General features: G+C 72.0%; 107 protein-coding genes and 1 pseudogene (2 of these 108 running past the window's edge). 54 read left to right on the top strand and 54 right to left on the bottom strand.

Annotated features, from left to right (window positions below):
• Positions 1–298, bottom strand: partial view of a peptide-methionine (S)-S-oxide reductase MsrA gene (gene msrA / locus OG259_RS15900; RefSeq protein WP_328942877.1) — the start only. The gene continues 365 nt to the left of window position 1, outside the view; only the first 298 of its 663 coding nucleotides appear in the window; the start codon lies at positions 296–298; the stop codon falls past the left edge of the window.
• Positions 299–420: 122 nt separating this feature from the next.
• Entirely contained in the window at positions 421–1,530 is a 1,110-nt protein-coding gene (locus tag OG259_RS15895; protein WP_328942876.1) for a hypothetical protein, read from the bottom strand.
• Between the two features lie 72 nt (positions 1,531–1,602).
• Here OG259_RS15895 and OG259_RS15890 point away from each other — a divergent pair, with 72 nt between their 5' ends.
• Positions 1,603–2,757, top strand: a complete 1,155-nt coding sequence (locus tag OG259_RS15890) for a cystathionine gamma-synthase (protein WP_328942875.1) — start codon at positions 1,603–1,605, stop codon at positions 2,755–2,757.
• 132 nt (positions 2,758–2,889) lie between these two features.
• Here the strand turns inward: OG259_RS15890 and OG259_RS15885 are convergent, their stop codons facing one another.
• From OG259_RS15885 to OG259_RS15860, 6 genes are all read right to left on the bottom strand, one after another.
• A complete protein-coding gene (locus OG259_RS15885) occupies positions 2,890–3,810 on the bottom strand; it encodes a hypothetical protein (protein ID WP_328942874.1) in 921 nt (306 codons plus the stop codon).
• A gap of 11 nt (positions 3,811–3,821) precedes the next feature.
• Entirely contained in the window at positions 3,822–4,229 is a 408-nt protein-coding gene (locus OG259_RS15880; protein ID WP_328942873.1) for a peptidase inhibitor family I36 protein, read from the bottom strand.
• A gap of 219 nt (positions 4,230–4,448) precedes the next feature.
• Positions 4,449–4,640, bottom strand: coding sequence for a DUF1059 domain-containing protein (locus tag OG259_RS15875; protein ID WP_328942872.1), 192 nt, complete (start codon positions 4,638–4,640; stop codon positions 4,449–4,451).
• Between the two features lie 60 nt (positions 4,641–4,700).
• The gene (locus OG259_RS15870) at positions 4,701–4,952 is read right to left on the bottom strand and encodes a hypothetical protein (RefSeq protein WP_328942871.1); all 252 of its coding nucleotides are present in this window, start codon (positions 4,950–4,952) and stop codon (positions 4,701–4,703) included.
• Positions 4,949–5,419 (bottom strand): sigma factor-like helix-turn-helix DNA-binding protein, encoded by a 471-nt coding sequence (locus OG259_RS15865; RefSeq protein ID WP_266895936.1) that lies wholly within the window; start codon positions 5,417–5,419, stop codon positions 4,949–4,951. Before OG259_RS15865 ends, OG259_RS15870 begins: the two co-directional genes overlap by 4 nt.
• 31 nt (positions 5,420–5,450) lie before the next feature.
• Positions 5,451–6,062 carry a MarR family winged helix-turn-helix transcriptional regulator gene (locus OG259_RS15860; RefSeq protein ID WP_328942870.1) on the bottom strand — a complete coding sequence of 204 codons (612 nt, stop codon included), beginning with the start codon at positions 6,060–6,062 and terminating at the stop codon, positions 5,451–5,453.
• 149 nt (positions 6,063–6,211) lie between these two features.
• Here OG259_RS15860 and ilvA point away from each other — a divergent pair, with 149 nt between their 5' ends.
• Complete coding sequence (ilvA, locus tag OG259_RS15855; protein WP_328942869.1) at positions 6,212–7,441, top strand: threonine ammonia-lyase; 1,230 nt, start codon at positions 6,212–6,214, stop codon at positions 7,439–7,441.
• Positions 7,442–7,519: 78 nt separating this feature from the next.
• Here ilvA and OG259_RS15850 read toward each other — a convergent pair whose 3' ends face one another.
• Entirely contained in the window at positions 7,520–8,032 is a 513-nt protein-coding gene (locus tag OG259_RS15850; RefSeq protein ID WP_328942868.1) for a helix-turn-helix domain-containing protein, read from the bottom strand.
• Between the two features lie 311 nt (positions 8,033–8,343).
• Between OG259_RS15850 and OG259_RS15845 the strand changes: the two genes are divergently transcribed.
• Positions 8,344–9,375, top strand: coding sequence for an ATP-binding cassette domain-containing protein (locus OG259_RS15845; RefSeq protein WP_328942867.1), 1,032 nt, complete (start codon positions 8,344–8,346; stop codon positions 9,373–9,375).
• 5 nt (positions 9,376–9,380) lie between these two features.
• Positions 9,381–10,178, top strand: coding sequence for an ABC transporter permease (locus tag OG259_RS15840; RefSeq protein ID WP_266900885.1), 798 nt, complete (start codon positions 9,381–9,383; stop codon positions 10,176–10,178).
• A 31-nt stretch (positions 10,179–10,209) separates the two neighbouring features.
• Here OG259_RS15840 and OG259_RS15835 read toward each other — a convergent pair whose 3' ends face one another.
• The 4 genes from OG259_RS15835 to OG259_RS15820 all read right to left on the bottom strand — a co-directional run bounded on the left by OG259_RS15835 (position 10,210) and on the right by OG259_RS15820 (position 16,299).
• Positions 10,210–12,528, bottom strand: coding sequence for a protein kinase domain-containing protein (locus tag OG259_RS15835; protein ID WP_328942866.1), 2,319 nt, complete (start codon positions 12,526–12,528; stop codon positions 10,210–10,212).
• Positions 12,529–12,532: 4 nt separating this feature from the next.
• Positions 12,533–15,043 (bottom strand): protein kinase domain-containing protein, encoded by a 2,511-nt coding sequence (locus tag OG259_RS15830; RefSeq protein ID WP_328942865.1) that lies wholly within the window; start codon positions 15,041–15,043, stop codon positions 12,533–12,535.
• Between the two features lie 167 nt (positions 15,044–15,210).
• Positions 15,211–15,708, bottom strand: a complete 498-nt coding sequence (gene greA, locus OG259_RS15825; RefSeq protein WP_328942864.1) for a transcription elongation factor GreA — start codon at positions 15,706–15,708, stop codon at positions 15,211–15,213.
• Positions 15,709–15,897: 189 nt separating this feature from the next.
• Positions 15,898–16,299 carry a DUF4307 domain-containing protein gene (locus OG259_RS15820; RefSeq protein ID WP_328942863.1) on the bottom strand — a complete coding sequence of 134 codons (402 nt, stop codon included), beginning with the start codon at positions 16,297–16,299 and terminating at the stop codon, positions 15,898–15,900.
• Positions 16,300–16,397: 98 nt separating this feature from the next.
• Between OG259_RS15820 and mca the strand changes: the two genes are divergently transcribed.
• Positions 16,398–17,279 (top strand): mycothiol conjugate amidase Mca, encoded by an 882-nt coding sequence (mca, locus tag OG259_RS15815; protein ID WP_328942862.1) that lies wholly within the window; start codon positions 16,398–16,400, stop codon positions 17,277–17,279.
• Positions 17,272–17,517, top strand: a complete 246-nt coding sequence (locus OG259_RS15810) for a hypothetical protein (RefSeq protein WP_266895956.1) — start codon at positions 17,272–17,274, stop codon at positions 17,515–17,517. Before mca ends, OG259_RS15810 begins: the two co-directional genes overlap by 8 nt.
• 65 nt (positions 17,518–17,582) lie before the next feature.
• On the opposite strand, the gene OG259_RS15805 is transcribed toward OG259_RS15810, so the two are convergent.
• Positions 17,583–21,350 carry a tetratricopeptide repeat protein gene (locus OG259_RS15805; RefSeq protein ID WP_328942861.1) on the bottom strand — a complete coding sequence of 1,256 codons (3,768 nt, stop codon included), beginning with the start codon at positions 21,348–21,350 and terminating at the stop codon, positions 17,583–17,585.
• Between the two features lie 286 nt (positions 21,351–21,636).
• On the opposite strand from OG259_RS15805, the gene OG259_RS15800 reads away from it, so the two are divergent.
• The 3 genes from OG259_RS15800 (at position 21,637) to OG259_RS15790 (ending at position 25,889) form a co-directional block, all read left to right on the top strand.
• A complete protein-coding gene (locus OG259_RS15800; protein WP_328942860.1) occupies positions 21,637–22,260 on the top strand; it encodes an ABC transporter ATP-binding protein in 624 nt (207 codons plus the stop codon).
• Positions 22,257–23,798, top strand: coding sequence for a hypothetical protein (locus OG259_RS15795; protein ID WP_328942859.1), 1,542 nt, complete (start codon positions 22,257–22,259; stop codon positions 23,796–23,798). The genes OG259_RS15800 and OG259_RS15795 overlap by 4 nt, the downstream gene beginning before the upstream one ends.
• 69 nt (positions 23,799–23,867) lie before the next feature.
• Positions 23,868–25,889: a thioredoxin domain-containing protein gene (locus OG259_RS15790; RefSeq protein WP_328942858.1), complete on the top strand. Its 2,022-nt coding sequence runs from the start codon at positions 23,868–23,870 to the stop codon at positions 25,887–25,889.
• Positions 25,890–25,968: 79 nt separating this feature from the next.
• Here OG259_RS15790 and OG259_RS15785 read toward each other — a convergent pair whose 3' ends face one another.
• The 3 genes from OG259_RS15785 to OG259_RS15775 all read right to left on the bottom strand — a co-directional run bounded on the left by OG259_RS15785 (position 25,969) and on the right by OG259_RS15775 (position 28,325).
• Entirely contained in the window at positions 25,969–26,376 is a 408-nt protein-coding gene (locus OG259_RS15785) for a rodlin (protein ID WP_328942857.1), read from the bottom strand.
• A gap of 94 nt (positions 26,377–26,470) precedes the next feature.
• Positions 26,471–27,514, bottom strand: a complete 1,044-nt coding sequence (locus OG259_RS15780; RefSeq protein ID WP_328942856.1) for an LCP family protein — start codon at positions 27,512–27,514, stop codon at positions 26,471–26,473.
• 400 nt (positions 27,515–27,914) lie between these two features.
• Entirely contained in the window at positions 27,915–28,325 is a 411-nt protein-coding gene (locus tag OG259_RS15775) for a rodlin (RefSeq protein ID WP_328942855.1), read from the bottom strand.
• 218 nt (positions 28,326–28,543) lie between these two features.
• Between OG259_RS15775 and OG259_RS15770 the strand changes: the two genes are divergently transcribed.
• Positions 28,544–28,954, top strand: coding sequence for a rodlin (locus OG259_RS15770; protein WP_328942854.1), 411 nt, complete (start codon positions 28,544–28,546; stop codon positions 28,952–28,954).
• 170 nt (positions 28,955–29,124) lie between these two features.
• The gene (locus tag OG259_RS15765; RefSeq protein ID WP_328942853.1) at positions 29,125–29,358 is read left to right on the top strand and encodes a chaplin; all 234 of its coding nucleotides are present in this window, start codon (positions 29,125–29,127) and stop codon (positions 29,356–29,358) included.
• A 70-nt stretch (positions 29,359–29,428) separates the two neighbouring features.
• Here the strand turns inward: OG259_RS15765 and OG259_RS15760 are convergent, their stop codons facing one another.
• Together OG259_RS15760 and OG259_RS15755 are read right to left on the bottom strand one after the other, a co-directional pair.
• On the bottom strand, positions 29,429–30,685 hold the full coding sequence (locus OG259_RS15760) for an FAD-dependent oxidoreductase (RefSeq protein ID WP_328947095.1): 1,257 nt from the start codon (positions 30,683–30,685) through the stop codon (positions 29,429–29,431).
• Positions 30,686–30,711: 26 nt separating this feature from the next.
• The gene (locus OG259_RS15755; RefSeq protein ID WP_328942852.1) at positions 30,712–32,058 is read right to left on the bottom strand and encodes a carboxylate--amine ligase; all 1,347 of its coding nucleotides are present in this window, start codon (positions 32,056–32,058) and stop codon (positions 30,712–30,714) included.
• A 157-nt stretch (positions 32,059–32,215) separates the two neighbouring features.
• On the opposite strand from OG259_RS15755, the pseudogene OG259_RS15750 reads away from it, so the two are divergent.
• Positions 32,216–33,442 (top strand): annotated as a pseudogene (locus OG259_RS15750) (glycosyl hydrolase); the annotation flags it as partial.
• A gap of 453 nt (positions 33,443–33,895) precedes the next feature.
• Here OG259_RS15750 and OG259_RS15745 read toward each other — a convergent pair.
• From OG259_RS15745 to OG259_RS15705, 9 genes are read right to left on the bottom strand one after another with little or no spacing between them, the layout of a single operon-like run.
• The gene (locus OG259_RS15745; RefSeq protein ID WP_328942851.1) at positions 33,896–35,056 is read right to left on the bottom strand and encodes a GNAT family N-acetyltransferase; all 1,161 of its coding nucleotides are present in this window, start codon (positions 35,054–35,056) and stop codon (positions 33,896–33,898) included.
• Complete coding sequence (locus OG259_RS15740; protein ID WP_328942850.1) at positions 35,053–35,754, bottom strand: lipopolysaccharide biosynthesis protein; 702 nt, start codon at positions 35,752–35,754, stop codon at positions 35,053–35,055. Before OG259_RS15740 ends, OG259_RS15745 begins: the two co-directional genes overlap by 4 nt.
• A gap of 11 nt (positions 35,755–35,765) precedes the next feature.
• On the bottom strand, positions 35,766–36,899 hold the full coding sequence (locus OG259_RS15735) for a glycosyltransferase (protein ID WP_328942849.1): 1,134 nt from the start codon (positions 36,897–36,899) through the stop codon (positions 35,766–35,768).
• Positions 36,896–37,699 carry a polysaccharide deacetylase family protein gene (locus tag OG259_RS15730; RefSeq protein ID WP_328942848.1) on the bottom strand — a complete coding sequence of 268 codons (804 nt, stop codon included), beginning with the start codon at positions 37,697–37,699 and terminating at the stop codon, positions 36,896–36,898. Before OG259_RS15730 ends, OG259_RS15735 begins: the two co-directional genes overlap by 4 nt.
• Positions 37,596–39,554, bottom strand: a complete 1,959-nt coding sequence (locus tag OG259_RS15725; protein WP_328942847.1) for a lipid II flippase MurJ — start codon at positions 39,552–39,554, stop codon at positions 37,596–37,598. Before OG259_RS15725 ends, OG259_RS15730 begins: the two co-directional genes overlap by 104 nt.
• The gene (locus OG259_RS15720; RefSeq protein WP_328942846.1) at positions 39,547–40,860 is read right to left on the bottom strand and encodes an O-antigen ligase family protein; all 1,314 of its coding nucleotides are present in this window, start codon (positions 40,858–40,860) and stop codon (positions 39,547–39,549) included. Before OG259_RS15720 ends, OG259_RS15725 begins: the two co-directional genes overlap by 8 nt.
• 2 nt (positions 40,861–40,862) lie before the next feature.
• A complete protein-coding gene (locus OG259_RS15715; RefSeq protein ID WP_328942845.1) occupies positions 40,863–42,311 on the bottom strand; it encodes an exopolysaccharide biosynthesis polyprenyl glycosylphosphotransferase in 1,449 nt (482 codons plus the stop codon).
• The gene (locus tag OG259_RS15710; protein ID WP_328942844.1) at positions 42,308–43,444 is read right to left on the bottom strand and encodes a glycosyltransferase; all 1,137 of its coding nucleotides are present in this window, start codon (positions 43,442–43,444) and stop codon (positions 42,308–42,310) included. The genes OG259_RS15715 and OG259_RS15710 overlap by 4 nt, the downstream gene beginning before the upstream one ends.
• A gap of 1 nt (position 43,445) precedes the next feature.
• Positions 43,446–44,504 (bottom strand): DUF3344 domain-containing protein, encoded by a 1,059-nt coding sequence (locus OG259_RS15705; protein ID WP_328942843.1) that lies wholly within the window; start codon positions 44,502–44,504, stop codon positions 43,446–43,448.
• Positions 44,505–44,880: 376 nt separating this feature from the next.
• Between OG259_RS15705 and OG259_RS15700 the strand changes: the two genes are divergently transcribed.
• The 6 genes from OG259_RS15700 to OG259_RS15675 all read left to right on the top strand — a co-directional run bounded on the left by OG259_RS15700 (position 44,881) and on the right by OG259_RS15675 (position 49,127).
• Positions 44,881–45,120, top strand: a complete 240-nt coding sequence (locus OG259_RS15700; protein WP_328942842.1) for a chaplin — start codon at positions 44,881–44,883, stop codon at positions 45,118–45,120.
• Between the two features lie 277 nt (positions 45,121–45,397).
• Positions 45,398–46,300 carry a hypothetical protein gene (locus OG259_RS15695; RefSeq protein ID WP_328942841.1) on the top strand — a complete coding sequence of 301 codons (903 nt, stop codon included), beginning with the start codon at positions 45,398–45,400 and terminating at the stop codon, positions 46,298–46,300.
• A gap of 235 nt (positions 46,301–46,535) precedes the next feature.
• Positions 46,536–46,817: a hypothetical protein gene (locus OG259_RS15690; protein WP_266896000.1), complete on the top strand. Its 282-nt coding sequence runs from the start codon at positions 46,536–46,538 to the stop codon at positions 46,815–46,817.
• A gap of 244 nt (positions 46,818–47,061) precedes the next feature.
• Complete coding sequence (locus OG259_RS15685; RefSeq protein WP_328942840.1) at positions 47,062–47,898, top strand: hypothetical protein; 837 nt, start codon at positions 47,062–47,064, stop codon at positions 47,896–47,898.
• A 151-nt stretch (positions 47,899–48,049) separates the two neighbouring features.
• The gene (locus tag OG259_RS15680) at positions 48,050–48,526 is read left to right on the top strand and encodes a hypothetical protein (protein WP_328942839.1); all 477 of its coding nucleotides are present in this window, start codon (positions 48,050–48,052) and stop codon (positions 48,524–48,526) included.
• Between the two features lie 319 nt (positions 48,527–48,845).
• The gene (locus tag OG259_RS15675; protein ID WP_328942838.1) at positions 48,846–49,127 is read left to right on the top strand and encodes a chaplin; all 282 of its coding nucleotides are present in this window, start codon (positions 48,846–48,848) and stop codon (positions 49,125–49,127) included.
• Positions 49,128–49,196: 69 nt separating this feature from the next.
• On the opposite strand, the gene OG259_RS15670 is transcribed toward OG259_RS15675, so the two are convergent.
• Together OG259_RS15670 and OG259_RS15665 are read right to left on the bottom strand one after the other, a co-directional pair.
• The gene (locus tag OG259_RS15670) at positions 49,197–50,063 is read right to left on the bottom strand and encodes a tyrosinase family protein (protein WP_328942837.1); all 867 of its coding nucleotides are present in this window, start codon (positions 50,061–50,063) and stop codon (positions 49,197–49,199) included.
• Entirely contained in the window at positions 50,047–50,460 is a 414-nt protein-coding gene (locus OG259_RS15665) for a tyrosinase family oxidase copper chaperone (protein WP_328942836.1), read from the bottom strand. Before OG259_RS15665 ends, OG259_RS15670 begins: the two co-directional genes overlap by 17 nt.
• Before the next feature lie 157 nt (positions 50,461–50,617).
• On the opposite strand from OG259_RS15665, the gene OG259_RS15660 reads away from it, so the two are divergent.
• Genes OG259_RS15660 through OG259_RS15650 form a run of 3 tightly spaced genes read left to right on the top strand, consistent with a single transcriptional unit; the run spans position 50,618 to position 52,808 of the window.
• Positions 50,618–51,121 (top strand): DUF5949 family protein, encoded by a 504-nt coding sequence (locus OG259_RS15660; RefSeq protein ID WP_266896012.1) that lies wholly within the window; start codon positions 50,618–50,620, stop codon positions 51,119–51,121.
• A gap of 18 nt (positions 51,122–51,139) precedes the next feature.
• Positions 51,140–51,784, top strand: a complete 645-nt coding sequence (locus OG259_RS15655; protein WP_328942835.1) for a vitamin K epoxide reductase family protein — start codon at positions 51,140–51,142, stop codon at positions 51,782–51,784.
• A 1-nt stretch (position 51,785) separates the two neighbouring features.
• Positions 51,786–52,808 carry a glycoside hydrolase family 26 protein gene (locus OG259_RS15650; RefSeq protein ID WP_328942834.1) on the top strand — a complete coding sequence of 341 codons (1,023 nt, stop codon included), beginning with the start codon at positions 51,786–51,788 and terminating at the stop codon, positions 52,806–52,808.
• 26 nt (positions 52,809–52,834) lie between these two features.
• Here OG259_RS15650 and trhA read toward each other — a convergent pair whose 3' ends face one another.
• Positions 52,835–53,536 (bottom strand): PAQR family membrane homeostasis protein TrhA, encoded by a 702-nt coding sequence (trhA, locus tag OG259_RS15645; protein ID WP_443051973.1) that lies wholly within the window; start codon positions 53,534–53,536, stop codon positions 52,835–52,837.
• A 194-nt stretch (positions 53,537–53,730) separates the two neighbouring features.
• Between trhA and OG259_RS15640 the strand changes: the two genes are divergently transcribed.
• Positions 53,731–55,554, top strand: coding sequence for a phosphoenolpyruvate carboxykinase (GTP) (locus tag OG259_RS15640; protein WP_328942833.1), 1,824 nt, complete (start codon positions 53,731–53,733; stop codon positions 55,552–55,554).
• Between the two features lie 135 nt (positions 55,555–55,689).
• Here the strand turns inward: OG259_RS15640 and OG259_RS15635 are convergent, their stop codons facing one another.
• The 5 genes from OG259_RS15635 to OG259_RS15615 are packed head-to-tail and all read right to left on the bottom strand — an operon-like array spanning position 55,690 to position 61,147.
• Positions 55,690–56,616: a poly-gamma-glutamate hydrolase family protein gene (locus OG259_RS15635; protein ID WP_328942832.1), complete on the bottom strand. Its 927-nt coding sequence runs from the start codon at positions 56,614–56,616 to the stop codon at positions 55,690–55,692.
• Between the two features lie 17 nt (positions 56,617–56,633).
• Complete coding sequence (locus OG259_RS15630) at positions 56,634–57,224, bottom strand: hypothetical protein (protein ID WP_328942831.1); 591 nt, start codon at positions 57,222–57,224, stop codon at positions 56,634–56,636.
• On the bottom strand, positions 57,211–58,794 hold the full coding sequence (locus OG259_RS15625) for a substrate-binding and vWA domain-containing protein (protein ID WP_328942830.1): 1,584 nt from the start codon (positions 58,792–58,794) through the stop codon (positions 57,211–57,213). The genes OG259_RS15630 and OG259_RS15625 overlap by 14 nt, the downstream gene beginning before the upstream one ends.
• Positions 58,791–60,020 carry a toxic anion resistance protein gene (locus tag OG259_RS15620; RefSeq protein WP_328942829.1) on the bottom strand — a complete coding sequence of 410 codons (1,230 nt, stop codon included), beginning with the start codon at positions 60,018–60,020 and terminating at the stop codon, positions 58,791–58,793. Before OG259_RS15620 ends, OG259_RS15625 begins: the two co-directional genes overlap by 4 nt.
• Complete coding sequence (locus OG259_RS15615) at positions 60,017–61,147, bottom strand: hypothetical protein (protein ID WP_328942828.1); 1,131 nt, start codon at positions 61,145–61,147, stop codon at positions 60,017–60,019. The genes OG259_RS15620 and OG259_RS15615 overlap by 4 nt, the downstream gene beginning before the upstream one ends.
• A gap of 98 nt (positions 61,148–61,245) precedes the next feature.
• Here OG259_RS15615 and OG259_RS15610 point away from each other — a divergent pair, with 98 nt between their 5' ends.
• Entirely contained in the window at positions 61,246–61,698 is a 453-nt protein-coding gene (locus OG259_RS15610) for a hypothetical protein (RefSeq protein ID WP_328942827.1), read from the top strand.
• Between the two features lie 47 nt (positions 61,699–61,745).
• On the opposite strand, the gene OG259_RS15605 is transcribed toward OG259_RS15610, so the two are convergent.
• Together OG259_RS15605 and OG259_RS15600 are read right to left on the bottom strand one after the other, a co-directional pair.
• Complete coding sequence (locus OG259_RS15605; RefSeq protein WP_328942826.1) at positions 61,746–62,147, bottom strand: SCO4983 family protein; 402 nt, start codon at positions 62,145–62,147, stop codon at positions 61,746–61,748.
• 78 nt (positions 62,148–62,225) lie between these two features.
• On the bottom strand, positions 62,226–63,437 hold the full coding sequence (locus OG259_RS15600) for a pyridoxal phosphate-dependent aminotransferase (protein WP_328942825.1): 1,212 nt from the start codon (positions 63,435–63,437) through the stop codon (positions 62,226–62,228).
• A 143-nt stretch (positions 63,438–63,580) separates the two neighbouring features.
• On the opposite strand from OG259_RS15600, the gene mptB reads away from it, so the two are divergent.
• Positions 63,581–65,011 (top strand): polyprenol phosphomannose-dependent alpha 1,6 mannosyltransferase MptB, encoded by a 1,431-nt coding sequence (gene mptB / locus OG259_RS15595; protein ID WP_328942824.1) that lies wholly within the window; start codon positions 63,581–63,583, stop codon positions 65,009–65,011.
• On the opposite strand, the gene OG259_RS15590 is transcribed toward mptB, so the two are convergent.
• The gene (locus OG259_RS15590) at positions 64,991–66,568 is read right to left on the bottom strand and encodes an N-acyl-D-amino-acid deacylase family protein (RefSeq protein ID WP_328942823.1); all 1,578 of its coding nucleotides are present in this window, start codon (positions 66,566–66,568) and stop codon (positions 64,991–64,993) included. The two genes, mptB and OG259_RS15590, sit on opposite strands and share 21 nt — an antisense overlap.
• Positions 66,569–66,579: 11 nt before the next feature.
• The gene (locus tag OG259_RS15585; RefSeq protein ID WP_328942822.1) at positions 66,580–67,845 is read right to left on the bottom strand and encodes an alanine racemase; all 1,266 of its coding nucleotides are present in this window, start codon (positions 67,843–67,845) and stop codon (positions 66,580–66,582) included.
• 124 nt (positions 67,846–67,969) lie between these two features.
• On the opposite strand from OG259_RS15585, the gene OG259_RS15580 reads away from it, so the two are divergent.
• The 4 genes from OG259_RS15580 to OG259_RS15565 all read left to right on the top strand — a co-directional run bounded on the left by OG259_RS15580 (position 67,970) and on the right by OG259_RS15565 (position 71,777).
• Positions 67,970–69,004, top strand: coding sequence for a sugar kinase (locus tag OG259_RS15580; protein ID WP_328942821.1), 1,035 nt, complete (start codon positions 67,970–67,972; stop codon positions 69,002–69,004).
• Positions 69,001–69,762 (top strand): IclR family transcriptional regulator, encoded by a 762-nt coding sequence (locus OG259_RS15575; protein ID WP_328942820.1) that lies wholly within the window; start codon positions 69,001–69,003, stop codon positions 69,760–69,762. The genes OG259_RS15580 and OG259_RS15575 overlap by 4 nt, the downstream gene beginning before the upstream one ends.
• Positions 69,759–70,193 carry a RidA family protein gene (locus OG259_RS15570; RefSeq protein ID WP_328942819.1) on the top strand — a complete coding sequence of 145 codons (435 nt, stop codon included), beginning with the start codon at positions 69,759–69,761 and terminating at the stop codon, positions 70,191–70,193. Before OG259_RS15575 ends, OG259_RS15570 begins: the two co-directional genes overlap by 4 nt.
• A gap of 141 nt (positions 70,194–70,334) precedes the next feature.
• Positions 70,335–71,777, top strand: a complete 1,443-nt coding sequence (locus tag OG259_RS15565; RefSeq protein ID WP_328942818.1) for a GntP family permease — start codon at positions 70,335–70,337, stop codon at positions 71,775–71,777.
• Positions 71,778–71,847: 70 nt separating this feature from the next.
• On the opposite strand, the gene OG259_RS15560 is transcribed toward OG259_RS15565, so the two are convergent.
• Positions 71,848–73,203, bottom strand: coding sequence for a M14 family metallopeptidase (locus OG259_RS15560; RefSeq protein WP_328942817.1), 1,356 nt, complete (start codon positions 73,201–73,203; stop codon positions 71,848–71,850).
• Between the two features lie 190 nt (positions 73,204–73,393).
• Here OG259_RS15560 and OG259_RS15555 point away from each other — a divergent pair, with 190 nt between their 5' ends.
• Positions 73,394–74,707 (top strand): protein kinase domain-containing protein, encoded by a 1,314-nt coding sequence (locus OG259_RS15555; protein WP_443052128.1) that lies wholly within the window; start codon positions 73,394–73,396, stop codon positions 74,705–74,707.
• 67 nt (positions 74,708–74,774) lie between these two features.
• Here the strand turns inward: OG259_RS15555 and OG259_RS15550 are convergent, their stop codons facing one another.
• A complete protein-coding gene (locus OG259_RS15550; protein ID WP_328942815.1) occupies positions 74,775–76,496 on the bottom strand; it encodes a chitinase in 1,722 nt (573 codons plus the stop codon).
• A 412-nt stretch (positions 76,497–76,908) separates the two neighbouring features.
• Here OG259_RS15550 and OG259_RS15545 point away from each other — a divergent pair, with 412 nt between their 5' ends.
• From OG259_RS15545 to OG259_RS15475, 14 genes are all read left to right on the top strand, one after another.
• Positions 76,909–77,958, top strand: coding sequence for a hypothetical protein (locus tag OG259_RS15545; protein WP_443051972.1), 1,050 nt, complete (start codon positions 76,909–76,911; stop codon positions 77,956–77,958).
• Between the two features lie 132 nt (positions 77,959–78,090).
• Positions 78,091–78,798 (top strand): Flp pilus assembly protein CpaB, encoded by a 708-nt coding sequence (gene cpaB, locus OG259_RS15540; protein ID WP_328942814.1) that lies wholly within the window; start codon positions 78,091–78,093, stop codon positions 78,796–78,798.
• A 7-nt stretch (positions 78,799–78,805) separates the two neighbouring features.
• The gene (locus tag OG259_RS15535) at positions 78,806–80,077 is read left to right on the top strand and encodes an AAA family ATPase (RefSeq protein WP_328942813.1); all 1,272 of its coding nucleotides are present in this window, start codon (positions 78,806–78,808) and stop codon (positions 80,075–80,077) included.
• A gap of 3 nt (positions 80,078–80,080) precedes the next feature.
• Complete coding sequence (locus OG259_RS15530) at positions 80,081–80,446, top strand: TadE family protein (RefSeq protein WP_328942812.1); 366 nt, start codon at positions 80,081–80,083, stop codon at positions 80,444–80,446.
• A complete protein-coding gene (locus OG259_RS15525) occupies positions 80,443–80,817 on the top strand; it encodes a TadE/TadG family type IV pilus assembly protein (protein ID WP_328942811.1) in 375 nt (124 codons plus the stop codon). Before OG259_RS15530 ends, OG259_RS15525 begins: the two co-directional genes overlap by 4 nt.
• Positions 80,818–80,833: 16 nt before the next feature.
• The gene (locus OG259_RS15520) at positions 80,834–82,180 is read left to right on the top strand and encodes a CpaF family protein (protein WP_328942810.1); all 1,347 of its coding nucleotides are present in this window, start codon (positions 80,834–80,836) and stop codon (positions 82,178–82,180) included.
• On the top strand, positions 82,177–83,121 hold the full coding sequence (locus OG259_RS15515) for a type II secretion system F family protein (RefSeq protein ID WP_328942809.1): 945 nt from the start codon (positions 82,177–82,179) through the stop codon (positions 83,119–83,121). Before OG259_RS15520 ends, OG259_RS15515 begins: the two co-directional genes overlap by 4 nt.
• Positions 83,122–83,137: 16 nt before the next feature.
• Positions 83,138–84,025: a DUF5936 domain-containing protein gene (locus OG259_RS15510; protein ID WP_328942808.1), complete on the top strand. Its 888-nt coding sequence runs from the start codon at positions 83,138–83,140 to the stop codon at positions 84,023–84,025.
• 205 nt (positions 84,026–84,230) lie between these two features.
• Positions 84,231–85,451 (top strand): sensor histidine kinase, encoded by a 1,221-nt coding sequence (locus tag OG259_RS15505; RefSeq protein ID WP_328942807.1) that lies wholly within the window; start codon positions 84,231–84,233, stop codon positions 85,449–85,451.
• Complete coding sequence (locus OG259_RS15500) at positions 85,448–86,146, top strand: response regulator transcription factor (protein WP_328942806.1); 699 nt, start codon at positions 85,448–85,450, stop codon at positions 86,144–86,146. The genes OG259_RS15505 and OG259_RS15500 overlap by 4 nt, the downstream gene beginning before the upstream one ends.
• 96 nt (positions 86,147–86,242) lie before the next feature.
• A complete protein-coding gene (locus OG259_RS15495; RefSeq protein WP_328942805.1) occupies positions 86,243–86,467 on the top strand; it encodes a Flp family type IVb pilin in 225 nt (74 codons plus the stop codon).
• 245 nt (positions 86,468–86,712) lie between these two features.
• The gene (locus tag OG259_RS15485) at positions 86,713–87,123 is read left to right on the top strand and encodes a hypothetical protein (RefSeq protein WP_328947333.1); all 411 of its coding nucleotides are present in this window, start codon (positions 86,713–86,715) and stop codon (positions 87,121–87,123) included.
• Positions 87,124–87,449: 326 nt separating this feature from the next.
• Positions 87,450–87,707 carry a hypothetical protein gene (locus tag OG259_RS15480; RefSeq protein WP_328942804.1) on the top strand — a complete coding sequence of 86 codons (258 nt, stop codon included), beginning with the start codon at positions 87,450–87,452 and terminating at the stop codon, positions 87,705–87,707.
• A 9-nt stretch (positions 87,708–87,716) separates the two neighbouring features.
• The gene (locus OG259_RS15475; protein ID WP_328942803.1) at positions 87,717–88,337 is read left to right on the top strand and encodes an OmpA family protein; all 621 of its coding nucleotides are present in this window, start codon (positions 87,717–87,719) and stop codon (positions 88,335–88,337) included.
• A 31-nt stretch (positions 88,338–88,368) separates the two neighbouring features.
• Here the strand turns inward: OG259_RS15475 and OG259_RS15470 are convergent, their stop codons facing one another.
• From OG259_RS15470 to OG259_RS15460, 3 genes are all read right to left on the bottom strand, one after another.
• Positions 88,369–89,196, bottom strand: coding sequence for a hypothetical protein (locus OG259_RS15470; protein ID WP_328942802.1), 828 nt, complete (start codon positions 89,194–89,196; stop codon positions 88,369–88,371).
• Between the two features lie 218 nt (positions 89,197–89,414).
• Positions 89,415–91,838: a tetratricopeptide repeat protein gene (locus OG259_RS15465; protein WP_328942801.1), complete on the bottom strand. Its 2,424-nt coding sequence runs from the start codon at positions 91,836–91,838 to the stop codon at positions 89,415–89,417.
• A gap of 4 nt (positions 91,839–91,842) precedes the next feature.
• Positions 91,843–92,409 (bottom strand): hypothetical protein, encoded by a 567-nt coding sequence (locus OG259_RS15460; protein WP_328942800.1) that lies wholly within the window; start codon positions 92,407–92,409, stop codon positions 91,843–91,845.
• Positions 92,410–92,584: 175 nt separating this feature from the next.
• Between OG259_RS15460 and OG259_RS15455 the strand changes: the two genes are divergently transcribed.
• Positions 92,585–93,169: a hypothetical protein gene (locus OG259_RS15455; protein WP_328942799.1), complete on the top strand. Its 585-nt coding sequence runs from the start codon at positions 92,585–92,587 to the stop codon at positions 93,167–93,169.
• A 13-nt stretch (positions 93,170–93,182) separates the two neighbouring features.
• Here OG259_RS15455 and OG259_RS15450 read toward each other — a convergent pair whose 3' ends face one another.
• Complete coding sequence (locus tag OG259_RS15450) at positions 93,183–94,070, bottom strand: hypothetical protein (protein ID WP_328942798.1); 888 nt, start codon at positions 94,068–94,070, stop codon at positions 93,183–93,185.
• Positions 94,071–94,264: 194 nt separating this feature from the next.
• Positions 94,265–95,185 carry a hypothetical protein gene (locus OG259_RS15445; protein WP_328942797.1) on the bottom strand — a complete coding sequence of 307 codons (921 nt, stop codon included), beginning with the start codon at positions 95,183–95,185 and terminating at the stop codon, positions 94,265–94,267.
• 122 nt (positions 95,186–95,307) lie between these two features.
• On the opposite strand from OG259_RS15445, the gene OG259_RS15440 reads away from it, so the two are divergent.
• Complete coding sequence (locus OG259_RS15440) at positions 95,308–95,715, top strand: hypothetical protein (protein ID WP_328942796.1); 408 nt, start codon at positions 95,308–95,310, stop codon at positions 95,713–95,715.
• A 43-nt stretch (positions 95,716–95,758) separates the two neighbouring features.
• Positions 95,759–96,895 carry a hypothetical protein gene (locus OG259_RS15435; RefSeq protein ID WP_328942795.1) on the top strand — a complete coding sequence of 379 codons (1,137 nt, stop codon included), beginning with the start codon at positions 95,759–95,761 and terminating at the stop codon, positions 96,893–96,895.
• Here the strand turns inward: OG259_RS15435 and OG259_RS15430 are convergent.
• Positions 96,867–97,253, bottom strand: a complete 387-nt coding sequence (locus OG259_RS15430; RefSeq protein WP_328942794.1) for a DUF192 domain-containing protein — start codon at positions 97,251–97,253, stop codon at positions 96,867–96,869. The genes OG259_RS15435 and OG259_RS15430 overlap by 29 nt on opposite strands.
• Before the next feature lie 41 nt (positions 97,254–97,294).
• On the opposite strand from OG259_RS15430, the gene OG259_RS15425 reads away from it, so the two are divergent.
• A complete protein-coding gene (locus OG259_RS15425) occupies positions 97,295–98,032 on the top strand; it encodes a prepilin peptidase (protein ID WP_328942793.1) in 738 nt (245 codons plus the stop codon).
• A 400-nt stretch (positions 98,033–98,432) separates the two neighbouring features.
• Here OG259_RS15425 and mgrA read toward each other — a convergent pair whose 3' ends face one another.
• Positions 98,433–99,470 (bottom strand): L-glyceraldehyde 3-phosphate reductase, encoded by a 1,038-nt coding sequence (gene mgrA / locus OG259_RS15420; protein ID WP_328942792.1) that lies wholly within the window; start codon positions 99,468–99,470, stop codon positions 98,433–98,435.
• Between the two features lie 127 nt (positions 99,471–99,597).
• Here mgrA and OG259_RS15415 point away from each other — a divergent pair, with 127 nt between their 5' ends.
• The 5 genes from OG259_RS15415 to OG259_RS15395 all read left to right on the top strand — a co-directional run bounded on the left by OG259_RS15415 (position 99,598) and on the right by OG259_RS15395 (position 105,372).
• A complete protein-coding gene (locus tag OG259_RS15415; RefSeq protein WP_030320536.1) occupies positions 99,598–100,359 on the top strand; it encodes an isoprenyl transferase in 762 nt (253 codons plus the stop codon).
• A 310-nt stretch (positions 100,360–100,669) separates the two neighbouring features.
• Entirely contained in the window at positions 100,670–101,995 is a 1,326-nt protein-coding gene (locus tag OG259_RS15410; RefSeq protein ID WP_328942791.1) for a PhoH family protein, read from the top strand.
• Between the two features lie 376 nt (positions 101,996–102,371).
• Positions 102,372–103,079: a transglycosylase SLT domain-containing protein gene (locus OG259_RS15405; RefSeq protein ID WP_266896100.1), complete on the top strand. Its 708-nt coding sequence runs from the start codon at positions 102,372–102,374 to the stop codon at positions 103,077–103,079.
• Positions 103,080–103,216: 137 nt separating this feature from the next.
• Positions 103,217–104,701: an AI-2E family transporter gene (locus OG259_RS15400; RefSeq protein WP_328942790.1), complete on the top strand. Its 1,485-nt coding sequence runs from the start codon at positions 103,217–103,219 to the stop codon at positions 104,699–104,701.
• The gene (locus OG259_RS15395) at positions 104,698–105,372 is read left to right on the top strand and encodes a hypothetical protein (RefSeq protein ID WP_328942789.1); all 675 of its coding nucleotides are present in this window, start codon (positions 104,698–104,700) and stop codon (positions 105,370–105,372) included. The genes OG259_RS15400 and OG259_RS15395 overlap by 4 nt, the downstream gene beginning before the upstream one ends.
• 65 nt (positions 105,373–105,437) lie before the next feature.
• On the opposite strand, the gene OG259_RS15390 is transcribed toward OG259_RS15395, so the two are convergent.
• Together OG259_RS15390 and OG259_RS15385 are read right to left on the bottom strand one after the other, a co-directional pair.
• Positions 105,438–105,977: an alkyl hydroperoxide reductase gene (locus OG259_RS15390; RefSeq protein WP_015035886.1), complete on the bottom strand. Its 540-nt coding sequence runs from the start codon at positions 105,975–105,977 to the stop codon at positions 105,438–105,440.
• 6 nt (positions 105,978–105,983) lie between these two features.
• Complete coding sequence (locus OG259_RS15385; protein ID WP_024758658.1) at positions 105,984–106,538, bottom strand: peroxiredoxin; 555 nt, start codon at positions 106,536–106,538, stop codon at positions 105,984–105,986.
• A 133-nt stretch (positions 106,539–106,671) separates the two neighbouring features.
• On the opposite strand from OG259_RS15385, the gene OG259_RS15380 reads away from it, so the two are divergent.
• Entirely contained in the window at positions 106,672–107,646 is a 975-nt protein-coding gene (locus OG259_RS15380; RefSeq protein WP_328942788.1) for a LysR substrate-binding domain-containing protein, read from the top strand.
• Positions 107,647–107,700: 54 nt separating this feature from the next.
• Here the strand turns inward: OG259_RS15380 and OG259_RS15375 are convergent, their stop codons facing one another.
• Genes OG259_RS15375 through OG259_RS15365 form a run of 3 tightly spaced genes read right to left on the bottom strand, consistent with a single transcriptional unit; the run spans position 107,701 to position 111,274 of the window.
• On the bottom strand, positions 107,701–110,073 hold the full coding sequence (locus OG259_RS15375) for an FtsX-like permease family protein (protein WP_328942787.1): 2,373 nt from the start codon (positions 110,071–110,073) through the stop codon (positions 107,701–107,703).
• On the bottom strand, positions 110,070–110,753 hold the full coding sequence (locus tag OG259_RS15370; RefSeq protein ID WP_328942786.1) for an ABC transporter ATP-binding protein: 684 nt from the start codon (positions 110,751–110,753) through the stop codon (positions 110,070–110,072). The genes OG259_RS15375 and OG259_RS15370 overlap by 4 nt, the downstream gene beginning before the upstream one ends.
• Complete coding sequence (locus tag OG259_RS15365; RefSeq protein ID WP_017239865.1) at positions 110,750–111,274, bottom strand: PadR family transcriptional regulator; 525 nt, start codon at positions 111,272–111,274, stop codon at positions 110,750–110,752. Before OG259_RS15365 ends, OG259_RS15370 begins: the two co-directional genes overlap by 4 nt.
• A gap of 259 nt (positions 111,275–111,533) precedes the next feature.
• Here OG259_RS15365 and OG259_RS15360 point away from each other — a divergent pair, with 259 nt between their 5' ends.
• On the top strand, positions 111,534–111,918 hold the start of the coding sequence (locus OG259_RS15360) for a transglycosylase domain-containing protein (protein ID WP_328942785.1). Its footprint extends 1,832 nt past the window's final position; only the first 385 of its 2,217 coding nucleotides appear in the window; the start codon lies at positions 111,534–111,536; the stop codon falls past the right edge of the window.

The following is a 111,918-nucleotide window of genomic DNA, read 5'->3' as shown; positions in this document are numbered from 1 at the left end:
GGACGACCTCGGTGTGACCGGTCAGGCCCGAGCAGACCTCCTCGTACGCCGGGTTCGGCGTGTAGCCGCCCTGATAGCCGACGAGGGTCGTCCAGACGCCGTCGGTCTGCCAGAACTTGCGCTCTGCGCCCCAGAAACAGCCGAGGGCGAAGTCGGCGACCTCCAGGCCCTCCGGGTACGGGCCGAGGAGCGGGTTGCCGAGGACCGTGTGACGCTCGGGGACGGCGAACTCCGGCTCGGGGCGGCCGCGCAGGGCCTGCTCGGGGGTGGGGAGGACGGGGGTGCGGGACAGGAACATGCTGCATCTCTCCTCGACGGTCGGCAGTGCTCACAACGCCTGCGGGCGGGGAGGGATTCCCCGAGGGGTCCCTCCCCGCCCGCAGGGGAGCCGTCGGCCGGAGGAGCGGCCCGCCGGGTCCGTCAGCGCGGCAGCGTCGCCGGGTTGCCGCCGTTCGCCTCGTACCCCGCCACCGCCAGGTTCCGGAAGACCGTGAACTGCGCCGCCGGGTCCCCGCTCAGCGTCCACGGCACCGCGCCCACGTGCCCGTCGACCTTCACCAGCTGGTGCATGGCTTCCGCCCAGCGCTCGCCGCGCACCAGGAACCAGACGAGCAGATGACGGACGTGCGCCAGCATCGGGTCGTCGGGACGGGCCGAGTTCACCGCGTACAGCGCGCCGTCCATCGCCTTCGACACCACCGCCGTACGGAAGAAGTCCTGCACCAGCACCACGTCCGGCACGTGCTCGTACACCGCGAACAGCGGCAGCGCGGCGAGCAGCGAACCCCGCGGGGCGCGCGCCGCGGCCGTCGTCGCGAAGTGGTCGGCCTCCTGGCGCGAACCGTGCCACTTCTCGCACCAGTAGTGCAGGGCCGCCAGATGGGCCCCCATGTGCTGCGGCGCCCGGTCGATGACCCGCGCCCACACCTGGTCGAACTGCTCGTGGGAGTAGCCGAGACCGCGCGCCACGGCCAGCTGCGTGATGTACGGGACCGGGTCGCCCGGGGCGAGCAGCGCCGCCTCCTCGGTGACCTTCCGGGCCTCCTCCAGGATGATCCGGAAGTCGTCGGTCCCGGCCGCCGAGGAACGCCAGGCCTGCTGGACCAGGAACTCGGCGTGCACGGCCGCGCCGCCCGCGTCCTTCGGGGCCTCCGCCCGCCAGGCCCGCAGCCACGCGCCGCCCACGCCCGGCCGCTCCTGGAGTTCGAGGGACGCGGCGCCCGCGAAGGCCTGGACGCGCTGCCAGCGCACCTCGCCGTCCTTGTCGGTGGCGGCGAGCAGCCGCGAAGCGGCCCGCCAGTCCTGGGTGGCCTGGACGACGTCGAGGACGTGCAGGAGCTCGTCGTCCTCGCCCGGGAGCCGTACGTCCTGGTCCTCCTGCAGGACGAATCCGTACGCCTCCGGATCGGCGGCGTCCGGCGCGCCCGGCGCGACCTGACGGATCCCGCCGCCGCCGCGGCGGCGCAGCAGGTAGGGGCCGAGGACGCCGAACAACAGGCCCATCGCGATCAGGAACCAGAGAATCTCCATGTGTCCATTGTCCAGGACACCCGGTGAGACGATCTCGGCGCCGGGGGTCGCTCGGGACTACGCTCCTGACACATGAGCGACCAGCACTCTCACCAGAGCTTCGAGACCCGCGCGATCCACGCGGGCAACACCGCCGACCCGCTGACCGGCGCGGTCGTCCCGCCCATCTACCAGGTGTCCACCTACAAGCAGGACGGCGTGGGCGGGCTGCGCGGCGGTTACGAGTACAGCCGCAGCGCCAACCCCACCCGTACGGCCCTTGAGGAGAACCTTGCGGCCCTGGAGGGCGGCCGGCGCGGTCTCGCCTTCGCCTCGGGGCTGGCCGCCGAGGACTGCCTGCTGCGCACGCTCCTCGCGCCCGGCGACCACGTGGTCATCCCGAACGACGCCTACGGCGGCACCTTCCGGCTCTTCGCCAAGGTCGTGCAGCGCTGGGGCGTGGACTTCTCGGTGGCGAACACCTCCGACGTCGAGGCGGTGCGCGCCGCCGTCAACGACCGTACGAAGCTGATCTGGGTCGAGACCCCGTCGAACCCGCTGCTCGGCATCACCGACATCGAGGCGATCGCGGGCGTCGCCCGCCAGGCCGGCGTCAAGCTCGTCGTCGACAACACCTTCGCCTCGCCGTACCTCCAGCAGCCGCTGGCGCTCGGCGCGGACGTCGTCGTGCACTCGCTCACCAAGTACATGGGCGGCCACTCCGACGTCGTCGGCGGCGCCCTGGTGACGGCGGACGAGGCGCTCGGCGAGGAGCTCGCGTACCACCAGAACGCGATGGGAGCGGTCGCCGGTCCCTTCGACTCGTGGATCGTGCTGCGCGGCATCAAGACCCTCGCGGTCCGCATGGACCGGCACAGCGAGAACGCCGAGAAGATCGTCGAGATGCTGACCCAGCACCCGAAGGTCACCCAGGTCCTCTACCCGGGCCTCCCGGAGCACCCGGGGCACGAGATCGCGGCCAAGCAGATGCGCTCGTTCGGCGGCATGATCTCCTTCCGCGTGCAGGGCGGCGAGCAGGCGGCCGTCGAGGTCTGCAACCGCGCGCAGCTCTTCACCCTCGGCGAGTCCCTCGGCGGCGTCGAGTCCCTCATCGAGCACCCGGGCCGGATGACCCACGCGAGCGTCGCGGGCTCCGCCCTGGAGGTCCCCGCGGACCTCGTCCGTCTCTCGGTGGGCATCGAGAACGTCGAGGACCTGCTCGCGGACCTGCGCCAGGCGCTGGGCTAGAGCCCGGTCACGTGATCACCGGGGGAGCCGGCCGGACCGGTCGGCTCCCCCGGTGGCCGTGTGCCTCACCTGTCGGCGGTGTTGTCGGGTTCCGGAGCCCGCCGCCGTGTGCCGCACCTGTCGGCGGCGTTCTCAGGTTCCGGAGCCCGCGCGGGCGACGTGCGCGACGAGGGCGTCCCGTCGGCGCTTCAGGTCGCCGAGCACCGTGGCCTTCTCGCGTACCAGCCGCTTCTGGTTCTCGACCTCCACGCTGTGCCACTTCTCGACCAGCATGACGTCGCGCTTGCACCGGATGTCGGTGGTCGCGGCGGTGATCTCCGCGGCGGTCGGAGCGGTCCCCTCGCGGCGCCAGGCGGGGTCGGCCACGGCTTCCTCGGGGGTCTTGTACGCGTATCCGGCCTTGCTCATGCAGGTGCTCCAGCGTGCGACCGCGTCGAGCACGATCCTGCTGTTCCGCGCCTGTTCCCAGGCCTCGTAGCGCAGGGTGTCGAGGGCCATGGAATCCATTCCCTGCGGGGGAGCTCCCAGGGTCTTGTAGGCCCGGCCGCGACACCCGCCCTCGGGGACCGGTTTTCCGCCGAATTGTTTCACGTTCTCTCCCGTGTACACGTCGCGTGTTTTCTGGGGGAGTTTCCTTGTGCGATCGATGTTCGCTCGGCCGACTTTCTGTGCCTCTTCCTGGGTCATGCCGTCGGGGAGCGGGACGCCGTATCCGAACTTTTGGGCCCGGGGGAGATCGATGACGCCGTATCGGCGGGAGTTGCCCGTTACGGGGGATTTCTGCACATCGGCCTTGGGCCAGCTCAGGCCGTATTCCTTCATGCAGGCGTCGGAGAGTGTGTGGACGGCGTCGGCGAAATTGTCGCGCTGGGCCTCACTGAATGCGTAGGCGTCGAGCGGGAGGCGGATCTCGCGTCCTTCGTAAGCGGCCGGATCGCGAGTGATCTCGAGTTTCGCCCCGGTCTTCCGGGGAGGTTCCTCCTGGTTCGAGCATCCCGTGACCGCGAGGCCGAGGACGGCGAGCGCGGCGAGACGCCGCCGTCCTCTGCTCACGTGGGACATCGTCACCAGGGGCAGCTGGGGTTGCTGGTGAAGCAGTGGGAGCTCCACTTGTTGCTCCAGCCGCCCTCCCAGTTGAGCTTGTAGCCCGGCTCCTGGCCCCCGTCCGTGCCCGTGTAGTTCGCATCGGCGAAGAACCAGACCCTGGTGTCGGGGTCACGGTTCCAGGTGGAGGTCACGGTGTCGTTGATGGGCGTGTTCGTGCCGTAGTACGTGCCGGTGTACTCCGGCTTGCTGTAGAGCGTGTCGTACACGGCGCCGGTGTAGTTGTTGGTGTCGTAGAGACACACTTCGCCACCGTTGGAGCTTTCGCATACACCGTTGTAGCTGCCCGCGGTGGCGCTTCCGACGAAGCCCGTGGTGGCGGTGAAAGCGATTGCGGCTATCGCGGAAATGGCGCGCATTTTCTTCATGCGTACTCCCTCTGTCGCCGTACTCGGGGTGTCCGTGGCGGACCGCCAAGGGCACCGAACGGGAGGACGCTACACCGCGCTGATCTTGGACTCAACCTTTATTTTGAGCGGCACTATCCGGCCACTGGCCGGATTAATCACGCCAGGCGGAATACTTCCGCCAGGCGGAAATGCTTCCTTCTTGATTCGATGGATTGTCGGATTCGTCCTGGGTGATCTTCAGGCCGGGGCCTTCTCGTCCTCCAGCGACTCGCGTACCGAGGTCCGCAGTTCCGGGGTGTCCTCGTGGCCGTGGACGGAGACGGCGTGCTCCGACGCGGCCCGCACCACTTCCTCCTCCTCACCGCTGATGGTGAGGGTGCAGTTCATGACGCTCGGCGTGTTGCGGCAGTCGGCGACTTTCCTGGTCATGGCAGCCTCAGCCTTCCCGGCACGAGGAGACGTGCCGTCCCTTCCAGGCTAGGCCGGTCCTCACCAGCCTTCGAGCGGCGGCGTCGTCTCCGCCGGCGGGACCTCCCACGGCCGGGCCACCGACGCCCACACCACGAACGCGGTGACGGCGACCAGGCCCAGGAACCACAGCGCCCGCCGCATCCGCCGGACGCGGTCCAGCCGCCGGGATCCGCGCTCGGCGGCCCGTCGCGCGAGGTCGCCGGGGACCGACGGGTGCGGGGTGTCGAGCAGCCGCCGGACCGCCGCCTCCTTGTCCTCGCGCCGGGTCACGCGGCCGACCCCCGACGTGCGCCGTCCCGGCCCCTCAGCGTGGCCACCGCGCGGTCGCAGACGGCGCGGACCCGGGCCTCGGGCAGTCCGAGCAGTGCCGCGACCTGTTCCTCGGCGACCCCCTCGTACAGCCGGAGGACGACGACGAGCCGTTCCTGCGGGTGGAGCGGGGCGAGGACCCCGCCCTGGCCGCCGTGGTGCCGCCAGGCGGTGCGCGCGAAGCGGGCGGCGAGCTCGCGCCGGGTGAGTTCGTACGGGTCCTCGTCCCGCAGCCGGTCCCACACCGCGTACGTGTGTGCCAGGGCGGCCGTCAGCAGGGCCTGGGCGTGCGGGTTGCGGGTGCGGGTCTCGGCGGTGAGCAGGGTCGCGGCGTGCAGCAGCCGTCCCGCCGCCCCGGCCACGAACGCGTCGAACTCCCGGGCGTGGTGGGCGCGTTCGACGCGGTGTCCGTTCCGCTGCTCTGCCACATCCTCATCTGAGGACAGCGCGGGGGTGAGGTCAAGAGGTCGGCGCGGACTCGCTCGGCCCCTCGGCAGGCCCCTCGTTCGCGGACGGACCTGCCGACAGGGCTGCCGAAGGGGTCGCCGACGAAGCCGTCGACGGGGCCGCGGACTCCGCGACCGGGCCGCCCGTGTGCGCCGACTGCCGTGCGGACAATGCGGTGTTGAAGCGGGTGAGCAGGCTGCAGAAGGACTCCCGCTCGTCCGGCGTCCAGCCCTCCGTGACCTCCACCATCAGCTGGCGGCGCGAGGAGCGGACCTCCTCCAGGCGGGACAGGCCGCGCGGCGACAGCTGCAGCACGACCGCGCGCCCGTCCTCCGGGTGCGAAGTGCGCTTCACCAGACCGGTGTCGACGAGCGGGGCGACCTGGCGGGTGACGGTCGACGAGTCGATGCCCATGCCCGCCGCCAGCGCCTTCACGCCCATCGGACCTTCCTGGTCCAGGCGGTTGAGGAGCAGGTAGGCGGCGCGGTCCATGGAGTTGCGGAGCTGACCGGTGCCGCCGAGGCGGGTCTGCTCGGCCCGGCGGGCGAAGACGGCCACCTGGTGCTGGAGGGCATCGAGAAGACCGGGGTCGAGCTCAGTCGTCATGTCCTGAGATGTGGGCATGGCTGTGGGTCTCTCTCGTGCGGGGGTGGTCGGTTGGTGGGGGACAGAGTACGCGGCCCCGGGGGGGTCCGTACCGGGGCTGCGCAAACCCGCTGAGGCACCTGTCGGCCGGGCGGCCATCAGGGCCGTGAGCTGCGAGACTTGCTGTCATGAGCTTCCGTACGCCACACCCCTTGCACCGCCTGATGCTCGACGACGTGCGGGGGGCGCAGAAGATGCTGTCCGGGGTGGCCCGGATGACGGCGATGGAGGGCAGTCGTCATCTGTCGTCGCTGGTGGGGGCACCGGTGCACCTCAAGTGCGAGAACCTCCAGCGGACCGGTTCCTTCAAACTGCGCGGGGCGTATGTACGGATCGCCGGGCTGCGGCCCGAGGAGCGGGCGGCCGGCGTCGTCGCGGCCTCGGCCGGCAACCACGCGCAGGGCGTCGCGCTCGCCTCGAAACTGCTCGGCGTCCACGCGACCGTCTTCATGCCGGTCGGGGCGCCGCTGCCGAAGGTCGCGGCGACCCGGGAGTACGGCGCCGAGGTCCGGCTGCACGGCCATGTCGTGGACGAGACCCTGGCGGCGGCGGAGCAGTACGCGCGGGAGACCGGGGCCGTCTTCATCCACCCCTTCGACCACCCCGACATCATCGTCGGGCAGGGCACGGTGGGCCTGGAGATCCTGGAGCAGTGCCCGGAGGTCCGGACGATCCTGGTGGGCGTCGGCGGCGGCGGTCTCGCCGCCGGCATCGGGCTCGCGGTGAAGTCGGTGCGCCCGGACGTGAAGGTGATCGGTGTCCAGGCGGAGGGCGCGGCCGCCTATCCGCCCTCGCTGGCCGCCGGGCACCCCGTGGTGATCGAGTCACCGGTGACGATGGCGGACGGGATCAAGGTGGGACGGCCGGGCGACGTGCCGTTCGCGCTGATCCAGGAGTACGTCGACGAGGTCGTCACGGTCTCCGAGGGCGCGCTCTCCTCGGCGCTGCTGCTCTGCCTGGAGCGGGCGAAGCTGGTCGTCGAACCGGCCGGCGCCAGCCCGGTCGCCGCCCTGCTCAGCGACCCGAAGGCCTTCCGGGGGCCGGTGGTGGCGGTCCTCTCCGGCGGCAACGTCGACCCGCTGCTGCTCCAGCGCATCCTGCGGCACGGCATGGCCGCCGGGGGGCGCTACCTGAGCCTGCGGCTGCGGGTCACGGACCGGCCGGGGGCCCTCGCGACCCTGCTCGCGGTCCTCACGGTGGCCGACGTGAACGTCCTGGACGTGAGCCATGTACGGACCGACCCGGGGCTCGGCCTGACCGAGGCCGAGGTCGAGCTGCACCTGGAGACGAAGGGCCCGGAGCACTGCCGCGAGGTGGAGGACGCGCTGCGGGACGCGGGGTACACGGTGCTGGGCTGACGGGATCCGTAGGCGGCCCCCCCCGTAACCCCCGTATCCGTCCCGCATCCTCCCGCATCCGTCCCGCATCCGCCCTGCTCAGCCCGCCAGGCGCGTCCGTGCCGCGCGGGCCAGGAGGGTCACGAGCCCGCCGGCCAGCGCACCCGCCGCGACGAGGCCGAGGGGCCGGCCGAGGTCGTGCCGGACGGGCCGGACGGACCGGTCCGGCCGGGACGCCCGGACGGCGCCGGCGGGGGTACGGGGCGCGGCCGCCGCGTGTGAGGCCGTGTGCGAGGCCGTCCCGTGGGCGAGGGAGCGCTCCAGGCGGATCAGGAGCGGACGCGGGTCCTGCCCGGACGCCGCCGCGAACTGTTCGACCGCGATCCTGGTCGGCAACTGCTTCTGGTTCAGGAACCGTTCCCACGAGGAGCGGCTGTAGTGGGTGCGCTGTGCGAGCTGGCCGTAGCTGAGCTCCGTGGCGCCCTTGATCCGCCGCATCTCGGCGGCCAGCTCCGCCCAGGGCGTCGCCGCGCAGCCCTCGCACCCGGCGCAGTTCCCGCCCGCCCCGTCGTTCGCTTCGGCCCTGCCCGCGTCACCCGTACCGACCGCCATCTCCGGTTCCCCCGTTCCGTCGAACTCCGTGCCAGGCCCCCACCATCCCCCGCCGAACCAACGGTCCTCCAACGGCCCGCCAACGGCGTCCCGCCTCCCCGTCCCGCACCCTCCCCCCGCTCCGTCCCCCGCCTCCGCTTCCGTCCCAGGGACGGCCGGGAGCGGCGCCGCGCGCGCCGTGCGGAGCCAGGCGACCGGGCCATGATCATGTGTCCCAGGTCACAAATTCACTGAGCAGGGAGGGCTCGGCAAACCTAGGATCGGTAGGAAACGCCCGAATTCAACGTTCGAATCTCCCTGGGAGTACCCACATGCCAGGCGCGATCTACGCCGAAGGTCTGGTGAAGACCTTCGGTGACGTACGAGCTCTGGACGGCGTGGACCTCGACGTACCCGAGGGCACCGTCCTGGGTCTGCTCGGCCCGAACGGCGCGGGGAAGACGACCGCCGTGCGCGTGCTGACCACCCTCCTGCAGCCCGACAGCGGCCGGGCGTTCGTCGCCGGGTTCGACGTCCTCAAGAACCCCGACGAGGTGCGGCGCTCGATCGGACTCTCCGGCCAGTTCGCGGCCGTCGACGAGTACCTCACCGGCCGCGAGAACCTCCAGATGGTCGGCCGGCTCTACCAGATGAAGGCGAAGCCCGCGAAGGCTCGGGCCGACGAGCTCCTGGAGCGGTTCAACCTCGCCGACGCCGCCGACCGCACCGCCAAGACGTACTCCGGAGGCATGCGCCGCCGCCTCGACCTGGCGGCCGCGCTCGTCGTGTCCCCGCCGGTCATGTTCATGGACGAGCCGACCACCGGCCTCGACCCGCGCAACCGGCAGGGCCTGTGGGAGGTCATCAAGGAGCTCGTCGCGGGCGGTACGACCCTGCTGCTCACCACGCAGTACCTGGAGGAGGCCGACCACCTGGCCCACGACATCTGCGTCGTCGACCACGGCAAGGTCATCGCCCGCGGCACCTCCGACCAGCTCAAGGCCCAGACGGGCGGCGAGCGCGTCGAGGTCGTCGTCCACGAGAAGGGAATGATCCCCGGCGCCCGGGACGTCCTCGCCCGCTACGGCATCGAGGGCATCGGCCACGGCGAGGTGTCCGTCGAGGATCACACCCGCAAACTCACGGTCCCCGTCGCCGGCGGCGCCAAGCTCCTCGCCGAGGTGATCCGCGACCTGGACGCGGTCGGTGTCGAGATCGACGACATCGGGCTGCGCCGCCCCACCCTCGACGACGTCTTCATCTCCCTCACCGGCCACGCGGCCGAGCGGGAGGCGGAAGAGAACGGCAGCACGGTCGGCCCGGACGATCGCGGCCGCAAGCGCGTGAAGGAGACGGCCGAGTGAGCACCATGAACGACTCCCTGGTCATCGCCCGCAGGAATTTGATCAGAATGTCCCGAATTCCGGAGATGATCCTTTTCGGGCTCATCCAGCCGGTGATGTTCGTGATCCTCTTCACGTACGTCTTCGGCGGCTCGATGCAGATCGGCAACAGCACCGACCCGGACGTCTACAAGAACTTCCTGATGGCCGGCATCTTCGCCCAGACCGTCACCTTCGCCACGGCGGGCGCGGGCGCGGGCATCGCCGACGACATGCACAAGGGACTCATCGACCGGTTCCGCTCGCTGCCGATGGCCCGCGGCGCGGTCCTCACCGGCCGCACCCTGGCCGACCTCGTACAGACCGCGCTGACCCTCTTCGTCCTCGCGATCGTGGCGCTGATCATCGGCTGGCGTCCCGGCTACGCGGAGCCGACCAACTTCGCGAGGGTGATGGCCGGCTTCGGCCTGCTGCTCCTCCTCGGCTACGCCTTCACCTGGATCGGCGCACTGATCGGCCTCTCGGTCCGCACCCCGGAGGCGGCCACCTCGGGCGGCCTGATCTGGCTCTTCCCGGTCACGTTCATCTCCAACGCCTTCGTGGACTCCAGCAACCTGCCGGGCTGGCTGCAGCCCGTCGCGGAGTGGAACCCGTTCAGCGCCACCGTCCAGGCCTGCCGCAAGCTCTTCGGCGACCCGGGCCTGTCCCCGTCCGACGCCTGGCCGATGCAGTACCCGGTGTGGGCGTCGCTGATCTACTCCGTCCTGATCGTCGCCATCTTCCGGACCCTGTCCGTCCGCAAGTACCGCCGGGCGAACGGCTGACGGTGCCGTCCGCCCGCGTCGAACGGGCCGGTCAGGGCAGATATCCCGAGGCGACGAGGCCGTCGGGGAGGGCGAGGAACACCGCCCCTCCGGCGGCCAGCGCGTCTCCGGTGGTCTGCGGGCGGATGTCGTCCGGCACATCGACCTCGAAGTCTTCGGCGTCCTCGCCGGCGGAGGGTCCGGCCGCGGGGACGGAGATCACCGCGTTCTTGCCCACCACGATCACCCGGTCGCCGGCGAAGTAGACCCGCTGTGGATCGCCTTCGGTGACGATCACGTTCCGCGACCAGCGCCGCTGACCGCTCCGCAGGTCGTAGGCGCTCACGGTCTGCCCGGTCGTGACCGCCACCAGACCGTCCGCGTTCACGGCGGGTCCCGCCGTCACCCACGTACCGAGGGACCGCTGCCGCTTCAGTGAACCGGCGTCGAGCACGGCCACCGAGCCGTCCGGTGTGCCCGAGCAGAGCACGCTGCCGCTCCGCTCGTGCACGGTGATCTCCTGACAGCCCTCCGCCCCGCGCGCCGTCTCCTTGCCGGTCCGCGCGTCGATCGCCACCGGCACGGTCCCGAGCGGTACGTACACCCGCCCGCCCGCCGCCACCGGCTGCTCGGGGATGCCGTCGAGCGGCGCCCGCCACAGCTCCCGGCCCACATCCGTCCCGTTCCCGCCCAGCTTCACCGCCGTCACGAGCCCGGCGCCCCGCTCGTCCGCCAGGTTCACATAGGTGACGTGGAGGACGCCGTCGGCCAGGTCGGAGCCCTTCATCGCCCACTCGGCGCCGGGGCCGGGGAGGGTGCCCTGCTTCCCGCCGTCCTGGAGGCCGTACGCGACGGTCCCCGCCGCCTCCGTGACGTACACCCGGTCGCCGATGACCGCCGGGTACTGCGGTGCGGACCGCAGCCCGTCGGCATCGGTGCGTGCAGGCACCGACCACAGCTCGCGGCCGTCCGCCGCGTTCAGCCCCACGAGCGCGCCGCCGGAACCCGCGCAGACCAGTACCTTCGGGGAGAGGGAGCAGGCACCGTCGGCCGCCGTGGTCCTCGCGATCCAGGGCGACCAGCCCGCCGGACGGTTGCCTCGGTCCGTGCCGGTCCGGCCGAAGTCGTTGGTACGGCCCTTCCCGCCGTACGGCAGGACGACCTGGCTCAGCGTCGCCGGGGCGGGATTCCCGGTCCCGGTCGCGCCGGGTGAGGCACTGTTCGAGGTCGAGGGCCCCGCCGTCCCGCCACCCTCCTCGCCGTTCCGGTCCAGCAGCACCACGCCCGCCGTCGCCAGGACGGCCACCGCCACGGCACCGGCCACGACAGGGCCCCACCTGCGACGACGCGGTTCCCCGGGCGCGACCGGCGGTGTCACCGGCCGGTTCGGAACGGCGGTGGGGGAGTACGGCACCACCGGGCCGAGCGTCGGCAGGTCCGCCACGCCCGCGCCCGAGGCCGCCGCCTCACCGGCCGTCCGCGCCGCCTCCCCGTACTCGGCCAGCAGCGAGAGCACCCCGCCCGGCCAGGGGAAGACCTCGGGGGCCTCGCCGCCGAGGAGCGCCACCACCTCCGCCGCCGTGGGCCGCTCGGCCGGGTCGAGCCGCAGACACCGCTCCACCGCCGGCCGCAGCTCCTCCGGTACGCCGGTCAGGTCGGCGTCCGCCCGGATGATCCGGTAGACCACCGCGGCCATCTCGTCGTCCTGGAACGGTCCCCGGCCGCTCGCCGCGAACGCCAGGACCGCGCCCAGACAGAACACGTCCGACGCGGGCACCACCGCACGGCTGCCCGCCAGGTGCTCGGGCGACATGAAGCCGGGGGAGCCCACGACCAGACCGGTCGAGGTCAGCGCCGTCGCCTCGAAGGCCTGCGCGATGCCGAAGTCGATGAGCTTGGGCCCGGCCTTGCCGAGCAGCACGTTCGCCGGCTTGAGGTCGCGGTGCAGCACCTGCACCCCGTGGACGGCCCCCAGGGCCGTGGCGAGGGACAGACCCAGGGCCCGTACGGCCGCCACGGGCAGCGCCCCGGACCGTACGACGGCCTCCGCGAGCGACGGGCCCGGCACGTACTCCGTCGCCAGCCACGGCATGGGCGCGTCGGCGTCGGCGTCCACGAGCCGCGCCACTCCCGGCCCGTCCACCGTCCGCGCCGCCGCGATCTCCCGCCGGAACCGGGTCCGGAAGTCCCCGTCGACCTCCAGATCGCTCCGTACGGTCTTCACCGCGACCATCCGGTACGGATCGGCCGTCGGCGCGTCCGCCCGGCAGGCGAGATGCACCTCGCCCATGCCGCCCGCGCCGAGCCTGGCGAGCAGCCGGTAGGGGCCGACGAGCATCGGGGGCTGCCCCGCGGGCAGGGCTTCCAGCACCGGACTACTCCTTCTCGCCGGGAAGCTCGACGGAGACGACGCGCCCCGTGTCGTACACGAGGTGCGCCACGCCGCCGAGCGGCAGGACGGACGGCGGACGGATCTCCCGGTCCAGGTAGGTCCCGTTCACCCGGTCGTACGGGTCCTTGGCGCGCGGCCCCGGTGCTCCCGGCACCGGCACGACACGTTCCTTGCCGGGCTTTCCGTCCGTGCCGAGTGGCACCACCCGCAGGGTCGAGAAGTCCGCGTACACGACGGCGTCGCCCGTGATCAGCGGGTCGGAGACGAGCTGACGTCTGCCGTCGGCGAAGGACAGCGGGGGTAGCGGATACCGGCCGAGGACCGCACCGGTGGACGGGACGAGCACGGACACGCCGCCGGGCTCGCCGGTGTTGCCCCAGTCGGCCCAGGGCATGGGCCCCCGGTCGAGGACGACGGCGACCTGTGCGGACACCGCGGTCGGCCAGGCACCCGACTCCGTGACGGCGGCGGGCACCGCGAGGCGTCCGCCGCCCACGGGTGCGAGGGTCGCCGCATCCAGGCGGTAGAGCTCCAGTGCGGCCTTGTTGGTCGCGTCGAGCGGCGCGCAGTACGCGTACCGGCCCTGGACGTGCAGGCTGTCGCACGCCTCGGCCCGCGGCGGTACCTGGCCGCGCTCGGCGCCCGTCTTCGCGTCGTAGGCCACGAACCCGGCGTCGCTCAACGCGTACACGAGGCCGCCGGCGTACGCGACCGGCTCGAAGTCGCGGTACTTCGCCCTCGCCAGGTCGGCATTGGTGAGCGCCTTGGACCACAACGTGCGGCCGTCCGCCAGCGCGAAGGCGGTCATCCGGCCGCTGGTCTCGTCGCCGGTCGGAGCGAAGACGATCCCGTCGGCCACGATGGGCCTCGTGCCCATCCGGGCCCCGGCCTCGACCTTCTTCTCCCAGCGCACCGCGCCGCTCCGTGCCTCCCGGACCTGGAGGCGTCCGCCGGAGAGCAGGGCGACGGACGTGCCGTGGACGGCGGGAATGCCGGTGCCGCCCGCCACGAAGATCCCGCCGCTGGGGCCGATGAAGCTCTGGTGGTCGCGGGGGTCGGGCACGAGATCCGCGTCCCACAACTTCTTCCCGTTCGCCGGATCCAGCGCCTCGTACCGCCCGTCCGTCATCCGGCAGACGAGCACCGTCTCACCGGCCGAGCAGCCGAATGCCGGCGCGCTCAGCTGAGCCCGCCAGGGCTTCCAGCCGGCCGGGCGCTGGGCGGCGTTCTGCGGGACGACACCGGAGGCGTCGGCGAGACCCCGGTCGTCGACACCCGCGACCCGTGGCGCGGCGGGCGGTGCGGCCTTCGCGGGCGCCTGCGGCTTCTTCGGCCCGTCCTCCGGCCACAGCAGGTACGCGCCGACTCCACCGGCCACGACGGCCAGGGCCACGACGGCCGCGAGCAGCCGCCTCCGGCGCCCGCGCGGGCGCGCGGCGGGTGCGGCGGCCGGTGCGACCGGCGCCTGCGTCGGTACGGAGTGCAGCCCGGGCACCGTCGGGTTCACCACCGGCCTCCGGGGGTCGAGCGCCGGGGCGGTGACCTCCAGGAGCGGCCCGCCGGAGGCGACCAGCTGGGCCAGTTCCGTGCCGTACTCGCCGATGTGGTCCCGTATGCCCTCAGGCCATGGGAAGACCTTCGGCGGGCCGCCGCCGAGCAGCTCCGCCAGCTCTTCCGGTGTGGGCCGGTCCGCCGGGTCAGGGGCGAGACAGGCGGCGACGATCCCGTGCAGTTCCTCCGGGACCCGGCCGAGGTCGGCCTCGGCCTGGGAGACCCGGTAGAGGACGGCGGCGAGCGGCCCGTCGCCGAAGGGGTCCTCGCCGGTCGCCGCGTAACAGAGCAGCGAGCCGAGGCAGAAGACGTCGGAGGCGCCGATCACCCGCCGGGCGCCGGCCACGTGCTCGGGCGACATGAAGGAGGGGGTGCCGACCATCACACCGGTGGCGGTCATGGTGGTGGCGGCATTGCTGCGGGCGATGCCGAAGTCGATGAGGCGGGGCCCGTCGACGGAGAGCATGACGTTGCCGGGCTTGAGGTCCCGGTGCAGGACCCCGGCCCGGTGCAGATCGGCGAGGGCCCGGGCGATGACCGTGCCGAGCGCGCGGACGGTGGCGACGGGGAGGGGGCCGCCGCGCCGTACGGCCTGGGAGAGGCTGGGCCCGGGGACGTACGCGGTGGCGAGCCACGGCACCTCGGCGTCGGCGTCGCCGCCGAGCGGGGCGGCGGCGTACGCGCTGTCGACGAGCGCGGCGATCCTGATCTCCCGGCGGAAACGGTCCCGGAAGGCGGGATCACCGGCGACGTCCCGCTTCACGGTCTTCACGGCGACGAAGCTGCCTTCCCCGGCGCCGCCCCCGGCTGCGGCGGAGGCGTCGTCCCCGTCGGCTGCGCCCCGCCCCAGGAACACCTCGCCCATCCCGCCCGCCCCGAGCCCGGCGAGCACCTCGTACGGTCCGATCCGGCGTGGTGCGCCCTCGCGCAGCGGTCCCAGCACTTCGCCATCCCCCTTGTGACGCGACGTCAGACGCATCGGTCAGGCCGCATCATTACATGTGCATGCAGCACCGGATGCGGTACCGGACGCAGTATCGGACGCAGCCCCGCACGCAGCACGAAGGGCCGGCCCCGGTGGGGGCCGGCCCTTCGGTGAACTCAGGTGCCTCAGCCGGTGTACGGCTTCGCGCTGAGGATCTTCACCGTGGCCTTCTTGCCGTTCGGCAGCTCGTACTGGGCGTCGTCGCCGGCCTTCTTGCCGTTGACACCGACGCCGAGCGGCGACTGCGGCGAGTAGGTCTCGATGTCACCGCTCGCGTACTCGCGGGAGGCGAGCAGGAAGGTCATCGTGTCGTTCTCGTCGCCGTCGAAGGCGATCGTGACGACCATGCCCGGCTCGACGATGCCGTCGTCCGCCGGAGCCTCGCCGACCTTGGCGTGCTCGAGGAGCTGGGTCAGCTGCCGGATGCGGAGCTCCTGCTTGCCCTGCTCCTCCTTGGCCGCGTGGTACCCGCCGTTCTCGCGCAGGTCGCCCTCTTCACGCGCGGCGGCGATCTTGATGGTGATCTCCGTGCGCGCGGGACCAGACAGGTACTCAAGCTCGTCCTTGAGCTTGTTGTACGCCTCCTGGGTGAGCCAGGTGACGTTGTCGCTGGTCTGGGTCACAGGTGCTCCTCGTAGGTACTGGGAATACAAAGCATCGCCCTACACGGGAAAGCTCTGCTGTCCCGGGTGGGCGAAACCACGAGCCTAACAATGAGTGGCGAAAAGCGGGAGGACATAACCATCAGGATGGCGTCACACCAGGTCACCGCGGTGACTCGCCGGGACTCGACACCCGGTCCCTACCCACCGCTACCGAGCCGTACACCCCACGAGCTCGGCACTGGTCGCGCGAGCGGTCGTACGGAGCGAGAAGACGTGGTCGACCCTGGTCGCGGGGTCGTCGATCCGCACGTCCTTGCGGGCCACCTCGGCGCCGTCCTCGGCGCGGGAGCGCAAGGTGCAGACGCCCTTGACGCCCTCGTCCTTGCGGATCTCCAGGTGGACCTGGACCTCGGTGGCGCTCACCACGTCGAACTTGATCATCTCGGCGCTGATCTTGCTGTCGACGACGTAGTACCAGCCGAACCAGCCCAGCAGGCCGAGGAAGAGGACGCCGAGCACCCCGCCGATGACCTTGAGCTTGCGGTCCGCCGCCTCGTCCGCGGAGCGTCCGTAGCGCCCCTCGGGCAGCTGCTCTCGCACCGCGCTCATGATCGATCCTCTCGAAGCCGGGGGTGGCGGAATTTTCACTCCCCCGATTCCGTCACTATAGAGACCACCCTCCGCGACGAATCACTGAGGATCGAGTCTTGACTGAGCAGCTGCGACTGATGGCCGTTCACGCCCACCCCGACGACGAGTCGAGCAAGGGTGCGGCCACGATGGCCAAGTACGTGTCCGAGGGGGTGGACGTCATGGTGGTGACGTGCACGGGCGGCGAGCGTGGCTCGGTCCTCAACCCCCAACTTCAGGGTGACGCCTACATCGAGGCGAACATCCACGAGGTGCGCCGCAAGGAGATGGACGAGGCCCGCGAGATCCTGGGCGTCTCCCAGGAATGGCTGGGATTCGTGGACTCGGGCCTCCCCGAGGGCGACCCGCTGCCGCCGCTTCCCGAGGGCTGCTTCGCCCTCGCGGACGTCGACACCGCGGCCGGGGAGCTGGTCCGCAAGATCCGCTCCTTCCGCCCGCAGGTCGTCACGACCTACGACGAGAACGGCGGATACCCGCACCCCGACCACATCATGACCCACAAGATCACGATGGTGGCCTTCGACGGTGCGACCGACACCGAGAAGTACCCGGAGGCCGAGTTCGGCCCGTCGTGGCAGCCCCTGAAGCTCTACTACAACCAGGGCTTCAACCGTCCCCGCACGGTCGCCCTGCACGAGGCGCTGCTCGCCCGCGGGATGGAGTCCCCGTACGGCGAGTGGCTGGAGCGCTGGAAGGAGTTCCAGCGTGCCGAGCGGACGCTGACCACCTTCGTGCCCTGCGCCGAGTTCTTCGAGACCCGGGACAAGGCCCTGATCGCCCACCGCACCCAGATCGACCCCGACGGCGGCTGGTTCCGGGTCCCGATGGACATCCAGAAGGAGGTCTGGCCGACGGAGGAGTACGAGCTCAGCAAGGCGCTGGTCCCGACCTCCCTCCCCGAGGAAGATCTCTTCGCGGGCATCCGCGACAATGCCTGACATGAGCGCACACCTGGCACTGACCCAGCTTGTCCCCTTCGCCGCCGAAGAGCTGGACAAGAACAAGGTGACCCCCGGCGTCCTCGGCTTCGTCGTCTTCGCGGTCCTGGCCCTCGCGGTCTGGCAGCTGATGAAGTCGATGAACCGCCACATGGGCAAGGTCTCCTTCGAGGAGGCCCCGGACCCGGACGCCGCACCGGAGACCCCGGCCGCCAAGGCCGGCGCCGCCGGCAAGTAGCCGACCCGCCCCCGGGTCCGTACCGCACCGGTACGGACCCGGGGGCGTCGCCGTACCCCGGAGGGCTACTCCACCGGCACTCCCAGCACCTCCCGGGCGTGCCGGTTCGGCACCATGCCCAGGTCCCAGGCCTGCCAGGGCGTCGACGGGTGGACGCCCCGGTCAAGGAGCACGGCGTACGCCTCGGCGCAGTCGTCGAGCCGCGGGTCACGGGCCGGGTGTCGGTCCCCGATCAGCGCGGCCAGCTCCTCGCGGGCCGTGGCCGTCCCCGGCTCCGGGCTGCCCGGGACCGCGTGCGGGAGCAGGGTGCAGCGCAGGAACCGGGCCCAGTCGGCGCCTCGCAGGTCGCCGTACGTGCCGAACAGGGCACGGGCCTCGTCGCACAGCCCGAGCGCCTGCGGCACCCTGGTGTTGCCGGCGTCGATGATCGCCAGCTCCAGACAGGTCCACGCCTCCCCGTGCGGCACCCCGATCCGGTGGAAGTCCGCCCGCGCGTCCACGAGCAGCTGCCGGGCGAAGCCGGAGTTGCGCAGACCGCCGGTACGGGCCGCGAGCTGGTCGCGGGTGACCCGGCCCGAATGGTGCCGGGCGCTGGCGAGCCCGTACACGTCCCGCATCCGCGAGAACATCGTCCGGGCCCTGCCCAGCTCCCGTACCGCGTCGTCCCGATCGCCACGCTCCTCCAGAGCGTGCCCCAGGTGGTACAGCGTCCAGGCCTCCCCGCGCGCGTCCTCCTGCTCGCGATGCCGGGCCAGCGCGCCGCGCAGCCCCTCGACGGCCGGCTCCTCGTCCCCGGCGGCGAGCCGCGCCCGGGCGAGCTGGGTCAGCGCCCAGGCCTCGCCGCGCCCGTCGTGGATCCGCCCGTAGCCGTCGAGGGCGTCCCGCAGCTCGGCCTCCGCGCCCGGCAGGTCGCCGCGCAGCAGCAGCACCTGGCCCCGCTGGAAGTGCGCCCACGCCTGTCCGTGCGGGGACTCGTGCTCCCGGTGCAGCGCGAGGGACCGATCGAGCAGGGCCGTGGCCTCCGCCAGGTTCCCCCGGTCCCGCTCCACGGCCGCCAGCGCGTGCAGCGTCCAGCCCCGGTCGGCGGCGAGCGCGTCCGGCCCCTGCAGCGCGAGCGCCTCCCGCAGCCGGGCCGCCGCCTCCGCGAGCCGGCCCTGGTGGTGCAGGGTGATGCCGAGCGAGCAGAGCGCCAGCGCCGCCCCCGCGTCCTGGTGGGCCTCCTGGTAGAGCGAGACGACGGACGTCAGGGTCGTCCGGGCCTTGTCGAGCTCGCCGAGCTGCCGGGCCGCGATCCCGGTCCGCCACTGCACCGAGCGGGACAGCTGCCCCTGGCCGACGGACTCGGCCAGTACGTTGATCTCGCCGAGCCGGTACAGATCGCCGCGCAGCAGGCAGTAGTCGCAGAGCGCGCCGAGCAGATCGAGCACGGTCTGCTGGTCGACGCCCTCCGCGTGCCGAAGGGCCGCCGTGATGAAGCTGGACTCCTCGTCGAGCCAGCTCAGGGCCGCCTCCAGGGAACCGAAGCCATGGCCGTCGAAACGGTCGGCGCGGGTCGACATCTTGCCGTCGACCATCCGGATCACCGCGTCCGCGAGCTCCGCGTAGCTGCGGATCAGCCGCTCCTGCGCGGCGGCGATCTCCGCCGCGTCCTCCTCGTCCAGGAGCCTGGCCGCCGCGAAACCGCGCACCGCGTCGTGCAGCCGGTACCGCTCCCCGCGCACATGGTCGAGCAGCCCCGCGCGGGCCAGCTCCCGCAGCAGCCGGGCCCCCTCGGCGCCGCTCCCGCCGAGCAGCGCGGCGGCGGCCGCCGCACCGAGCGAGGCCCGCCCGGCCAGCGAGAGACGCCGGAGCAGCCGCCGGGCGTCCTCGTCGAGATCGGTGAAGTACCGCACGGACAAGGCTCGTTCGACCGGGGCGACGCCCCGGCCCGGCCGGGCGAGCAGCTGCGCCAGGTCGTCCATGGAACGCCCGCCCAGCGACGAACCGGCCGCCCGCAGTGCCAGCGGAAGCCCGCCGCACAGCTCCCGGATCCGGTCGGAGGCCTCCGCGTCGTACGGACCGGGGTCGGCCGCCCCGCCCGCCGCCCGCAGCAGCTCCTCGGCCCCGGCCGCGTCGAGCGCCGCCACGGGGAGCACGTGTACGGGTACGTCGGCCCCGAGGTCCAGCGGCTTCCGGCAGGTCACCAGGATCAGGCTGTCGGAGCGCTCCGGCAGCAGGGCCCGCACCTGGTCCGCGTCCACGGCGTCGTCCAGGACCACCGTCACCGGCACCCCGGTCAGCTGCCGCCGGTACAACTCGGTGAGCCGCCGCACCTGCTGGTCCGCCGTGGCACCCTCCCGGAACAGCAGCCGCTCGCGCGGGGCGCCGAGCCGGTTGAGGAGGTGGAGCAGCGCCTCCCGGGTCGCCAGCGGCCGCTCGCCGCTCGCGTCTCCCCGCAGGTCGACCACGCACGCGCCCCGGAACTGGTCGCGCAGCGCGTGCGCCGCCCGCACCGCGAGCGCCGTCCGACCGGACCCGGGCTCGCCGTGCAGCATGACCACCGTCGGCCGGGTCGCCGCCGACGCCCGCCCCGTCTGCACCCAGCGCGTGATCCGCGCCAGTTCCTCCCGCCGCCCCGCGAAGTCCCCACCGGGGTCCGGCAGATGACCGAAGGACCGCTCAAGCACCGCCCGCCGCCGGGCGGCCGCGCTCCGATCGGCCCCGCGCAGCCGTTCGACCCGAGGAGGGACGGCCCGCGGATCCCGCCGGATCGCCGGCCCTCCCTCCCCACCGCTCGGCGCGCCTCCGACACCGCCGTCACCCGGCAGCTCCTTCGCACCCAGGCTGCCCCGTACGCCTCCGAGGGCGTCGCCATCCATCAGCCCCTTCGCGCCCAGGCTGCCCCGTACGCCTCCGACGTCGCCGCTGCCCAGCACGCTCTCTGCGCCCCGGACATCCCGTACGCCTCCGGCCCCGCCGTCACCCAGCGGCCCCGCATCGCCCGATCCGCCCGAACCGCCCGATCCGCTCGCCAGAGAGCCCCGCCCGGCCAGGCCGCCCCGCCCGCCCGCCGAGGGAGGCCGTTCCTCCTCGCCGTCCGGCAGCGGAACCCGCCCGCTCCCCCCGCCGGACCACTCGTCGGTGCCCGTGGCGGTGCCCGCGTCCTCCTCCGTCGGCTGCCAAGCGTCGAGCCCCGGTCGTACCTCCCCGATCACCCCGGCGAGCGACAACCGTTCCCGCTCCAGGAAGGGCCGCATCCCCCGTACCTCCAGAGCCGTCAGCCACCGCTCCCGCGCCGCTTCGACGGCACCGTCCCGCCCAGCCGCAGCCGCCCTGGCCGCCCCGTCCGGCCTGCCGGCCCCGACCGATGCACCCGCCCCACCCGAGCCGTCCGAGCCGACCGGCCCGGCAGGGCCCCGCGCGTCCGGCGCAGCCGGGGCTGACCGTCCGGCCCGGCCCGGCACCGCCCGCAGCACCGTCGCCGCCGCGCTCGCCACCGCCACCGCCGCACCCGCGCCGAGTGCCGTTCCCGCCGTCGTGCCGAGGGCGAGGTCCGCGCCGACGGCCGCGACGGCCGCGACCCCGGCGATGAGGGCGGGGCCGGCGAGCGCCGGACCGGCGGAACGGTGCGCCGCGGAACCGTGCCCGGCCGGCACCGCCCCCGCCTCCGCCCGCTCCACGGCCGACAGATACGCCGCGTACTCCTTGCCCGCACGCGCCGCCATCGAGTCCAGTGCGGCCCGGCCCCGGGCGAGCAGGGTCTCCGCGCGCACCCGGCTCCCGGAGTTCCGCAGCTCCTCCTCCACCGCCCGTTCCCACAGCCGCTCAGCCTCGGCCCGATGGCTGTCCCGCATGTGCGTCCCCCTCCGCGCGTGCCCGTCCGTCCCGGTCCTGAGGCTTTGTCATGCCCCGGACCGTGCGGATCCAGTCTGCTGCGGGGCGCGCGTCGGCGCGAGAGAGGGCGTTTCAAGTCCTGTGTCGACCAAGGTGATTGAAGAATGATTGAAGAATCAATCGCGTTTGACGTTCTTTTGAAGGTCTGCTTAAGGTCGATCCGCACCCAATTGCAAATGATGTGCAGCAAGTTCACTCGGGGCCGGCGACGGGGAGACGAACGATCCGGTGAAAGGGAAGCGCGAAGTGCCCGCGATCTCCGCCGAGCGCGCCACGGTCGTCCTGGACGGGACCACGCTGCTCGCGCCGACGACGTTCGCGGTCATGCCGGGCGAGTTCCGGTGTCTCACCGGAAGCAACGGCTCCGGGAAGACGACCCTCCTCCGGGCCTTCCTGGGGAGCCGGCGGCTGACGGACGGCGCCGTCCTCGTGCGGGGAGAGACCGTCGACCTGGCCAGGCCCCGGCACCGGCGGCTGGTGGCCTCGCTCGTCGAACCGGTCCCCGTGGCCCGTGACATGACGATCCGTGAGCAGGTGACCCTGGTCGCCGCCTCGTGGTACGGCAACACCACGACGACCACCGAGCGCGCCGAGGAGATCGTCGGGCGCCTGGGTCTCACCGCACTGGGCGCGCGATTCCCCTCCCAGCTCTCCTCCGGCCAGCTCCAGCTCTTCAACCTCGCGCTGACCCTGGTCCGCCCCGCCGACGTCATCCTGCTCGACGAACCCGAGCGGCACCTCGACACCGACCGCGTCGACCTCGTCGCCACCCTGCTCACCGAGCGGGCGGAGCAGGGGGCGTCGATCCTGGTCGCCACCCATGAGACCGCCATCGTGGAAGCCTGCGACGGCGTCATGGAGCTGGGGTGACCACGGACAGCATCACCGAGGTCGAGGCCGACCCCCGGGCACGCGTCCACGCCGTACGCCACCGCTACGCCCACCGCGGTGACAGCACCACGGTGCGGGACTGGGCGTACACCGTCTATCTCACCGTCATCCTCGGCGCCGTCTACGTCGTGCCGGTCGTCACCCTGGTGCGCACCACGCGGGCGCTTCTCTCCCTGGAGTCCGCCGAGGCGGCGACACCCGTGGCCTGCCTGGTCGCGGCGGCGGTGGTCTGGGGCGCCCAGCTCGCCGGCCGGTTCTGGGGACCGCTGGTGCTCAAGCCGTTCCTGCTGCACGTGTTCATGTCCACGGACCTGTCCCCGACGCACTACCTCGGCACGATCGCCCGCCGTCGGCTGGTGTACGCGGGACTCGGCACGCTCCTCGCGGTGTGCACGGCGACGTTCCTCGGCACCGACCTGTTCGACCACCCCGGACGCGGGCTCGCACCGCAGGGCGTGGCCGTCGCGGTCGGCATCGGAGCCGTCGCCGCCGTGACGTGGCTCTGGGGCCAGGTCCGGACGGTGCGCGAGAACGTCCTGCTCGCCTCCGTCGTGGGAGTCACGGCGGTCCTCGTGGCGCTGCTCGGCCGGTCCGGCCTCCTGGCCGGCGGCGGCCTCGGGCTCGTCACCGGTGTCCTGGCGGTCGCGGCGGCGGTGCTCGGCCGGTCCGCCTTCCGGTCCGTCCGTACGGTCGACCTCGCCCGGCTCGCACGTGAATCGGCGCGTGCCGCCGAGGCCCAGGACTTCGCCTGGACCGGCACGCTCCACCACGCGCTCGATCTGTACCGACCGGAGCCGAGAGGGCTCACCACCGCCCTGACGCGACCGGACGGGCGGCTGCGCGGCCACCTCGTCCAGGGAGCGGTCCGCGCGCTGCGCACGAAGGGGCGCGCGAGCGCGGCCGCGGTGTTCCTGCCGGCCGGCGGCGCCCTGCTGACGCTCGGCGTCGCGGAGCCGGACGCCGGGCCGGCGACGCTGTCCTGGGCGGCCGGCGCGGTCGCCGTGTACTGGGGGTCCGGGTGGGTCGGCGAGACCTGGCGCGGCCTGCGCGACGAGCTGACCCTGGCCCCGCTCTACGGCGAGCGGTGGGGCGGGACGCTCGCCCGCACCCTGGCCTGGCCGGTCGTCGCTGTGGTGGCCTCGGTGGGGCTCGCGGCCGGTGTCACGGTCCTCACCCGCCTGCCCCTCGACGACGGCGGCCCGGTGCTGCTGATCACGGGGACGGTGGGGCTCGTGCTCGGCGCCAGGTTCCTGCGCGAGATGAAGACGAACCTGCCCGTCGAGTTGCTGCTCCCCATCATCACGCCGCTGGGCGACCTCTCCGCCCTCCGGGTCTTCGTGTGGCAGTTCGACGGACTCTTCGTCGTCCTGATCGGCGTCCTCGTGATGAACGGCGTGCCGACCGCGCCCGGCGCCGCCCTGACCGCACTCGGCATCACCGCCTGCTGCGCCTGGGCGGGCCTGCGCCGGACGGGATGGTCCCTCCGCCGCCTCGTCACCCGCCTCGGCCGGGTCTAGGGCGCAGCCGGCGGCCGACGGGGGCAGGGGTCCCGCGCGAGTCCACGGCGGCAGGGCAGGATGGGCACCATGCCTAACCGACTGGCCCATGAGACCTCCCCGTACCTGCTTCAGCACGCCGACAACCCGGTCGACTGGTGGCCGTGGTCGGCCGAGGCCTTCGAGGAGGCCCGGCGTCGCGACGTCCCCGTGCTGCTCAGCGTCGGATACAGCTCCTGCCACTGGTGCCACGTCATGGCGCACGAGTCCTTCGAGGACGACGCCACCGCGGCCCTGGTCAACGAGCACTTCGTCGCCGTCAAGGTCGACCGCGAGGAGCGCCCCGACGTCGACGCCGTCTACATGGAGGCCGTCCAGGCCGCGACCGGCCAGGGCGGCTGGCCGATGACCGTCTTCCTCACCCCCGACGCCGCCCCCTTCTACTTCGGTACGTACTTCCCGCCGGAGCCCCGTCACGGCATGCCCTCCTTCCCGGAGGTCCTGGAAGGCGTCAAGGACGCCTGGGCGGACCGGCGCGACGAGGTCGGCGAGGTCGCGGAGCGCATCGTCAAGGACCTCGCGGGCCGCTCCCTCGCCTACGGCGGCGACGGCGTCCCCGGCGAGGAGGAGCTCGCACAGGCCCTCCTCGGCCTCACCCGCGAGTACGACGCGACCAGCGGCGGCTTCGGCGGCGCCCCCAAGTTCCCGCCGTCGATGACCCTGGAGTTCCTGCTCCGCCTCCACGCCCGTACGGGCTCCGAGGGCGCCCTCCAGATGGCCTCCGACACCTGCGAGGCGATGGCCCGCGGTGGCATCTACGACCAGCTCGGCGGCGGCTTCGCCCGCTACGCCGTCGACCGCGCCTGGGTCGTGCCCCACTTCGAGAAGATGCTGTACGACAACGCCCTGCTCTGCCGGGTGTACGCGCACCTGTGGAAGGTGACCGGCAGCGATCTGGCCCGCCGGGTCGCCCTGGAGACCGCCGACTTCCTGGTACGTGAACTCCGCACCCCCGAGGGCGGTTTCGCCTCCGCGCTCGACGCGGACAGCGACGACGGTACGGGCAGGCACGTCGAGGGCGCCTACTACGTGTGGACCCCGGAGCAGCTCACCGAGGTCCTCGGCGCGGAGGACGCCGCCCTCGCCGCCGCCCACTACGGCGTCACCGAGGACGGCACCTTCGAGCACGGCAGCTCCGTCCTCCAGCTCCCGCAGTCGGCCGGTCCGGCCGACGCCGACAGGATCGCCTCGATCGCCGCCCGGCTCCTCGCCGCCCGCGCGGAGCGCGAGCGCCCCGGCCGCGACGACAAGGTCGTCGCGGCCTGGAACGGCCTCGCGATCGCCGCCCTCGCAGAGACCGGCGCCCTCTTCGACCGCCCCGACCTCGTCGAGCGCGCGACCGAGGCCGCCGACCTGCTCGTCCGGGTCCACATGGACGAGTCCGCCCGCCTGACCCGTACGTCCAAGGACGGCCGGGCCGGTACGAACGCGGGTGTCCTGGAGGACTACGCCGACGTCGCCGAGGGATTCCTCGCCCTCGCCGCCGTCACCGGCGAAGGCGCCTGGCTGGAGTTCGCCGGCTTCCTCCTGGACCTCGTCATCGCCCGCTTCACCGCCGAGGGCGGGGCCCTGTACGACACGGCCCACGACGCCGAGGCCCTGATCCGCCGCCCGCAGGACCCCACGGACAACGCCGCCCCGTCCGGCTGGACCGCCGCCGCCGGCGCGCTGCTCTCGTACGCCGCCCACACCGGCTCGGAGGCCCACCGCGCCGCCGCCGAGGGAGCCCTCGGCGTGGTCAAGGCCCTCGGCCCGCGCGCGCCCCGCTTCATCGGCTGGGGCCTGGCCGTCTCCGAGGCCCTCCTCGACGGGCCCCGGGAGATCGCCGTGGTCGGCGCCCCCGGCGACGAGGCCTTCCGGGAGCTGCGCCGTACCGCGCTCCTGGCCACCGCCCCCGGCGCGGTGCTCGCCTTCGGCACCCCCGACAGCGAGGAGTTCCCGCTGCTGAGGGACCGTCCGCTGGTGGCCGGTGCTCCCGCCGCGTACGTGTGCCGTCACTTCACCTGTGACGCGCCGGTCACCGACCCGGCCGAGCTCCGCCGGAAGATCTGAGACTCCCGGCGGAACGGGGACGGCCCCGCGACCCCTCCGAGGAGGGGCGGCGGGGCCGCGCCTGGCCGAGCGTCGTCGCTCAGCTGTTGCCGGCGCCGTTGCCGGACAGCACGGGGATGTCGCTGAGGATGTGCGACAGCGGCTCGTCACCCTTGGCCTGGGTGGAGTTCTCGGTGCACTGCTGGTTCTGCGGGGAGGACAGGACGTTGATGTCCTGGACGGCGATCGGGACGGCGCCGGCGATCGAACCGGCGTTGACCTTGGCCGGCAGGCCGATGCAGGGCTTGTTCAGGGAGCCCTGAACGAGCGCGAACTGCGGGCTCATGTTGCCGTGGGTGGCGGAGTTGCCGAACTCCTGGTGGGCGCCGTTGCCGCTGAGCGACGTGGTGCCACCGTCGTCGGCGATGGCGAGCGCCTGTCCGGCACCCGCCGCCGTCGCGCCGAGGATCGACGCGGCCACAGCAGCCGTAGCCAACAGCTTCTTCATTGTTCAGGCCTTTCGGATCGTGGCTCGGTGAGTGCCGAGCCGTGCTGATCAACTGGTCAGAAGCACGGAGGTTCCGCGAAGTCCACCGGACGGACTACGGGCAGATGAGCGAAGCCCCGGGAGTGGGCGCGTACGTGCCCACCGGAATCTGGCTGGGCGCGACCTCGTCGGCCGCCGGCAGCGGATGGTCGTCGCGCAGCCGCCCGAAGACATCCGCCGCGCCCTTCTCGTCCCAGGCGAGCGTGGATCCGACGCCCGCGATGTCCGGGTTGAAGCCGCGTACGGGCACGGTCGCGAATCCCATACGGTCCGGAGGCAGGTCGTGCAGCCGCGCGGCGAGTGTGAGCAGCTCGGCCGGCGAGATGCCCCGCTCGGTCGCGCCGGTCCCGCGCAGGGTCTCTGCGAAGCCCCTCAGTCGGTCGGGATCGTCGAGGACGCCCTCGCGGAGCCGTTCGAGGGTGTTGACCACGAACTTCTGCTGCTTCTGGATGCGGCCGAAGTCCATCTGCCCGTCGGCCTTCCGCGACCGTACGTACTGGAGCGCCTCGCCGCCGCCGACCGGCTTGGTGCCGGGCGCCAGGTCGATGCCGGTGGCCGGGTCCTTGAGGGCCTTCTCCGTGCAGATGGGGACTCCGCCGTCGACGCGGTCGACGGTGTCCATGAAGCGCCGGAAGTCGATCTCCAGGTAGCGGTGGACGGGCAGCCCCGTCATCGACTCGACGGTCTCCACCGTGAACGAGGAACCCCCCTCGGCCCAGGCGCCGTTGATCTTCGACTGGTGGGCGGCGTGCAGTTTCCCGGTGCGACGGTCGCGGTGCTGGTCGGGGAAGGAGGTGAGCGAGTCGCGCGGCAGGCTCACGACGTCGACGCGGTCGTTCTCCGCCGAGATGTGCACGAGCATCATCACGTCCGTGCAGTCGCACTCCTGCCCGCCCAGTCGGAAACGTTCCTTCTCCTCCGCGGTGACGCCCTTGCGGCTGTCGATGCCGACCACGAGCAGGTTCAGCCCCTTCTCGGGGGCGGGGAGATCGGTGGGGGCGGCTGCGGCGAGGGCGCCGGGAGCCAGGGCGGCGAGAGCGGCGAGCGCCGCCGGGACGAACAGCGGACGGCGCGGCCGCCACGGACGCGGGAATTTCATGCCCGCACGGTAATTCGACCGCGCTCGCACACAGTTGCGCGACGCGACATGAACAGGGCGAATCACTCTCCTGCGGCGCCTGTGTAATGATGCGGGAATCGCAGCGGAAGGAGCGAAGATGGCGCCGGATCCCGGGAAATGGGAACGGATGGCCTTCATTCCGAAGAGCCGATATGTGAGCGACCCGCCCCCGGTCGCCGACCGCACACCATTCCCCCTCTATTCCGCACTGGTGACCCAGTGGGTGCAGGCGGGCCGGACGGTACCGGGGATGCCCGACCGGGAGTGGGAACGTCTGATGGCGACCCCCATCTGGCCGACCTGGTAGCGAGTGACGACGAAAGGGGCCGCCCCGGAGGGCGGCCCCTGACGTGTGAACGTCGTCGCGCGAAGCGGAACGTCAGTTGTTGCCGACGCCGTTGCCCGACAGGACCGGGATGTCGTCCAGGATGTGCGAGAGCGCCTCGTCACCCTTGGCCTGGGTGGAGTTCTCGGTGCACTGCTGGTTCTGCGGGGAGGACAGGACGTTGATGTCCTGGACGGCGATCGGGACGGCGCCGAGGACCGAACCGGCGTTGACCTTGGCCGGCAGGCCGACGCAGGGCTTGTTCAGGGAGCCCTGGACGAGCGCGAACTGCGGGCTCATGTGGCCGTACGTGGTGGAGTTGCCGTACTCCTGGTGAGCGCCGTTGCCCGAGAGCGACGTGGTGCCGCCGTCGTTGGCGATGGCGAGGGCGGGGGAGGCCACGGCGGCGGAGGCACCGACGATGGCCGCGGCTGCGGCCGCAGTGGCCATAACCTTCTTGATCACGGGAGTTCCCTTCTAGAACCGGCTCCGTGCAGGGAGCGGCCTGATCAACTGCCCATGGACTCAAGGGTTCCGCCCTGTCACCCCCTTGGCGGAGCGCACTCGGCAGCGCGAAAAGCGGTCCCAGTCGAACGGGTGAAGCGCCGGAACCAAAGCCCCCGCGCGCAGTTGATCCCATCGCATCAATCAGGTCGATTGGTGGGAACAGGAACGGAATCACCGTGATCAAGAAGATTATGGCGGCTGCGGCTGTGACGGCCTCTGTTGTCGGCGCTTCTGCTGCGGCGGCCTCCCCGGCGCTCGCCATCGCCAACGACGGCGGCACCACCTCGCTGTCCGGAAACGGCGCGCACCAGTCGTTCGGCAACTCGAAGACACACGGCGACATGAGCCCCCAGTTCTCGGCCGTCCAGGGCTCGCTCAACAAGCTCTGCCTCGGGGCCCCGGTCAAGGCCAACCTCGGTTCGATCGGCGGCGCCGTCCCGATCGCCGTCCAGGACATCAACGTCCTGTCCTCCCCGCAGAACCAGCAGTGCACCGAGAACTCCACCCAGGCCAAGGGTGACGAGCCGCTGTCGCACATCGTCGAGGACATCCCGATCCTCTCCGGGAACGGCGCCTACAACGGCTGATCCGTACCGCGCAGAACAGGGCCGGAGGGAACGAACACGTTCCCTCCGGCCCTGTTCTGCGCGTGCAATGGAGTGAAAGAGCGAATGTTGCCGCTTTCGCGGTTTCCTTTGTGAGGCATGTTCGTTGTGTTGCGTGAAAGTGTTCCGCCACCGAAAGGATGCAGACGAAAATGAACTGTAAGAAGGCTGCTGCCGTCGTCGCCGGAATCATCATGGCCATGGGTGCGGCGACCCCCGCCTTCGCCGACGCGGGCGCCGAGGGCCTGGCGTTCGGTTCGCCTGGCGTCCTCTCCGGCAACGTCGTCCAGATCCCGATCCACGCGCCGATCAACGTCTGCGGCAACAGCGTGAACGTCATCGGCGCGCTGAACCCGGCCGCGTTCAACACCTGCGTCAACGCCTGAGTCCCCAGCGCCGCGCAGACACAGGGGCCGGCCCCCGGAGAGCATCCGCTCCCCGGGGGCCGGCCCTCGGTCATGCCGAGACCGGAGCCTTCCCGCCCGTACGCGGCCGGCCCACCGCCCCGCCCCGGGCGCCCGCCCGCAGCCGCTGCCGCACCCCTCGCACCAGACGCCCCGCCGTGTACTCGGCGCCGAAGACGAACCGCATCGAGGGACCGTACGAAGGGGCGGTGAGCAGCCCGGCGAGGAAGAGGCCCGGCCACGAGGACTCGAAGAGACCGCCGACCTCCGGAGCACCGCCCGCGCCGACCGTGCGCAAGGTGCCGCGCAGCGCCGGGGAGAGGACTCCCGCCCGGTCCAGGCTCGGGGTGAAGCCGGTGGCCGCCACGACATGGTCCGTCTCCAGGACCGTCGTCCCGTCCGGACCCGCCACGTCGAGCCGGACCCGTTCGTCCCCGGTCACGGCCGCCGCGGTGATCCGCTGCCCGAGGCGTACGTCCCCGACCGCCGCGAACCGCTCGCGCAGCCACCAGGCCCCCGCCGGGCCGAGCGCCGAGTCGAAGATCCGCTCGCGGGTGGCGGCCGGCAGGCGCCGGAAGACACCCGGGGTGTCGGCGTACAGCTTGTTCCGCCAGCCGCAGCCGAGCCCCGTGTGCGGGGCGCGCAGGGTGGGCCACGGGCCGCGGTCGAGGGCCGGGGGCAGGGTGTTCCAGTTCAGCCGGTCCGCGCGGGCGAGGATCCGTACGGTCGCGGCGCCCTGTTCGACGAGGAGCGCCGCCGTCTCCAGAGCCGCCTGACCGGCCCCGACGACGGTGACGTCCAGGCCGGCGAAGCGGTCGAGCCCGCCGTGGTGGCTGGAGTGGGTGACGTACCGGCGGGGCAGGTCCCGCAGCGGCCCGGGGACCTCCATGAACGGCAGGACGCCGACCGCCAGCGCCACCGTCCTGGCCCGGAGGGCCTCGCCGTCCTCGGCGAGCAGCTCGAAGCCGTCGGCGGCGGGCGCGACCGAGCCGATCAGACGCTCGTCGAGCGCGGGCACGGCCTGCCGGGCGAACCAGTCGCCGTACGCGGCGAAGAAGTCGACCGGCAGCGGCACCCCGTGCGCGGCGCGCACGCCCCGCGTGGCGGCGTAGGCGTCGAGCCCGTACGCCCCCTGCGGGTCGGAGAGATGGGAGGCCCAGGGCTCCGACTTCAGGAACATGCCGGGGGGCATGGCATGCCAGGACGCCATCGAGCGGCCGAAGGTCCGCAGGTGCAGCCCGCGGGCGGCCGCGTGCGCGGCCACGGACAGGCCGTACGGTCCGGCCCCGACGACCACCAGGTCGTACATCGACTTCGACATCGTGCCTTCCACCTTCATCGTGGGGTGAGCTGGTTGGAGGAGCTGCGGGCCGGCGGCGGTGCCGGCGGGGAAGCCGGAGCGGGGCGCGCGCGTCGGGACCGGAGCAGTCCGCGGAGCGCGGTCAGGGCCTTGCGCAGCAGGTGCCCGAGCCAGGCGCGGCCCATGGCGAACGCCGGCCCGGGGTCGTCGGCCGCACACCAGGCGTACTCGGTCCACCGGGGCGCGCCTCCACCTCCGCCTCCGTCGGCGGCCCGGCGGTGCGGGGACGTGAGCAGCGACAGCGCCGCGTAGTTCTCGACGACGAACCGGCGGCCGTACGCGGGGGAGTACGGCGGTACGGGCCGCCCGGTGAGGTCCAGATGGAGCGCCCGGACCACGTCCAGGCCGTCGGGGTCGGTGAAGAGCCGGAACTGGGCGCCGGGCCGGGGGTTGAAGTCGAGCAGGTGGTAGGCGCCCGTGGACCGGTCGAGCCGGAAGTCGAGGTCGCACACGCCCCGGTAGCCCAGCGCGTCGCACAGCTCGCGGGCCGTCCGGTCCACGGCCGGGTTCGCCGTCCAGCGGCCCACGGCGGTGAGCCCGGCCCCGTCCGGCCAGGACCGCTCCTTGCGGCCGGTCGCCCCCGTCGTACAGCGGCCCTCGGTGTCCACGTACCCGTGGAAGAACCAGTCCAGGTCCCGGCCCGCCGGAAGCAGCCTCTGGAGCAGCAGCCGGCTGCCGGCCTCCGGAGTGCGGGCGTACAACTCCCGCACCTCGGAGAGGGAGCGCACGATCGAGGTGCTGCGCAGCCCGCCGCCGGCCGGAAGCAGCCAGGGGCGGCTCCACTTGGCGACCACCGGGAGCCCGAGGGACCAGGCCATGGCGGCGGCCTCGTCGGCGTCGACGGGGAGTTCGGTACGGGGATGGGGCAGGCCCAGGTCCGCGCAGGTCTCGGCGAGTGCCGCCTTGTCCGCGACCCGCAGCAACTGCTCCTCGGTCTGATGGGGGAGGAGGAAGCGGGGGGAGAGCTCGGCGCGGCGGCGGGCCAGGGCGAGGGCGCTGACGTCGTCCAGGGGGAGGACCACGAGGGAAGTTGACGGATCGTCGGCGGACTCGGTCGCGGTCTCCGCCGCCACCTCGTCCGCGATCCCGTGGAGGAGCCCGGCCAGCCCGGTGGAGGAGGTCGTCTCCGGACTCGCGCGGGCCGAGCGGAGATAGCGGGAGCGGGCCACCGGGCTGGTGCTCGATTCGATGACGGCATGGACCGGAATTCCCGCCCGGCCCAGCGAGCGCACGGCTCCGAGGGTGCCGTGATGGAAGGGATTCCGGTCGAGCCGCACAAGGACGGTGGGAACGCTGGTGTCGAAACTCTGACGACGCAGCACGGCATGCCCTTCATCTCGGGTGCCCCAACTGGGCGATCAAATCCTCTAATGGACTACTGATCAGAGGGAAGCCGAGTTCACGGTCGGCTCATTAGGAATACTTTCGGAGTATCGGATTGACGGACCATCAAGGCGCGTACGACGCGAAGGAGCGACCATGGCGGCTACATATCGGAGAACCTCGAGAGTGTGGCTGGGGGTGTTCACCGCCGGTCTCCTCGCCTCGGGCTCAGTCGTGCTGTCGTCCCCCGCCCACGCCTCCGAATCCGTAACGACGAAAGACCCCGGACCGACTCTCTCCAGCGCCATGGGAGCCTTCCTCGACTCGGGCGCGCTCGGGGTCGCCCGCATCGGGCAGCTGGAGCGGTGGCTCGGCGGACGCGAACTCCGCGTCGGTCACACCTACCTCCCCGGCGACCTCTGGAGGAACATCGAGGGCCCGCCCGGCTTCCTCGACGCCTGGGCGGACTGGCGCAACGCGAGGACCGACCGCCTGTTCGTCCTCAACGTGCCCATGCTGGAACGCAACGAGGCCGGCGTCTCCGACGCCGAGGTCCGCCGCCAGCTCCAGCTCGGCGCCGCCGGGTACTACGACCACCACTTCACGGCCCTCGCCGAGCGGCTCGTCCGGCTGCGGGCGACCGACACCGTCATCGTCCTCGGCTGGGAGATGAACGGGACCACGTACACCCACCGCTGCGCGCCCGACCCGACCGCGTGGAAGAAGTACTGGAACCGGATCGTCACCGCGATGCGTTCCGTTCCCGGCCAGAAGTTCCGCTTCGACTTCAATCCGAGCCGTGGCCGCGACGCCGTTCCGTGGACCGAGTGCTACCCGGGTGACGACGTCGTCGACATCATCGGGATGGATTCGTACGACCAGCCCCCGGGATCGCGTTTCGACCAGCACGTCAGCGAACCGTACGGGCTGCAGAAGCAGGTCGACTTCGCCGCCGAGCACGGAAAGCAGATCTCCTATCCCGAATGGGGGCTCTTCCGTAACGGCGACAACCCCGAATACATGCGGCGCATGCTGGACTGGATGAAGCAGCACAAGCCGCTGTACCACACGATCACCGATTACTGCCCGCACGGCGTCTGGCAGTGCGACGACAATCCGCAGTCTTCGCTGATGTTCCGTCAGATGCTCTACGGCACGGAGCCGGAGCTCCCGACGCAGCCGACGGATCCCACGGACCCGACGTGGCCGACGGACCCGGTGGATCCGACCGATCCCACGGACCCGGTGGACCCGACCGATCCCACGGATCCGGTGGACCCGACCGATCCCACGGATCCGGTGGACCCGACGGTTCCTGTGCCGAAGCCCGAGCCGAAGCCGGAGCCGAAGCCCGAGCCCAAGCCGGAACCGAAGCCGGAACCGAAGCCCGAGCCGAAGCCTGAGCCCAAGCCGGAACCGAAGCCGGAACCGAAGCCGGAACCGAAGCCGGAACCGAAGCCGGAACCGAAGCCTGAGCCCAAGCCGGAACCGAAGCCCGAGCCCAAGCCGGAACCGAAGCCCGAGCCGAAGCCTGAGCCGAAGCCGGAACCGAAGCCTGAGCCCAAGCCGGAACCGAAGCCGGAACCGAAGCCCGAGCCCAAGCCTGAGCCCAAGCCGGAACCGAAGCCCGAGCCCAAGCCGGAACCGAAGCCGGAACCCCAGCCCGAGCCCAAGCCCGACTGTTGGACCGTGAACCTCGGTTCATGGGTCGAGAGCTGGATCGGTGGGCCCGTCTGTGTCCCGAAGGACTCCTGGAAGGACGAGGTCGACCTCGACTGGAAGGACGCGCTGAAGGGCGTCTGGCCCTTCTGACCCCCGTGACGGCGGCGGCGGAGATCATCCGCCGCCGTCGTTCGGCGTGCGCCCCGTGACCCGGCCGAGCGCACGGCCCACCCAGGGGCGTTCCCGTGCCTGTCGGGCCGCCCAGCGGCGCGCGTCGGCGAAGCCCGCGCGGAGCCGGAGCAGTGGGGACGCACCCCGACCGGACAGCATGAGCCGCTGGTTGCCGACGGTCTCCGGTCGCCAGTGGTGCTTGTACGCCTCGGTGCCGCGCAGCATGCTCAGCGTGGCGCGACCGCCGGTGCTGGTCTCCCCGGCCCCGTGCCGGAGCAGCATCGTGGCGACGTCGACCTTGCGGGCGCGCAGGGACGGGTCGGCGCCGTACAGATAGCCGCCGGCCAGCCGCGGGGACATCAGGGTCAGGTCGGCGGCCACCACGTCCCCGGCGAGCCGGAACTCGGTGACCATCGCGTCCCCGCGCTCCACCATCGGCCGCACGGCCCGGGTGAGGTGCTGGGCGAACCGCTCGCTGGTGTGCTCGGCGGTCACCCCTCGCCCCTGCCACTGGAGCTGATGCAGCTTCAGGAGCCGGTCGAGGGCGGCGGGCACCTCGGCGCCGGGGACGACGCGCGCGTCGATGCCGAGGGCGTCCAGCTTGCGGAGCTTGGCGCGGACCCGCTGGGCCTTCCCGGAGGGGATGCGTTCGAGGAGCCCTTCCATGGGGACGGCCGGCAGTTCCAGGCAGAGCGAGTCGGGCAGCCGTCGGCGCGGGCCCGGCCAGTGGGCGAGGACCTGTTCGACGGCCGCTCCCGGTCGTACCTCCCGCAGGTCGATCACCGCGCCGCGGGCGGTCCGGGCGAGCGCCCGCGCCAGGGCGGGCGCCGCCTCGGGGCAGCCGTCGTCGAGGAGCACGTCCGTGAAGTCGGTGATCGAGCCGCCGAGCTGGGTGAGGACGGGCAGCGGCCCCCGGGCCCGCATCAGGGGCGCGGCGGCGACGAGTTCGCCGTCCGCGCGTCGTACGAGCACCACCCGCAGCGCACCGGGCCTGCCGTACGAGAGCCACCAGGAGTGCAGCCAGGCGTGGGACTGGAAGGGGGTGGCGGTGGAGCAGCGCCCGTACAGCGCCGTCCACTCGGCCGCCAGCCCCCCGAAGCTTTCCTCGTCACGGCAGATCTCGGTCCGCGGGGCCGACGGTACGCCCGGCGTTCTCGGGGTCACACCGCCTCCGGCTGGTGCGCGGAGGCCGCCGGAGCGGGCACGGCACCGGAAGCCGACGCGGGCACGTCAGCGGTCCCCGTCACGGGCGCCGCCTGCCGGGAGTGGCGGGCCTCGCCGCGGGCGGCGGCGCGCTTCGGACGGACCAGGAGGGCGAGACCGCCGAGGAGCCCGCCCGCACAGCCGCCGACCAGCGCGGACAGCGGCGCGGAGGGCGAGACGGGCGCGACCGGCTTGGTGGCGCGGGAGAACTGGACGACCTTCACGCCCGTGCTGCCCGCGACGTGCGTGCTGTTGAGGACGAGGGCGCGGGCCACCCCGTCGGCCATCGACACGGCCTTCGCGGGCTTCTCGGCCTTGGCCGTGATCGAGATCATCGGCGCGTCCGGGGAGGTCGCGGCCAGCACGTTCTTGCGCAGGGTGTCGGCGGTGACTCCCGCCCACACCTGGGCGTCGCCGGTCACCGCGATGTCGGTGGCGACCCGCCCGTACGCCTGGGCGAAGCCGAGCGCGGCCGCCGGGTCGGACTTCTCGCCCGGTACGACGATGACGTAGCTGGTCGCCGCGTACTGCGGGGTCTTGAGGGCTCCGTAACCGCCGCCGAGCACGGCTCCGGCGAGGACGGCGGCGGGCAGGACCGCCCAGCGGCCGGGCCTGCGCAGGCCGGCGGGGAGGAGGGCACGGCGTGGGGTGCTGTTCATGGGACGGTCTCTCACTTCGCGGGGGAGGGGGTGCCGTGGACGGCCTGGTCGTAGAGGGACATCAACTGCCGGGCGCTGTGCGCGATGTCGTAGCGGCGGGCGGCCGCCGGCAGCGGGAGCCGGGCGAGCCGGGCGTCCTGGATGCCGCGCAGCGCGGAGATCAGCTCGGGTACGGACTCGCCGATCCGTCGGGCGCCCGGTGCCGCCTCCGGTGCCAGGTCGTCGATCGCCGGGCAGGCCACGTACAGGACGGGCAGGCCGGCGGCGAGGGCCTCGACGACGGCGAGCCCGAAGGTCTCGTCGGGGGAGGTGGACACGAAGACGTCCATGGCGGCGAGCAGTTCGGGCAGCGAGGGCCCGGGCGAGGCGGCGTTCGGCGGGTCCTCGCACGCCCCGGCGAGCAGTACCCGGTCGGCGGCCCCGCACTCGCGGGCCACCCGCAGCAGCTCCTCGCGCTGCTCGCCCTCGCCGACGAGGAGCAGCCGGGCCTGCGGGACCGAGGCGACGGCCCGGACCAGCCGGTCGAACCGCTTCCCCGGCGTCAGCCGCCCCACCCCGCCGACGACGTAGGCGTCCTCGGGCAGGGCGAGGATGCCGCGGGCGAGGCGGCGGGCACGGGCGTCGAAGGCGAAGCGGTCCGTCTCGATGCCGTTGGGGACGACCTGGATGCGGTCCGGGGGCACGCCCCACTCGGCGAGCCGGCGGGCCACGCTCGGCGAGACGGCGACCGTGGAGGTGCCGAGCCGCTCGGACGCCAGATAGAGCGCCCGCGTGCCCGCCGAGAGCGGCCTGCCCTCGATCTGGTTCTCGCCGAGGGAGTGCTCGGTGGCGATCACCCGCCGCACCCCGGCGAGCCGGGCCGCCGTCCTGCCGTACACGCACGCCCGGTAGAGGTGGGTGTGGACGAGGTCGTAGCGGCCCTGCCGGACGATCCGGGCGAGGCGCGGGAGCGCGCCGAGGTCACGGTTCCCCGCCATGCCCAGATGGGTGACGGGGGTGCCGTCGGCCTCGATGCCCGCGGCGACGGCGCCGGGGTTGGTGAGCGTGACCACCCCGCTCCGCACCGGCAGATGGCGCAGCAGGAGCCGCAGCTGCTGCTCGGCGCCGCCGATGCCGAGCCCGGTGATGACGTGCAGGACCTTCATGGCGCACCGACCACGGCCGGGCCGTACCGCGCGGGGATCGGATCGGCGGGGTGGCGGCGGCGCAGCGGGTGCAGGACCCGCTTGGCGGTGAGCCGCCACGCGGTGTCGTCCTCGCCGATGTGGACGCGGGGCAGGGCGTATCTGCCGGTGTGCGGGCCCGGGTCGATCGCGCAGGCATAGCGGTAGCCCGCCTTGCGCACGGCGCGGATCACCCGCGGGTCGACCTGCCCGTACGGGTAGCAGAAGCCCTCGACGGGAGTGCCGGTCATCTCCTCCAGGAGCTCGCGGCTCCGCCGGGTCTGGGCGGCCAGCTCGGTGTCGTCGGCCTCGGTGAGCGGGACGTGCGTGAGGCCGTGCGATCCGATCTCCATGCCGGCCTCGGCGATCCGCAGGATGCCGTCCTCGTCGAGGAGCGGCTTGCGCGGGCCCTCCGCGTCCCAGCCGTTCTCGCCGCCGAGTCGCCCCGGCAGGACGTACACCGTCGCCGTGAACCCGTGCCGTCGAAGGAGTGGCAGCGCCGAGTCGAGGAAGTCCGCGTAACCGTCGTCGAAGGTCAGGCCCACGAGCCCCTTGGCGCGCCCCTCGGAGGTGGCGGCCAGCAGCTCCCGTACCGACACCCCGCGCAGTCCCCGGTCGCCCAGCCAGTGCAGCTGCCGGGCGAAGCGCACGGGGGAGACGGTCACGCGGTACGGATCGTCAGCGGTGTCCGTGATCGAGTGGTACATCGCCACCCACGGGGGCGGCTTCATCCACAGGGGCGGCTTCGGCAGCAGTCGGCGCAGCGCGGTGGCGGCGGGCATGGGGGGTCCTCCGGGAGGCGGAGCGGGGCAGGGGCGGAATCTCGGGCGCCTTGGCGGCGCAGGCGATGAAGAGCAGGAAGACGCCGATCACGACCAGGCCCGCCACGGCGACGGCGAGGGCGGCGGGGCCGATCGCGAGCGAGCACAGCCAGGCGGCGCCGGTGGCCCACGCACCCGCGGTGGCGAGCCGGAGCAGTCCCTCGCCGAGCCGTTCGACGTGGACCGGGACGGCCTGGCGGTGCGCACCGCGCAGCAGCAGTACGGCGGTCAGGGTGATGCCGAGTGCGTTGGCGGCGGCGATGCCGACGGCACCCCAGTAGTGGGCGCCGGGGACACCGGCGGCGGCGGTCGTGGCGAGCCCGGCGGCCATGGCGACGGCCGGGTACCAGAGCGGGCGGGCGGCCGAGAAGTAGCAGCGGACCAGGGCGCCCACCATCGTCTGGCCGAGGAGACCGAGGGCGTACACGCGCATGACGCCGGCGGTGGCGGTCGTGTCGGCGCCGCTGAACTCGCCGCGCTCGAAGAGGAGCTCGACGATCCGGGGCGCGGCGGCGATCACGGTCGACGCGCCGATGAGGACGACGACGGCGGCGAGCAGCAGATCCCGCTCGACCCGGCGACGGGCCGCCTCGGTCTCGCCCGCCGCGAGGGCGCGGGCGACGACCGGGAAGCTGACCGTGCACAGCATCAGGGAGAGGATCATCGGCATCTGTGCGACCTTCTGCGCGTAGTTCAGATGCGAGATGGCCCCGGCGGGCAGCGGAGACGCGAGGAAGCGTTCGATCAGGGTCTGCGACTGGCGGGCGAGCGAGAAGGCGACGACGGGCGCGATCAGACCGAGGACCAGGATGCGCCCCTCACCCGTGGAGGCGGGCGTGAGCGACTCGGGCTCCCGCACGGGTACGGGGCGGGCGCGCAGTTCACGGATGAGGGAGGGGGCCTGGACGAGGACCATCAGGATCCCGCCGACCGCGACCCCGGCGGCGGCCGAGCGCACCCCCCACGGTTCGCGGAGCAGCAGGATGGTGCCGATGATCCCGGCGTTGTACGCGACGTAGATCGTGGCCGGTGGCAGGAAGCAGCCGTGGGCGCGGAGCGCGGCCGAGCAGTAGCCGACGAGGGCGAAGGACAGCACACAGGTGCCGGTCAGGCGTGTGCAGTCGATCGCGAGCGTGGGGTCGGGCAGCCCGGGGGCGAGTGCCGAGACGATCAGCGGGGCGGCGGCGACGAGGAGCGCGGCGACGATGCCGACGGCGAGGGTGAGCCGGGGAAGCGTGCCGCGTACGAGGGCGCGCACCGGGTCGCCGAACAGGCTGCCGGAACGGCGGGCCAGGGCACGGGAGAAGGCGGGCACCAGGATCAGCGCCATGGCGTCCTCGATGAGCAGCGTCGAGGCGAACTCCGGCACGGTCCACGCCACCAGGAACGCGTCGGTGTCGGCGCCGGCCCCGAAGTACCCGGCCAGGATCTGGTCCCGTACGAGCCCGAGGAGCGCCCCGACCGCGGTGAGCCCGGCGGTCACGGCGGCGGCCTTCGCGAGGAACCCGCCGCCCGCGGGCGTGCCGGTACGGGCCGCCCGGCCCCGGGCGTGGGCGCGGCGGCCGGGGGGACGGGGCGTGAGGGTACGGGTGGCGGTGGTGCGGGGTGCGGCGGTACGGACGCCGGGCGGACGGACGGATCCCGTCCCCGGCAGCACGACGGCCTCCGAGGGCCACGGGGTGTCCGTGGGGCCCGGAGGCGTGGTCGGCCAGGGGTCGGTCAACGGGGTGCCGCAGGGAGGGCCGCCCGTGCGGCGCGGTTCACCGGCCCGCGGGGTGTCCGTGGGCTCCGGCTCACCGGCCCACGGGTCACGCACGCCGGACCTCCGCGAGGGCCCACCAGGCCGCGAGGCCCAGCACGATCGACATCAGGACCGTCGAGGGGCCGCCGATGTCCGCGTAGAAGAAGTCGATGAGCTGCCAGCCGAGCAGACCGGTCGCGACGAGCGCGCAGTCCGCTCCGAGGCGGCGCCGCCGCAGTGCGCCGACGAGCAGCGCCAGCCAGCTGCCCGCCAGGGCGAGCAGTCCGAACAGGCCCTGCTCGCTGAGGACCAGGAGGTACATGTTGTGCGGGGACAGTAGTGGCTGACGCGCGAAGGCGGCGCCCGCGCCGGCCGTGTCGCTGCCGGAGGACAGGGCGAGGGAGGCGTTCGAGTCGCGGTGCTGCGGGAAGCCCTTGAGGCCGACGCCGGTGACCGGCTCCGTGGCCCACATCCGTCCGGCCGCCGCCCACATCGTGTACCGGTCCGTCACGGACTGGTCCGGCGCGGCCGCCACCTGCGTGATGCTGGTGACCCGCTCCTTCACCATGTCCGAACCGATGCCGAGCCCGCCGACCAGGACCACGCCGAGCGCGCCGGCGGCGAGCGTCACGCGTGCGGCCCGCCGGGGTCCCGAGAGCAGCAGCTGGATGCCGCAGGCGAGCACGGTCGCGATCCACGCGCCCCGGCTGAACGACAGGACGAGCGGCGGGAAGAGGAGCCCGGCGCAGACGAGCGCCGCCGTCCGCGTCCGGCCGGGGCCGCTGCCGAGCGCGATCCCGGTGACGATGACGAGCCCGTACGACACGACCGTCGCCATGCCCATCACATCGGTGGCGCCGAAGGTGCCGACGGCCCGGATGTCCTCGCCCTGGTAGGAGGCGCCGGTGCCGGTCAGGTACTGGGCGACGCCGACCGCGCCCTGGAGCAGTGCGAGCCCGACCAGGCCCCAGGCGACCACGGCGAAGTCCCGCCGGTCACGGATCATCAGGAGCACGGCCGCCGGGACGAGGACGAAGATCTGTACGTAGCGGGCGACGCCCGGCAGGCTCGCCGCCGGGTCGTTCGAGGTGATCGCGGCGAGACAGATCCCGAGGACCGGCAGCCCGAGGACGACGGCCGCCGTCCGGGTCAGCGGCCGGGCGCCACCGCGCATCACCCGCACGAGACAGATCAGGACGAGGAGTCCGGAGGCCGCGTCGGCGACCGTCCCCGAACCGCCGGTGCCGCCCTGCGCTCCGCCGCCGCCCGGGACGAGCAGCAACGCGATCACGGCGAGGACCGGGGAGAGCGCCCCGGCCCTGCGCGCCCAGTCCCGTACGTCGTCCGGGGCGAGCGCCGGCACCGTCACGGCCGTGGCCATCCTCAGCTCCCTGTGGGTCGGACGAGCCCGGCCGCCGTACGCAGCAGGATGCAGACGTCCTGCCAGAGCGACCAGTGGTCGATGTAGTGGTTGTCGAAGCGGCAGCGGTCCTCGATCGAGGTGTCGCCGCGCAGCCCGTGCACCTGCGCCAGACCGGTCAGCCCCACCGGCATCCGGTGCCGGGCCGCGTAACCGGCGTGGATCTTGCTGAACTGGGCGACGAAGTACGGACGTTCGGGCCGAGGCCCGACCAGGCTCATGTCGCCGCGCAGCACGTTCCACAGCTGCGGAAGCTCGTCGAGCGAGGACTTCCGGAGGAAGTTCCCGGCCGCGCTCATCCGCCGGTCGCCCGCCACGTTCCAGCGGGTCGCCGACTCGGTGTCGTCGGAGGGGCGGAGGGTACGGAACTTGAGCAGCGTGAAGTGGCGCCCGTGCTGGCCCACCCGCTCCTGCCGGAACAGCACCCCGGGACCGTCGGCGAGCCGTACGGCGAGCGCGCAGAGCAGCAGCACCGGCAGCGCGAGCGCCAGCGCGGGCGCGGCGAGCGCGATGTCGAGGGCACGCTTGGCGGGCAGCCCGCGCCGCTCGACCGGCGGGGCGACGCGGTGCCAGGCGTATCCCCACATGTGGTCGCCCATCGGCCCGTCCTGGTGCCGTCCGCCGACCCGCCAGGTGGTGCAGCCGTAGTGCTGGAAGAGCGTCACGAGACCCGGGTCGTCGTGGAGGAACACCGCGTCGCGCACGGTGTTCTGGATGACGGCCCGGTGGATCTCCTCGGTGGTGGTGAGCACCGGAAGCCCGGACTCGCCGGCCGCCCGGGGGGCGCCGCCCTGCTCGGGCACACCGACGATGCCGACCGGCCGCACCCCGTACTCGGGGTGCTGGACGGCCGCCGAGGCGAACCGGCGCGCGGCCCCCGCCCCGCCGATGACCAGCGCCGACCGGGGATGGGCGCGGGCGATCCGGCGCCGCCGGGTGAGCATCAGGGTCCGGACCAGGCACACGACGCCGACATGGGCGGCGTACGCGACGAGGAGGCGCAGCGGCCCGATCGCCAGGACCGGGGAGTACGCGGCGACCGCCGCCGCGGCCAGACACCAGACGACGCCGGCGCGGGAGGCGAGCGCGGGCAGTTCGTCGAGGGCCCGGGTGTGCGGTGCGGGGCGGTAGAGCCCCGCGTGCCCGTCGAGGACGAGGACGAGCGCCACGATCGGCAGCAGCAGCCGGGCGTCGTGGTGCGCCGTGCTCAGATATGTGGCGGCGGAGAAGACGGCCAGGCAGTCGACCGCGACGAGCGGCAGCACACCGGACCGGGGCCGCGCGGGGCGGTACGGCAGGGCGAGCCGGTCGGTCGTGCGGCGGCGCGGCGCGAGGGAGGCGAGGCCGAAGGCCTGGCCCGCCGTGGGCCAAGGGCCCGGCGAGGAAGGGACGCTGGTGCTTTCGGTGGTCACTGCGCAATCGGCTCTCTGTGCTCGGTGCCCCGCACTCGGGCCAGGTCGCGGTAGACGTCCGCGACGGCCGCGCCGGTGCGCCGGACATCGAATCTGCTGAGTACGTGCTCGTGGGCCTCGCGGCCCAGGCGGTGCCGGAGCTCCTGCCTGCCGAGGAGGCGGCCGAGAGCGGTGGCGAGCGCGGCCGGGTCCTCGGGCGGGACCAGGCACAGGGGTTCATGGGCGGGCGGCAGGCTCTCGCGGGCCCCGTCGACATCGCTGACGACGACCGGTCGGCCGGCCGCCATGGCTTCCAGGGGCGCGAGCGCCATGCCCTCCCAGCGGGACGGCAGGACGACCACGTCGGCGGCCCGGTACCAGGGGACGGTGTCGTCGACGGCGCCGGTGAACCGCACCGAGGGACCGGCGGCGGCGCGCAGCCGGTCGCCGTCGGGGCCGTCGCCGACCAGGACGAGACGCGCCGTGGGCACCTCCGCGAGGACGGCGGGCCAGGCGGCGAGCAGCACGTCCTGCCCCTTCTGGCGGCAGAGCCGGCCCACGCAGACGACGGTGGGCGCGGGGTTGCCGGGCGGGCCCTCGGTCGCGAACCGGGCCACGTCCACCCCGTTGTGGACGACGGACCAGTCAGCCGTGACGCCGGCGGCCTCGCCGGTACGCCGCTCGGCCTCGCTGACGCAGACGATCCGGTCCGCCCAGCGGGCGCCGAACCGCTCCCAGCGCAGGGCGAGCGCGGCGGTCGTTCCCTCGACCGCCTCGAAGGACCAGGCGTGTGGCTGATACACCGTCGGAATCCGGCCCCGCAGGGCGAGTCGGGCGCAGAGCCCGGCCTTCGCGCTGTGCGCGTGGACGAGTCCCGGACGGACGGTACGGATCACCCGGGCCAGGTCCCGCGTCTCGCGGACGAGCCCGGGCCCCGGGTTCCGGCCGGCCAGCCAGTCATGGGTGTCGGCCCCCTCGGCGCGGACGGCCGCCGAGAGGACGGTGCCCGGTGGGCAGGCGACGGCGACCCGCAGGCCGGCGGCGAGCTGGGCGCGGACGAGGTCGATGACGACACGGGCGACCCCGCCGTCACCGGGCTGGACCGCGTGCAGGACGGTGACGGACCCGGGGTCCGTGTCTCGTGGAGGCAGCACGTCAGCGCCGGACGTCCGCCTGGAGGAAGAGCGCACCGAGCCAGACGGTGTCCTTCCGGCTGCCGGACCGGACGTGGACACGGTCGGCCCCATCGCGCAGCGCCCCCCGCAGATCGAAGACGTCGGAGTCGTACCCCAGAGTGTTCTTACGATCGGGAGAGCGGACCGTACGACCGGTGCCGAATTCGGTGATGCTGGAGTTCATCACGTCGTCCGCGGAATTGGCGGAATCGGAGAGGCGGGTGCTCTTCGAACGGCGCGTTTCCACTGCCAGGTAATCACCGGAAGTACCCCGGTCGCCGTCATAGGCGATCACGCCGAGACGGCCGTTCGTGGCCTTGCCGTAACGGTTTCCGTCGAGCGGTACGCGAAGCTCGCCGGAGCGTGGTCCGACCGTTTCGAATCCGTCCCAGACAGCGATCCTGCGCAGCGGTTCCGAGGCCTTCTCGTACGCGGCGACGAGCGTCCAGCCACCCCAGCCGCCGACCGCCGAGCGGCCCATGGCGACGTTGACCTGGGCGACCGTCCACTGACCGGAGCGGGAGGAGCGGACCAGCTCGGTGACATCGGCGGAGGCCTGGAAGGCGTCGGCGCCGTCGGCCGTGCGGTGGCCGATCAGGGTGTCCGCGAGCAGCGCCTTGTACCGGCCGCCGGGCTCGGCGATCAGCACCCGGCCGTTGTCCTTGGGCGGCTTCTGCTCGCCCACCCGCAGGTTGCCGCCCCAGTAGAGACGGGCCCAGCCGACCCGGGCGCCCGCCGGCACGGCGAGCTCGGCACGGCTGGAGTTGTACGTGTTGGGGTCGCTGTCCACGTCGACGTAGGCGATCGCGGCGCCGTCGTTGACCGACTCGGTGCCCTTCACGCCCTTCGCCGAGGAGTTGGCCGCGCGCACGACCCCACCGTGCTGCACGGACTGGTAGCGAGCGGCGAACGGGATGCGGCTCGCCTCCCGGGGCTGTGGTGCCGAGGCGGAGGCGACCGGCAGTGCGGCGGACAGTGCCGCACACGACAGGGCGCACAACACGCTGCGACGCACAGCAAGAACCGCTGAATTCCGCATACAGGTTCTCCGCTTTGATGAGAGAAGGAAGGGAAGACCCGTGAAGGCCGGGAGAGGGGGTGTCGTCCGCACGAAATGGGTGAACGCGCGGCGGGCCCGGAAGCAACGTTCGGGAACGTTATAACCCCGACGCGGGGCGATAGTAAGCATTAGATGCTCGGAAACGCTAACTCCCGTATCCACGGGGCAGGTTCCTCGTTGAGCGTGTTGCGCCATTCCACGCCCACTCCCTCCAATGGCCCTCCTATGGCCCAAAGATCGGTTGAACGTCACCCGTTCGGGAGAGCAACCGTTGAAAGGCCGGGGCGTTGTTGAGGGAGTCGGGCCGAACAGTCCGCGCAGTCCACGTTTCATTTCGATCGAGGAGCACTTCCCCATGTCGCGTATCGCCAAGGCCGTTGTCCTGACCGTGGGTGCCGCCGCCGCGGTCGCCGGTGCCGCCGGTGCCGCCGCCGCCGACGCCGGTGCCGAGGCCGCGGCCGTGAAGTCCCCCGGTGTCGGCTCCGGCAACGCCATCCAGGTCCCGATCAACATTCCGATCAACCTCTGCGGCAACACCGTCAACGTCATCGGCGCGCTGAACCCCGCCTTCGGCAACGCCTGCATCAACCGCTGATCTCGCACGGCGGATCAGTCCTTCCGAAGCCGGTGCGCCCACCCCCGACGGGGTGGGCGCACCGGCTTTTTCGTTGCCGTCATGGAGTCGGTACTCGTTCGGCCGCACCGTCGTGCGCCGGTCGGTGCAACGGCGTACGCCCCTTCGAGTGGCATGTTCGAAGGGTGGATTCACTCGAACGGAGGCGTGGCGCTCAGTAGTTCTGCGGTTGCGGAGGGCTATACCCGCAGGCACGGTGAGAGGGAAGTTGTCCGACGCATAAGGAAAAGGAACACATATGCGTCCCCTGGCTACACGCCGCATCACCGCCCTGGCGATATCCGCCGTCATCACCCTCGGCACGGCGGGACCCGCCATCGCCGGCGAACACCATCCGTCCACCGTGGCCGACCGGGCCGCCCGCGCACCCCTCCCCGAAGCCGCCGCCCTGCTGACCCAGGCCGAGGCGCTCGGTGAGCTCGGCTCGGTGACCACTCCCGTGACCGAACTCGTCACGGCCGCGCTCAAGGCCGACGCGGGCCAGCTCCCGGCGGCCGACGCCGAGGCCCTCAAGGCCAAGATCGCGGCAGCCGTCGACCAGGCCAAGGCCACCGCGCCGGCCCCGCTGCCGGACACGCCCGTCACGCCGCCTTCGACGGACCTCCCGGTCACGCCCCCGTCCACGGACCTCCCGGTCACGCCGCCTTCGACGGACCTTCCGGTCACGCCCCCGGCGGCCGACCTCCCGGTCACGCCGCCGGTCGTGGAGACCCCCGTCGAGCTTCCGGCGACGCCACCCGTGGAAGCCCCGGCCCTGCCCGTGAACCCGCCCGTGACCCTGCCCGTCGCGGCCGGCTCGAAGGCCGCGTGGGCCGGAAAGGCAGCCGCGCCGACGGACGTCGTGACCGATGCGCTCGCCACGGTGGAGAAGGCGGTCGCCGCCCTGCTCGCCGCCGTCACCTCCGGCGACGCCGGCGGAGTCGTACCGCAGGTCACGGCGACCCTGACCTCGCTGGTCAACCTCGCCGTCGCCACGGTCCTCGGCAGCGGGCTGCCCGCCCCGGACCTGGCCGGACTGCCGGCGCTGCCGGCACTCCCGGCCACCGTGCCCGAGCTGCCGGTGGACCCGCCGGAGCTGCCCGTCGACCCGCCCGAGCTGCCGGTCGACCTGCCGGTCAAGCCCCCGCTGCCGGTCCGCTAGTCACCCGCAGGCCCTGTACCGGCCCGGCGTCCCGCCGGGCCGGTACAGGCGTGTGCGGCCGGTGGGCGATCGGCAAATAGCACCGGCCGTATCGATCGGGTGCAGTGTCGAGAAATCCCTCCTTCCGGAGTTTCCGCGCGGCACGCCGTTCGTTACAGAAGCAGAACAAAGCACGGGATTCGCTCAAGAACCCTGTGCAGTAAGTGACTTGAAAGTACAGAGGAAGGATTCATTCATGAAGCCCACCAAGGTCGCCGCGGTTGTCGCCGGTTCGCTGATGGCCCTTGGCGCTGCCGCGCCCGCCATGGCCACGGAGGCGCTGACCCCCACCAGCCTGAACGGTGGCCTCGAAGCGATCGCCGCCAATGGGCTGAAGTCGGATGTGCTGAGCAGCACCACGGACGGCTCCCCGGTCAAGACCGTCACGGACACCGCGACCAAGCTGAACGACACCACCAAGGGCGCCCCGCTGCTCGGTGGCCTGCCGGTCCCCGGTGGTCTGCCGGTGGGTGGCTGACCACAGCCTGACCTCTCATCAGCAACACTGCCTTTCCGGGCACTTGCGGCGGGTTCCGTTCCGTCGTTTCCCACGGTCGGCTGATCGAATGATTTTCTGATCAGCTGCCGTGTGGCCCCCGTTGCACGGGGTTCGCCGACCCATACCCTCTGGCCAGTCCCACGCGAACGTCGGCGTGGATCAGGCCGGTCGGAGCGAGGGGGGATCCTCGCCGGTCTCTCCCTTTCTCCAGAGGAAGAGCGGTATGCGGTCCATCATCAGTAGAAAAGTACTCACCGCGGCGGCAGCGACCGGCATCCTGTCGCTGAGCGGCGGATTCGCCCTGGCCGCGGGTTCCCATGCCGGTACGGGCGACGGTCCCGGCCCCGGCTCCCCCGGTCATGTCCAGGCTCCCCTGCCGGCGGACGTCTGTGGCGAGAGCATGAATCTCGGCGGTTTCGTCGCCGAGGCCGTCGGCGACCTCTGCGCCCAGGCGGAGGGTCCCGGCGGCTACGGCGACGAGCCGGGTGAACCCACGCACCCCGGCGAGCCGACTCATCCGGGTGAACCCACGCATCCGCCGACGACGCACCCGCCGACGCACCCGCCGACGACGCACCCGCCGACGCACCCGCCGACGACGCACCCGCCGACGACGCACCCGCCGACGCACCCGCCGACGACGCACCCGCCGACGCACCCGCCGACGACGCATCCTCCGACGCATCCGCCGACGACGCACCCGCCGACGACGCATCCTCCGACGCATCCGCCGACGACGCACCCGCCGACGACGCATCCTCCGACGCACCCGCCGACGACGCATCCTCCGACGCACCCGCCGACGACGCACCCGCCGACGACGCATCCTCCGACGCACCCGCCGACCACGCACCCGCCGACGACGCATCCCCCGACCACGCATCCCCCGACCACGCACCCGACCACGCATCCCCCGACGCACCCGCCGACCACCCCGCCCGAGCTCCCCCACACGGGTAGCGAGACCGCGCTCATGGGTGCGGCCGCGATCAGCGCCGCACTGATCATCGGCGGCACCGTCGTCTACCTCCGCGGTGGCCGGATCTCCCGCCGCCACTGACGCCGTACACCGGCGAAACGTCAACAGGGGCCCTCACCTTCACCGGTGAGGGCCCACCTGTTGCTGCACACGGGGGAGTTCCGCGACGTTCCCCCGAAGGTCTCGTTGTCAGAACATGACTCTGCGCTCTCACGCCGGCATGGGACTCCTCATGACCGCATTCGCCTCCGCCGCCCTGGCCGCCCCGGCCTCGGCCGTCGAGGCGCCGGTGATCGTCCCCCTCCAGGGGCTCGAGCCGGTGCTCCCGATGGACGCCCCGGCCGTGGCCACCGGCGTACCCGTCCCGATGCCCGGTGCGCCCACCGGCTTCCAGAAGGGCCTCGGTTCGCTGCCCGACCTCGCCCTGCCCAGCGTGCCGCTCACCGGCACCCTCCCCGCGACCGTGGTGGACGCCCCGCTGCCCGAGGTCCTGAAGGGCAGCGAGCCGGGCCGTGCCCTCTTCGCCACCCCGCACTCGGAGATGGCGGCGGCCACCCCGGGAGCCGTCGTCGGCAACCCGGTGGTCGCGCCCGAGGGCAACGGGCTCGCGGGTCTGCCGGACCTCGCGAAGCCCCGGGTCGGCCTGCTCCCCCCGATGGTGAGCGGCGCGCTGGACTCCCAGCTCGGTCTGGCGCCCGAGGCGCACTGACGTAACGGCGGGCGAAAGGGCGTTCCCCCTTTCTCGTTCTTTTGCGCGAATGGCGTCCCGGTGGGTGAAGACACGATTCTTCCCCGCCACCGGAAGGGCCGTCGTTCGTTGCAAGAAGAGGCTTGTCGCATGGCCACGGCCCGCGGACCGAGGCCGTCCCGCCGTATCCGGCGGCGGACGGTTCTCGGCCCGCGGGCCATTTTTCGGTTTTCCTTCCTCCCTTTCGGCCCAACGGCCGTGACCCGGTCCGCCGCACGACGTTGAACGGGGAAGACGGCCGTGATTCCTGCGGTCGCTTTCCACGTCCAAGGAGTTCTTGATGTCTCGCATCGCGAAGGCTGCCGCTGTTCTCGCCGGCACGGGTGCCGTTGCCCTCAGCGGAGCCGGCCTGGCCGTCGCCGACTCGGGCGCCGAGGCCGTCGCCGCCCACTCGCCCGGTGTCGCCTCCGGCAACGTCGTCCAGGTCCCGGTCCACGTTCCGGTCAACCTCTGCGGCAACACCGTCAGCGTCATCGGCCTGCTGAACCCGGCGTTCGGCAACACCTGCGTCAACGCCGACGGCCACGGCCACGGCCACGACGACGGCGGCTACGGCGGCTGATCGCCCGTAACGACCGTGTCCCCCCGACCCACCGGGCCGGGGGGACACGTACGTCCGGGGCCGGGACGCTCAGACGTAGGTGTAGATCCGGCTGTGGTCGAACATCGACGCCGGGGTCACTCCCCACGGCGCCATCGGCTCGTGCCGGGCGACGACCTTGCGGTACTGCGCGTCCCCGAGCGGCGGCGGCTCGGCGGGGAGGTACGCGGCCCCCGGGTTGCGCTGCTGCCAGCGGGACCAGAGCAGGTCGACGAAGGAGTGGTGCAGCCAGAACACCGGGTCGTTCACGGAACCGCCGCCCAGCATCAGACCGCCGACCCAGCGGTGCACCCGGTTGTGGATGCGGAACCGCTCGTTGCCCCGGCCCGGCGCCCAGCCCTCCAGACGGTTCCGGAAGCCGGCGCCACTCGTCGAGTTCCAGGGCGTCACGTCGTACGCCCGCTCCCGCATCACCTCGTCGACCTGGGCCTGTGTCGGGAGGGCGATCGGGTCGCGGGGCCGGCCGAAGTCCCTGGTCAGGAAGCGTTCCTCGGTCATCGACTGGGTGATCTTCCAGCGTCCCGAGGAGTGGGCGAAGGGGCCGGTCATGACCTGGAGGTCGGCCCGGCGCCCGTTGCCGCCCAGGAAGTCCTCGCCCCAGATCGACGACGCCGGACTGTTGTCGCGGGTCCAGTCCCAGTACGGCACGGAGACCGTCGGGTCGATCCGCCGCAGCGCAGTCTCGAACTCCAGCAGGAACTTGCGGTGCCAGGGCAGGAAGCTCGGCGTCATGTGGGCGACCCGGAGGCGTCCCTCCCCGTCGGCCGTGTAGTGGTCGATGTGGGTGCGGACGAAGCGGTCGTACGCCCCCGTGCGCTTGAGCTCCAGGACGGCGGCGACGAACTTCCGGCGCTCGGCGCCGGTCAGATCGCGCTGGTTCTTACGCGTGTACACCACGCGGGCTCCCTCCCGTCGGGTCGGTGTGGACGCCATGGGCGGCGGCGAGCGGGGAGAGCCGGGCGGCGCCCAGCTCGTCCACGGCCGCGCGGACGGCCGCCAGTGGCGTCGGGCAGGACTCGTAGTGGTCGATCGGGGTGACGTAACCGCCGTCGGCGCAGCGCATCAGATGCAGCGGCCGGCCGTCGACGAGGGCCACCGGCTCGCCCTCGGGGCCCGAGAAGCCCAGGATGCGGCGGCCCCCGTACATCTCGTCGAAGGCGTGCGGGTCGCGCGCGCCTTCCGAGCGCTTTCCGGACGGCGGGCGGGTCGCGATGCGGCCGAGAGCGCCACCCGTGAACGCGGTGACGGTCAGCGCGAAGAGGGACCGTAGTGCGACGCGGCGCGGGACGATCATGATTGATCTCCTCGGGGTCGGCGTATCGGCGAATGCCCTCAGGGCACAACGATGAAAACCCGGGTTCGTTGCGCCGGAAATGCCAGCGGCGTGAATGTCGGCCGTTCGAGTGAAAACGGCGCGGGGAAAGGGTGGTTGGAGCACTAGCATCCGATTCATGACCACTTCCAACGTCGTTTCCTCGGCGCGCAGCGCCTCCCCGCTGGGAACGCTCACGGTGATTCCGTGGGCCAGCGAGCCCTCCGCCGACTCGGCCGGTACGCCGTTCCTCATGGCGTACTCGCTCGGCGACGGCCGGGACGGGCCGGAGGCCGGTCAGCAGGCCATGCGGACGGCCCTGGAGACCATGGGTCTCTCGGTCGGCGACCGGCTCTTCGACCTGGACAAGGACGCCGGGATCACCGCCTCGCTGCTCGTCGAGGGCGGCTCAGCAGTCCTCAACCTGCCCTTCCTGAAGGTGCAGTGCCCGGTGCCCGACGAGTGGCAGGAGGCCGCCCGCGAGCGGGGCCAGGTCTACCTCATCTGCTCCGTGCGGCCCTGGCCCGAGGCCGTCCCCGGACAGCCGGTCGACGAGGCGAAGCTGCGTGCCTTCGTCTCCGACGAGGAGATGCTCAAGGAGAGCGCCCACGTCCTGATGCCGGTCCGGCGCCTGCAGGGCTGAGCGGGAAGGGGTCGCGTCATGGCGACGGTGAACGTACGGGGCGGGGTGCCGGAGCAGCGGCACGAGTCCTCCCGGGAGACCGCGGGGACGATCGGCGGCAGCCGGGCCTTCGCCTGGCTGCTGATGATCACCGGGGCGGCGGGCGTGCTGTCCGGCTGGGTGATCACGATCGACAAGTTCCTCCTTCTGGAGGACCCCGGCTTCCAGCCCGGGTGCAGCCTCAACCCGGTCGTCTCCTGCGGCAACATCATGAAGAGCGAGCAGGCTGGGGTCTTCGGCTTCCCCAACCCGATGCTCGGGCTCGTCACGTACGCCGTCGTCGTCGCCCTCGGCGCCGGGCTGCTCGCCGGGGCGCGCTACCGGGGCTGGCTCTGGCTCGGCCTCAACGCCGGGATGCTCTTCGGCGTCGGGTTCTGCACCTGGCTGATGTACCAGTCGCTGTACGAGATCAACGCGCTCTGTCTGTGGTGCTGCCTGGCCTGGGTCGCCACCATCGTCATGTTCTGGTACGTCACCGCGCACAACGTCCGCCACGGGGTGATCCCCGCCCCGGCGGGAGTGCGGACCTTCCTCGGCGAGTTCACGTTCGCCCTGCCCGTCCTGCACATCGGGATCATCGGGATGCTGATCCTGACCCGGTGGTGGGAATTCTGGACGAGCTGACGTGAACCCCCTCCTCCGATGGCCGCGAGTGGCACCGACCGTGCTGCTCGCGGCCGTTCTCGTGCTCCTGCTTCCCTACGACCGGATCGCGCCGGGTGACCGGCACACCGGGACCCGCGCCGCGCCCGAAACGGATCCGGCGCCGCTGCCCGGGGTGCCCTCGGGTTTCTTCACCGGCTCCGACGAGACCGGGGTGCGCAGGATCGCCCAGGCGCAGGCCTGGCTCGGCGGCGAGTCGCTGACCGTCGGGCACACCTATCTGCCGGGCGACCGCTGGTCCAACATCGAGGGCCATCCGGCGCTCTTCGGGCCCTGGGCGCGCTGGAAGGAGGCGCGGCCGGGGCGGCTCTTCGTGCTCAACGTGCCGATGATGGACCGCAGCGAGGCCGGGCTGACGGACGCCGAGGTGCGGACGGGGCTGCGCGCCGGCGCGGCGGGCTCCTTCGACGGGCACTTCCGGGTCCTGGGGGAGCGGCTCGTGGAGCACGGCCTCGGGGACGCGGTCCTGGTGCTGGGCTGGGAGATGAACGGCACCACGTACAGCCATCGCTGCGGACCGGACCCGGAGGCCTGGAAGGCGTACTGGCGCCGGGTGGTCGAGGTGCTGCGGGGGGTGGCGGGGCAGCGGTTCCGCTTCGATTTCACCCCGAGCCGGGGGCGGGACGCCGTGGAGTGGCCGCGCTGCTACCCGGGGGACGACGTCGTCGACATCATCGGGATGGACGCGTACGACCAGCCGGCGGGGCTCGCCTTCGAGGACCAGGTGGCCGAGGAGTACGGGCTGGAACACCACGTCCGGTTCGCGGCGGCGCACGGCAAGCCGGTCTCGTACCCGGAGTGGGGGCTCTTCCGCAACGGCGACAACCCGGCGTACGTCCGGGGGATGCTCGACTGGTTCGCGACGCACCGGCCCGTCTACCAGACGGTGACCGACTACTGCCCGCACGGCGTGTGGGGGTGTGCCGACAATCCGGAGTCGGCGCGGGTGGTGCGGAAGGCGCTGGGGGCGCCGCCCGGGCCCTGAGGGGGCCGGGCGGGCGCCCGCCACGGTCACGCGTGCTGGTAGGCCACCAGGGAGATGCCGACGTAGTGGACGATGAAGGCGGCCAGGGTCAGCGAGTGGAAGACCTCGTGGAAGCCGAACCAGCGCGGTGAGGGGTTCGGGCGCTTGATGCCGTAGATGACCCCGCCCGCGCTGTAGAGCAGTCCGCCGACGATGACGAGGACGAGGACGGCGATGCCGCCCGCGCGCATGAAGTCGGGCAGGAAGAAGACCGCGGCCCAGCCCATGGCGATGTAGCAGGGCGTGTACAGCCAGCGCGGGGCGCCGACCCAGAAGACCCGGAAGGCGATGCCGGCGGTGGCCGCCGCCCAGACCGCCCACATGAGCGGCCGGCCGGTGGAATCGGGGAGGAGCAGCAGCGTCAGCGGGGTGTAGGTGCCCGCGATGATCAGGAAGATGTTGGCGTGGTCGAGGCGCCGGAGCACGGCCTCGCCGCGCGGGCCCCAGTTCCCGCGGTGGTACAGCGCGCTGATGCCGAAGAGCAGGCAGGCGGTGAGGACGTAGACGCCGCAGGCGATACGGGCGCGGGGCGAGTCGGAGAGGGCGACCAGGACGAGGCCGGCGACGATCACGGCCGGGAACATGCCCGCGTGCAGCCACCCTCTGAGCCGGGGCTTCACCGGGAGTGACGGGGGCTGCCCCATCGGAGCCGGATCGATCGGGGTCACTTCCGGCGTGGCTGCAGTCATGGCGGAATCGTACCGACGGCACCGTAGGTCCCGGATATGAGTGGCGATGCTCACGTGGGCGGACCCCTGGACATATGGGCGGTTCCGTCGGATGATCAAATGAGTGCGGTCGGCACCGGATGAGCAGCTACGAAGCATCCGGGTCGCGGCCCCCACGGGGCACACACCAAAAAACCCCTCTACAAGGAGCAATCGTGGCGCGCGACAACGCGGCTCCCCAGACCCTTCCGACCCAGCACCAGGGGCTCGTCTCCTGGGTGAACGAGATCGCGGAGATCACCCAGCCGGACAACATCGTCTGGTGCGACGGCTCCGAGGCCGAGTACGAGCGCCTCTGCGAGGAGCTCGTCGCCAAGGGAACCTTCACCAAGCTCGACCCGGTGAAGCGCCCGAACTCGTACTACGCGGCCTCCGACCCGACCGACGTCGCGCGCGTCGAGGACCGGACCTTCATCTGCTCCGAGAAGGAGGAGGACGCGGGCCCGACCAACCACTGGAAGGCCCCGGCGGAGATGAAGGATCTCTTCGCAGGCGAGAAGGGCATCTTCCGCGGCTCGATGCGTGGCCGCACCATGTACGTCGTGCCCTTCTGCATGGGCCCGGTCGGCTCCCCGCTCTCCGCCATCGGCGTCGAGATCACCGACTCCGCGTACGTCGCCGTCTCCATGCGCACCATGACCCGCATGGGACAGGCCGTCCTCGACGAGCTCGGCACCGACGGCTTCTTCGTCAAGGCCGTCCACACCCTCGGCGCCCCCCTGGAGGAGGGCCAGGAGGACGTGCCGTGGCCCTGCAACTCCACCAAGTACATCTCGCACTTCCCCGAGAGCCGCGAGATCTGGTCGTACGGCTCCGGCTACGGCGGCAACGCCCTGCTCGGCAAGAAGTGCTACGCGCTCCGCATCGCCTCCGTCATGGCCCGTGACGAGGGATGGCTCGCCGAGCACATGCTGATCCTCAAGCTCACCCCGCCGCAGGGCGAGGCGAAGTACGTCGCGGCCGCGTTCCCGTCCGCCTGCGGCAAGACGAACCTGGCCATGCTGGAGCCCACGATCTCCGGCTGGACCGTCGAGACCATCGGTGACGACATCGCCTGGATGCGCTTCGGCGAGGACGGCCGTCTGTACGCGATCAACCCCGAGGCCGGCTTCTTCGGCGTCGCGCCCGGCACCGGCGAGCACACCAACGCCAACGCCATGAAGACCATGTGGGGCAACTCCGTCTTCACCAACGTCGCCCTCACGGACGACGGCGACGTCTGGTGGGAGGGGATGACCGAGACGGCCCCCGCGCACCTCACGGACTGGAAGGGCAACGACTGGACGCCCGCGTCCGAGACGCCCGCCGCCCACCCGAACGCCCGCTTCACCGTGCCGGCCGGGCAGTGCCCGATCATCGCGCCGGAGTGGGAGGACCCGAAGGGCGTGCCGATCTCGGCGATCCTCTTCGGCGGCCGCCGCGCCTCCGCCGTCCCGCTGGTCACCGAGTCCTTCGACTGGAACCACGGCGTCTTCCTCGGTGCGAACGTCGCCTCCGAGAAGACCGCCGCCGCCGAGGGCAAGGTCGGCGAGCTGCGCCGCGACCCCTTCGCCATGCTGCCGTTCTGCGGCTACAACATGGGCGACTACATGGCCCACTGGGTCAAGGTCGGGGCGAACGCGGACGCCGCGAAGCTCCCGAAGATCTACTACGTGAACTGGTTCCGCAAGAACGAGGCCGGCAAGTTCGTCTGGCCCGGCTTCGGTGAGAACAGCCGCGTCCTCAAGTGGATCGTCGAGCGCCTGGAGGGCAAGGCCGAGGGCGTCGAGACCCCGATCGGCATCCTGCCGACCCCGGAGTCCCTCGACACCGAGGGCCTCGACCTGCCGGCCGAGGACCTTGAGTTCCTCCTCAAGGTCGACCGCGACGTGTGGCGCGAAGAGGCCGCCCTCGTCCCCGACCACCTGAACACCTTCGGCGACCACACGCCGAAGGAGCTGTGGGACCAGTACAACGCGCTCGTGGAGCGCCTCGGCTAGTCCCTTCGAGACTCGTGGTGGGTTGCCCCGAGATACCGCCCTGACCAGTGGGGTCACGACGGCTCACCACGACGCAACCGGCCCCCGGCGCCCCCTCAGGCTCCGGGGGCCGGCGCATGTCCGCAGGCGTTCCGGTCAGAGGATCGGCTGACCGGCCTCCACGGTCGCGATCGCACGCCGGCACGCGTCGCGGAAGGCGAGGAACCGGGGGTTGTTCCAGGTCGCGATCCGGCCGCTCTTCCAGTCGAAGTCCGTCACCTGGGGGCCGAAGAGCGAACGGCGCATGTCCTCGGTGATCTCCAGCTGGGCGCCCGCGCCGGTCATCGTCCGATTGCAGATGTTCTTCGTGGCCGCGCCCGCGAAGTCCGCGAGGTTCTCCTTGTACGGGTCGGAGAGCGCGTCGACCGCGGGGAAACCAGCCGCGTTCAGCTCGTACGTGAGCGCGTCACGGAACGTCTTGTTCAGGCCGCCCACGACGACCAGCTTCGGGTCCGCCTGCGAGGGCCAGATCATGGTGTCGGGCATGCCGAGCTGGCTGTACTGGCAGCCGTGCAGGCTCAGCACGTTCAGATGGCTCGCGGCCAGCACCTTCGCGACGTGGTCGTCGCAGTTCACCGAGGTGACGTGCAGATCGCGGTTGTTCTCGGAGCGCATGCCCTCGAACATCCAGTAGTCGTGGACGGCGGGCAGCAGGGCCGCCTTGTTCGCGTCCGACGGGTCGTACCCCGCTATGGCCAGACAGAGTTCGGACGTGCCTCTCTCGATCTGGCCCCCGTGGATGGCCATGATCGCCGTCCGCTGGGTGTAGACGCCCTTCTTGGACAGATAGCCGTCGAACTGCTCATGGCGTCGCGAACGGCGGCCGTAGTCCGTGCCCTCCACGACGGGGTCCTTCGTGCTCGTGTAGAGGTCCGTGTTGGAGTCGTAGACGTCGTTCTCGCCGGTGGCGAACGCCGGTGCGGCGGTGGCGAGCTGGCCGGCCAGCGGGGCACCCGCCGTAGCTGCGGCGGCCAGAGCGGTCAGGACGGTACGACGGGACGCGATGCGGTCGGAGAATGTCATGGGCGGAACCTAACCGATCAACGGCCGCGTTCTTCGAGATAGCGGGTGTGGATCTCCTGGCGGATCGCCTCCGCCTGCTGGAGCGCGGTGGCGATGGCGGTCATCTCCTCGCGCAGCGCGGACAGTTGCCGCTCCAGATGGCGCTCCGGCGGCTCCGTGCCCGGGGTGACCCGGGACCACCACCGGGTCCGTACGAAGGTGTCGACGGCCTCCGGGACGTCCTGGCGGACCGCGCGGGCCAGCACGTGCAGGTGCTCCGGGTCCGTCACCCAGCCCGGTTCGAGCAGGGCTTCGACCAGGGAGTCCAGCTCGGTGAGCAGGCCCTGTGCGGCGGACGGCAGTTCGACCTCCGCGAGGTACGCGCGCAGGGTCGTGAAGTCGGTGCGGACGCCGTCCAGTCGATCCCCGGAGTCGGCGAACTCCGGGGTCGCGGGCCGCTCGGGCGGGGCGATCAGCGCCCCCGCCGCGTACAGGCCGGCCACCACCAGGGGCCAGAGGGCGCCCGCGGCCCCGGTGAGGGCGATGCCCACCCCGGCGAGGCCGCAGAGGCTGCCGGTGAGGTTCTTGCGGGACTCCGCGTACCGCAGCAGCGGGTTACTGGTAGCCACGGATCTCCTCGAAGGCGCCGTCCAGCGAACCCTGGTTGGCGTCGAAGAGCTTGCCGCCGGTCAGGCTCGCGATGTGGTCGAGCTCGCCGCGGTCGGAGTCCCCGAAGAGGATCGGGAAGACCGGGGTGCGCTGCTGCGCGGCGGGCAGGGAGCGGTAGAACGAGTCGAACGCGGCGGCCGGGTCGCCGTCGGTGTTCTCGCCGTCCGTCATGAGGACGATCGAGGTGAACGTGTCGCCGGGCGTCCTCCCCAGGAAGCGGTACGCCTCCTGGACGCTGGAGTAGATCGCCGTGCCGCCGAAGGCCGAGAGCTTCCGCGCGTCACCCTTGATCGCGTCGAGCGCGGCCTGCGGCGAGGCCGGGTCGACCGTGTGCGTGCGGACCTCGCTCTCCTTCACCGTGGAACCGAAGGGCATCAGGGTGACCTCCTCCCGGTCCCGGAAGTCACCGGTCAGCTCGGCCAGGGCCGTCTTGAGCCGTTCGAGCCGTTCGCCGCTCATCGAACCCGAGGTGTCGAGCACGTACACCGTGCGGGAGGGCCTGCGCAGGGTGTTGTCGTACGCGTCGAGGAGCCCGTCCGCCACCTTCCGGCTGCCGGGGAACGGCAGCTCGCGCCGCGGGTCCCGGGCGAGCGCCGACGCCGGACGGACCCCGGGGACCACGGGACGGCGCAGGGTCGTCTCCGTGATCTGCCGCTGGGCGTCCGGGGTGCGCAGATACGTGGTGAGGCGGCCGGCCGCCGCCTTCGCCTCGGGGCCGGCCGAGGTGAGCAGGGTGAACGGGTAGTCGGCGGTCACGACACCGTCGGACGGCCGGATCACGGTCAGCTCGCCGGGAGCGGACAGCAGGACGGACTCGTAGTTGACGAGCGCGTCGACGTCGGTGCGGCGGGCGTAGGCGCTGGCGAGCCAGCCGGAGGAGCCCGAGGTCAGCTTCTGGCCCGTGAAGAACTCCTTGAGCCGCGGGGTGGCCTTGGTGACGTCCCGTTCGGTGAGCGCCGACTGGGCTCCGGAGAGACCGGAGGCGACCGAGACCAGCGCGGAGAAGCCGGAGTTGGAGCGCATCGGGTCGGTCATGCCGTACGTCAGCTTCCCGTCGGCGACCGCCCGGTGCAGCTGCGACCAGGTGACCTTCGCCGGGTCCCAGCCGAGCCGGGAGACGACCTCGGGCCGTACCCCCAGGGCCACGGGCGAGGCCATCACCGGCGTCTCGCCGGTGATCTTCCGGGCGGTGTCCGGGCGGAGCCGCAGATAGTCGTTGGAGGAGAGCCAGACCGCGTCGTACTCCTTCTCCGCCTGGCCGGACGCGATCCGCTCGACGGCGTCGAGGGTGCCGGCGTAGGTGGGGCGCACGGTGACGCCGGTCGCCTTGCGGGCCGCTTCGAGGACCGGGGCCATGTCGGCCAGCTCGGAGGAGGCGAGGACCCGGAGGGTGCCGGGAGCGGCTTCCTGGCCCCGTTCGTCGGGGCGGTCGCCGCCGCCGTCCCCGCCCGTGCAGGCGGTGGCGACGAGGGCGAGGGCCAGGGCGGCGAGGGTCCGGGCCAGGGGGCGCGTGCGGGTGCGGGTCGTCATGCGAGGCCGCCACCCTCCAGCGCGCCGGTGCGGCGACTGCGGGCCAAGTGGGCGCTCGCCTCCTGGAGTTCGGCGGTCAGCGACTCGACCGTCGCCGCCATCGACTCCGTTGCCTGCACCTTGTACGTGTCGATGGCGTCGAGGGTCCGGTAGATCTGCTGGAACGCCGTGCGGAGCGTCTCAGCGCCGACCGCCGGGTCCGCCGCGATCCGCTGGATCTCGCCGGCCTGGGTGGCGAGCATCTCGGCGTTGCCGCGGATCAGGTCCTCGGTCGTCGAGCGCAGCACGTTCACCTGCTCGGTGACCTTCCGCTGGCTCTCGAGCGCGGAGGCGAGCATCACCGCGATCCGCAGCGCCGACACGGTCGTGGTCGCAGTCCGGTCCACGCCCTTGATCAGCTCGTCGTTGTTGCGTCGGACCACGTCCATCGCCAGATATCCCTGGGCGCAGACCGCGAGTTGGGTCAGCAGGTCCTGGTGCTTCTGTCGGACCGGGAAGAGGACGTCCGCGCGCAGCGCGTCCGCCTGCGCCGGGTCGTACGTGGCGGCGATGCGCTCCTCCACGGCCGCGTCGAGGGCGTCGGTGAGCACCGCGTACTCCTGGAGCTTGCCCATGGTCTCCCAGAGCCGGGCCCGCTCGGTCTGCAACGCGGCGTTGTCGCGCCGCAGTTCGTCCTGGCCGCCGCGCAGGGAACCGACGATCCGGTTCAGGGCGGCCTGCGAGGAGGCGTACTTGGCGACGTGGTCGCGCAGTCGGTTGCCGCCCGGGAGCTTCGAGAGCAGCCCCTTGATGCCCCTGCCGGGAGTCTCCCTGGGGTCCAGGTCCTCGATCGTGCGCCGGAGTTCGACGAGGGACGAGCCGACCCGGGACTGGGCGTCGCCGCCGGAGGGGCCGGACCCGCCGGAGCCGAGCGAGCGGATCGTACGGTCGAGCATGCGGTTGGACTGCTGGGCCGCGGAGCGCATCTCGCCCGCGCCGAGCGCCGCGATCTCGCCGATGCGGCCCGCGAAGTCGGGGGAGCGCGGGTCGAGCCCTTCGAGCGAGCCGATGTACTCGGCGGCCCGCCGTGACATCTCCGTACGGGTCGACTCGTCCAGCGGGACCAGGCCGGAGGCCTGCTCGGCGCGGACCGCCGGCACGGGCTCGGGCGGGGTCAGGACCAGCGGGGTGTCGTGCTCGGGAGGTGTCAGGGCCATCGTCCTTCTCGGATCCTCGGGCGTGGTCATGCGGCGTCCCCCTGGTCACGGGCCCGCAGGGCCATCTCGTGCAGCACCCTGCTGGTGGGCACGGGCGCCTGGCGGACTCCGGTCAGCGTCTGGTTGAGGTAGGCGGTGTGGCTCTGGGTCGCGGTGGTGAACTCGCTCGCCGCGCCCTGCGGGCGGAAGCCGTGGCGGACCGCGAGCTTGCGCAACTCGGGGTCGGTGGCGAGGAGTTCGCCGAGCGCCCGGCCGTTCTCGGTGAGCGGTACGAGGGTGTGGTCGCTGTTCACCGTGGTGTCCGGGTAGAGGACGACGAGGTCGCCCATCGGGCGGCCTGCCAGGAGCTGGGCGGCGACCTGGGACTCGTACACGAGGACCAGCGGGTTGCCGACGCCGCTGATGAAGTCCCGGAAGGGGGCGTCCGAGCTCGACTGCTGGGCGCCCTGCACCTGGACGAGCTTGCGCAGGATCGGGGCCGTGCGGGTGACGGCCGCCTTGTCGCCCGCGACCCGCCCGCCGTCGGCGACATAGCTCGCGGCGGCGAGGTAGAGGGCGCCCGAGTTGGAGGCGACCGGGTCGGTGGAGGCGATGAAGAGGGTGCCGCTCAGCTCGGCGTGCCCGGCGGAGCCCTTGAGCTGCTGCCAGGTCCGGTCGGCGCGGGCCGCCGCGAGATAGGCGTCCATCCTCAGGGTGCCGCTGGTGCCGCGCGGGCCGAGGGTCGCCAGGCCGTTCCCGGCGAGGACCCGGGCGGCGGCGCTGTGCGCGACGACGACGAGCGGCGAGTAGAACGGTCGCAGCGGGGCGGTCGTCGCCTTGGCCTTCTTCGCGGCCTTCGCGCGCAGCTCGTCGGCCGGCGCCTTGGAGGACGGGAAGGCGAAGTCGTAACCGTCGAGGGGCAGTTCCTCCATGTCCCAGGACCCGGAGGTCTCGGTGCCCACGGTGAAGCCCCTCGCGGCGAGGGCCTTCACCACCTGAGGGTCGGTGAAGAACTCCGCCTTCTCCGACCCGATGACTCCTCGCACGGTCTTCGTTGCCGTGCCTGTGTCCTTGTCGCCGCCCGTCACGAGGACGGTGGCCACGCCGCCGAGGAGAAGGACGGCCAGGACGATTCCCAGGATGCGTCTCACGCGGGCAGCGTGCTCGCGGAAACCCACATTCCAGGGGGAGTTGGGTGGACGGGGAGTGAAGGGGCGATCCCGGTACCGAACCGGAGGAGGATGTACCGTGGCGGCCGTCGTTTGGGGGTGACGGGATGCCGCGCTGGGCGGTCGTTGTGCTGGTGGTCGTGGGTTCGCTGGTCGTGCTGGTGCCGATCGGCGGCATCGTCGCGTACATGTACGCCGTCGGGGAGAACCACAAGAACATGCGGTTCCCGTCCCAGGACGTGACGGTGGCGCGGTGCGCCGTCGATCCGGTGTCCGGTCGGCCCGTGGCGGAGTTGTCGGTCACCAGCCAGGCGGCCCGGAAGGGCACCTACACGGTGACGGTGGAGTTCCAGGACGAACGCGAGAAGACCGTCGAGCGGGCCACCGGGGTCGTCGAGGACCTCGCGAGGGGGGCGACCGGGCGGACGGCGGTCGTGGGAGCCGAGGAGTACGGGCAGGGCACGCCGCGGTGCGTCGTGTACGAGGCCGAGTTCGAGTCGACCGAGCCGACGCCGACCGGATCGTCGACTACCGGATCGTCGGCGACGGCCACCCCTTAGTGGGTGGCGCCCGGTCCGCGCGGTTCGTGCCGCGCGGACCGGGGCCGTCAGGGGGTGCCGGCCGCGGCCAGGGTGGTTTCCCCGGCCAGCGCCGCGGTGTGCGCGTCCATGCGCTCGGCGGCGAGGATCGCGGCGGCCGTGTCGGCCCGGGAGGCGGCGACGAGCAGCGCGCGGCCCGCGAGGGCGTGGGCCCTGTGGTGCAGGTCCTGCGCGGACGAGCCGCGCAGACCCGCGTGCCGCGCGGGCGGTGCGCCGCGCAGCCGCGCCACCTGCCGGGCGATCAGTTCACCGGCCTCCGTGTCGCCGAGCTCGTCGGTGACGGCGAGCAGGGCGGAGAGGTGTCCGGCGAGCTGGATGTCCAGCTCCTCCTCGCGGGAGCGGTGCGGGTACGCGTCGTGGGCGTCGTCGGCCGTCCGGTGGACCGACTTGGTGCGGATCGGTTCGTACATGGGACGGCCTCCTGAGTGCTCTGGAGCCATCCTAGCTTAGATTCTGTCTAAAGTTGAGCGAGGTCCGGTGGTGTCTCGTCAGGGCTGGCTGTAGCCGTCCAGGAAACGGCCGATCCGGGTCACCGCGTCCGCCAGGTCCGCCGCCGCCGGCAGCGTGACGATCCGGAAGTGGTCGGGCTCGTGCCAGTTGAAGCCCGTCCCGTGCACCACCATGATCTTCTCGGCCCGCAGCAGGTCCAGGACCATCTGCCGGTCGTCCTTGACCTTGTAGACGTTCGGGTCGAGCCGCGGGAACAGGTACAGCGCACCCTTCGGCTTCACACACGTCACGCCCGGGATCTGTGTCAGCAGCTCGTACGCCGTGTCCCGCTGCTCCAGGAGCCGCCCGCCCGGCAGGACCAGGTCCTCGATCGACTGCCGGCCCTGGAGGGCGGCGGCCACCGCGTGCTGCGCCGGCATGTTCGCGCAGAGGCGCATGTTCGCGAGGATCGTGAGGCCCTCGATGTACGAGGACGCGTGGTGCTTCGGGCCGCAGACCGCGAGCCAGCCCGAGCGGAAACCGGCCACCCGGTAGTTCTTGCTCATCCCGTTGAAGGTGAGGACGAGGAGATCGGGCGCGATCGCGGCGGTCGGAGTGTGCGTGGTGCCGTCGTAGAGGATCTTGTCGTAGATCTCGTCCGAGCAGATGACCAGGTTGTGGCGGCGGGCGATCTCCGTGAGGGAACGGAGCATCTCGTCGTCGTAGACCGCGCCCGTCGGATTGTTCGGGTTGATGATCACGATCGCCTTGGTGCGATCGGTGATCTTCCGCTCGATGTCCGCCAGATCCGGCATCCAGTCCGCCTGCTCGTCGCAGCGGTAGTGCACGGCCGTACCGCCCGCGAGCGACACGGAGGCCGTCCACAGCGGGTAGTCCGGGGCCGGGACCAGCACCTCGTCGCCGTCGTCGAGCAACGCCTGCATCGACATCTGGATCAGCTCCGAGACGCCGTTGCCGAGGTAGATGTCCTCGACGGAGAGCGGGATGCCCTTGGTCTCGTAGTGGCTCATCACCGCGCGGCGGGCCGAGAGCAGCCCCTTCGCGTCGCCGTAGCCGTGCGCCTCGGAGAGGTTGCGCAGCACGTCCTCAAGGATGGCGGGCGGGCACTCGAAGCCGAAGGCGGCCGGGTTTCCCGTGTTGAGCTTGAGGATGCGATGACCCGCAGCCTCAAGCCGCATCGCCTCTTCGAGCACCGGACCCCGGATTTCGTAACAGACGTTGGCGAGCTTCGTGGACTGGATCACCTGCATGACGAGAGCTTACGGCCGGGTCGGCCCGGGCGCTTCGTGTTTTGGGACACGTCGGACAGGGGTGAGGGCCTGGTGGCGGGGCTTTCCCCTGGTGAGGGCCGCCGAATAGGGGTCCTCCGTCCGGCGGGATAGGTTGGCCCGTCATGTGGGTTCTGACTGCTTCCGGATGCCGGCGGCTCGGCGCTGCCGGGTCGCTCGCCGTCGCCGTGGGCGGTTGGGCCGCCGGGACGCTGCCCGTACGCGGCGGCTGGGGGCTGTGGGAGCCGCGCGGCTCCGCGCTCACCCTCGCCGGCGCGCTCCTCGCGTACCTCGGCCTGACGGTGCTCGTCGCCGCCTGGTGGCGGTACGGCGTCCTCCTCGCCCGGGGCGTACGGGACGGGGTGCTCGCCACCCTGGCCTGGTGGACCGCGCCGCTGCTCCTCGCCCCGCCGCTCTACAGCAAGGACGTCTACAGCTACATCGCGCAGGGCGCCATGGTCCTCGAAGGGCACGACGTGTACGGCGGCGGGCCCTCCGTCCTCGGACCCGGCGACCTCGGGGCGGACGCGGCCGCGAGCGTCGGCGGGCACTGGACCGACACGCCCGCGCCGTACGGGCCCGTGTTCCTCGTCCTCGCCCAGCTCGTGGTGAAGGCGACCGGCGGCGAGATCGTTCCCGCCGTGCTCGGCATGCGGCTGATCGCCCTCGGCGCGCTCGCGTTGATCGTCTGGGCCGTACGGGGGCTCGGGGGCGGTCCCGGGGGTTCCGACGGGGCCCTGTGGCTGGCCGCCCTCAACCCGCTGCTGCTCATCCACGTCGTCGGCGGCATGCACAACGACGGGCTGATGATCGGGCTCATGCTGGCGGGCGTGCTGCTCGCCGTACGGGGCCGGTGGGTGCTCGGGTGCGTCCTCGTCGGTCTCGCGATGATGGTCAAGTCACCGGCGGCGGTCGCCCTGCTCTTCATCGGGGTGATGGTCGCCCGGCGGGACGGCGGCGGTGTGCGGGGCCTGGTGAAGGGGCTCGTGCTTCCGGGCCTCGTGGCCGGGGCGGTGGCCGCGGGGGCGACGGTGTCGGCCGGGACCGGGTTCGGGTGGGTGCGGACGCAGAGTGTGGCCGGGACGATCCACACGGCGCTGTCCTTGAGCAGCGATCTCGGGCTCGGGCTGGGGCTGCTCCTCGGGGACGACCCCGACCCGGTCAAGGCGGTCGTGCAGAACCTCGGGCTGCTCGTCGCCGTGGTGATCATCCTGGTGCTCGCGTGGCGGGCCTGGCGAGGGCTTCTCGACCCGGTCCTCGGGCTGGGGCTCTCCCTGGTCGCACTCGTCGCGCTGTCGCCCATGGTGCAGCCCTGGTACCTGCTGTGGGGGACGGCCGTGGTGGCGGCGGTCGCCTGGCGGAGCCGGGCAGGGCAGGTGCTCGCGGTGCTTTCGGCAGCGCTGGTCTACGAGACGGCGCTGGACGGGCGGACGCCTTGGTACGGGTTCGCGGTGGCCGGGGCGGCCCTGGTGCTGGGGCTCTGGTGGGTGCGGCGGGAGCCGTGGGGCGAGGGGCCGGCGCGGCCCCGCCGCACGCTAGCGCGTACGGCGGACTGACCTGCCCGCCAGGGCGTTCGTCCGCTTGCCGTCCTCCATGACGAACTCGCCGTTGATCAGGACGTGCGGGATTCCCGTGGGGAGCGTGCGCGGGGATTCGTACGTCGCTCCCGCTCCGACCGTCTCCGGGTCGAAGAGGACCAGGTCCGCGCGGTGGCCCTCTCTGATCACGCCCCGGTCCCGCAGGCCCAGGCGGGCTGCCGGGCGGGAGGTCAGGTGGGCCACGCAGTCCTCCAGGGTGAGGACGCCGAGGTCCCGTGCGTAGTGGCCCAGGTACCGCGGAAACGTGCCGTACGCGCGCGGGTGCGGCTTCAGGCCCTGGAGGATGCCGTCCGAGCCGCCCGTGTGCACCCGGTGCCGCATGATCGTGCGGACGTTCTCCTCGTGGCCCACGTGCTGGAGGATCGTCGTTCCGAGCCGGTCCTCCAGGAGGAGTCGGCGGGCCGTCGCCCAGCCGTCCACCCGGCGGCCCACCCAGTCCGCGAGCGTGCCCTCCGACACTCCCGAGATCTCGATCGTGTCCCAGTCCATCGGCACCCCGTGGCAGCCGTCCGAGCCGAGGACCTCCAGGTGGTGCCGGATGCGCTCCGCCGTCTCGTCGTCCCGCAGGCGGGCGAGGACCGCCTCGGGCCCGCCCTCGCTCGCCCAGCTCGGCAGTACGGCGACCAGGGTCGTACAGCCGGGGGTGTACGGGTACGTGTCGAGGCTGATGTCCGAGCCCGCGTCCAGGGCCTCGTCGAGGAGGGCGAGGAGCTCGGGTGCCCTGCCCTCGTTGACGCCGAAGTTCATGGTGGCGTGGGCGAGGTGGAGGGCGCAGCCCGCCTCCCGCGTGAGCCGGACCATCTCCTCGTACGCCTCCAGGGCGCCCGCACCGTAGGAGCGGTGGTGCGGGCAGTAGTAGCCGCCGTACCCGGCGACGACCTTGCAGAGTTCGGTGAGCTCGGAGTCCTTCGCGTACATCCCGGGCGTGTAGGTCAGCCCGGAGGACATGCCGACCGCGCCCTGTTCCATGCCCTCCGCGACGAGCTGCCGCATCCGGTCCAGTTCGGATTCCGTCGCGGGGCGGTCGTCCCAGCCGACCGCGTACATCCGCACGGTGCCCTGCGGGATCAGGTACGCGGCGTTGACGGCGATGCCCCGGTCCAGCCGGTCCAGGTACTCGCCGACCGTGCGCCAGTCGAAGTCGATGTCGTCGCCGTACCCGTTCCAGCCGGTGATCGCCCTGCGTACCTCGGCGAGCGTGCGGTCGTCGACCGGGGCGTACGACAGACCGTCCTGGCCCAGGACCTCCAGCGTCACGCCCTGGGCGGCCTTCGCGCTGTGGTCGGGGTCGCGGAGCAGCGCCAGGTCGCTGTGGGCGTGCATGTCGATGAAGCCGGGGGAGAGGGCGAGGCCCTCGGCGTCCACGACGCGGCGTGCGGTGGGGCGCTGGCAGCCGGCCGCCGCGCCCTCCTTGACGATCGCGGTGATCCGGCCGCCGTCGATCGCCACGTCGGCGCGGTAGGAGGGGCCACCGGTGCCGTCGACGACCTCCGCGTCGCGGAAGACGAGGTCCATGCCGACTCCTTCTAGAAGAACGTGCGGATGTAGTCGACGACGGTGCCGTCCGCCTCGACCAGCGGGATCAGCTGCCACTTGTCGAAGATCGTGCACGGGTGGGACAGGCCCATGCCGAGCCAGTCGCCGACCTCCAGGTCGGCGCCCTCCTCCGTCCGTACCCAGGCGTGCTGGTCGGAGAGGCCGGTGACGGTCAGGCCGTCGGCGGGACGGATCTCGCCGGTGCGGGCGTCGCGGACCACCTGCGCCTCGGGCAGGTGCAGGTCGTGGGCGGCGTCGCGCTTGCCCGCGTTGGTGAAGGCCTGCTCGGGGGTGGGGCGGGAGACGACCTGCGACCAGAGGCGGAACGCGGGCTCCAGGGCGCCCTCCTCGGGCACCCGGTTGAAGGGGGTCCGCTCGCGGTACTGCCCGTCGTCGTGCGAGACGTACGCGCCGGAGCGCAGCAGCTTGAGGACGGGCAGGGAGAGTCCGGGGATCTCCGCGAAGACATCGGCGACCGCGTCGAACCACTCGCTGCCGCCCGCGCTCACCACGATTTCGCCGATGGCGGGGTCGAAGCGGCCGGCCTTGTCGAAGTCGGCCGCGAGCCCGACCAGTCGGTTCAGCCACTCCCTGACCCGCTCGCCGTCGGCCCCGGGCATCGTGCCCTCGTATCCGGCGACGCCGACGAGCCGCAGGGTCGGGGCGTCCGCGACCGCGTCAGCGACGGCCGCGCACTCCGCCTCGGTCCGCACGCCCGTACGCCCCGTCGCGCCGGCCGCCAGCTCGACGACGACGTCCACGGGTCGGGTGGCGCCCGCGGCGCGCAGGGCCCCGTCCATCAGCTCGACGCCCCGCACCGAGTCGACGTAGCAGAGGAAGCGGAAGTCCGGGTCGGCGTCCAGCTCGCCGGCGACCCAGCGGAGGGCGACCGGGTCGACGACCTCGTTGGCGAGGAAGATCCGGGCGATGCCGTGGGCCCGGTACACGCGGGCCTGGTGGGGCACGGCGGCGGTGATGCCCCAGGCGCCGTGCTCCAGCTGCCGGTCGAAGAGCTGGGGGGCCATGGACGTCTTGCCGTGCGGGGCGAAGGCCAGGCCGTGGCGCTCGGCGTACGTCTCCAGGAGGCGCAGGTTGTGCTCGACGGACTCGGCCGAGAGGGCGAGCACGGGGGTGGTGAAGCCACCGGTGAAGAGGTTGCGCCGCTGGGCGGCGAGCTCGCCGACGGTCAGGCCCTCGGCGTCCGGGGGCAGGGCCTTGAAGCGGTGGTCGACGCGCTCGTTCGCCAGGTCGGGCATGAGGCCTCCTCATCGAAGCGTTGCGAAGGATGCAACAGTCATTGCGTATGTCGCTCAAAGCTGTCTAGCATCCGGGCCAAGGCCGGGTCAATGGACCCCGCGAGAGTCGCAAGGGAGCGCCAGAGTGGCCGGAGAACCGCCCGTGGATGTCGTGTGCCTCGGCGAGTCCATGGTCACCTTCCTTCCCTCCCGACCGGGCCGCCTCGCCGACGTACCCGCCTTCGAGCGCGCGATCGGCGGCGCCGAGTCCAACGTCGCCTGCGCCCTCGCCGCCGCCGGCCACCGCACCCGCTGGGTCGGCCGGGTCGGCCGGGACGGCTTCGGCGACCACCTCGTCGAGACCATCGGCGCCTACGGCGTCGACGTCAGCGCCGTCGACCGCGACCCGCGGCGCCCCACCGGCGTCTACTTCCGCACCGCCGCCGACCGCGCCACCGACGCCCACGAGGTCGTCTACTACCGCGCCGGATCGGCCGCCTCCGCGATGTCGCCCGCGACCGTGCCGTACGAGACCGTCGACGACGCCCGCGTCCTCCACCTCACCGGCATCACCGCCGCCCTCTCCGACGACTGCCTCGCCCTCATGCGCGCCCTCACCGCGCCCCGGGCCGGCCGCCCCCTCGTCTCCTTCGACGTCAACTGCCGCCCCGGACTGTGGCGCGACGGCGCCGCCACCGCCGGCCCCGTCCTCCTGGAGCTCGCCCGCCGGGCCGACCTCGTCTTCGTCGGCGCCGACGAGGCCGAACAGGCCTGGGGCCTCGGCGACCCCGCCTCGATCCGCGCGGCGCTCCCCGAACCGGCCGTCCTCGTCGTGAAACGGGGCGCCGACGGCGCGACCGTCCACGAACGCACCGGCCCCGGAACCGACACCGTCGTGCAGGTGCCCGCCCCCCGCGTCGACGTCGTCGCCGCCGTCGGCGCCGGAGACGCCTTCGCCGCCGGATTCCTCTCCGCCACCCTCCGCGGACTCGACGCCACGGCCCGCCTCCGGCACGGACACCTGCTGGCCGCCGCCGCCCTCACCGTCCCCGGCGACCTGGCCGTGCCTCCCCGCCGCGCCCACGCCGACCGGCTCGCCGCCCTCGCCCCGACCGCCTGGGGCACACTTCAGCTCGGCCCCGGCTGGACGGGGGACGACCAGGAGGGACGTACACCATGAGCCAGACCGTCGACCGGGCGCTCAGCATCCTGCCCTTGCTCGCACAGGGTCCCGCCGACCTCGGACAGGTCGCCGACCGGCTCGGTGTCCACAAGTCCACCGCCCTCCGGCTGTTGCGCACCCTGCACGAGCACGGCCTCGTCTACCGCCAGCAGGACCAGCGGTACCGCCTCGGCGCCCGCCTCTTCGCGCTCGCCCAGGAGGCCGTCGAGAACCTCGACATCCGCGAGATCGCGCACCCCCACCTCGCCGCGCTCAACGAACGGATCGGGCACACCATCCACCTCGCCGTCTACGAGGAGGGCGAGGTCCTCTACATCGACAAGGTCGAGAGCCGCTACCCGGTCCGCATGTACTCGCGCATCGGCAAGCCCGTCGCGATCACCGTCGCCGCCGTCGCCAAGCTGCTCCTCGCCGACCTGCCCGAACCCGAGCGCCGCGCCCTCGCCGGCAAGCTCGACTACCCCCCGTACACGCCCCGTTCGACCCCGAACGCCGCCGCCTTCCTCAAGGAGCTGGCGACCGTACGCGAACAGGGCTGGGCCACCGACCTCGGCGGCCACGAGGAGTCCATCAACTGCGTCGGCGCGCCCATCCACGGCGCCGACGGGCGCGTCGTCGCCGCGATGTCCGTCTCGGCGCCCAACGTGGTCGTCACGGCCGAGGAACTCCTCTCCCTCCTCCCGCAGGTGCGCCGCACCGCGGACGCCATCAGCCGGGAGTACTCCGGCACCTCCCCGAGCAAGGACAGCGCATGACCGACCAGAACCTCGAGCAGTCGACCGAGAAGACCGCCCTCACCCCCGCCACCCACACCGCCCCGCCCGCGAAGTTCTCGCACGGCGTGAAGAAGGGCAACATCCTCCAGGTCGCGGGCCAGGTCGGCTTCCTGCCCGCCGTCGAGGGCCAGGCCCCGACCGTCGCAGGACCGACCCTGCGCGAGCAGACCCTCCAGACCTTCGCCAACGTCAAGGCGATCCTGGAGGAGGGCGGCGCGAGCTGGGACGACGTGATGATGATGCGCGTCTACCTGACGGACGTGGACCACTTCGCCGAGATGAACGCGATCTACAACCAGTACTTCGAGGAGCAGGGCCTCAAGGCCCCCGCCTCCGCCCGCACCACCGTCTACGTCGGTCTGCCCCAGGGCCTCCTCATCGAGATCGACGCCCTCGCCGTCCTCGGCTGATCCGAGCGCACACGGCCGGCGTCCACCCGCCCGAACGGACCTGAACCGATCCACCTGAACCAGCCGCTCCACGGCACGGCGTTCTCACCCCGAACGCCGTGCCGCGCTCCCCCCTACCCAAAAGCGAGGCTTCCCCCGGCCATGAACCCCGCCACGCCCCCGCACACCGGTGGACTGCTCCACCTGATACCCGGCACCGCCGGGCTGCTCACCGTCGCCGCCCTCGGCATCGCCGTCCTGCTCCTGCTGATCATCAAGATCCGGCTCCAGCCCTTCGTCGCGCTGCTCGCCGTCTCCATCGGCGTCGGCCTCGCCGCCGGCCTCTCCGTCACCGAACTCTTCGGCACCGTCCAGAAGTCCGCCGCCACCTCCGTCATCGAGACCGGCATGGGCGGCATCCTCGGCCATGTCGCGATCATCATCGGACTCGGCACCATGCTCGGCGCGATCCTGGAGGTCTCGGGCGGCGCCGAGGTGTTGAGCAGCCGTCTCCTCGGCCTCTTCGGCGAGAAGCGGGCCCCCCTCGCCATGGGCCTCACCGGACTCATCTTCGGCATCCCGGTCTTCTTCGACGTCGGCATCTTCGTCCTCGCGCCGATCGTCTACGCCGCCGCCAAGCGGTCCGGCAAGTCGATCCTGCTCTACGCCATGCCGCTGCTCGCGGGTCTCTCCATGACCCACGCGTTCCTGCCGCCGCACCCCGGCCCGGTCGCCGCCGCAGGCCTCCTGCACGTCTCGCTCGGCTGGGTCATCCTGATGGGCGTCCTCGTCGGCGTCCCCGCCGTGCTCGCGGCCTGGGCGTACGCAGGCTGGATCGGCCGCCGGCTCTTCGTCGCGGTCCCGCAGGACATGGTCGAGGCCGCCGAGGAGGCCAGGGCCAAGGTCGCCGCCGAGCGGACCGGCGGCACCGAGGAGCCCGTGGCGCTCTCCACCGTGCTCCTCATCATCGGCACGCCGCTGGTCCTCATCCTCGCCGCGACCTTCTCCTCCATCGCCCTGGACGAGTCCACCCTCCGCTCCGTCATCGAGTTCTTCGGCAGCCCCTTCGTCGCGCTGACGCTCGCGCTCTTCCTCGCGTACTGGATGCTCGGCATCCGTCGCGGCTGGTCCCGGAAGTCCCTGGAGCAGGTGTCCACCTCCTCGCTCAAGCCGGTCGGCAACATCCTGCTCGTCGTCGGCGCGGGCGGGGTCTTCGGCGCGGTCCTCAAGGTGAGCGGCGTCGCCCAGGCGCTCTCCGACACCTTCCACGACGTCGGTCTCCCCGTCATCGTGCTCGCCTACCTCATCTCCCTGGTGCTGCGCGTCGCCCAGGGCTCGGCGACGGTCGCCATCGTCACCACGGCGGGCATCGTGCTGCCCCTGGTCGAGGGCGGCGACCACTCGCAGGCCTTCCTGGCCCTCGTCATCATGGCGATCTCGGCCGGCTCGATCTTCGCCTCGCACGTCAACGACGGCGGCTTCTGGATCGTCTCCAAGTACTTCGGCATCACCGAACGGGACACCCTCAAGTCCTGGACGGTGCTGGAGTCGGTGCTCTCCCTGGCGGGCTTCGCGGCGGCGGCCGCGCTGAGTCTGTTCGTCTGAGGGTCCGGCCCGTGACGCGGGGGCGCCCCGGCGGAATGCCGCCGGGGCGCCCGTTCTCACGTACGGACCGTCAGGCCGCGCAGTACTGCGCCTGCTTGCCGATCGAGCGGTACATGCAGTCCGCGTTCTCCAGGAGCTGCAGGACGGCGTCGCGGTTGCGGCTCGTCTCGCGCTCGATGACCTCGTCGGGCGGGTAGAAGCCGCCGCCGCCGGACGAGGACGGGTACATCTCGAAGGTGTACGCGAAGATCCTCTGCGCGCCCCACAGGTAGTCGTCGATCGAGCCGTCCGTGATGTAGAGGTCGCTGGACTGCTCGGGCGTGTAGCCGTTGCTGGCCGCCATCTTGCCGCCGACCGCGGCGAAGGCGTTCCGGTCGTCGAGCGTCATGCCCGGTGCGGTGTTGGCCGTGGTCCAGCCGAAGGGCCAGAGCACGAGCTCGCTGTACGTGTGGAAGTCGATGGCCGCGGTGATCTGCTGCTTGCCGCCGACCACCCGGGAGCGGACGAAGTCGGCGACGACCTTCACCTCGGGGGCGGACTCGGGCGCCGTGCCACGGTACGTCTCGGAGCTCTTGGAGCTCGAAGAGCCGCCGCAGCAGCCCCACTTGTAGTCCCAGTTCCGGTTCATGTCCGTACCGATGTACGAGGATCCGGAGTTGGGCTGCCGGTTCTTGCGCCAGCTGCGGTAGGAGCCGCTCGCGATGTCGTACTCGCCGCCGTCCGGGTTGAGGTCCGGGACGATCCAGATCTCGCGCCCGTTGACGGCGTTGGTGACCCGGGAGTCGCTGCCGTAGCCCGCGCCGAGCTCGCGCAGGAGGTACAGCGCCATCTCGACGGTGAGGTGCTCGCGGGCGTGCTGGTGGTGGGTGAAGAGGACTTCCGGCTCGTTCTCGTCGGTGGCGACGTTGTCGCTGATCTTGATGGCGACGATGTCCCGGCCCTGGTACGTCTTCCCGATCACCTGCTTGCGCATGATCGAGGGGTACTGGGCGAGCCGCTGGTCGATCTCCGCGTTCATCTCCGCGTAGTTGTGGTACCTCGCGTCGGCGGAGGGGAAGTCGAGCGGGCCGACGGCCTGGTCTCCCTCGGCCGCGCGGTTCGGCGGGCCGGGCAGGGCGATCGGCTTGTAGCCGAGTGCCTTGAGGTTCCTGAGCTGTTCGGTGTTGGCGCTGACCACGACCGAGCGGGCGTCGACCTCGTCGATCGAGACGCCGGTGGCGGTGAGCGCGGTGCGGGCGGCCGGGGTGGAGGGCCCGGCCACCTCGTACTGCCGGATCACCTCATCGGCCCCTGCGGCGATACGGGCGGCGGTCGACGACGGGTCGGCCCCGGCGGGTGTGGTGAGGGCGGAGAGGGGCGCCGCGAGGGCGAGCGCCACGAGGGCCGCGAGGGTGGCGGACCTTCTGCCGCGGAGAGAACGTCGCATGCTGTCTCCTGGGTGGGGAGGGTGGGGGGTGCGACAAGCGCGTGCGGGTGTTCTGTGTTCGGTGTTCTGTGTTCGGCCACATGGTGAGCCCGTGTCATGGACCGGTCAAGATATGGAGTTCGGCCATACTGTCCCGGTGGGGACCCTCATCGGTAGATACGTCATCGAGCACAAGCTAGGCGAAGGCGGCATGGGCACCGTCTATCTGGCCCGATCGCGCGGCGGGCGCGCCGTCGCGGTCAAGGTGGCCCGGCCGGAACTCGCCGCCGACCCGTCCTTCCGCGCGCGCTTCCGCGCCGAGGTCGCCGCCGCCCGGCAGGTCGGCGGATTCCACACCGCGCAGGTCGTCGACGCCGACCCCGACGCCGAGGCGCCCTGGCTCGCCACCGCCTACATCCCCGGCCCCACCCTTTCGGCCCTCGTCACCGCCGAGGGCCCCATGGACGAGGGACGGCTGCGCGCGCTCGGGGCCGCGCTCGCCGAGGCGTTGGAGGCCATCCACGCCTGCGGGCTCGTCCACCGCGACCTCAAACCCGGCAACATCGTCATGGCTCCCGACGGACCCCGCGTCCTCGACTTCGGGATCGCCCGCGCGGTGGAGTCGACCCGGCTCACCGCCACCGGTTCGGCCTTCGGCACCCCCGGCTACCTCGCCCCCGAACAGGCCCTCGGCGACGAGGTCACGGGCGCCGCCGACGTCTTCGCCCTCGGCGCCGTGCTCGTCGCCGCGGCGGGCGGCCGGCCCTTCGGGGACGGCACCCCGATGGGGCTCATGTACCGGGCGGTGCACGAGGACCCGGACCTCGCCTCCGTACCCGAGGCCCTGCGCGGGCTCGTGGGTCGCTGCCTCGCCAAGAACCCGGCCGAACGGCCCACGCCGGAGGAGATCCTGGACGCCCTGGGGGAGGGGGTGCGGGACGCCGTGGGGACGGTCCCGCCGCCGACGGCCGTCGACGCGCCCGCGACGCCGCAGCATCCGACCCCGGCGGGATTCGGACCGCCGCATGACTCGATCCCGCCGTCGTACGGGCCGCCGCAGGGCCTGATCCCGTCGACGCCCGTGCCGCCGCAGACCGCGGTCCCGTCGCCGTACGCGGCCCCGCATCCGCACGCCTCGGTCCCGTCGCCGTACGCGCCCCCACCCGCGCGCGACTCGATCCCGCCGGGATTCGGGCCGCCCACGCCCACCCTCTTCGTGCCGCCGCCGCCCGTCGCGCCCCCGCAGCCCGTACCGGAGTTCGTCGCCGCCGACAGCATCTACGGGATCGTCGTGGACGGCGCCGGAATCTGTCTGCAACTCCTCGACGACGAGGCCGAGTTCAGCTGGCCCGAGATCAGGGCCGTGCGGTACGAGCGGACCCGCCGAGGCCGGTGGCTGCGCATCGCCGTCATCCTGTACGACGGCACCGACTACACCTGCGAGATCGACGGCCGCCGGGCCGCCAGGGTCGACGAGTGGGTCCACGGCCTCGCACGGGTCCTGGCCCTGTTCCGTCCCGCCTGACGAAACGGAGCAGCGCCGCCGGGGGACCGGCGGCGCTGCGAGGTGACTTCCGTACGGCTGTGTGGCGTTACGGCAGGTTGTGGACGTGCGGGCCGACCGCGTTCGACCAGGCGTTGCCGGCCGTCGCGTCCCAGTTGGTCGACCAGGTCATCGCGCCGCGCAGCGTCGGCCAGGCCTGGGCCGGCTTGAAGGTGCCGCAGCTCGTGAGCTTGGTCAGGCAGTCGAGCGCGTTCTTCACGATCTGCGGGTCGACGTAGCCGCTGCCCGCGCCCCGCGAGGAGGCCGGGACGCCCAGACCGACCTGCGACGGGGAGAGACCGCCCTGGATCTGGATGCAGGCGAGCGCGGTGAGGAAGTCCACCGAGCCCTGGCTGTAGACCTTGCCGTCGCAGCCGAGCATCGAACCGCTGTTGTAGTACTGCATGTTGACGACCGTGAGGATGTCCTTCACGGCGAGCGCCGTCTTGAAGTACTCGGTGCCCGTGCTCTGCATGTCGATGGTCTGCGGGGCCATCGTCAGGACCAGCGACGAACCGGCCTTGGCGGACAGCTGACGCAGCGCCTTGGTCAGGTAGGTCGAGTTGATGCCGTGTTCGAGGTCGATGTCGACGCCGCTGAAGCCGTACTCCTGCATCAGGGCGTACGCGCTGTCGGCGAAGGCGGTCGCGGAGGCGTCACTGTTGATCGTGACGTTCCCCTTCTCGCCGCCGACCGAGATGACGACGGACTTGCCGGCGGCCTTCTTCGCGGCGATGTCGGCCTTGAAGTCGGCGGCCGAGGCGTAGCCGACGGCCGGGTCGAGGTTGAAGACGATCTGGCCGGCCGTGGTCGTCGAGTCGGCGAAGGACACGGCGATGATGTCGTACTGCGACTGGACGTCCCGCAGCTTCTGGACCGTGGCGCCGTTGTTGAAGTTCTGCCAGTAGCCGGTGAGGGCGTGCTTGGGCACGGCCGGGCCGGGGCCCGGGTCGGTGACCTTGGCGGTCCGCGCGGAGACGGCGGTGGACTTCGCGGACTCGCCCGCGGAGTTCGTCGCGGCGACCTGGAACTGGTACGCGGTGTCGGCGGTGAGCCCCGTGACGGTGGCCGAAGTGCCGGTGACCGCCTGCGGGTTGGCGCCGTCCCGGTAGACCTTGTAGCCCGTGGCGCCGGAGACCGCGCCCCAGCTCAGGGCGACGGAGGAGGAGGTGACGGTGCCCGCGGCGAGGCCGGCCGGGGTGGCCGGGACGACCGGGTCGGGGTCCTGGCCGCCGCCCCCGTCGGGCCCGAAGACGCTGACGTCGTCGACGAGGTAGGGGGACGTCCCGTACCAGCCGTGGGTGTAGATCTCGACCGAGGTGGTGCTCGCCCCGGTGGTGAAGGTGGTGGTGAGCTGCTTCCAGGCGGCGCTGTCGGGCGTCCACGTGGAGACGCTGCCGGAGCCGGTCCCGGTGTTGTCGGCACCGAGGTAGGCGTAGCCGCCCTGGACCCAGGCGCTCAGCGTGTACGTCGAGTTGGGCTTCACCGCTACGGTCTGCACGCACTTGGCGTTGTCGAGACCGGCCGGGGTGGCGCGCAGTGCGCCGGCCCCGGTGCGGACCGGGGAGGAGACGGCGGCGCCGCTCCCGGCGGAACAGGACCAGTTGGCGAGGCCGTTCTCGAAACCGGCGTTCTTGGCGACGTTGACGTCGGCCGCCTGCGCGGTGCCGGCTCCGCCGACGAGGACGAGCCCGGAGCCGACGGCGAGCGCGAGGGCTCCGCCGAGCCAGCGGCGTCCGTGCGGGCGGGTGGTGGTGCGGTCCACGTGCATCCTCCGGAGGGGAGTTGGGGATGTGGGGGATGTGGAGGTGCCGTACGTCGTCGTACGGAGGGGCTCGTACGGGGGTACGAGGGCGTGCGGAAGTACGGGGGCTGTGCGGGGGAGTACGGGGGACTACGGGGAAGTGCGGACGGTGGCCACCGTTGTCGGAACAAGTTGGTCCAGACCAATCGCATTGTCAAGACCTCTGGCAGCAAGCCCTGTTCGGAGCGGGTGGGAAGGGTCGAGGGGCCCAAGTCCCGGGCCCAAAGAAATGGGGGCAGCTTGGCGGATTGTGTGTTCACCACCCCGGGGTACGTGGATAAGGTGCAGAGGCGGCAGCACCCTGCGGTGACGCCGCGAACGCGGTAAGTGATCCGCGGCCCCCGGGGCACCGGAGGCCGAAGGGGACGGGGGGTCCTACGTGCCGACAGCGATCGCGGTCACCAGTGCCGACCTGGCGCTGCCGCCGACCGACCCCGGAACCCCGCACGCCACCGTCCTCCCGGCCCCCGAAACCCAGTCGCTCGACGCCTCGATCGCCGACATGCAGCAGCTCCTCGCGCGATACGGACACGTGGTCGTCGTCTGCCCCACCTCCGCCCCGCCCGCCGTCGAGCAACGGCTCCGCGCCGTCCGCGCCCTGCTCGAAAGCGACCGGATCGCCCTGGTCAGGACCGACCTGCCACCCCTCGGAGCGGCCGTACTCGTCCGCCAGCTCCGCCAGCTGGCCGCCTGCGACTTCAGCCCCGGCGTCCTCGCCTCCGCCGCCCGGCTGCTCGCGCACTACATCTACGCGGGCGCCGTCCTCGGCTCCGTCTCCCGGCTCGACCGCGTGCCCGTCAGCCTCGGCTCCCACCTCAAGGGCTGGCTGCCCGGCGCCCACTTCGCCGTACTCGCCGGACCGACCGCGCAGATCGTGCGCGTCGGAAACGGCGAGGAACCCCTGCCCGGACCCGAGTTCACCACCGAACTGCTGCTCGCCCGAGGCCAGCTCCAGACCGACTGGCCCACCACCACCCTCGTACCCCGATGGCGGATCCAGGGCCCCGTCCAGGAGACCCCCCTGCCCGAGGCCTCGCCCGGCTGGTGGGGAACGGGCAAGGTCGTCGAGTTCGCCGCGTACCTCCCCGACCTGCCCGTCCTCTACCAGCTCGTCTCCTCCGTACGCCGCGAGACCTGCCACTGGTGCGCGATGGAACTCATCGGCGACCGCTGCGGCTTCTGCGGCGCGCCGCTGCGGGTGGGGGCGGTGCCGGAACAGGGCGGTCGCGCGCTCGGCACCTCGGGCGGGGGGCGACACGACGGCGGCACCCGCGCACTCGGGGCGGGAGCGGGGGCGGCCCGGCAGGCGGGCTCGCACCCGGGGCAGGCGGACTCGCACCCGGTCCAGTACCAGGCCCCGCACTCGACTTCGTACAACGAGCTGACTCCCGCGAACGTGCAGGTGAATCCCACCCGTGCGCTGCCGTGAACAGCTCCTCGCCCCCTCTTCTCCGTCCCCTCCTCTCGGCCCTCTCCGTGACCACTCCTCCGCACCCGACCGTCCGCTCCCGTCCGATCCCGTCCGCCCCGGACCCACGTCTCCGAACGAGGTAGTACGGCCATGAACTCCCGCCAGCGCCGCGGCGTGATCCTGCTCCTGCTGTCCGTCCTGTGCGCCCTCGGCGCCTTCGCCGGTGTGCTCGCCGTCATCAGCGACGTGAACTCCAAGGTCGGCCCGGAGACCACCGCGTACCGGATCAAGGACAACGTGGCCCCGTACGCCCCCCTCAGGGCGGACCAGTTCGAGAAGATCTCCATGCCGAAGCGGTGGCTCTCGGAGACCGCCGTCACCGACCTGCGCCAGATCGAGGGCAGGATCGCGGTCACCCAGCTCAAGGCCGGCTCCCTCCTGCAGTCCGACATGATCGTCGAACAGCCCGAACTCCAGCCGGGCCAGCAGGAGATCGCCATCATGATCGACGCGGCCACCGGCGTCGCGGGCAAGATCACCCCTGGCGCCACCGTCAACATCTACGCCACCTTCGAGGGCGAGAAGAAGGACGAGCCCTCCCAGTCCCGCATGATCGTCGCCGGTGCCCGCGTCCTCGACGTCGGCAAACTCACCGCGATCCGCGACAGCTCCGACCGCACCGGGCGCACCAACGGGGCCGTGCCGATCTCCTTCGCCCTCTCCACCCTCGACGCCCAGCGCGTCGCGTACGCCGAGTCCTTCGCCGAGCACGTACGCCTCGCCCTCGTCGCCCCCACCACCGGCGGCGCCCCGTCCGACCAGCGCGACCGCACCTACACGCTCGAAAAGGACAAGTGAGGCCGGTATGACCACCAGGATCCTGCCGGCCGTCGGCGACCCCGACGCGGCCCGGTCCGTCACCACCCTGATCGGCCAGCTCCCGGACGCCGAACCCGCCCCGCCGGTCACCGACTCCACCCAGCTCGTCGACACCCTCGCGCGGCTCGCCGCCGCCTCCCTCGACGAGCTTCCCGAGGTCGTCCTCGTCCACGAGCGGATCGGCCCCGTCCCCGCGCTCGAACTCGTCCGCGAGGTCGCCCTCCGCTTCCCCGCCGTCGGCGTCGTCCTCATCACCGCCGACGCGAGCCCCGTCCTCTTCTCCGCCGCCATGGACTCCGGAGCCCGAGGACTCGTCACGCTCCCCCTCGGGTACGAGGAACTCGCCAGCCGCGTCCAGGCCGCCGCCCAGTGGTCCGTCGGCGTCCGCCGCCACCTCGGCGCGGGCGCGGAGCAGATCACCGGCCCCGGCGGCACCGTCGTCACCGTCAGCGGCGCCAAGGGCGGGGTCGGCACCACCGTCACCGCCGTCCACCTCGCCCTCGCGGCCCGCGCATCCGGGCGGACCGTCGCCCTCGTCGACATGGACCTCCAGAGCGGCGACATCGCCTCGTACCTCGACGTCCAGTTCCGCCGCTCCGTCGCCGACCTCGCCTCCATCGCGGACATCTCGCCGCGCGTCCTCCAGGACGCGGTGTACGTCCACGAGACCGGCCTCTCCCTGCTCCTCGCCCCCGCGGAGGGCGAGCGCGGTGAGGAGGTCACCGACCGCGCCGCCCGCCAGATCGTCAGCGCCCTGCGCGGCCGGCACGAGGTCGTCGTCGTCGACTGCGGCTCCCAGCTCAACAGCGCCAACGCCGCCGCCATCGAGATGGCCGACACCGCCGTCCTCGTCGCCACGCCGGACGTGGTCGCCGTCCGGGCCGCCAAGCGGACCGTACGCATGTGGGAACGGCTCCAGGTCCGCAAGGCCGAGGAGACGGTCACCCTGGTCAACCGCCATCACCGCTCCACCGAGATCCAGCCGCCCCTCGTCCAGAAGATCACCGGCACCCGGATCGCGGGCGTCGCCGTCCCCGCCCACTTCAAGGAACTCCAGGCCGTCGTCGACGCGGGCCGGCTCCACGAACTCGACGCCAAGTCGACGGTCAAGCAGGCGCTGTGGGCCCTCGCGGGCGAGCTGGGCCTGGTCCAGGCCCCGGCCGCCGCGTCGACGTCCGGCCGGCCCGGCAAGCAGCTCGCGCGCGCGGGCGACCGGGGCTCGTCGCTGGGCCTTCGGCGCCGCACCGGAGGGCGCTGAGCGATGACCACGATCCGGGACGACGACAGGGGACAGGTGGCGGTCGAGTTCGTCGGCATGGTGCCGGTCATCCTGCTCACCCTCGCCCTGCTCTGGCAGGTCGTCCTGGTCGGCTACACGTACACGCTGGCGGGGAACGCGGCGGACGAGGGGGTGCGGGAGGAGGCGGTGCGGGGCGACTGCGAAGGCGCCGCCCGGCGCCATCTGGACGGGGCCTGGACCGCGCAGGTGAACTGCTCAAGCCCGGGTGACGGGATGTCCTACGCCGTGGTCACCCTCCAGGTCCCGGTCCTGTTCCCGGGCGTGGGAGGCCTCTTCTCGGTCGAGAGCAAGGCGGGCGCCGTGGACGAGAGGAGCCTCACGCGATGAGGAGCGACCTCCGCGAGGGCCGGCGCGACCGGGGCCAGGCCGCCATCGAGTACCTCGGTTTCCTGCCGATCCTCCTCCTCGTCGGTCTCGCCGGACTTCAGCTCGGCGTCGCCGCGTACGCCGCCCAGCAGGCGGGCACGGCCGCCCGGGCCGCCGCCCGGGCCGAGAGCAGCGACGCGGAGGACGCGCCGGACGGTGACACGGCCGCCCGGGCGGCCGCCGACTGGGTCACCGACGTCGAGGTGAACACCGCCGGGGGCGAGGCCGTCGCCACCGTCACCGTACGCATCCCCCCCGTCGTCCCCTTCTGGACCTTCGACCCCGTCACCAAGACCGCCGTCATGCCCCTGCCCGACGAGGAGGACGAGTGAGAAGGGACGAGGAGTCATGAGTCTGCGGGCCCGGATCAACGCCCCCGAGGACCACGGCGCGGGCGCGGCGGCCAGGGAGGACGGCCATCTGGTCGCCGCCTTCCGCGCCAAGCTCCTGGAGGAGATCGACCTCACCGAGATGTCCGCGCTGGCGGCCGCCGAGCGGCGCGCCCGCCTGGAGCGCGTCCTCGGTCACATCATCAGCCGTGAGGGGCCCGTCCTCTCCACCGCCGAGCGGGCCCAGCTGATCCGCCGGGTCGTCGACGAGGCCCTCGGCCTCGGCGTACTCGAACCGCTCCTAGAAGACGCCTCGATCACGGAGATCATGGTCAACGGACCCGACCAGATCTTCATCGAGCGCGCGGGACGCGTCGAACTGCTGCCGCTCCGCTTCGCCTCCCACGACCAGCTGATGCAGACCATCGAGCGGATCGTGTCCACCGTCAACCGGCGCGTCGACGAGTCGAATCCGATGGTCGACGCCCGGCTGCCCTCCGGCGAGCGCGTCAACGTCATCATTCCGCCGCTCTCGCTCACCGGGGCCACCCTCACCATCCGCCGCTTCCCCCGCGCGTACACGCTGCACGAGATGATCGGCCTCGGCTCCCTCGACGAGCAGATGCTGCTCCTGCTGTCGGGACTCGTTCAGGCCAAGTTCAACCTGATCGTCTCCGGCGCCACCGGCACCGGGAAGACCACCCTCCTCAACGCCCTCTCCGGTCTCGTGCCCGACGGCGAGCGGATCATCACCATCGAGGACTCGGCCGAGCTCCAGCTCCAGCAGTCGCACGTGATCCGCCTGGAGGCCCGCCCTCCGAACATCGAGGGCCGCGGCGCCATCTCCATCCGCGACCTCGTCCGCAACTCCCTGCGCATGCGGCCCGACCGGATCATCGTCGGAGAGGTCCGGGGCGGCGAGACCCTCGACATGCTCCAGGCGATGTCCACCGGCCACGACGGTTCGCTCGCGACCGTCCACGCCAACTCGGCCGAGGACGCGCTCATGCGCCTCCAGACCCTGGCCTCGATGTCCGAGGTCAAGGTGCCGTTCGAGGCGCTCCGCGACCAGATCAACAGCGCCGTCGACGTCCTCGTCCAGCTCACCCGGCACCCCGACGGCACCCGCCGGATCACCGAGATATCCGTCCTCGCCTCCCACGGGCGCGAGCGGTTCCTGCTGGCCACGGTCTGCCGCTTCCACGCGCAGCCGGTCGCCGCCGACGGACGGGTGTACGGGCAGTTCACGTACCACCCGCTGCCGCGGCGGGTCGCCGAGCGCCTCTATCTGGCCGGACAGCCCATCCCGCAGGCCTTCGGCGTGGCCGCCACCGACGCCCACCTGGCGACCCGAGAGGCGCAATGATGACCGACCCCTTCTGGCTGACCGCGGGCGTGACCCTGCTCGCCTGCGTCCTGGGCATCACGGGCGTCCAGCTGTACGCGAGCGGGGCCCGCCGTCACGCGGAGCTCGTCGCCCGGCTGGACGAGTCGGGCCTGCCCGAGGCCGCGGGCAGGCGCAGGCGCCGCTTCCGGGGCGTCGACCGGCGCGTCCGCGGCACGGCTCTCGGCCGGAAACTGGAACTGCGGATCGCGGCCACCGGACTCGACGTCACACCCGGCGAGTTCACCGTGGCCCTCGCGGCGACCGTGGCCGTGCTCTGGGTCGTCGGCCAGGCCGCGCTGTCCCCGTTCTTCGGCCCGATCTGCGGACTCCTCGGCATCTGGGTCGCCATGGGCTACCTCGGCTGGCAGCGCCAGAAGCGCATCGAGAAATTCATCAACCAACTCCCCGAACTCTCCCGCATCCTGGCCAACGCCACCCAGGCCGGACTCGCCCTCCGGATGGCCCTCAGCCTGGCCGCCGACGAGCTGGAGGCCCCGGCCGGCGACGAACTGGAGAAGGTGGCCCAGCAGCTGGCCGTGGGCACCTCGCTCGACGACGCACTGGGAGAACTGGCCGAACGCCTCCCCTCCCGCGAACTCGTCGTCCTCGTCACCACCCTCGTCCTCGCCAACCGGGCCGGCGGCACCGTCGTCTCCTCCCTGCGCAACCTCACCGAGACCCTTGAGGAACGCAAGGAGACCCGGCGCGAGGTCCGCACCCAGCTCTCCCAGGTGAGCATGACCGCGTACTCCGTCCCCGTCATCGGCGTCGGCTCGCTCCTGCTCATCGACAACATGCAGCCCGGTGCCCTGGACCGGATGACCGGTTCGGGCGTCGGACAGTTCGCCGTCGTCGCCGCGTTCGCCCTGTACGTGGTCGGCTTCATCGCCATCCGCCGCTTCTCGAAGATCGACGTGTAGGGACGGGACTGTCACCGTGGACCTCCTCCTCGCCCTCCTCGCAGGCCTCGCCGTCGCCGGGGCCGCGTACGGGCTGCGCCTCCACCGCGCCGACGCCAAGCTCCCCGACGACCTCCGGCTCGCCCTGGAGGTCGGCGCCACCCGCACGGGGGCCGTCGACTCGGCCGTCGACCGCCTGGGCATGCGCTGGTCGCCGACCGTGCTCCGCCTCATGGGACCCAAGCGGGTCAACGCGGTCCGGCGCCGCATCGACCTCGCGGGAAACCCCGGCGGACTGACCATCGACCGGTACGGGGCGAGGCGGGCGGTCTACGGCTTCCTGGGCGCCCTGGGCGGCCTGCTGATGCTGTCGAAGGGCTCCTTCCTCGTCGCCCTCCTCCTCTTCGCCTTCGGCGCGTTCTGGACGGAGGTCGGCATCTGGTCGGCGGTCCGCATCCGCAAGGACCAGATCGAACGCACCCTGCCGGACTTCCTGGACGTACTGGCCGTCGTCGTCTCGGCCGGCCTCGGCTTCCGACAGGCCCTGGAACGCGTCGCGGAGAAGTACGAGGGACCCTGGGCCGACGAACTCCGCATCACGCTCCGACAGATGGACATGGGCGTCAGCCGCCGCCAGGCCTTCGACGAACTGCGCCGCCGCAACGACTCCGAGCAGGTCGCCCAGTTCGTCACCGCCCTCCAGCAGGGCGAGGAACTGGGCGCGCCGATCGTGGACACGCTGATACAGATCGCCAACGACATGCGGCGCACGGACGCGCAGAACGCCCGCAGGAAGGCGGCGAAGGCCGTCCCGAAGGCGACCATGGTCATCACGATGCTGATGGTCCCGGCGACGATGATCCTGCTGGGCGCGGGCCTGTTCCTGGGCACCGGCACGGACTTCGGGTCGGTGACGGGCGAGTGAGGACGGGATGAGCCGGCGGCCGACGATGCCGATGACTCCCAGGGCGTGGGGCACGGCCCGGGAGACGGCCAGGGGTGTGCTGCGGGGGCGGGTCGGGGGTGCGGCCCGGGGCGCGGCTTCCAGGGACGCGGTCCGGGGGCAGGCCGGGGGTACGGCTTCCAGGGACGCGGTCCCAGGGACGGCCGGGGGTTCGGCCAGGGGCACGATGCGCGGGCGGGTCGGGGGTGCGGCCCGGGGCGCGGTCGACATCCAGGCGAACGCCCTCCAGGCCATGTGCCGACAGGTCTTCGGCTTCCGGCTCGCGATGATCGCGCTCGCCGCCCCCGCGGCGCTGCTCGGTGCCGCGCCCGGACTCCCCGTCCGGCTCGTCGGCGCCGCCGTCGTCGTGACCTTCATGGGCTCGTACGTGCTCTTCCGGGACTGGGAACGCTTCGGCCCCCTCCTCCTCAAGCACCCGGCCCTGCTCGCCGCCGACACGCTCCTCGGCGCCCTGCTCCTCGTCACCGCCGGACCGCAGAGCACCCTCGGATACGTGAGCGTCTGCACGCCCCTCCTCGCCGGGCTCGCCTACGGCTGGCGCGGCGCCGCCTTCTTCGCCTGCCTGCAGTCCCTCGTCCTGCTCGCCGTACCCGGCGACGTCCTCCTCCTCGCCGGCCTCTGCGTCATCACGGGCGCGCTCGGCGTGACCCTGCGGAACCTGCTGCTGCGGTTCGGCGAGGCCGGCCAGGCGCTCGCCGAGGCGCGCGCCGGACTCACCGCCGCGCAGGCCGTGGAGGTCGAACGGGCCCGGCTGGCCCGCGAGATGCACGACTCCGTCGCCACCACCCTGCACGGCCTCGCGCTGGCCGCCGACGCCCTCGCCACCTGCTCCGACCCGGCCGAGGCGAAGGACCGGGCCGCCCTCGTGGCCCGCGCGGCCCGCCGGGCGGCGGCCGAGTCCCGCGAACTCCTCTCGGACCTGAGGAGCCAGTCGTACGGCGGGGCGGGCGCGGCAGGCATAGACATGGCGTCCGAACTGACGAACCGGGTCAGGGACTTCCGTACGCGCTGGCAGTCCTCCGGCATCGAAGCGGCGTACCGCTCGGTGGGCGACGGGACGCCGCCGGTCGTCCCGTACCCGATGGCCCGCCAGCTCCTCTCCATCGCGGCGGAAGCCATGGAGAACGCGGGCCGCCACGCCCACCCCACCCGTATCGACGTCACCGCCGGGGTCCACGCGGGCCTGCTCCGCATCAGCGTCCGCGACGACGGGCGAGGACTGCCGCCGGGGACGACGCTCGACGCCCTGCGCGGCACGGGCCACTTCGGCCTGGTGGGCATGGTCGAACGGGCGGCGGGGGTGGGCGCGAGGCTCAGGATCGGCCGGGGAGACGCGGCGCGGGGCACCGAGGTCCGCCTGGAAGTCCCGCTGGGGACGGCGCGATGAATACGATCACCGTCCTCGTGGCGGACGACAACCCGGTGGTGAGGGCGGGCCTGCGCTCCCTGCTCGGCGACCGCCCGGGGTTCCGGGTCGTGGCGGAGGCGGCGGACGGCCGCGCGGCGCTCCGCGAAACGCTCCGCACCAGGCCGCAGGTGATCCTCCTGGACGTCCGGATGCCCCCGTACGACGGCCTGAAGGCCCTCCCGCACCTCGCCCGTCTGGCCCGCGTCCTGATGCTCACGTACAGCCGGGAACCCGAAACGGTCGAGGAGGCATTGCGCATGGGAGCGGCCGGCTACCTCGTCCACGGCGAATTCACGACAGAGGAGTTGGTGGGGGCGGTACGGGACGTCGGGGAGGGACGGGCCCGTTTCACGGCGACGGCGTCGGAGGTGCTGCTGCGGTCGCTGCGTGCGACTGCACACCAGGGCGGCGGCCCAATTGTCTCAATGTCGCCGCACCTTGAAATCGAATCTTCGCGCATGCAACGAAATGTGGAACAGTGTGGACTGAGTGCGAGAGAGGTGGAAGTGATGGACCTGATCGCCACGGGCCTGAACAACCGGCAGATCGCCGCGACCTGCTTCATCACGGAGAAGACGGTCAAGAACCACATCAACCGAATCTTCGCCAAACTCCACACCCACACCCGTGCCGAGGCCATAGCCTCCTGGCTGGGCACCAGGCCCACCCGATGACCCGGGCCCACAGATGGGCCCACGGGCCCTGTGCGCCGACCCGAACGTCGGCGTACCGTGCCCGTGCGCAGGCGTCTGAACGCGGAGGGGACCACGATGAACGACGCGATGCTGAAGGCCCTGACCAAGGCCCGGCTCGAACTTGCGGCTTGGACGGCGTCCAGGGGCAGGGACCGCGGGCAGACGGCGGTGGAGTATCTGGGGATCATTGTGGTGGTGGTGGCGATTGTGGTGGCCATTACCGGCACGGATCTGGGGCAGTCGATCAAGAATGCGATTTCCCAGAAGATCACCGAACTGACCGGCGGCGGTGGAGAGTAGGCGCCTCACGTCTGCAGAGGGACAGCGGTCAGGCGTTCCCCGTCTACATCGCCGTCATTGCGGGTCTCTTGTTCCTTGCATTTGCCTACTTCGCGGTGGGACAGGCCGCCCTCACGCGGAACAGTGCGCAGACTGCGGCAGATGCGGCAGCACTGGCAGCTGCTCAGGATGCCCGAGATCAGCTCCGAGAGGGCTGGCTTGGCGTGATTCTCTCCCCTGATCGGTGGGACGGCTTTCTACACGGCGTGACTTACGACGGCATGGCAGCGTGTGAGCGGGCGGGAGTGTTCGCCGAGCGCAACGAGGCCAAGTTCTCGGGTGATGGCTGTGTGCCACCTGCCTCGGGGGGTGATGGCTTCCGGGTCACGGTGGTCACGACGGGCGGGGAGTCGCGGGATGCCACCGCGTCCGCGCGGGCTGTGATCGAGCCGAAGTGTGACTTCATGCCCCCGGAAGTTCCGGTCCCGGAGGAAGCCGAGCCGGATCCCGACCCGACGGAACCAGGTGAGGAGCCCGAGCCCGAGCCCGAGCCGGAACCCGAGCCGATTACTGGGCTCACCTGTGGTGAGGAGTCCTGGACCATCGATCCCGAGGACCCGACACTGCCCAGTGCCGCAGATCTCTTCACTGTCCGACTGGCCGGCAACGACGAATAAAGGAAGCGCGCTTCATGAATGTTCGGTACGCACGAAAGGGGTTGGCCTCCCTCGCGGTCGCGTCGGCGGCTCTCCTCGTGGTCGGCTGCGGAGCCGAGGACAAGCCGAAGGCGGACAAGCCGGCCGCGACCACTGTGCCTCCTCAGGAGACGCAAGCAGGGCAGCAGCAGAGTTCGGAGGAGCCGACAGAGACGCTGGCTGTCCTCAAGGGGCAGAAGGGCCTGGAGCTCACCATCAGCGCAGCGGATCGGGATGCAGGTGGATTTCTCACCGTTAAGGGCAGGTTGAAGAACACCTCCGACGCAGCCACCATTATTCCTGCTCAGATGAGTGGAGACGAAACCGAGGTTGTGAAGCACGGCAACTCCTTGGGCGGAGCCACCTTCGTCGACTCCGTCGGCAAGAAGCGTTACTACGTCCTGAGGGACACCGACGGGCGGCCCCTGACCACCTCGGCGCTCGACAGCCTCGGTCCCGGCAAGTCGACCGCCGTCTTCATGCAGTTCCCGGCCCCGCCCCCCTCCACCACCGACGTCTCCTTCCAGCTCCCCACCTTCGAACCCGCCACCCTCAAGCTCTCCTGAGGCGACGACATGACGACGACCTACCGCCGCCTCGCCGCCCTCGCGATCGTCACCGTCGCCCTGGGGCCCTTCGCCGTGCCCACGGCTCACGCCGACGATCCCCCCGGTTCCGCGGCCTCCGCTTCCCCGCCCCCCGCCATCGACCCCAACGCCCCCGGCCTGATGCTCCCCGACGGTGCCACCCTCGCGCCCGCCAAGGTTCTCGACATCAAGCAGATCGTCGAGGAGGAGGGCGGTGAGCAGCGTCGCCAGGACACCAACGTGGACGTGACGTTCGCGCTGCAGGCCGAGGTCCTGTTCCCCAAGAACAGTGCCAAGCTCGGGTCCGCCGCCACCGCCCGTATCGCCGCCGTCGCCGCGGAGATCAACAAGCTGGGTTCCGGGCGCGTCCGGGTCTTCGGGTTCACCGACAACCTGGGGACGTACGAGCACGGTCTGAAGCTGTCGAAGCAGCGTGCCGTCGCCGTGCAGCAGGTGCTGGCCCGCAGTCTCGACCCGGGTACGACCTTCGACATCCGCGGCTACAGCGAGGACTACCCGATCGCCGACAACGGCACCGAGGAGGGCCGTAAGAAGAACCGGCGCGTCGAGATCTCCTTCCCGCGCACCACGCCACCCGTCTCGCCCTGACCTTGAACGCTCCTGGAGGTCACGCTCGGAATCAGGTGCGCAGTTCGTCCATCCGGTCCCGGATGGCGGCGGCCCGGGCCTGGACCGCGCGTGGGGCCGGGAGGGCGGGGGTGCGGGCGTGCGTGGGGTTGGGGTGGTCGCCGCGGCAGGGGCCGCAGTCGCCGTTCTGGAGGGTGTCCGCGTAGCCGGGGGTGCCGCACGTGCCGCATTCGAGGATGCGGAGCGGGGCGGGGGTCCGCCGGACGGGCAGCGGCGGCAGTTTGTCGGTGAGGCGGCGGCGGACGAGGCCGGCGGGGTGGTGGACGGGCTGCGGGAGGCCGGTGGTGAGGGCGCGCAGTACGTCGTCCTCGGTGGCGTCCCGGCCGAACCATTCCTCCACGAGGGGGACGAGCGCGCGGCACTCGGCGTGGGACAGGGACAGGATGGAGTTCGTGCGGCCGAGCGCGGCGAGCAGGACGTAGGCCCGCGACCGCGTCGTCGTCTTCGCCTCGCGGGGTACGTCGCCCTGCTGGAAGGCGGCCCACCAGGTGCTGTCGCGCGGCGTTCGGGTGAACCACGTTCGGGTGATCCATCGTCCGCCCAGGCATTCGCGGCCGCGCCGCAGGTGGCCGGCCCGCTGGATGCGGTTGAGCGCGGTGCGGAGGGCGCACTGCCCGTACGGCAGGTGCTTGGCCAGCGTCTTCACCGAGATGTCGCTGCCCTCGGGCAACCGGTCGAGGTACGCGGCGATGGCGGCCTCGCGGGCCGGAAGGTGGGCGAAGTCCTGCCGCCCGCGCGCTTCCTGCTGCGGCGCGGAACGCTTTCCGTACCCCGGGCTGGCCAGAGGGTGGAAGGCGTCATTAAACTCGGCGTCAGCCATGAGGATCGACTCCTTCAAGTCTTCGATCTTGATGGTGAGACCCCCGCGAGGTGTTGCTGCACCTTGGTGGGGGTCGTCTGTTTCACAAGCCTGCTCGCAGGCTAGGGGTGCATGACGCTGCGTGGCAAATCGACGACGTAGCGTCAACTCGCAGGGTGGGTGGGTGGATTCGACCGGACCCGTACCCCTTCCGTAGAACACCGCCCGAACCTCGCGGCTCAAGCTCCGGGCCCACCTGCACCGCCGCGACGGAACCAGCGACGCCACCCCGGCCTTCGGCGTTTCTGCCTCGCCTCAAGCAGGGTCCCGTCAAGACTCCTCTGGGCCTTTTCCTCGTTGTGGCGGTCTTCGAACTCTCGGAATATGGCCACCGCTCGGGTATGGGCGTCGATGGCGTCGTCATAGCGTCGGGCTAGGAGGAGGGCGTTGCCGAGATTGCCGAGTGTCTGGCCTTCGCCGTGGCGATCGCCGAGCTCGCGGCAGATGGCCAGGTCTTCGGTGTGGGCTGCGATGGCGTCGTCGTAGCGTTGTACTCCTTGGAGGGCGTTGCCGAGGTTGTTGAGCGTTTGGCCTGCGCTGTACCGGTTGCCGAGTTCGCGGTGGATGGCGAGGGCTTGGGTGTGGGCTGCGATGGCGTCGTCGTAGCGTTGCACTCCTTGGAGGGCGCAGCCGAGGTTGTTGACCGTTGCGCCTTCGCCGTGGCGGTCGCCGAGTTCGCGGCAGATGGCGAGGGCTTGGGTGTGGGTTTTGATGGCCTCGTCGTAGCGTTGTGCTTGTTGGAAGCTGTTGCCGAGGTTGCTGAGTGATTGGCCCTCTCTGCGGCGGTCGTTCTGCTCGCGGTGGATGGCGACGGCTTGGGTGTGGGCTTCGATGGCGTCGTCGTAGCGCCGCACTTCTTGGAGGGCGCAGCCGAGGTTGTTGACCGTTGCGCCTTCGCCGTGGCGGTTGCCGAGTTCGCGGTGGATGGCGACGGCCTGGGTGTATGCGTGGATGGCGTCGTCGTAGCGTCGAACTTCCTGAAGGGCGTTGCCGAGATTGTTGGCCGCTGAGCCCTCACCCTTGCGATCCCCCAGCGCCTGGGCTGCCCAGATGGAGTGCTCGCCGACCACGAGGGCGTCATGGAAGTGACGCCCCTGACGTAGGTATACGCCCAGGGCCAGGGTCAGATGCAGGACCCCCTGAGGGTGGTTTGCAACGGTGTGAGGGGCCACGGCGATGAGGTTGGCCCGCTCGGCGTCCAGCCAAGTCAGTGCGGCGGCCTGGTCCGCGAAGAGGTCGGGTACCGGCTGCCCCGGCAGGGCGCGCAGGTGGTCGTCGGCCGCATCACATGTGACGGCGTAGTGCAGCAGTAGTCGCTCCAGTGCCGCCTCTTCGCCTGCCTCCCTCGGTAGTTCGGCCGCGTACAGGCGGATCAGGTCATGGGCGCGCCAGCGGCCGGAACCGGTTGGCTGTTCGCCGATCAGGCAGGCGCGGACCAGGGCCGCCAAGCTGGTGCGGGTCTCTCGTTCCTTCCAGCCGCTCAGGCTGGTGGCGGCCTTGAGGGACAGGTCGGGCCCCGGGTTGAGCGACAGTCGGCGGAACAGTCGGGCGTCCCGCGCCTTGAGGCGCCGGTAGGACAGGTCGAACGCGGCCTGGACGGCCAGGGACCGGCCGTCGCTGTCCTCGTGCTGGAGCGTCTTCAGCCGCGTGCGGGCGTCGGCCAGGTCGTCCGCGAGGGTGGCGATCGGGAGGCCCGGGTCGTCGGTCAACAGCGCGGCGGCGATCGTCAGGGCCAGGGGGAGTCGGCCGCAGTGCCCGGCCACCTGCTCCAGGGCATGCGGATCTTCCGCAGCGCGCGGGTCGTCGGGTCGGACCTGGGCGAGAGCGATGGCGATCAGGGCCGTGGCCGACTCGGTGTCGAGCTCGTCCAGAGGGAGGAGACGGGCCCGGAGGTCGGGGGCGGTCAGGGCGTCGCGGGACGTGGCGAGGAGCCGGTGGCGGGGGTGTGCCGGCACCAGCAGACGGAGCTGGGCCGGGGAGGAGGCGTCGTCGGCCACGATCAGGATCGGCCCGCGCTCCTCCGCTCGACGGGCCAGTTCCGACTGGTACAGGCCGGTCTGTTCCTCGACCGTCGGCGGCAGGTCCCCGTCTCGTACCCCGAGCGCCCGCAGCAGTGACTCCAGGGCCTGTTCGGGGCTGACCGCGCCGGCCGGGTCGTAACCGCGCAGGGGAACGAACAGCGTGCCGCCGGGGAAGCGGCCCATGTCGACGGCCCGGTGCGCCGCCTGCAGCGCGAGCGCGGTCTTGCCCACGCCGGGCAGTCCGGTCACCACCGTCACGCCCGCCCCGTCGGGCGCCAACGCGGTCAGGAGCTCGGCGGTCCGCTCCTCGCGTCCGGTCAGCCGCGGGGCGGGTGGCAGCGAGGCCAGCGCGCGGGGTGCGGGCCCGCTGCCCGGGCCCCAGACGTTCTGGGTTTCGATCTGCGTGATGTTCTGGTCCCGCCCCGCCAGGTTGATACGGCCCTGGCCGGAGGCCCGGGCCTCCTGCTGGACGGCGTCGGACGGGCCCTGCCCGTTCGTCGCCGCGTCGGCCTTCGCCTCGGGGCGCTTCGCCGTGTCGGCCTTCGCCGCGTCTGCCTTTTCGAGGTCGTACCGGTCGCTCAACGCCTCAGGGCCCTTCTGCGTGCTGGTCCCCGCCGGCGATCACGATGCGCCCCTCACCGGACGCCTTCGCGCGCTGTTCGACCTCTGTGGGGATGCCGTCGGCAGAGGCATCGGATGTCGGGCCCAGGTGGCCGCCGACCAGGAGGACGCTCGAATCGTCGGACGCCTCGGCGTCCTGATCGACGCGGGCCGGGGCGTCGGCGGTGGGAGCGCCGGCGGGGGGAGTGCCGGGTGGCTGCGGGCCGGTGGACGGGGCCAGGTCCCGGCTGCCGCCGACCAAGGTGACCTGGGCCTTGCCGGAGGCCGTCGCCTGCTGCTTCCTCACCCGCTGAGGTGCCGGGGTCGGAGCCGGCGTGGGCGTGGGCTGCGTCAGTTCCCGCGACGCCCACCAGCCGCCCGCCGCCAGCACCGCCGCGGCCGTCACCGCGCCGAAGGTGAGGGCCGTGTCGAGCCGGGGGCCCTCGCCTTGGGGCAGCCACCCCCACGGCACCGCCCGTACCACCCACACGCACACCCCGAACGTGGCAGCCGTCGCCAACGCGACCACCAGCCACCGCACCGCGCGAGTCATCCCGGTCCTCCTCCGCGATCCCCGGCCCGGGAAGGCCACGGGCCACTCTCATGGTGCCGAACGGAGACAGTTCCCGTCACGCCGTACACCCGATCGCAACCGTGAAAGGGCCCTCCCAGGGCGCGTGTTGGGACCCGCATCGCCAGGGGACGGCCCGCGGGCATACTGGCGTGTCATGAGCACCGCCGGATTCACCCTCCGCCACACCGACCCCGAGGCCGCGTCCCGATGGCTCGCCCCCACGCCTTCCTGGGGCGGAACGATCCCCGGACTCGGGTCCGTGGAGCTGCGGTTCGGGAACGCCGTCGGGCGGGGCGACAGTTTCGCGCAGTTCTCGGTCGTCGGCGAGCGCGTCCCGCAGGGGGTCTTCAGCGGCATCAGGTTCGGGCGGGCGCCGCTGCCCTCGCGCGCCAGGCTCCAGGTCGGTGAGCACACCGGGACCCTGAGCCGCCGCCGCAGCGGGCTGTCCCGCGACGGGCGCGCCCTGCGCATCGGCCTCGCAGGCCGGGCGTACCGCTACCGGCGGGGTCAGGACAAGAATGTCCACGAGCTGCTCCGGCAGGGGATCGCCGTCCGGGTCACCCGCGACGACTGGAGCAGGCCGGTGACGCTGGACGTCAGGACCGAGGGCCGGGTCGACGCCGTGGATCTCTCCCTGGCCCTGCTCCTCCAGGGCGTCTACACCCGCCATCTGGCCCAGGGCGGCCGCTGGTTCTCCCTGCCGGGCCGCTTCCTGAACCGGGCGCCCGACATCTTCTGATCCCTCCGACGGCTCAGGTGCCGGGCTTCCAGAGGGTGACCTCCAGCGTGATCTGGGTGGGCGGTGCGACCGAGGACTGGGGGTTGCCGCCGATGAAGCCGGTGATCACGACCCGGGCGATGTTCCCCTTGTCGGTCAGGACGCACAGGACCGTCTTGGCGGGGAGGTCCCACGTGGACATCTCGGCCTCGGTGAAGCCGCCGACCCGGGCCGCCCGGGCGCAGTCCTCGGCCTTCTCCGACGCGTCCGTGGGCTGGAGCTGGGCCGCGTTGCGGCCGTTGCGCAGGGACAGGAAGCCGTCGAGGGTGTTCTGGTAGGTCAGATCGGCCTCGACGGGGACGCCGCTCTGCTCGGCGGTCTCCTTCGCCTTGTTCCACTCGTCCTCGGTGTACCGGCGCGTGGCCGGCGCGTCGAAGTCGATGGTGCCGAGGTCGGAACCGGGCGGCAGGCCGAGAGACATGGCCTGCTTGGTGTAGGAGGGCTTGTACGACACGGTCGTCGGCGCCGTGGCCGTCGAGGAGTCGCCGGGGGAGGGCGAGTCGCTCTCCTGGTCCGACGGGGTCGACGGGGGCGACGGTGTCGACGGCTCGTCCGAGGGCGACCCCTCGGACGACTTCGGAGGCGTCGTGTTCGGCTGTGTGGCTGTGTTCGGCTGCGTCGGTGCCTTCGCGTCCGAGGGGCTCTCGCCCTTGTCCGTCAGGGCGGAGGTCAGGACGGCGCCGGCCAGGGAGAAGACGCCGGCGATCACCGCACCGATGATCGTGATCCGGACGGCCTCGCTCTGCCTGCCGAACCAGCCCTGCCGTCGGGGCGGCTGCGGGGGAGGGGGCGGGAACGGCCCGCCGGGCGAACCGGCGTTCTGGTGCGGGTGGTTGCTCGGAGGCATGGGGGCCGTGGACACCGAAACTCCCTGTTTCTCTCTGGTGTTGGTGGAGATCGCCCCGGGTCCATCCTCCGTCCGACCTCCGTCCGTCCTTCTTCGGCGGCGGAACGAGGGCGGCGGAGCCGTATGTGGAGGCGGACGCGGGGGCGTGCTGCGGTGGTGATCTCGTCGCAGCCAACGGACTTTATCGTGCGTCCCGTTGGTCCTCCTCGTCAGAGAGTCAGCGCCGCTCTGATCGTGGCCGTCATGCGGTCCGGGTGGCGGAAGACCTCGGCCGCCGTGAACCGCAGCACGCGGCGGATCTCCGGGCAGGACTGCAGCGCGTTGAAACGGGCCACGTCCCGTTCGTGGGCCCGGCGGGTGCCGTGGAAGGCGTAGCCCTCGACCTCCACCGCCAGGCCCTCCGCGCGGAACAGGAAGTCCGGGCGCAGGGGCGGCCCCGCGGCCGTCCGCAGCGTCGGCTGCGACTCCGGGAACAGGCCCGCGTCCCCCATCCGCAGCCTCGCCACCGTCTCCGCCGGTGAGCCCGACGCCGGCTCGGCGAGCCGCAGCCAGGACCGGGCGCGGGTCGCTCCCCGCCGGGGCGCCGCGAGTTCGGCGGCGAGTTCCTCGTACCGGACGAGTGCCTCGCGCCGTACGCCCTCGACCGCCCGCCGGGCGAGCGCCGAGTCCGCGACCACGACTGCCTCCTCCCGGCTGTCGGCCGCCCGTATCAGGTCGCCGACCGTCCGTGCCGGGGTCGTGGTCCGCAGCCCCCGTCGTGTCGACCGGTCCTCGGCCGTAAGGAAGGCCGTGCCGTGTACGCGCATCCCGCCGCCGGCCGTCGAGCGGGTCGGGGCCGGGGCGGTGAACTCCAGACGGTCCGTCCGCCCCGTCGCCCCCAGCCGCTCGATGCGGTGCAGCCGCGCCGCCGTCCCGTGGCTGCACACCCAGTCCGGGCGCAGGAGCTGGAGCGCCGCCGCCCGCACCCGCCAGTCCACCTCCTTCCCCGGGACCGCCCACGCACCCCGGCAGATCCGCTGCCAGCCGTCCCTGCGCAGACGGCCGGCGAGGCGGCCCGGGGGCCAGCCCGCCGCGACCGCCCAGACCGTCAGGAGGACCCCGCCCCTGGCGAGGATCGCCAACTCGTACATACGCCCAACGATCCACGGAAGGGGGACACTTCGCACCCCCTGTGGAAAACCTGCCGAAAGCCGTCGTCAGGAAAGCGCAAAGGTGGGGGGACAGTTCCGCCGGGCAGGAGCATTCTGGACAGATGACGACGACGAGCGAGACGCCGGGCGGGACGCCGGGCGGGACGCCGAACGAGACGCCGAGTGTGCGGTTGGTCAGTGACCTCGTCACGCGGATCCCCGAGTTCCGGGACGTGTACGAGAACCACGTCTTCCATCAGGGCGGTGTGCAGCCGCACGTGTTCTTCTGGGACGTCGTCCAGGACACCGTGCGGTCCTTTCTCGGCGAGGCCCCGTGCGCTGCCGACTGGCGCCGCACCCTCGCCTTCCTGGAGGAGCAGAGCTGTCGTGGTGTGCTCGGCATCGACGAGGTCATCGTGACCTCCTTCCTCGGCGATCTGCCCTCCCCGCAGGAGCCCGGGCACGCCATCGTCCACCAGCTGGGTCCCGTCATGGCCGCGAGGTTCGTCCGCATAAGGCCCCTCGGCTGACCTGTGCGGCGGCGCCGGGCGGCGCGCCGGGATAATCGGACGCATGTCCGTGCCCCGACCCAGCCTTCTCACCCGTCCCAGCCGTCCCACCAGCGCCACCCATCCCACCCTCCTCGCCGTCGGCGGGTACGCCGCCGCCCGCCTCATCGGCCTCGCGGTCCTCGCGATCGCCTCCGCCGTCACCGGCGAGGACGGGCTGCACCGGCTCAAGGGCCGCTGGGACTCCGTCTGGTACGTGCGGATCGCCGAGAACGGATACGGGTACCAGGCCACCCTGCCGAGCGGGGACGTCCACCCCGACCTGGCCTTCTTCCCGCTCTTCCCGGCCCTGGAGCGAGGCCTCTCCACCGTCCTCCCCCTCGACGCGGCCACCGCCGGGCTGCTCGTCTCCTGGACCGCCGGACTCGCCGCCGCCTGGGGCATCCACAAGTGCGGCGAGCACGCCTTCGGAGCGCGCGCCGGAGTGCTGCTCGCCGTTCTCTGGGGTGTGTACCCGACCGCTTTCGTCCAGTCCATGGCGTACACGGAGACCCTGTTCACCGCCCTCGCCGCCTGGTCGCTGTACGCGGTCCTGCGCGGGCGCTGGATCCTGGCCGGCGTCCTGTGCGCGGCCGCCGGGCTCACCCGGCCGACGGCCGTCGCCCTGATCGCCGCCCTCGGGATCACGGTGCTCGTCACCCTCGTACGGGACCGGCGGCTGCCCCCGCGCACGGTGCTCGGGGTTCTGATCGCCCCGCTCGGCTGGCTCGCGTACATCGCGTACGTCGGTGTCCGCCAGGGCAGCGCGACCGCCTACTTCGAGGTCCAGGCCGCCTGGGGCAACTCCATCGACGGCGGTGTCGCCCTGGCCAGGTTCATCGCCGGTCTGCCGTGGCCCGCCGCCCTCGGCCTCTGCGCGGTGCTCGCGCTGCTCGGTCGGCTGGTCGTCCTCTGCGTACGGCAGCGGCAGCCGCTGCCCCTGCTCGTCTACACGATCGGCGTCGTGTTCGTCTCGCTCGTCGGCGCCGCGTACTTCGGCTCCCGGCCGCGTCTGATGATGCCGGCGTTCGGGCTGCTGCTCCCGCCGGCCGTGGCCCTCGCCCGGCTCCGTACCCGCACCGTCGTGCCGGTCCTCGCCGGGCTCGCCCTCGCCTCCGCCGTCTACGGGGCCTTCACCCTGCTCGGTTCGGGCCCGCCGTGAGCCCGGAATCCGTCTCCACGCGCACGCGTACCCCCGGCCGCAGCCCCCACCCCTCCATCGCGCCCGCCTCCGCCTCCAGAACGTGCCGGCCACGCGGCCGGATCATGCCGAGGCGTCCCGGCCGCATCGTGACGACCGAGCGGACCGTGAGCGAGCCGTCCAGATAAGCCACGTCGATCGGGAACCGCATCCCGAAGGTGTGCACGCTGTTCGTCCGGACGATGAGCAACGCCCCCGCCATCCCGTCCCGCCCGAGCAGCCCCCGCCGTCGCGCCCGGTACGACGCCGCCACCTCCAGCGGCACCTCCCGGCCGGATTCCGTCGCCAGCGTCCCCGTACCGTCCGCCCATTTCCCCATGCGCCAGACCGTAGCGGCCTCCCGACCCTAGGGTCGGCTCCGTGTACGTCACCATGATCGCCCTCGCCGCCCTCTGGGGCGCCGCCGCCGGGCTGCTCGTGCCGCGTGCCGCGTACCGGCTCTCCGTGACCCCCGAGGAGCCGTGGCGGGACCGCTGCCCCGCCGGGCACGCGCTCGCCGGGCCCGCGCGCGGCTGGCTCGGCGGGCCTGGGCGGCAGGAGTGCGCGACACCCGGAAGCCCGTACACGGCACCGCTGCTCACCGCCCTCGCCTGTGCCGTGCTCGCCGCCGCCACCGGCGGGCCCCGGCCCGAGCTCGCGGTCTGGCTGCTCGGCGCGCCCTTCGCCGTTCTCCTCGCCACTGTCGACGCGCGCGTGCACCGGCTTCCGGACGGGCTCACCCTGCCGCTCGCCGCCGCGGTGCCGCTCCTCCTCGGCGTCGCCGAGCTCCTCCCGTACGACGCGGGCTCCTGGCCGTACGCGGTGCTCGGCGCGCTCGCGCTCGGCGGCGCCTACCTGGTGCTGTTCCTGGTCAACCCGAGCGGCCTCGCCTTCGGGGACGTCAAGCTGGCGCTGCCGCTGGGCGCGGCCCTCGGCTGGTACGGCTGGGGTGTGCTCTTCGCCGGGGCGTTCGCGGGGTTCCTGCTCGGCGCGGTGTACGGCCTCGGGCTCGTCCTCCTGCGGCGGGCCGACCGCTCCTCGATGATTCCGTTCGGCCCGTTCATGCTCGCGGGCGGGTTGGCCGGCCTGCTCCTCGGCGCGTTCACGGCCCTGCCCTGACCCTGCACCGGCCCTGCCGGGAGGTGCTGCCCGGAGGCCTTGCCGGGAGGTGTCGGTCGGCCTCGCCCCGTCAACGGGGCCAGGCCGGGCCGGTCCCTCTTCGGAGGGACGGAACTCCGCCGCCACGCCGGGGCGCAAACCCGCCACCGGCCCCCGCACCCCTTGTCCCGACTGGGATCCGTCGAATTCGGCGAGGTTCGTTCGGCGAACGTGGCGCGCAACACGACTATCGAAGGGTTATGGTGGAAACCCCCCCTCGGGCCGGTCCGTATCCCCCCCCACGGACCGGCCCGTTTTTTCTTCCTCCGGGCTTCTCCGGGCTTCGCGGGGCTTCCCCCGGGTCCCGTCGAAGGCTCGCCCTGGATCCCCTCAGGGCTCGCCCGTGGTCACTCCGGATGCGTCAGCCCCGGCCGGCCCAGATGTTCGTGCCCTGGGTGTCGACGGCGAACGAATCGATCTCCGCCAGCTCCTCCGAGGTCAGCGGCGCACCCGCCAGGGCCGCCACGTTCTCCTCCAGCTGGGCGACGCTGGACGCGCCGATCAGCGCCGAGGTCATCCGCTCGTCCCGCAGCACCCAGGACAGCGCCAGCTGTGCCAGGGACTGCCCGCGCCGGCTCGCGATGTCCGCGAGGCCGTGAAGGCGCCGCAGCACCTCGTCGGAGAGCAGGTTCGGGTCCAGGGACTTGCCCTGGGTGGCCCGCGAGCCCTCCGGGATGCCCTTCAGGTACTTGTCGGTGAGCAGCCCCTGTGCCAGCGGCACGAAGGAGATGCAGCCCATGCCGGCTTCCTCGAGGGTGTCGAGGAGGCCGTCGTCCTCGGTCCAGCGGTTGATCATCGAGTACGAGGGCTGGTGGATGAGGGCGGGGACGCCCATCTCGCGCAGGAGCCGCGCGGCCTCGGCGGTCTGCTCGCTGTTGTACGAGGAGACACCGACGTACAGCGCCTTGCCCTGCTGGACGGCGGAGGCCAGGGCCCCCATCGTCTCCTCCAGCGGGGTGTGCGGGTCGAAGCGGTGCGAGTAGAAGATGTCGACGTAGTCGAGGCCCATCCGGTTCAGGGAGGCGTCGAGCGAGGACAGCAGGTACTTGCGGGAGCCCCACTCGCCGTACGGGCCGGGGTGCATCTCGTAGCCGGCCTTGGTGGAGATGATCAGCTCGTCGCGGTAGGGCGCGAAGTCCTGGGCGAAGAGCTTGCCGAAGTTCAGCTCGGCGGAGCCGGGCGGCGGCCCGTAGTTGTTCGCCAGGTCGAAGTGGGTGACGCCGAGGTCGAAGGCGCGGCGCAGGATCGCGCGCTGGGTGTCCAGCGCGCGGTCGTCGCCGAAGTTGTGCCAGAGGCCGAGGGAGATCGCGGGGAGCTTGAGGCCGCTGCGGCCCGAGCGGCGGTACTCCATGGCGTCGTATCGGTCCGCGGAGGCGCGGTACAGGGGGGAATCAGTCACGTATCTCTGCTTATCACGGACTTGTGACAGTCCCGGGCTGGGAGGCTGTCGCCCGTGCGCAGTAGTGTGGCGGCTTGCGGACCGCCGCTGCCGGGTGGACCGCCGCTGCATGGAGAGGTAAAGAACAGTGAACCTGCGCGACCTGGTGTACGGGCTCTACGCACGCCGGGTGGAAGGCCGCCTCGACCATGCCCAGGTGCCCAAGCACATCGGGGTCATCCTCGACGGGAACCGCCGCTGGGCCAAGGCCTCCGGCGGGACGCCCGAGCAGGGGCACAAGGCGGGCGCGGACAAGATCCAGGAGCTGCTCGGCTGGTGCGCCGAGACCGACGTCGAGGTCGTCACGCTCTGGATGCTCTCCACGGACAACCTGAACCGGCCCGAGGAGCAGCTCGTCCCGCTGCTCGGCATCATCGAGAACGCGGTGCGGGCGCTCGCCGCCGACGGCCGCTGGCGGGTCAACCACGTCGGCACCATGGACCTGCTCCCCGCGCGCACGCAGTCGGTGCTCAAGGAGGCCGAGCAGGCCACCCACGACAACACGGGGATACTCGTGAACGTGGCCGTGGGCTACGGCGGCCGGCAGGAGATCGCGGACGCGGTCCGCTCGCTGCTCCTGGAGCACGCGGAGCGCGGGACGAGCTTCGAGGAGCTCGCCGAGATCGTCGACGTCGAGCACATCTCGGAGCACCTGTACACGCGCGGTCAGCCCGACCCGGACCTGGTGATCCGCACCAGCGGCGAGCAGCGGCTGTCCGGATTCATGCTGTGGCAGAGCGCCCATTCCGAGTACTACTTCTGTGAAGTGCACTGGCCGGCCTTCCGCAAGGTCGACTTCCTGCGGGCGCTGCGCGACTACGCCGCCCGGCACCGGCGTTACGGAACCTGAGTTCCACGGGCCCCCGAGGGGTCCGGGGACACCGATCGGAACCGATCACCTCGTGTTCATGAACACGTCGTCATATGCCATGGCATGGCAGCGCCTGATCGAGGGCATATCCCTGGTGAAGTGAGCGGCACGGAGACCGCCACCCGGGAGGCCCCTTGCACCAGGACGACCGTGCGGGACACGTACGGGAGAAGCGGAGGGCCGTGGTTCGGCCCGCGCATGGCGGCCTGAGCCCGGTCCCATTCCGCAGCGACACCGGTTCCGTCGCACCCCGACCTCACAGGGGTCTTCCGAGGGGGTCTGTCCTTCCGTGGTGACCAGCACGAAGCGCCGCCTTTCCGACCGGCGCACCTATGTTCTCGACACCAGCGTCCTGCTGGCCGACCCCAACGCCATGTCGCGCTTCGAGGAGCACGAGGTGGTGCTCCCGATCGTCGTCGTGACGGAGCTGGAGGCCAAGCGGCACCATCCCGAACTCGGGTACTTCGCCCGGCAGGCCCTGCGCCTCCTGGACGACTTCCGGGTCCGGTACGGGCGCCTGGACGCCCCGCTCCCCGTCGGGGAGCTGGGCGGCACCCTGCGTGTCGAACTCAACCATTCCGACCCCGGCGTACTGCCCGCCGGCTACAGGTTGGGGGACAACGACTCACGGATCCTCGCGGTCGCGCGGAACCTCCAGGCCGAGGGGTACGACGTCACGGTCGTCTCCAAGGACCTGCCGCTGCGCATCAAGGCCTCCTCCGTCGGACTCCTCGCCGAGGAGTACCGGGCCGAGCTCGCCATCACGGACGCCAACGGCTGGACCGGGATGTCCGAGCTCGCCCTCTCCGGCGAGCAGGTGGACCTGCTCTTCGAGCAGAACACGCTGTACGTGCCGGAGGCCGCCGAGCTTCCGGTCCACACCGGTCTGGTGCTCCAGTCCGAGCGCGGCAAGGCGCTCGGCCGGGTCACCGCCGACGGGAACGTACGGCTGGTCAGGGGCGACCGGGAGGCGTTCGGCCTGCACGGTCGCAGCGCCGAGCAGCGGATCGCGCTCGATCTGCTCCTCGACCCGGACGTCGGCATCATCTCCATGGGCGGCCGGGCCGGCACCGGCAAGTCCGCGCTCGCGCTCTGCGCGGGCCTGGAGGCCGTCCTGGAGCGCCGTCAGCACCAGAAGGTGATGGTCTTCCGTCCGCTGTACGCGGTCGGCGGCCAGGAGCTCGGCTACCTGCCGGGCAGCGAGTCCGAGAAGATGAGCCCGTGGGCCCAGGCCGTCTTCGACACGCTGTCCTCGGTCGCGAGCCGCGAGGTGATCGAGGAGGTGCTCGGCCGCGGGATGCTGGAGGTCCTGCCGCTCACCCACATCCGGGGCCGTTCGCTCCACGACGCGTTCGTCATCGTGGACGAGGCCCAGTCCCTGGAGCGGAACGTCCTGTTGACCGTTCTGTCCCGTATCGGGGCGAATTCGCGGGTCGTTCTGACCCATGACGTCGCCCAGCGGGACAACCTCAGGGTCGGCCGGTACGACGGAGTCGTCGCCGTCGTCGAGAAACTGAAGGGGCATCCGCTCTTCGCCCATGTCACCCTCACCCGCTCCGAGCGCTCCCAGATCGCGGCGCTCGTGACGGAGATGCTGGAGGACGGTCAGATCTGACCCGTTTCGTACGCGTCCGTACGTGTACGGAAGTTGGCGCCGCCCGGCAGAGCGCAGGAGCTTAGCCGGGCGGCGCCCCCATGTCCGCCTTATCTTCGAAAACACCTGCCCCCACCCAGGTGTGAGCTTTCACACGCAACGCAGAATTGCCTTGCGGTGTCGGCGTCCGGCAGAGTCTTGCTTCCGTCAGGCCCCGCATACGGCACCCGTGCACCTTCAGGCGCACAAGCACCACATAACTCCACAGCCGTTCGCCGTATGCCGCCCACAGCACCACGGGCCCGTGTCTTCTGTGACCGTGTACGTCGGAGACCAGCGCCAGGGGCACGATTTCGCCCGCGTGGTCACCTGTGCGGGCGTGCTGGAAGGAAACCGTGTGAGCCGGATCTCGGTCCGGGGATTCGCGGTGGCTTCGGCCACTGCGGTCACCACCGTCGGCGCCGTCATGGGCGTTGCGTCGGGTAACGCCGCTCAGTCCTCGGACGACAACTTCGAGGCCACCGCGGCCGACACGACGCTGCTCGCGGACATCCCCGTGGGCGAGCAGGCCCAGGTACAGGTCTCGTCCCTCTCGGAGCAGGCCGATGTCCAGGCCGCCGCTGCCGACTCGGTCGCGAAGAAGTCCGCGGAGGAGACGGCTCGTCTGCGTGCCGCCAAGGACGCCGAGGCCAAGAAGGAGGCCGCCGACGAGGCGGCCGCCAAGGCCGAGAAGGAGCGCAAGGAGGCGGAGGAGGAGCGCGCAAGCCGTTCCGCCATCCGCGACGCCGCGTCCTTCAGCGCGCAGAGCTCGTACTCCGTCTCCGAGGTCAAGGCGATCGCCCGCCAGATGGTCCCGGCCTCGCAGTTCCAGTGCTTCAGCAACATCGTGGACCACGAGTCCACCTGGAACTACCTCGCGGTCAACCAGGGTTCGGGCGCCTACGGTCTCGTCCAGGCCCTCCCCGGCAGCAAGATGGCCAGCGCCGGTGCCGACTGGCAGACCAACCCGGCCACCCAGATCAAGTGGGGCCTCAACTACATGAACAGCCGCTACGGCAGCCCGTGTGGCGCCTGGTCGTTCTGGCTGTCCCACCGCTGGTACTAGTACGGCGTGCTCAACCTCCGAGAGCCCCTCACCGTCCTACGGTGAGGGGCTTCTTGCGTGTAGTTTCGAAGGTCCACGGTCCCCGGGGAACGGGGAGGGGAACGGTGGGGAAGAGCGAGCGGGGGAAAAGGAAAGCGATGTCGAGAGTGCCAGGGTGGCTGGGCCGGCTGGGCGAGAGCCTGAGCCGCATGGGTGAACGCCTCGACGAGCGCAGAGCCGAGGCGGAGCGCGAGGACCCGATCCACCCGCCGCCGTACGAGGCCCCGCCGGAGCGCCCGGTCGACGGCACCCCGGTCGACGGCACCCGGGTCGACGGCACCCCGGTGGGCAAAGCCGTGCCCGCCCGCCCCGAGGTGGACCCGGACACCGCCGCACCCATCCCGGAGCAGGCCGCGGCCGCGGCCGACGAGCCGGGCCGCTCCGTCCCCGCGCCTCCCTCGTACGCACCGGCCGTCGCGGCCCGGCCCGACCCCGCCGCCGCCATCCCCTGGGGCATGCGGGTGGCCGCCGAGGCGAGTTGGCGCCTGCTCGTCTTCGCCGGCACGGTCTGGGTGCTCATGAAGGTGATCAGCTCCGTCCAGCTGGTCGTCCTCGCCTTCGTCGCCGCGCTCCTCGTCACGGCCCTGCTCCAGCCCACCGTGGCCATGCTGCGCAGGAAGGGCCTGCCGCGCGGGCTCGCCACCGCCGTCACCGCCGTCTCCGGCTTCGTCGTGATGGGCCTGGTCGGCTGGTTCGTGGTCTGGCAGGTGATGGACAACATCGACAACCTGACCGACCGGGTCAAGGACGGCATCGAGGAACTCAAGCAGGCCGCCCTCGACAGCCCGTTCCACGTGACCGAGCGCCAGATCAACGACATCGCGAAGAACCTCAGCGACACCATCGGCGCCAACGCCGAGCAGATCACCTCCGTCGGACTGCAGGGCGTCGCCGTGTTCGTCGAGGCGATGACCGGCATCCTGCTCGCCATGTTCTCGACCCTCTTCCTGCTGTACGACGGGAAGAAGGTCTGGGAGTGGACGCTCAAGCTCGTCCCCGCCCAGGCCCGGCCCGGCGTCGCCGGCGCGGGACCGCGCGCCTGGCGCACCCTCACCGCCTATGTGCGGGGCACGGTGCTCGTCGCCCTCATCGACGCGGTCTTCATCGGCCTCGGACTGTGGTTCCTGGACGTGCCGATGGCCGTACCGCTCGCCGTCTTCATCTTCCTCTTCGCGTTCATCCCGCTGGTCGGCGCGGTCGTCTCCGGCGCCCTCGCGGTCGTGGTCGCCCTCGTCACCAACGGGCCGTTCACCGCCCTGATGGTGCTGGTCGTCGTCCTCGCCGTACAGCAGATCGAGGGCCATGTCCTGCAGCCGTTCATCCTCGGCCGCGCCGTCCGGGTCCACCCGCTGGCCGTCGTCCTCGCGGTCGCGGCCGGCGGTCTGACCGCCGGCATCGGCGGCGCCGTGGTCGCGGTCCCGCTGGTCGCCGTCCTCAACACGGTCGTCGGCTACCTGCGGGCGTACAGCACGGAACAGGCGCTGCGCAGCGCGCCGGAGCCGCGCGGGGCGACCGCCTTCGAGGTGGCGCCGACCCCGGCCCCGGGCACGCTCGCGGCAGAGGCGGGGACGGAGACCAAGTGATATCGGAGCCGGAGTTCGACGGGGGCACGTCGTTCGAGACCGCCGAGGTGCTGACCGAGGAGCAGGCCCCGGGCCCTCGCCCGCCCCGGGCCCGCCGCCCCTGGCTGTGGGCGCTCGGCGGTGCTGTGGTGGCGTCGGCGGTGTGGGGCGGAAGCCTCTACGCGTACCAGCGGGGGGAGGAACCCGGGCCGGACCTGCGGGGGTACAAGGCCGTGGAGGACCTCTGCGAGACGGCCGAGCTGGGGGCTCTCACCTCCATTCTGGGCAAGCGGTACCCCGAGGCCCGATCGGAACAGACCCGCGACCCGGTGCTCGAAGTGCAGCAGTGCCCGATGATGTTCGGGTCGCCCGAGACCGGCTTCTCCGGGGACATCACCTACACCCGGCACCTGGTGGTCGACCCGGGGCCCGAGTTCGACGCCAAGGGCAAGCGGTTCGACATGAAGCCGTACGACGGGCTGGGGGAGAAGGCCTACCTGCAGACCAGCGACTTCGGGGCGCAGCTCCTGGTGCTCGACGGGCAGGTGGAGATCGAGATCTCCTTCACCTCGATGGCCGGCTGGAACGAGAACGGTGAGCCCCCACCGGAGACCGAGCAGGTCGACCTCTCCGGAATCGAGATCCCGCTCGGCCAGGACATGCTCGCCGTCATGGCGGCGCTGAAGAAGTGACGGCCGGGACATGAGGGAAGGGCCCCGGGGCGTGAAGCCCCGGGGCCCTTCTCGTACGGCTCTGCCTACTCGGCGGAGGCGAGGACCGCTTCCGCGTCGAGGGTGACGCCGACCGCCTGGATCACCGCGGCGATCTTGACGGCCTCCTGGATCGTGGCGCGGTCGACACCGGCCTGGCGCAGGACCTGCTCGTGCGAGTCCAGGCACTGGCCGCAGCCGTTGATCGCGGACACCGCCAGCGACCACAGCTCGAAGTCGACCTTCTCGACGCCCGGGTTGCCGATGACGTTCATCCGCAGACCGGCGCGCATCGTCCCGTACTCGGGGTCCGACAGCAGGTGCCGGGTCCGGTAGAAGACGTTGTTCATCGCCATGATCGCGGCGGCGGACTTGGCCGCCTGGTACGCCTCGGGCTTCAGGTTGGCCTGGGCCTCGGGCTCCAGCTCCTTGAGGACCTTCGGCGAGCGCGAGGCGATCGCGCAGGCGAGGACGGTGCCCCAGAGCTGCTGCTGCGGCAGCTCGCTGTTGCCGATGACCGAACCGAGGTTCAGCTTCAGGTCCTTGGCGAAGTCCGGTATGGCGGACTTCAGTTCGTCGAGGGCCATGTCAGATCACTCGCCCGACAGGAGCGCGGCGGCGTCGAGGGTGCCCTCGCCCTTGTTCCAGTTGCACGGGCACAGCTCGTCGGTCTGCAGGGCGTCGAGCACCCGCAGGACCTCCTTGGGGTTACGGCCGACGGAGCCGGCGGTCACCATGGTGAACTGGATCTCGTTGTTCGGGTCCACGATGAACACGGCACGCTGGGCGAAGCCGTCCTCGCCGCGGACACCGCAGTCGCTCATGAGCTCGTGCTTGGAGTCGGCCAGCATCGGGAAGGGCAGGTCACGCAGGTCGGCGTGGTCCTTGCGCCAGGCGTGGTGCACGAACTCGGAGTCGCCGGAGACACCGAGGATCTGGGCGTCGCGGTCGGCGAACTCGTCGTTCAGCTTGCCGAACGCGGCGATCTCGGTGGGGCAGACGAAGGTGAAGTCCTTCGGCCAGAAGAACACCACGCGCCACTTGCCCTCGTAGGCCTTGTGGTCGATCTGCTCGAACTCCTTGCCGCTCTCCAGCGACACGCAGGCGGTCAGGTCGTAGGTGGGGAACTTGTCACCGACAGTGAGCACGCGCTCTCCTTGCAAACAGGAAGGGTCCCTTTTGGGGTCTTCCGTGGGGGTTGGACGTGTTCACAGCATGGCACGGAGTGCATTGATCAGTGAAATAGCTAGAGTGGGTCGTGTTGATCGAAGGTGGTTATCAGTGGCGTCCCCGTACAGTTCCCCACACGGCCCGAACCGAGGCAAGCAGCCGAGCCTCTCGCAGCTCAGAGCGTTCGCGGCGGTCGCCGAGCATCTGCACTTCCGCGATGCGGCGGCTGCCATCGGCATGAGCCAGCCCGCACTCTCGGGCGCGGTTTCGGCACTCGAAGAGGCACTCGGTGTCCAGCTCCTTGAGCGTACGACGAGAAAGGTGCTGCTCTCGCCCGCGGGGGAGCGGCTCGCGGTACGCGCGCGTGCCGTCCTCGACGCGGTGTCGGAGCTGATGGAGGAGGCGGAGGCGGTCCAGGCCCCGTTCACCGGGGTGCTGCGGCTCGGCGTGATCCCGACCGTCGCCCCCTACCTGCTGCCGACGGTGCTGCGCCTGGTCCACCGGCGCTACCCGGACCTCGACCTCCAGGTCCACGAGGAGCAGACCTCCTCCCTCCTGGAGGGGCTCACGGCCGGCCGGCTCGACCTGCTGCTGCTCGCCGTACCGCTCGGCGTGCCCGGCGTCACCGAACTCCCCCTCTTCGACGAGGACTTCGTCCTGGTCACCCCCCAGGGGCATCCGCTGGCCGGCCGGGACGACATTCCGCGCGAGGCCCTCAAGGAGCTGCGGCTGCTGCTCCTCGACGAGGGCCACTGCCTGCGCGACCAGGCTCTCGACATCTGCCGGGAGGCCGGGCGCACGGACGGCGCCGAGGTCACCACCACCGCGGCGGGGCTCGCCACCCTGGTCCAGCTGGTGGCCGGCGGTCTCGGGGTGACCCTGCTGCCGCGTACCGCCGTCACGGTCGAGACCGCCCGCAACAACGCCCTGTGGACCGGGCTCTTCGTCGAACCGGCGCCCGCCCGGCGGATCGCCCTCGCGATGCGGACCGGCGCGGCCCGGCAGGCCGAGTTCCAGGAACTGGCGGAAGCGCTGCGGGACGCGATGAAGGGGCTGCCGGTACGCGTCCTGGGGGCGGGTTCCTGAAACCCCCCGGTGTCAGGAACCCGCCCCCATCCGCTCGTACATGCGCCCGGAGGGTTACTCGGTGCGCAGCCCGTCCGCCCGCATCAGCCGCCACAGCAGCGGCATGCTCAGCAGCGTCACCGCCGCGATCAGCGCGAGCCCGATCCCGGTGACCGGCAGGAAGACCCACCAGTCCTGGACCTTCTGCTCGGTCATCCGCAGCAGGACCACGCCGAGGGCGAGTCCGCCCGCCACGGCCAGGCCGAGCCCGAGGAGCATCGGCACCGCCGTCTGCCACAGCACCGACCAGCTCAGGGTGGAGCGCCGGGTGCCGAAGGCGACGAGCGAGGAGAGCAGCCGCTTGCGGTCCCTGAGCTGCTCCAGGGTGGTCACCAGGAGCGAGGCCGCCACCAGCAGCATCGTCAGGGTGGAGCCGACCAGGATGCCGGTGCGGACACTGCTGAACTGGGCGTCCCACTCGGTGTTCGCGAGCGTGCGGACCCAGGACGTCGGATCGATGTCCGCCGCCGTGTTCCGGGCGTACTCGGGGCCGTCGGGTACGGCCGGGTCGAACCGGAGCATCGCCTCCGCCTCGGGTTCGTCGAGCCGGTCGGCGTCGATCGCCCCGCGGGTGGCGAGGATCCCGTACTCGTACATGCCGGTCGGGTCCGGGCGCGAGTCCACGACACGGGTGCCGACGGGGATGCGCCACTGGGGCCGCGGCCCCTTCTCGCGGGCCCCGGGGTCGCCCTCCAGGGGGTGCGGGTCGCGCAGGTCGACCGTGACCCCCGGCCGTGCGGTCCTGGTGACCCAGTCGTCGGCCGGTGCGCCCTGCGCGCCGTGCGCGAGGAAGATGAAGACGTCGCCGTCGCGGCAGGACGGCAGTGTGGCGAACTCGCCGAGGGAGGCGCAGTCGCCGACCCGGATCGTGGCCGTCGGTGCGAATTCCTCGCCCTGCTTCAGGGCTCCCGGCCGCCACACGTGCGACTTGACCGAGCCGATGACATGGCTGACGCCCTCGGTGCGCTCGAAGCGGTCGATCATCGCTCGGGCCTCGTCGCCGTCCTTCGCGTTGGCGCCGACGGCGATCAGGGCGCGGGTCGTGTCCTGGCCCGTGTCCTGCGCGAATTCGGTCTCCATCGCCTGGAAGAGCATCTGGAGGGCGATCGCCCCGGTCGCGGCGACCACGATCCCGCTGACCGCGCGGGCCGCCGTGCCGCTGCTCAGCTGGAGTCGGCGGACCGCGAGCTGCCAGGCCACGGGACCGCCGCGGAGCCGTTTCACGGTGGCCTCGACGAGCCAGGGCAGCAGGGTGGTGAGGGCGACGAGGGCGAGCGCGGTGCCGCCGGCGATCTGCGGGGTGTCGATCCGGGTCTGGGTCACCTCGATCCCGCCGATCGCGGGGGCGAGCAGCGCCACCCCGGCGGCCAGGAGCAGCAGCCGCCACCACAGCCGACGACGGCGCGGGGTGGAGGTCCTGACGACCCCGAGCGGTTCGATCGCCACCCCGCGCAGCGCGAAGAGGGTGACGACGACGGAGGCGACCGGCACCGTGACGAGGGCGACCGCGGCGAGCGCGGGCATCGGTACGACGTCGGAGGGAAAGGCGTTGACGTCCCAGACGGTGAAGGACCCGGCGAGTTCCCGTGCGACGGCGAAGAGTCCGAGGCCGACCACGATGCCGAGCAGCGCCCCCGCGAGGGATTCGCCGGCCGCGATCCGCCGGGTCATCGCGGTGTCGGCGCCGACGAGCCGGAGCGCGGCGAGTCGCCGGTCCCGCTGTTCGCCGCCGAAGCGGACGGCGGTCGCGATGAAGACGAGGACCGGGAGGAGCAGGACGACGCACCCGACGACCGCGAGGAAGATCAGGAACGCGTTCATCGGTTCCTCGGGCACCGACCAGCCGTAGCGCACACCGCGCCCGTCGTAGTTGTCGGAGTCGAGGAAGTCGACGTGGGCGACGTACCGCAGCTCTGCGGGGCCGATGAGTCCGTCCGGACCGATCGTCCCGGCGACCTTGTAGGGGAGCCGCTCCTTGAGGAGGGCGCCGCCGGGGGAGTCGAGCAGTTCGCCGAGCGCGGGGGAGACCAGCATCTCGCCGTTCGCGGGGAACGCTGTCGCGCCCGGAGGGACCGTGGGCCTGTCGCCCTCCGGCTGCAGCAGGGTGCCGCTGATGACGTCGTCCCGGAAGACCGTGTTCCGTCCGAGGTGGAGGAAGGACTCGGGCCGGGGCGAGTCGATCTGCTCGCTGCTGTCGGCGCTGCGGAGGGACTCCCGTACCTCCCGCTGGAAGAGCATGTTCGGCAGGGCGGCGGCGAGCAGCAGCAGGGTCACCCCGAGGCCGACGCCGGTCGCGGTCAGGAGGGTGCGGAATCGGCCGGACCGGCCGCCGGTGACCGCGAACCGGGCGCCGAGCGCCAGGTCGCGGGCCCAGGTGCGGAGCTTCATGCCACCCACTCCGCGTCCCGTACGGCCCCGTCGCGCACGACGATCTCGCGGTCCGAGTAGGCGGCGACGCGGGCCTCGTGGGTGACGAGGACGACGGCCGCGCCGGTGTCCCGGGAGGCGTCGGTGAGCAGCCGCATGACCCGTTCGCCGTTGAGGGAGTCGAGTGCGCCGGTCGGCTCGTCGGCGAAGATCACCCGCGGGGCGGTGACGAGCGCGCGGGCGACGGCGACGCGCTGGCCCTGGCCGCCGGATATCTCGCCGGGTCGCTTGGTCGCGGTGTCGTCGACCTCCAGCCGGGCCATCCACTCGACGGCCTTCGCCTCCGCGGCCTTCCGCTTCTCGCCGTTGAGGCGGAGCGGGAGGGCCACGTTCTCGACGCAGGTCAGCTCGGGGACGAGCTGGCCGAACTGGAAGACGAAGCCGAAGTCGGTACGGCGCAGGGAGCTGCGCGCGGTGTCGGAGAGCGCGGTGAGTTCGCGTCCGTCGTAGGTGATGGTGCCCGCGTCGGGGCGCACGATTCCGGCCAGGCAGTGCAGCAGGGTCGACTTGCCGGAGCCGGAGGGGCCCATGACGGCGACGACCTCGCCGCTCCGGAGCGAGAAGGTGGCGCCGACGAGCGCCGGGGTCGGTCCGTAGGCCTTGTCGAGGCCGGTGGCCGTGAGGAGCGGGGTGGAGCTCATCGGCGGATCTCCTCGGCGAGTCGGTCGAGGCGGGCGGCGGTCAGTTCCAGCCAGCGCAGGTCCGCCTCCAGGTGGAAGAGGGCGTGGTCGCAGATGAGCTGGTCGGCGAGGTCGCCGTCCTTCTTGCGCCGGGTGAGTTCCCGCATGAGGCGGAGGTGCTCGGCGCGCTGGGTGTCGAGGAGCTCGGCGGCGCCGCGGCCGGTGAGCAGGGCCAGGACGACCTTGGTGTAGAGCGTGGACTGGAGGTACGGCTCCGGCTTCTCGGGCGTGGTGAGCCACTGGGCGACATCGGTGATGCCGGCCTCGGTGATGGCGTACCGCTTCCGCTCCGGGCCGCCGCCCGCCTCGATGCCGTCGACGACGACGAGGCCGTTCTTCAGCAGCCGGGACATGGTCGAGTAGACCTGGCCGTAGTGCAGCGGCCGGTCGTGGCCGAACTTCTCGTCGAAGGCGCGCTTGAGGTCGTAGCCGTGGCGCGGGCCGGACTCCAGGAGTCCCAGCAAGGTGTGACCGATGGACATGCGAGCCACTGTACACGGCGTGTATACCTACGATGTATAGCCACTCCGTCAACCGGAAGCGTGCCCTCACGCAACCATCCGCCTCTCCCGGACGTCGGTTCCTCTGGGTATGGGTGCTGATTCTCACGTCCGGAAAAGGCGTGATCGGTTGTCCTTTGTCTGCATCGTCGGTGTTAGCTGGCTAGCTGAGCCGATCCGGCGCGGACGGGACACGGGCCGGGGCACGCCGGGACACACGACGAGCGGAGCGACAGGACACATGGGTCGACCGGACAAGAGCAAGGCGAAGAAACGCGGCCTGCGCCGCTTCTTCTCCTGGCGGAAGCTCCTGGGCACTTTCTTCGTGTGCTGCCTGCTCGCCATGGGCGCCCTGTACATCGTGTACGTCATGGTCCCGGTGCCGACGGCCAACGCCGAGGCCACCATGCAGAGCAACATTTACAAGTACTCCAACGGCAAGATCCTCGCCCGCACCGGCAAGATCAACCGCGAGATCGTCGGCCTGGAGAAGATCCCCGAGAAGGTCCAGAAGGCGTTCGTCGCCGCGGAGAACAAGACCTTCTACAAGGACAACGGCGTCGACATCAAGGGCACCACCCGCGCCGCCTGGTCCACCGTCACCGGCAAGGGCAAGCAGGGTGGCT

It is taken from the genome of Streptomyces sp. NBC_00250 (assembly GCF_036192275.1).
In the GTDB taxonomy this organism is placed as follows: domain Bacteria; phylum Actinomycetota; class Actinomycetes; order Streptomycetales; family Streptomycetaceae; genus Streptomyces.
This window is presented reverse-complemented; position numbering and strand designations above follow the sequence as displayed.

Bases quoted from the DNA above. Each gene is read 5' to 3' on its own strand.
- OG259_RS15690 (WP_266896000.1), top strand. From the start codon at position 46,536: ATGAAGCCCACCAAGGTCGCCGCGGTTGTCGCCGGTTCGCTGATGGCC.
- OG259_RS15720 (WP_328942846.1), bottom strand. From the start codon at position 40,860: ATGGCCACGGCCGTGACGGTGCCGGCGCTCGCCCCGGACGACGTACGG.
- OG259_RS15685 (WP_328942840.1), top strand. From the start codon at position 47,062: ATGCGGTCCATCATCAGTAGAAAAGTACTCACCGCGGCGGCAGCGACC.
- OG259_RS15515 (WP_328942809.1), top strand. From the start codon at position 82,177: ATGATGACCGACCCCTTCTGGCTGACCGCGGGCGTGACCCTGCTCGCC.
- OG259_RS15610 (WP_328942827.1), top strand. From the start codon at position 61,246: ATGCCGCGCTGGGCGGTCGTTGTGCTGGTGGTCGTGGGTTCGCTGGTC.
- OG259_RS15845 (WP_328942867.1), top strand. From the start codon at position 8,344: ATGCCAGGCGCGATCTACGCCGAAGGTCTGGTGAAGACCTTCGGTGAC.
- OG259_RS15625 (WP_328942830.1), bottom strand. From the start codon at position 58,794: ATGACGACCCGCACCCGCACGCGCCCCCTGGCCCGGACCCTCGCCGCC.
- ilvA (WP_328942869.1), top strand. From the start codon at position 6,212: ATGAGCTTCCGTACGCCACACCCCTTGCACCGCCTGATGCTCGACGAC.
- OG259_RS15525 (WP_328942811.1), top strand. From the start codon at position 80,443: ATGAGGAGCGACCTCCGCGAGGGCCGGCGCGACCGGGGCCAGGCCGCC.
- OG259_RS15555 (WP_443052128.1), top strand. From the start codon at position 73,394: ATGGGCACCGTCTATCTGGCCCGATCGCGCGGCGGGCGCGCCGTCGCG.
- OG259_RS15400 (WP_328942790.1), top strand. From the start codon at position 103,217: ATGTCGAGAGTGCCAGGGTGGCTGGGCCGGCTGGGCGAGAGCCTGAGC.
- OG259_RS15785 (WP_328942857.1), bottom strand. From the start codon at position 26,376: ATGAAGAAGCTGTTGGCTACGGCTGCTGTGGCCGCGTCGATCCTCGGC.
- OG259_RS15470 (WP_328942802.1), bottom strand. From the start codon at position 89,196: ATGGCTGACGCCGAGTTTAATGACGCCTTCCACCCTCTGGCCAGCCCG.
- OG259_RS15850 (WP_328942868.1), bottom strand. From the start codon at position 8,032: ATGGCGGTCGGTACGGGTGACGCGGGCAGGGCCGAAGCGAACGACGGG.
- OG259_RS15620 (WP_328942829.1), bottom strand. From the start codon at position 60,020: ATGACCACGCCCGAGGATCCGAGAAGGACGATGGCCCTGACACCTCCC.
- OG259_RS15680 (WP_328942839.1), top strand. From the start codon at position 48,050: ATGACCGCATTCGCCTCCGCCGCCCTGGCCGCCCCGGCCTCGGCCGTC.
- OG259_RS15765 (WP_328942853.1), top strand. From the start codon at position 29,125: ATGAACTGTAAGAAGGCTGCTGCCGTCGTCGCCGGAATCATCATGGCC.
- OG259_RS15590 (WP_328942823.1), bottom strand. From the start codon at position 66,568: ATGGACCTCGTCTTCCGCGACGCGGAGGTCGTCGACGGCACCGGTGGC.
- OG259_RS15735 (WP_328942849.1), bottom strand. From the start codon at position 36,899: ATGAAGGTCCTGCACGTCATCACCGGGCTCGGCATCGGCGGCGCCGAG.
- OG259_RS15570 (WP_328942819.1), top strand. From the start codon at position 69,759: ATGACCGACCAGAACCTCGAGCAGTCGACCGAGAAGACCGCCCTCACC.
- OG259_RS15730 (WP_328942848.1), bottom strand. From the start codon at position 37,699: ATGCCCGCCGCCACCGCGCTGCGCCGACTGCTGCCGAAGCCGCCCCTG.
- OG259_RS15455 (WP_328942799.1), top strand. From the start codon at position 92,585: ATGAGCACCGCCGGATTCACCCTCCGCCACACCGACCCCGAGGCCGCG.
- OG259_RS15575 (WP_328942820.1), top strand. From the start codon at position 69,001: ATGAGCCAGACCGTCGACCGGGCGCTCAGCATCCTGCCCTTGCTCGCA.
- OG259_RS15695 (WP_328942841.1), top strand. From the start codon at position 45,398: ATGCGTCCCCTGGCTACACGCCGCATCACCGCCCTGGCGATATCCGCC.
- OG259_RS15505 (WP_328942807.1), top strand. From the start codon at position 84,231: ATGCGCGGGCGGGTCGGGGGTGCGGCCCGGGGCGCGGTCGACATCCAG.
- OG259_RS15760 (WP_328947095.1), bottom strand. From the start codon at position 30,685: ATGTACGACCTGGTGGTCGTCGGGGCCGGACCGTACGGCCTGTCCGTG.
- mptB (WP_328942824.1), top strand. From the start codon at position 63,581: ATGTGGGTTCTGACTGCTTCCGGATGCCGGCGGCTCGGCGCTGCCGGG.
- OG259_RS15375 (WP_328942787.1), bottom strand. From the start codon at position 110,073: ATGAAGCTCCGCACCTGGGCCCGCGACCTGGCGCTCGGCGCCCGGTTC.
- OG259_RS15790 (WP_328942858.1), top strand. From the start codon at position 23,868: ATGCCTAACCGACTGGCCCATGAGACCTCCCCGTACCTGCTTCAGCAC.
- OG259_RS15390 (WP_015035886.1), bottom strand. From the start codon at position 105,977: ATGGCCCTCGACGAACTGAAGTCCGCCATACCGGACTTCGCCAAGGAC.
- OG259_RS15890 (WP_328942875.1), top strand. From the start codon at position 1,603: ATGAGCGACCAGCACTCTCACCAGAGCTTCGAGACCCGCGCGATCCAC.
- OG259_RS15635 (WP_328942832.1), bottom strand. From the start codon at position 56,616: ATGACATTCTCCGACCGCATCGCGTCCCGTCGTACCGTCCTGACCGCT.
- OG259_RS15740 (WP_328942850.1), bottom strand. From the start codon at position 35,754: ATGAACAGCACCCCACGCCGTGCCCTCCTCCCCGCCGGCCTGCGCAGG.
- OG259_RS15675 (WP_328942838.1), top strand. From the start codon at position 48,846: ATGTCTCGCATCGCGAAGGCTGCCGCTGTTCTCGCCGGCACGGGTGCC.
- OG259_RS15565 (WP_328942818.1), top strand. From the start codon at position 70,335: ATGAACCCCGCCACGCCCCCGCACACCGGTGGACTGCTCCACCTGATA.
- OG259_RS15460 (WP_328942800.1), bottom strand. From the start codon at position 92,409: ATGACTCGCGCGGTGCGGTGGCTGGTGGTCGCGTTGGCGACGGCTGCC.
- OG259_RS15500 (WP_328942806.1), top strand. From the start codon at position 85,448: ATGAATACGATCACCGTCCTCGTGGCGGACGACAACCCGGTGGTGAGG.
- OG259_RS15605 (WP_328942826.1), bottom strand. From the start codon at position 62,147: ATGTACGAACCGATCCGCACCAAGTCGGTCCACCGGACGGCCGACGAC.
- OG259_RS15665 (WP_328942836.1), bottom strand. From the start codon at position 50,460: ATGATCGTCCCGCGCCGCGTCGCACTACGGTCCCTCTTCGCGCTGACC.
- OG259_RS15430 (WP_328942794.1), bottom strand. From the start codon at position 97,253: ATGGGGAAATGGGCGGACGGTACGGGGACGCTGGCGACGGAATCCGGC.
- OG259_RS15600 (WP_328942825.1), bottom strand. From the start codon at position 63,437: ATGCAGGTGATCCAGTCCACGAAGCTCGCCAACGTCTGTTACGAAATC.
- OG259_RS15365 (WP_017239865.1), bottom strand. From the start codon at position 111,274: ATGTCCATCGGTCACACCTTGCTGGGACTCCTGGAGTCCGGCCCGCGC.
- OG259_RS15480 (WP_328942804.1), top strand. From the start codon at position 87,450: ATGAGTGGAGACGAAACCGAGGTTGTGAAGCACGGCAACTCCTTGGGC.
- OG259_RS15530 (WP_328942812.1), top strand. From the start codon at position 80,081: ATGACCACGATCCGGGACGACGACAGGGGACAGGTGGCGGTCGAGTTC.
- OG259_RS15780 (WP_328942856.1), bottom strand. From the start codon at position 27,514: ATGAAATTCCCGCGTCCGTGGCGGCCGCGCCGTCCGCTGTTCGTCCCG.
- OG259_RS15655 (WP_328942835.1), top strand. From the start codon at position 51,140: ATGGCGACGGTGAACGTACGGGGCGGGGTGCCGGAGCAGCGGCACGAG.
- OG259_RS15535 (WP_328942813.1), top strand. From the start codon at position 78,806: ATGACCACCAGGATCCTGCCGGCCGTCGGCGACCCCGACGCGGCCCGG.
- OG259_RS15895 (WP_328942876.1), bottom strand. From the start codon at position 1,530: ATGGAGATTCTCTGGTTCCTGATCGCGATGGGCCTGTTGTTCGGCGTC.
- OG259_RS15860 (WP_328942870.1), bottom strand. From the start codon at position 6,062: ATGCCCACATCTCAGGACATGACGACTGAGCTCGACCCCGGTCTTCTC.
- OG259_RS15445 (WP_328942797.1), bottom strand. From the start codon at position 95,185: ATGTACGAGTTGGCGATCCTCGCCAGGGGCGGGGTCCTCCTGACGGTC.
- OG259_RS15440 (WP_328942796.1), top strand. From the start codon at position 95,308: ATGACGACGACGAGCGAGACGCCGGGCGGGACGCCGGGCGGGACGCCG.
- OG259_RS15550 (WP_328942815.1), bottom strand. From the start codon at position 76,496: ATGCACGTGGACCGCACCACCACCCGCCCGCACGGACGCCGCTGGCTC.
- OG259_RS15370 (WP_328942786.1), bottom strand. From the start codon at position 110,753: ATGAGCTCCACCCCGCTCCTCACGGCCACCGGCCTCGACAAGGCCTAC.
- OG259_RS15820 (WP_328942863.1), bottom strand. From the start codon at position 16,299: ATGAGCGCGGTGCGAGAGCAGCTGCCCGAGGGGCGCTACGGACGCTCC.
- OG259_RS15805 (WP_328942861.1), bottom strand. From the start codon at position 21,350: ATGCGGGACAGCCATCGGGCCGAGGCTGAGCGGCTGTGGGAACGGGCG.
- OG259_RS15435 (WP_328942795.1), top strand. From the start codon at position 95,759: ATGTCCGTGCCCCGACCCAGCCTTCTCACCCGTCCCAGCCGTCCCACC.
- trhA (WP_443051973.1), bottom strand. From the start codon at position 53,536: ATGACTGCAGCCACGCCGGAAGTGACCCCGATCGATCCGGCTCCGATG.
- OG259_RS15705 (WP_328942843.1), bottom strand. From the start codon at position 44,504: ATGCGGAATTCAGCGGTTCTTGCTGTGCGTCGCAGCGTGTTGTGCGCC.
- OG259_RS15560 (WP_328942817.1), bottom strand. From the start codon at position 73,203: ATGCGACGTTCTCTCCGCGGCAGAAGGTCCGCCACCCTCGCGGCCCTC.
- OG259_RS15810 (WP_266895956.1), top strand. From the start codon at position 17,272: ATGCCTGACATGAGCGCACACCTGGCACTGACCCAGCTTGTCCCCTTC.
- OG259_RS15840 (WP_266900885.1), top strand. From the start codon at position 9,381: ATGAACGACTCCCTGGTCATCGCCCGCAGGAATTTGATCAGAATGTCC.
- OG259_RS15495 (WP_328942805.1), top strand. From the start codon at position 86,243: ATGAACGACGCGATGCTGAAGGCCCTGACCAAGGCCCGGCTCGAACTT.
- OG259_RS15875 (WP_328942872.1), bottom strand. From the start codon at position 4,640: ATGACCAGGAAAGTCGCCGACTGCCGCAACACGCCGAGCGTCATGAAC.
- OG259_RS15520 (WP_328942810.1), top strand. From the start codon at position 80,834: ATGAGTCTGCGGGCCCGGATCAACGCCCCCGAGGACCACGGCGCGGGC.
- OG259_RS15475 (WP_328942803.1), top strand. From the start codon at position 87,717: ATGACGACGACCTACCGCCGCCTCGCCGCCCTCGCGATCGTCACCGTC.
- OG259_RS15700 (WP_328942842.1), top strand. From the start codon at position 44,881: ATGTCGCGTATCGCCAAGGCCGTTGTCCTGACCGTGGGTGCCGCCGCC.
- cpaB (WP_328942814.1), top strand. From the start codon at position 78,091: ATGAACTCCCGCCAGCGCCGCGGCGTGATCCTGCTCCTGCTGTCCGTC.
- OG259_RS15585 (WP_328942822.1), bottom strand. From the start codon at position 67,845: ATGCCCGACCTGGCGAACGAGCGCGTCGACCACCGCTTCAAGGCCCTG.
- OG259_RS15880 (WP_328942873.1), bottom strand. From the start codon at position 4,229: ATGAAGAAAATGCGCGCCATTTCCGCGATAGCCGCAATCGCTTTCACC.
- OG259_RS15660 (WP_266896012.1), top strand. From the start codon at position 50,618: ATGACCACTTCCAACGTCGTTTCCTCGGCGCGCAGCGCCTCCCCGCTG.